The following is a 113,933-nucleotide window of genomic DNA, read 5'->3' as shown; positions in this document are numbered from 1 at the left end:
CTCTGATCGGCGGGCAAGGCCGCGAGAAAGGCCAGGCCAATGGCCGACTGGTGCATCGGCACAAGCGTTCCCACGCGCAGACGCATCGTGGCAGACTGGTCGCCAGCGCAATAGCACAGATAGATAATGTGATGCCCGTAACCGACCCCCAACGCGACAGACATCTGGTGACGTTCGGCAAAATCCATCATCAACGGTTCCGCAACGCGGGCCAGGATGAGCGATTTCAGATAGGATTGCCCCAATTTTGTGACATTGTCATCGAGGTGATATTTGCCATGCATGCCAGCCTGCCTCAAATACCCCATCTTGACCAGCGTATGGCAGAGGCGGGTGACCGTGGCCTTGGAAAGGCCTGTGCGCTCGACGATTTCCTTGTTGCCCATGGGCGCCTGCCGCGACCGGAAAGTCTGCAGTATCGCAAGCCCCCGCGTCAGGGAAAGAATCTCGGTCGGCGTGGTACGTTTGTCTTGCATTAAACCTCGATCTGTCTTCAGCGCCCCTGCCAGACAGGCGCACGTTTTTCGGCAAAGGCACGGGGGCCTTCCTGTGCATCTTCGCTGGCATAGACCATTTCGTAAATACGCTCCGCCTCGCGAAGACCCGGTTCACAGCCCAGCGACATTGCTTTTAGAGTCGATTCCTTGGCGGCACTGACAGACAGGGGGGCGTTTTCCGCGATGGTCCGCGCAAGTTCATAGGCCCTGTTCATCACGTCTTGAGCCGTCGGCTCCACATAGTTGACGAACCCGAGATCGCGATAACGCTCGACTGGATGCGACTCTCCTGTCAGCAAGATCTCCATTGCGAAGGGCAAGGGCAATTGCCACAGGATCGGCACGGCCCAGGGCGAGCCGCGCCCGCGCTTGACCTCGGTAACACCGCCGGTCGTTCCCTCCAGCCCGACACGGATGTCGGAATTCAGCATCAGCATAAAGCCGCCTGCCGCGAAATGTCCGGTCATTGCCGCGATGATTGGGACTTTCACGCGGCGCATACGCTGGTGAAACGGATCATGAATCAGATCGAGAATATCACGGCCCTGTTCGCGCTTGACCTCAGCGGCTTCCTTGAGATCCATGCCGGCGCAGAACGTGCCGCATTGGGCGGAGGTCAGGACCACCGCACGCACCGAGCGATCTGCATCGATCTTTTCCCAGATGTCGCGCAACTCGTTCGCGGCGGAAATGGACAGGGCATTGCGCCGCTCCGGGCGGTTGATCGAGACGGTGGCCACGTGATCGAGGATTTCAAGGGTAACAACATCTTGGCTAGTCATTGGGTCTTCCCGAAAATTTAAGCTCTTACAAAACTTGGAACGGGAACACGTCTCGCTCAATAAAAATGGCTCTAGGTTTCGCATAGTGAGTTTCCACTATGCGAAACTCAAGATCAAAAATATTGAGGGCCTTTACTGATTCGTAGCAGGTAGTGGGCACTGCGAAAGTCTCAAGGACCGGAGCTGTGATGTCGCGGGGAGGACGCGCGACAACAACAAGGAGGAGACAACCGATGAAACTTTCTATGAGCAAAAACCTATGCGCCGTTGTAATTGGCGCGTCGCTAGGCTGGTCGGCCATGGCCGAAGCTGAAACACTGAGCCTGGGCGCAACCAATGCCACCTCAAGTCATTACCAGATCGCCGTGGCTATGGCGAAAGCCATCGAAACCGAGAATGACGGCACCACGGTCACGGTTGTCGAAACCGGTGCCAGCGTCGACAATATCAAACGCCTGGCACGCGGCGAGATCGACTTGGGCTTGGTGGCCGGGGATATTTTCATTCAGGCGCTGACCGGAACTGGCAAGTTCGAAGGTCATGCTGTTGACGATCTGGTCGCGCTTTACCCCTACAGCACATCCATTATCAATATCGCGGTGCGTCAGGACAGTGGCATCACCAACCTGCAAGAACTGGAAGGCAAGAACTTTACACCAGGCATTCGTGGCAGTGGTGGCGAAGCGCTAATTTCCGCAGCCTTCGAACTGTTCGGGATTGAGCCGAACTACATTTACGGGACCGTGACCGATGCCAAGGAAGGGGTCGCGAATGGTCAACTGGTTGGCTACAGCAAGTATGCGGCGGCCAATCGGGTGGATGCCGCCCTGCAAGAGCTAATGACCTCAACCGATATGCGCCTGCTAGGCTTTAACGCAGAGCAGCAGGCCCTGATCAAAGAGAACATTGCCGGCGTGGGGTTCATTGAAGTGCCGGCCGGGTTCATCGAGGGAAACGATGCTTTTGTCACGCCCGCAGTCCCAATCGTGTATGCAACGCGAAAATCTCTGATGGATGATGCCACTGCGGAAAAAGTTGCCCGTGGCATTGGTGAGCATACCGACATTCTGATCGAGACATGGCCGCAACTGGCTGACTATGATTTCCGTGCGTCGATCCTTGAGACGCAAGATATCGGCATCGCCGTGCACCCGGGCGCATTGGGGTATTGGCAGCAATAAGCGCTGCGAACCGCATACCCGCTTTATGAAACTCCAAAGATGGCCGGTGCTATGTCCAGTTCAGAAAACAATAACGCTTTGACGCGCCCCAATCCCATTCTTGCCGTTATCCTTATCGGATATGCGTGCTTCGAGATATATACTTCGTTCTTCGGGATGCTGGAGCCGTTGATTCAACGCAGTTTGTTCTTGGGAATTGGGCTGGGATCGGTCTTTTTTCTGGAGTTTTCAAAAACGTCGCACCCGTTGCGCTGGTTCTATCTGGTGCCGGCCATTGCGGGATATTACGTGGGCCTGCACATCGCCATCGGCAACGAGCGCATTTCAGACTTCATGAATGAGCTGACCGCGCTGGATAAAATGCTGGGGCTGATTGCTATCCTTTTGGTTCTTGAGGCCGCGCGCCGTACCATCGGGATATTTCTGCCTGCGCTGGCTGTGCTGGGGTTGTGTTACTATTACTTTGGCCATTCGTATATCGAAGGCCCCTGGCAGCCTCCGCGTGTGTCCTTTCTTACGCTGGTGGAGACATATTATGCCTCTACCGAAACCCTTTTTGGCTACATGACGGATCTCGGCACGCGGGTGATTGCGATCTATATCATCCTTGGTGCGTTGCTGCTGAGCACAGGCGCGACAGACCTTTTCGTCAAGCTGGCCACACGGATTGCCGGGCGGTCCTATGGGGGGCAGGCCAAAGTTTGCACCGCGTCTTCGGCCTTGTTCGGCACAGTCACGGGTTCAGCCGTGGCCAATGTGATGGCGATGGGTCAGGTCACCATACCGACCATGCGCCGGGCCGGATATTCCAGGGGATATGCGGCGGCGGTCGAAGCGGTCTCTTCGGCCGGGGGTCAAATCATGCCGCCTGTTATGGGGGCAGGGGCCTTCATAATGGCCGAAATACTTGGGATCCCCTATTCACAGATTGTCGTTGCGGCGATCCTTCCTGCGCTCTTTTTCTTCATGACTGTCTGGCTCAGCGTGGGTTTTTATGCGCGCCGCCGCGGGATTGCACCTTTGCGAAAGGATGAGCTTCCGAAGCTGAGCGAGATTTTCGATCCTTATACTTCGCTGCCGCTGTATCTTCCGCTGATCACCATGATTACCCTGCTGGCGATGAACTACACTCCGACATTGGCCGGTGCGTCCGCTGTTGGTATGTTGCTGATTTGCCAGTTGGTGCTGCGGGTCCTGAGATGCATCGTCCATGGCGAGCAGGATCAAATTGTCAAAACCGTTGATGTGCTGGTTCGCCAGATTTTGAAAGGCCTGTTTGATGCAGGGCGCGCAGTGGCGATGATTGCGGTGTTGCTGGCCTGTGCTGCGATTGTCGTCAAGGTGCTGCTGACCACAGGGATTGGGGCCAAAGTTGCAGGCGGAATCATGTCCGTCTCGGGCGGGCATCTTATCCTTGTACTAATCCTGTCGGCGGTGCTGGCCATTCTCTTGGGCATGGATGTGCCGACAACAGCCTCTTACATCCTTGCATCGGCCGTGGCCGCACCGATCCTGATAAAGTTCGGCATTGCGCCGCTGAACGCGCATCTCTTCATCTTCTATTTCGCGATCATGTCGGCGATCACACCACCCGTCTGCGCCTCGGTCTTTGCGGCGGCCTCCATTGCCGAGATCAATTTCTGGAAGGTCGCGGGCCATGCCATTGTCATGGCGGTCGGACTTTACCTGATCCCTTTCTTTTTCATTTTCCGCCCCGGCGTTCTGATGGATGGGACAATGGCCGAGATCGCGGTTGACGGTTTCATGGCAGCGGCGGCGATCCTGGCCATCACCGCATCGTCATCGGGCTTTCTGCTGGCTCCGCTCAATCTTGTGGCGCGCCTTGTGCTTTATCTGGCGGCGGCCTGCCTTTTCTACACGGAAATCTGGAGCAACTGCCTGGGGCTTGTGCTGATCGTGGCAGTTGCTTTTCACAACCGGTTTTCAGGTGGCGGGTCTGTTCAGACCGCTAATCCTGAGCACTCAACACAGTAAATCAGAGGACAAGACCCATGGGTAAGACGATACGACTTGGTGCAGGCTCTGGCTTTTGGGGCGATGCGCTCGACCCCGCCATCGAATTGCTGGAAAAGGGAAATATCGACTACTTGTCGATGGATTACCTGGCTGAACTGACGATGGCTCTGCTGCAACGGCTGCAATCCCGTAACCCCGAGGCCGGATATGTGCCCGATCTGGTGGCCCATATGCGCGCGCTGCTTCCCCTGGCGCGGGAAAAGGGGACCAAGATCATCTGCAATGGCGGTGGCACCAACCCCGAAGGGGCCGCAAAGGCGATCCGCAACCTGGCGCAAGAGCTTGGCCTTGGCGGGCTGCGGGTGGCCGCCGTGCGCGGGGACAACATTCTGGATCAGGTGGATGAACTGGTCGCAACCGGTTGCGACCTGACTAATATGGACACGGGCGACAGCGACTTTCTCGCCATTCGCGAACGTGTCGTTGCGGCCAGCGTCTATACCGGCGCTGAAGGGATTATCGAGGCCCTAGCCAAAGGCGCGGATGTGGTGATTGCCGGCCGGGTGTCTGATAATGCGCTTTATGTCGGGCCGGTGATGCATGAGCTTGGGCTCGACTTCACCGAAACCAACGCCGATATCATCGCTTCGGCCATCACTGTCGGCCACATCGTGGAATGCGCCGCGGGCGCCACCGGCGGCATGTCTTCGCGCTTTGATGAAATGCCAGACATGGGCCGCGTCGGCTTTCCGATTGCCGAGTTCCACGAAGACGGCACGGCCATTATCACCAAGGTTGAGGGCAGCGGCGGCGCGGTGGACCAATTCACCGTCAAAGAACATTTGGTCTACGAGATCGGCGATCCGAACGAATATCTGATGCCTGATGGCGTTGCCGATTTCACCCGCCTGTCCATCGAAGAGCTGGGGGAGGATCGTGTCCGAGTCAGCGATATGGGCGGGCGCGGACGGCCCGAAACGCTCAAGCTGGTGGTCGGCTACGAGGATGGCTGGATCGGCGAAGGCATGTTGTTCTTCCCTTGGCCACATGCTTTGCAGCGGGCCGAGAAGGCCAGGGATACGCTTCTGACCCGATTTGACCGGCTGGGGCTGAAATATGATGCTATTCATTTCGACTATGTCGGTGTGAACATGCTACATGGTCCGGCCTCGCCCATGCCGGACTATGATCCCGCTGAAATCGGCCTGCGTGTCGCCGTGCACACCAGAACACGCGACGAAGCGGAAAAGGTGCGCCGCGCCTGTGCACAGCTTTGGATCATGGGGCCGGGGGGAACATCCTTTGGTACACCGATGAAGCCGCGCCCTGTCGTCGGGTCATGGCCGACACTGATCCCGCGTGACTTCGTCAAACAAACCGTTGAAATCCTGGAGGCGTAACAATGCAAACTCTCGATACAATCGCCTATGTGCGATCCGGCGACAAAGGGGACGTTGTCTCGATCGGTGTCATTGCCAAATCGCCCGACCTTTACCCCAAGCTGGTGAACTCGGTGACCGAGGACAGCGTCAAAGAACTGTTCGGTGACTGGGTGAAAGGCGGTGTGGCAATCTACCCGATGGAGAATATCCATTCCCTTGCCGTCATAATGCGCCGGGCCCTGGGCGGTGGCGCGACACGCACCCTGCGCCTCGATCAGACTGGCAAAGCCATGGGGAACGGCATTCTGCGCCTTCCCGTGAAAACGAACTGAGACAGATGAGACAAGAGGACATAGACGTCTGGCGCACAGCGCAAAAACACGCGATTTCCGGCGGTGGCGCGGCATCGCAAGAGCGGCACAAAGCGCGCGGCAAGCTTCCGGCGCGGCAGCGGATATCGCTTCTGCTGGACCCCGAAACACCGTTTCTTGAAGTCGGCCAGCTGGCGGCCTCGGGCCTGTATGATGATGCGGTGCCAAGTGCGGGAATCGTGACCGGCATCGGGATGATCGCGGGGCGGCCCTGCATGATCATGGCCAATGACGCCACTGTGAAAGGCGGCACCTATTACCCGCTAACCATCAAAAAGCAGGTGCGCGCACAGAAGATCGCCCGCGAAAACCGCTTGGCCTGTATCTACCTTGTCGATAGCGGTGGTGCCTTTCTGCCGCTTCAGGACGAAATTTTCCCGGACGAGCATCACTTTGGCAGTATCTTTCGCAGTATTGCCGAAATGTCGTCGCAGGGTATTCCACAAATTGCGGCGGTCATGGGGTCGTGTACGGCGGGTGGTGCCTATATCCCCGCAATGTGCGACGAGACGGTCATCGTCAGGGAAACCGGCACAATCTTCCTTGGTGGTCCGCAATTGGTTCAGGCGGCCACGGGAGAGGTTGTGGACCCGCAAACCCTGGGCGGCGCGGACCTGCATACGCAGCAAAGCGCCGTGGCCGATCACTATGCTGCGGACGATATTGAGGCCCTTCAGCTGGTGCGTGAGATCCTCGGGCGTCAGGAGGCGAATGCCTTGCCCGCCCCGCCCACTGAACCGCGCGCGCCACTTGGGTCGGCCACGGATCTGGTCGGGCTTATCCCAGAAAGCCCGCGTCAGAAGCTGCCCGTGCGGGATATCCTGAACCATCTGATCGATGCCGACAGCTTCAGCGAATATCGCGCCCGCTATGGCACGACACTGATTTGCGGCACCGCACACATTGGCGGTTACCCGATCGGCATTTTGCTGAATGACGGTATCCTCTTCTCGGAAAGCGCCCAAAAAGGCGCAAACTTCATCGAGCTTTGCTGCCAGCGCGATATCCCCTTGCTGTTTTTGCACAATATCAGCGGCTTCATGGTTGGGGCCGAATATGAGGCAGGCGGGATCGCCCGGCATGGGGCCAAGCTGGTCAATGCGGTTTCCACTGCGCGCGTGCCCAAGTTCAGTGTCGTGATCGGCGGCAGCTATGGGGCCGGGAACTATGCCATGTGCGGCCGCGCATTTGGTCCGCGCCTTATGGCAATGTGGCCCAATGCGCGCACCTCGGTCATGGGGGGCGAGCAGGCCGCGAAGGTGCTGCGCCTTGTGCGCGAAGGACAGGCGGGCACCACGATGGACGATGACGAGCGCGAGGCGTTTGAGCGCCCCATCCGTGACGACTATGAGGCCAAGGGCACGCCGGTTCACGCCGCGGCGCGGCTTTGGGTGGATGCGGTCATCGCCCCGGATGAAACCCGAAACTGGTTGACGCTGGGGCTTGCCCTTGCGCGTTCGACCCCGAAAGAGCGCACGCAGTTTGGCGTGTTCAGAATGTGATGAAGATACGGAAACTGTTCATAGCGAACCGCGGTGAAATCGCCTGCCGGATTATGCGCAGCTGTCAACGTCTGGGCATCGAGGTGGCCGTGGGCTACTCGGATGCCGATGCCGAGGCGCGCCATGTCCGGCTTGCCCCCGTGGCGGCTCGGCTTGGCCCCGCCCCCTCGGCGCAGTCCTACCTGAACCAGGAGGCCATCGTTGATGCTGCACTGCGGCTGGGCTGTGATGCGGTGCATCCCGGTTACGGGTTTCTGTCCGAAAATGCCGATTTCGCGGCGCGGGTCGAAGCAGCGGGACTGATCTTTGTCGGCCCCCGCCCCGAAACGATCAACCGGATGGGCGACAAATCCCGTGCCAAAACTGCGATGATCGCCGCCAATGTCGCCACTGTGCCCGGCGGAGCCGAGGCCTCGGAAGATCCCGATCGGATCGCAGGCTGGATTGCCGAAATTGGCTTTCCCGTCATGCTGAAACCCGCCGCCGGCGGCGGCGGCAAGGGCATGGTGGTTCTGGAAGTGCCCCCCAAGGGTGACGAGATCGCCTCGGCCATCCGCACGGCACGGGCCAGCTTTGGCGACGGCTCCCTGTTGGTGGAGCGGCTCATTCGGTCGCCGCGACATGTCGAGGTACAGATCTTTGGCGACGGCAGTGGCAATGTCGTGCATTTGTTCGACCGCGAATGTTCGCTCCAGCGCCGGCACCAGAAAGTGATCGAAGAGGCCCCGGCGGCAAGCCATGTGCCACAGGCCATTCGGGACGAGATGATCGCCGCTGCCGTGCGCGGAGCCGAGGCGCTGAACTATCGCAATGCGGGCACATTCGAATTCATCGTTGACGAAAATGGCTATTACTTTCTTGAAGTGAACACGCGGCTTCAGGTGGAACATCCGGTGACCGAAGAGGTCACGGGCCAGGACCTTGTGGAATGGCAATTGCGCATCGCCTCGGGCGAGGGGCTGCCAATGGTGCAGGATGATATCACCTGTACCGGACACGCCATCGAGGCCAGGGTCTATGCCGAAGACCCTCTGGACGGGTTCCGCCCGTCATCGGGCCGGGTCACCGCGACGATCTGGGACAGTACCGCGCGCTGTGACCTGGGGCTGGACGCGGGGGATTACGTTTCGCCATTTTATGACCCGATGATTGCCAAGCTGATTGTGCGCGGTGCGGACCGGCAGGACGCATTGGCCAATATGTGCGCTGCGGTGGATCGCTCGAATGTGTTTGGGATCGCCACGAATCTTGGTTTTGTTAAGCGGCTGTGCAGCCATCCCGCGGTGATTGCCGGAGAGGCGGATACACGTTTTATTGACCGCGCCGAGGGCCTGATGCCCGCCGACGTCACCCCGCAGGATACCGCCTGGGCGGCGGCGGCCCTTGCTGTGATGCAATCGCGCATCTCTGCGCGTGGCGGGCCCCTTTGGGAACGGGCGGGGGCGGAGCTTGTGCTTGACCGCGCGGCGTTGGATCCGTCTGCCCCTTTGGGCCGTCTGGCACTCTACCACAAGGGAAAGCCGAGACTGGCGCAGTTAGTGGCACGTCAGGAGGGCTCTGCGACGGTTTCGTTTGATGAAGGATCCCCGGTCCACATCACCTTTGCTGCGCAGGGGGCGGTGATTTCAGGCAACTGTGCGGGGCAGGTCTGGCATGCGCATTGCCAGCGCACCGGGGTGGAGCTTGACTTTGACGGTCTTCGCCTGGAGTTCAACACCATACCGCCGGCCCGGGATGCTGATCTAAGCCCGACCTGCAAATCCCCCCTGCCGGGTGTTGTTGTGGCCCTGGCCGCATCGGTTGGCGACAGCGTCAGGCAAGGGGATGTATTGGTCGTGGTTGAAGCCATGAAGATGGAAAACACGATTGTCGCGCCGCTTTCCGGCACGGTGGCCGAGATATGCTGCACCGTGGATCAGCAGGTGGTCGCCGGGCAGGTCCTGGTCGAGATTGCGCCGGACACGGAAGGCTAAAGGATTTCAGATTTCGTCAGAAACGGGACCGTGTTTCTTTGCTCTCAACACAAACTATCCCTCTGATGCAAGTAACCCCGTTGTCAGACCCTGGCCTGGGGGGGCCTGACGATGCCGGACACCTGACGGCGCTATTCCGGCTGCGAGGTAAAACAGCCGATTCTATGACGGGAAGGATTCCGACAGGGTCTGAACCACCTAAAGTAGGAACGCGTATACCCCGATCCAAACCGAGATCATGGCCCCTGCCAGCAATGTGTAGGGGCCGCTCCATCTGACGCCGACCTCGAACGCCGAGACTTTGCCCAACGCCCCGGTCAACAGGTTGGTTGCCGTGAAGGGCGAACTTGCGCCGCTCAGAGCGAACCCGGCCAGCGCCGCCGCGGCGATGGCGGCTGCGGATACGCCCAAGGACTCAGCGGATGGCAGCAACGGTGCAATCAGCGAAAAGGACAGGATCGGGTTCATTCCGAATTGTCCCGCCAGGGGCAGCGCCCAGATCAGTATCAAAAGCACGACCCAGCCGGTCAACCCCGAAGGATCAACTCCGGCGGCGGCCAGTAATGGGGCGATGATCGGGGCGCCGATATTGCCGATATATCCCGCCGACATCAGCAGCAAGATCTCTTTGCTCAATCCGGGTAAGTCCTGCGTGAGATAGGCTTTTGCCCGCGCCCCGAAGTCCAGCCCGTTATCTGGATCGCGGGTGATACGCCAAAGCCAGACCGCAGCGATACAGGGCACCACCCCGACAACCAGTCCGATTGTTCGGATACCGGTCAGGGCATGCAGCCCGCTTAGAAGCGTGCCAAGCAGGCAAAGCAACAGGCCAAGCGGGGCCAGCGCACGCCAACCACCTACCGCCGCAGTCCGGGAAGGGGCCTGAGTTCTGACAGGCGGGCGGATACGGGAATCAAGTTCCCAGCCGCAAACGAACAAAAGAAAGGACGAAACAAGGCAGGGAAAGGCGATATCGATCCAATGCACCTCGGGTAGCAGTGTCAGCGTGATTGCCACCGACAGGGATAACGGCGACCAGATCACCGCCGCGACAAATCCCCGCTGAACCGCCGATAGCATGCGCTTGGTGCGTAGCGCGCAAATGCGCGGATCCTGATTGGCGTCGTCACGCGCCATCGCCATGCTTCCCAGCAAGACGATCGATCCATAGTTCAAGATCAGAGTAAATGCATGCCCGCCCAGCGTAAGAGCAAGATACCTTCGCCCTGGCGGTTGCGCCACCAGATATTGGCCTGACCGTTGGATGGCGGGTGAGCTTTCGGCCACCGCACGCAGGGTCGCCAGTGCCGTAAAGATCGCCGCGATAAAACCCGCAGTTTGCAGAGCGCGCAGAATGCGTGCCAGGGCATCGGGCAATGTTGCCAAGGCGATCCCCGTAAGGACAAGCGCCACCGCAAGAAACAATCGTTCTTTGGTTTGCGAGCGAAGGGCCAGGGTCAGGGCGACCAAGATGGCCAGGGCGGCCGTCAGCCATTCCAGTTCGATGGCCTGCGTCCATTCGTCCGCAACAAAGACGCAGGCGGTTGCTACCAGGAATAATCCTGCAAGACAGGCCGATTGAGGCGCGGTGCGATGGCGGTCGATTTGCATTGTGATATGACTTTGTGATGTTGCGGGTGAACTGCATCAATAGGGCCGCAACTGATTGTCAGTCCACATATCCCCAGCTATGGCGCTGTGTGCGGGAATATCCATTCAAATGCCGGTGCGAACCGCATAGTGACGAGGTTTCGCAAAACAACCCACTATGCGAAACCACTAATCAAAAATTTCACAGTCCAATTTCGACTTCGATATAGCAAGGCCGAGATGGGTCGGCACCCGTGCAGGGGTGGCCCGAAGTCAGGAGGCAGCGCGGGCAGGATGGGCGACGCCCATATCCGTGCAGTTTGAAAGAGGACCATGGCGCCAAGATGAGCATCACCCAACTATTTTCACCAACGTCCGTTGCTATTGTCGGGGTGTCGGGCAAGGACACAACGTTTCAAGTGGGCGGGCGCGCCGTTTTGGAACATCTTGTCAAACACGGCTTCAGGGGCCGAATCGACATGGTCACCCGCTCACCGATCACCTTGCATGGCATAACCTCGGTGACATCTCTGGCGGATCTGCCGACGGCACCCGAATGCGTGGTCCTGTCGATCCCTGCCGCGCAGGTGCCCGACACGGTTCAGCAGGCGCTGGACATGGGCGTCCGGGCCTTCGTCACGATCAGCGCGGGTTTCTCAGAAGCCGGAGCCGAAGGCGCCGCTCTGCAAGAGCGCCTCGTCGGGATGCTGCGCGATCATGGTGCCGTGATGCTGGGACCGAACACCACCGGCCTGATCAATTTCGGCCGGGATACCGCGCTCAGCTCCACCAGTCGCCTTGCAACCCACAGCGCCCCCAGGGGCGATATTGGCGTTGTCGTGCAAAGCGGCGCCCTGGGCAGCCTGCTGATGGATGTTGCCGAGCGCGACCAGATTGGCATGAGTTATCTGATCTCCACCGGCAACGAGGCGGTCACCGATATTGCCGATTGCGTGGATTTCCTGATCGATGATCCCGAAACGCGCAGCATTGCCCTTTATGTCGAGGCGTTCCGCCACCCCAAGCGCATTGTCGCCGCCGCCCGCCGTGCCTTTGCATCGGGCAAGCCGATTGCGATCTACAAAGCGGGTCGTTCGGACACGGGCGCCGCTGCCGCTGCTGGCCATACCGGCGCGCTGCTGGGCGCGCGCAGCACCTATGAGGCCGCCGCGCGACAACTGGGGCTTACGGATGTCAAGAATATCGAAGACCTGCTTCCGGTCGCCCATTATCTTGCCCATGCCGGTGGCGGCCGCTCGGTTGGGGTTCTGACGGTTTCGGGCGGTCTTGGCGGCTGCCTTGCGGATGCCCTGGCGCATGCCGGGGACGTGGACCTGCCCAACCCCAGTGCAGCTGTCTCGCAGCAATTGCAGCAATATCTACCTGATTTTCTTAAGCCAAAGAATCCGGTGGATGTCGGCGGCAGCCCGTTCCGAGAACAGGGCGGCTTTGCGCAATGCCTTGGTTCATTTGCTTCCGATCCCGCGTTTGAAGCCGTGGCCGTTGCCAATACCCCCGTTGTTCCGACCTGGGCACAGGACAGTGTTGATGCGATCAGCCGTGTCGAGGCGGAAACCGGCAAACCCATCGTCGCACTCTGGCCTTCTGATATCTACAATGCCGAAGCGCTGCGTGACCTTCGCGTAGCCGGGAAAACCGTGTTCACCCGCATCGACACCGCTGTCGCGGCGCTGAACGGCAAGGCGGCGTATCTCAAGTGTCAGGACCGGCCCAGTTCGATCCTCGACGCCGGGCCGCTGCCGTTGTCCTATCCTCAGCTGGGACAGAGCGGCCTGCACAGCCTTGATGAGGCCAGCAGCAAAAAGCGGTTGCAGGATCTGGGCATTCCATTCCCGAAAGAGACCTTCGTCATCGCAAGTAACCGAGACACCGCCCTGGCGCAGGCAAGGGTCGTGGGCTATCCGGTCACCGTCAAGGGGATCGCCGAAGGGGTCGTGCATAAATCGGAATACGGCCTCGTTGCAGTAGGCGTGGCAGATGAACCTGCCTTGACCGCCGTGCTGGACGAGATGCAGCGCAGCGCCGGGGCGCACAGGCTGGACCTTAGGGGGTTCATCCTTGCCGAAACGCTTCGGGCCGAGGCAGAGGTTTTTGTTTCGGTCAGCTATGACCGGGAATTCGGCCCTAGCCTGACCCTTGGCAGCGGCGGCATCTATACCGAGGTGTTCAAGGACGTCACCACCCGTCTTCTGCCCCTGTCGCGGGGCGAAATCACCAACATGATCGATGATTGCAAGATCGGCAAAATCCTGCGCGGCGCGCGGGGCAAAGCAGCGCTTGATATCGAAGCCCTGACCGGCCTGATCGAAAAGCTGGCTGACCTTGGCGGCAAGCTTTCGCCGGATTTCGCTGGGCTGGAAATTAACCCGGTGGGCGTCGGCGCCGCCGGACAGGGCGCGTGGATTTTCGACGCAACTGTGTTCTCGGCGGGGGAAAAGGATGTCTGAACGTTATACCAAACAAATCGCTGAAAATGAGATAGGCGCATGCCTGCGTGCGCAGTTGAGCGATGGCGATCTTCTGGCGATTGGCGGACTGTTCAAACAGGGGCGCCCGACAGCGCTGGTGCGTGAAGTCATCAAGGCGGGCTTCAAAGACCTCAAGGTCAGCTCGTCGCCTGGATCCGGCTTTGATGTCGACCTTCTGATCGCAGCCGGTTGTGTCGCCGAAACCTACTGCCCCGCCGTGACACTGGAAGAGCGCATGTGCCCAAGCTTCCGCCATGCGGTGGAAGAGGGGCGGATCCGCGCCCATTGCGTCGACGCGCTTTCAGTGGTTGGCGGCTACCTGGCCTCGGCCAACGGGGTGCCGTTTCAGCCGGTCGCCGCCTGGAAAGGATCGGATGTGCCAAAGCACAACCCGCTGGTGGCGCATATCACCTGCCCCTTTACCGGTGAGACGCTTTTCGCGACACGGGCCCTGCGCCCCAAACTGGCGCTGATCCATGCGCAGGAAGGCGATATCTACGGCAATTTGCGGCATCTGAGTACGATGACCTATGCCGACCAGATGATCGCGCGGGCCTCGGATTTCGTGATTGCCAGCGTGGACCGTATCGTGGCACCCGATGATATCCTGTCGCGGCCTCGTGAAACCTCGGTGCCCAACATCTATGTCGATGCCATCGTGGAACTGCCCTACGCGGCCCATCCCAGCGGCAGTTTCCCGCATTACAGCATCGATGAGGCCTATATCGACGCCTATGCCGATCTGGCGGAAGCTGCCCGCAAGGGCGCGCCGGAGGGGCTGCGCATGTTTCTTGAGCAAGACGTGTCAGGCTGCGCATCGCAGCGGGACTACCTTTCGCGCCTCCCCGATACGCGTCTGCCCGCATTGGAAGAAGAGGCCAGAAACCTATGAGCGATTATTCCATTCAGGAACTTCAGGCGGTTCTGTTGTCGCGTGAACTGAAGAACGGCGAACTGGGCGCCGCTGGCGCTGCGGCGGCGATCCCGATGGCGGCGATATTGTTGGCACGGCTAACTCACGCGCCCGACCTACAAATCGCGGGGGAAATGTTCGTCAACCCGAATCCCACGCAACTCTGGCCGTCGATGTTGGATGACCGGGCCCTGGGCGCCTGCGAAGCGGCCGAGACATTTCTGGAGCTTTTTGGGCATTCCCATCGCGGTCTGGACTTCTTCTTTCACAACGGTTTGCAGATTGATGCGCACGGCAATATCAATCTTCACCACATCGGGGGCACGCTTCACGAGCCGAAAATGCGCGGGCCTGGTGCCGCGAATATTTCATATGCGGGTCAGTCAAAGCGGTTCTATATCTGCCCGACGGTTCACTCCCGCCGGAATTTCGTGGAACGAGTGGATTTCATCACTTCTCCCGGCTATTTGGACGGTCCTGAGAGCTTTGCCGCGGCTGGTCTGAAAGGCGGACCACACCTATGCGTTTCGCCCTTGGCAACAATGGATTTTGATCAGGACAGCTTGCGCATGCGGATTAGATCAGTGCATCCACACAGCTCGGTCGAAGAAGTCGTCGAAAACACTGCCTTTGACCTTGGTGTCCACCCAAAAATCGAAGTGACCTTGGCGCCCACGCGAGATGAGCTTCGCTTGCTGCGCGAGAAAGTCGACCCGCTGGGATACCTACGCTGATTTCCGGCATGTTCACAAATTTCCCTGTAGAATTCGTCCTCTACAACCTCCCTGTGGACGGCCGACTGGCGGCACCGGTATTGCCGGTGCCGCCCTTTTCCGAAAGAACGATTGAACGGCCCATAATGTTTGCGAGACGGATCATCCCGTGACCTGCGCATCGGCGGGAAGGAGAGATACCGTTTGCAAAGCCTTGTCTGAGCTTTCCAGCTGATATCCTTGATCTGCTGTTGCAGGTGAGCCGAACGCTTCGGATACCGTTGCCCTTCTTTGGGCGGATGGCGATGGGACCATCCAGCCTCAACCAACATGGTGCGCGCCAGAGCGTTCCCCGCCTTGGTCAATCGTCCCCTCCTGAACGTGCTTCCACTGGAATGTTCGCTCGGCACGAGCCCCAACCACGACATCAACTGGCGTGGATTTTCGAACCTTGTGATATCGCCGATCTCGGCCACCACGGTTGCGGCGATGGTTGTGTTCACGCCGCGCAAGGCGCACAGGGCGTCAACCACCGGCGCGAAATGCCAACCAGAAATAGCCGTTTCTATCGCTTGATCCAGAGTTGCAACCCGTTCCTCGGCTTGGTCAACGGCACGCTTGAGTTCCTCAAAGACCAACTGCTGATGGGCAAAGCGGAAACGGGCAGTTCTGCGAGCCAGCGGCGGTGGCGCTGCGTCCAGTATTTCCCGCTTTCATATCGAAGGCCGTGGCGCAGCAGAACGCTGAGCAACTGCTGATTGGCGATCTTTACCGCATCCACGGTCAGATCCGTTTGCCGCGAAAGTGTGATTTGGATTTTACCAAATTTTGCAGTGATGAATGACCGGAAACGGGAAATCTTCTGCGGCGCGACAAATAGCGTGCCGCGCCTGCAAAGGGTTTCTGCGTCAGCAATAGCGGCGTCAGCAAAAGGCGGGTTTGTCCGCTCAGCAGACTCCAGTGCTCGTTGCAGCTAACGACCGCCACGAGCCCAGAGTTACCAATGCTGAGTGATGCATGAGTGACCGCTGATTGGGAATGGATCACGTCGCGAAGAGCTGATCGATGTTTTTGAATGCCTTCAACTCAATTGCATTTCCTGCAGGGTCGTTGAAGAACATCGTCGCTTGTTCGCCTGGCTCGCCCTCGAAACGGATGTAGGGCTTGATCACAAACTCAATTCCTCCATTCTCCAGTCGTTTTGCCGTCGCAAGCCAATCCTCCATGTCCATGATGATACCGGCGTGGCGAACGGGAACATTGTGCCCATCAACTTCACCGGTTTTAGCAGCCGAAAGTTCATCAGGTGCGTAGTGCGCGACGATCTGATGGCCGCGAAAGTTGAAATCCACCCAAGTGTTTGCAGAACGCCCTTCGCTGCACCCGAGAAGGTCTTTGTAAAAATGTCTTGCGGCCTCAAGATCATCGACCGGGAAGGCGAGATGGAAGGGCGGTATTGTTTGCTGGGTCATGATCGCTCCTTGGTTTAACCTAATGGTCCAGTAGCGCCTTTTATTATTCATGAAAAACGATATATTTTTCATCTCAGCTACATGAAAAATGATGAATGATACCCGAACTTAGAACCTTTCTTGCCGTCGCGCGCCTTGGAACCTTTGCAGCAGCAGGCGATGTCATGGGACTTACACAATCAGCTGTGAGCGGCCAAATGAAGCGCCTTGAGGACAAGCTGGGGCATGAGCTGTTTGAGCGAACCGGCAGGTCAGCAACGCTCAATGAGACGGGCCTTCGAGTTTTTGAGAAGGCCCAGAAACTACTGTCTTTGGCTGAAACGCTAACGGACCCAGATGATCCGTCGAACACTGAGGGAACACTGAAAATCGGGGCCGTAGCCTCTGCGCATATTTACCCGATCCCTGAAGTGTTGCCGAAGTTTGCGAGTGAGTTTCCCAAAATGCGCCAATCCGTGGTGCCGGGAATTTCACTGGAGCTGTTGGACAAGGTTGACAGTAGGAGCCTCGATTTGGCGATCATCATCAAGCCCAATTTTGAGCTGCCCGCGTCCCTACAGTGGACGATGTTGCAAGCAGAGCCATTTGTCATGGTCGCACCTCGGTCCTGGAATGTGGAAAATCCATCCCTCGCCCTGAGAACCATGCCGTTCGTAAGGTATAGCCGAATTTCGTTTGGTGGGCGTCAAGTCGAAAGCTATCTGAACATGCATCAAATACGGCCCAAAGACTTTGTTGAGCTGGACGATATATCCACCATCCTGTCCTTGGTCGCGGACGAGTGCGGCATAGCGATTGTGCCACGGATGGCAATTTATGCGTCTCAGTTTCGGGCTACAAATGTCATTGAATTAGATGATATGCAGCTCAGCCGCGAGATTGGCATCATTCATCCCCGCTTATTAAGCGACCCCGCCAATCGCTTTGTAGCGCTTTGCATAAAAGCTCAATCATCTGAAATTTCATTACCTTAAAAACAGTGAAAGCAGACTTCCGCGACCTAAGAACGAATGGCGAAAAAGCCTCGCCAAGCTCCTGGGTTGAAATGCGGAACGCAGAGGTTTACTTAACACTATTTCCAATACTGTTAAGTGGCTGCTCTCTCCGGTTGCCCCTTAATGCTGTTCCAGGGCCGAACTGAACTTGGTTATTTAACGGAATTCCTGTAATCTGTTAAATATGAGTGAAATGCGCCTCTATGACAGGTCCGGAAATCGGCTGTATCTCAACGCTGAAGAGCGGGCTGCCTTCCTTACCGCGGCCAGACGGCAACCCGCCCGCGATCGGACGCTCTGCGAAGTGCTGCATTGGACTGGCTGTCGGCCATCTGAGCTTTTGGAGATTACGCCAGCGAGGATCGATCTATCGGGAGGGGCGATCGCGATCCGGTCTTTGAAAAAGCGCAAGGATGCGACTGGCGAGCAGAAGATGCTGTTTCGCACGATCCCTGTGCCAGCGGAGTTGATAGATACGCTGAACACGGCGCATGGAATCCGCGAAGCTCAACGGTCCCGCAAGAAGGCTGCTGCGCCCATCTGGCCTCTGAGCCGTATTCGGGTCTGGCAGATCGTCAAAAGGGTCATGATTGAAGCCGGTATCCCAGATGCACCGTATCGGTCGCCCAAAGGTCTCCGCCATGGGTTCGGAGTGCATGCAACCGTCCAGGGTGTCCCTCTCCACATGCTGCAACGCTGGCTAGGCCATGCGCAACTCTCGACAACGGCGATCTATGCCGATGCTGTTGGCAAGGAAGAACAGGATATTGCAGCTAGGATGTGGGGGCTAGGGCCTTGAACTGGCCCCCAGTTCGACCGGACACGGATAGCCTTAAGCACGTGCCCATTTCTGAGATAGAAACCATCACCGACGGTGGTCGCCGTAGGGGATAAGGGGACCACATTACCTTTAAAGCATAAGGCACATGTGTCGGGGTTGGGACAGAGAAACGCGTAATCTTTTGTATGCGCCGCATAGGGTCCTAAGGTCTTATTCCTTACGCAACCATGGCTTCCGGATCGCTGATGAAATGCCTGAGCCAAGACCTCTAGCAGCTTGGGTTGCCGTTTTGCCGATCGGAGCGACTGCCCGTGATATTGAAAATTGCATTTCTTGAGAGAATACCTTGTCGACGCGTTCAATGGCCATTTCCTCACGCTCGTCTATGCGGCCATCGGCCTCCATTACTTCACGAAGAAATAGTTTGATGTCCGCAAGCATCAGGTTCGCTTTGCAATCGGGATTGTCCCGAGCAAAGGCCCCAAGTGTCGTTGCCGATGTTTTAATGTCGTAGTCCTCCAGTTTGTCACTGACAAACTCAATTCCACTATCAACGAATTGCTCGGAGTACCCCCAACGCCGCACAAAGTGACGCTTGATTGCGTCGATTTCACTCTCATGAACATGGCCATCGATGGCGGCAACTTTCATAGCCAGAGGAGCCATCAGGTCGAATAGACCCAATCCCAGGACGTCTACAGGAGTGTTTATAAAAGTAGGTATTACAGTCGTTTTGTTGCCATCGTCCTGAAGGTAACGAGTTATTCCTAGCCAAGCACCCCCCGTCACTACGCTGGCTGCTATTACCCAACCAATAGGGGTTGTTGCCGTACCTATACCAAGAGCCGCGAGCATACCTGGTGCCGCAAAAAATTTCTGTGCAACAAAGGCCGAGCTGGCTACCTGCGCACCTGTGGCAGCTACACCAGCTACATCCCAAGCTTCAAAGACCGTTTTTTTGATGCGAGTTGATGTGTAAGCATCCTCTCCGATGCCGAGCATTGCTTTGAATCTTAGTTCATCCTTTACAACGTCTTCGACATCCTCAAACCAAGCCTCATTCATATCATGTCCTTGGCTTTAAAGCATCGAAAGAGGCGAATGAGGATTGTATCCGACGCTCGAGCGCTTTGTTCCCTAGATCTTGTATTGCGCCCATCGCAAAGCCCAAGGCAATGGCGAGCGCACCGACAAATGGACCGAAAACAAACCCGATAACCGGTATAGATGTTACCAAATAGCTAAAGACTGCTCCTAATACTGTGCCAGTGCTTGCCATAGGGAACTCACCAAGAATGTAGGTGACAACATCCAGAACCTTGCGACCGATATTGAGGACCGTTGATCCTACCCTGATCGTGGTCTTGGCAATCGTGAAGATGATGGATTTTGCATCGGCAGAGATGTCTAAAGAACCTATCCGCCTTTTGAGCAACTCTTCGGAAAAGTCAAAAGACAACAGGTCTCGGATTTCCTTCTCAGATTCAGCAGAACATTCCATTCTCACGGCCCTACCAGTCTTTGGGTCTGCTGCTTCTATGATCACAAAAGTTCCCTCTTGCCTGGCTACTTGGCTGACCCCGAGGTGCTCAAGTTAGAGAATGCGGTACTATGCCCCTTACAATAAGCGCAGGTAAGAGCATTTTTGACTATTCTACAAGCTCTACTCTTCGACTTCTATCAACTTTATAATGTTCTCATTATGTTTATCAAGCGTGGCTGCAAACGTATGTCCTCCTGAATCATCAGCAACAAAAAAAACATAATCTGTTTTTTCCGGTTGGGCGGCAGCCGCCAAGCTAGATATGCTCGGGGTTGAGATCGGAGTCGGGGGGAGGCCAGGAATAATATAAGTGTTCCAAGGTGTTTCCTCACGCAAATCCGAGCGAGTTATATTCCTCCCCAGAGGGCCTTTCCCCTTGGTAATTCCATAGATCACAGAAGCATCATTCTGCAGCCGCATATCTTCGCTTAACCGATTAGAAAAAACACTGGAAATCAGGTATGAGTCCTCGGATGACCTAGCTTCCTTTTCTATAATACTCGCTAAAACTAAAAGATCCTGAGGATTTGACGCCGGATTGTCCTCTGTTCGGGCAGACCAAGCTAGATCTAACCTCTCCCTTTGGTGCTTCTCCAAGATAGAAACCAGGTGAGACCTGTCGGTGCCATTCGAGAACCTATATTTGCTCGGTGCGAGGGTTCCTTCTTCAGGCGTTTCTTCAATTGTACCAGATAGCGCATCAATCGCCCTAAGCGCTTCAGTTACCTGCCACGAGGTAACTCCTTTTTCCACCTCAAGTTCAAAACTTGTGTCCGTCAATTTGAGCTTATGCTCGTATATCTCCGGATAGTTATCAACTAGGAGAGAAAACTTGGCCCGCTGTACATACTGCTTAGTGTTAGGTTCCCATTCGCGCACCTTAGCCAAGGTTCCAGAGGGCCCGATTTGGTAAGATATCTCTGCGGTATGACCGATTAAAATGCCGCTTTCTTGCTGCCTCACTAACGCTTCAAACTCTTTATCAAGCGCGGCTTTGGCGGCATCTTCTTTGGCTGTACGCGTAGTTTCCATGACGTCTTCCAGCTCCGCCTGCAAAGACGTTACTTGGTTAGCCAAAGTGGCTATGGATTGGTGGCGGTATTCATCAACAATCCCGAGCAGGTTCACGGCAATCGAGGACAGATCAGCACAGCTTTCCTTCTCTACTTGCGCCCCCGTGGCGGTAATGTAGGTCCACTGACTATCTCGACGTTCAAAAAAGAAATTTTGGAGTAGTGGCACGCCTTCCCAGACTGTTTGGTACTGCAACACAAAGCCGGCATCTGATTTTTGAACTATTGCCTTTGGAGCGCCCGCAAGAACAGGTGGTTCATTCGCCATTTCTATAAAAACAAAGTTTCCTTTGTGTTTGCAAGATAACGCAGTCACCTTAAATGGTTCAGTGCTTTCTTGGGCATTTATAATGTTGGTGCTACACAGTACGGCTACGCAAGTGGTATATGCAATGAGTGCTATATTATTCATCGGTTCTTACTGTGCTAGGAGAGTTGTTAACCAAATCTTCCGAGGATTTACCTACGTACAACATATACCCAGAGAGTAAAATCACTGAAAATATGATGAGCCAGTTAAAATTCTTAACTAGCTTCTCAAAGCCATGGGCAGCTTTCATAGTGCTAGGTTTTAGCCCTCGAGGCATAATTCTCCCTTTAGATCAATAAAGCTAAATATATTAGTGTTACCATAGTCTCATAGACGCGTTCTTGTAAAATTAAAATTGAAGCTAAATCAACTTAAGGCTTCATAACGCTGGTGATCCGAAGCGCTCGTTGGCACCCCCTAGTAGAGGATTTTCGCCAACACCACTTTTCGGCTTCGACGTAAGATATTTCATTGTACCGACGGTTATTGAGCCAGCCCCCCCAATAAAATGGACTGCATGAAGCTGGAGTTTTCCTGGCTGGGAAAGGAGCGGAATCGCATGAAAGCATCAAAGTTCGCGGAAGCGCAGGAAGCCTTCATCCTGAACCAGGGCGAGCAAGGCACGCCGGTCACGCAGATCTGCCGCAAGGCGGGGATCAGCCAAGCGAGGTGCTTGAACTGGAAGGAATAATACGGGGGTCTTCCTTCGGTTCAGGTTGATGTTCGCAACCCGACATTACCGAAAATTCACCGATGACTACCGCGCCTTTGATGACGTCCTACAGCGCCTCATGAGGGGCGCGGACGACACCAAAGGCGCTACCAGAAGTTACACCTCTCCCTGGGGCATGACCGAAGGTTCTTTACTAGCGGGGCGACTTCAAACGCTTGATACGGCATCCTGGTCCAGGTTGCGTTTGAGGCCACGGGCAATTACCATCGCGCCATACGTGACCTTCAGTTTGTAGAACGTGGCAATGCACAGGCCATGCCTGCGGCATACTTAGGCCATCGCCATTCCAGCTTCGTGTTCCTTGAGCATTCTAGTGGCGAAGGCAAAGCGCGGCTGCGAGTGGTCGGCCAGAAACCTGCCAAAACCTAGAAAGTTTCGCCATGGGGTTCTGGCACAAGTAAGCCTTTGATTTTGCTTAGCGGAGTGCTGACAGGTCGAAAACGACCGTTTTTGCCCTACAGATTCTGGCAGGAGGTTTGTGTCCGGTGTGCGGACAGAACGGGATTTCGCTGCGGTCGCGCGGACGGCAGCTCTAGCAGTTGAGCATCGAAAAGACAGATGCCATCTTAGAGGTGTGAAGAAAGTCGAAATTATACTTGCCCCGTATCACGGCGGTGTGCGGGAGGATCGTGTTGGGGCCGGGCCTATCCGCCTGATGGAGATGGGTCTGGAAGAGGCCCTAAAGCGCTACTCCGTCGAAACCCACGTGTCCGATCTCGGTCACATACCTGAATGCGAGGGTGAGGTGGGGCGGGCATTCGAGGTTAAACGACGGGTGGCACTTACTGTCTCGGAGGCGATAAGCGCTGGTCGTTTCCCGCTAGTCCTCTCCGGAAACTGCAACGCCGAGGTCGGCACATATGCGGGTCTCGGAAGTCCCGATGTACCGTTGATTTGGTTTGACGGTCACACCGATTTCTACACGCCAGACAACATTGAGCATGGCTACCTCGACAGCATGGGCGCTGCAACTCTCACGGGGCAGTGTTGGCAGCGTTTCGCGAAGACAGTTCCGGGGTTCAGCCCCTTGGACCCTCGCCGTTTGATCTACTGTGGATCACGCAATCTGGAACCTAGTCTCCTTGAACGCCTTTCGGAGGCTGGCGTGTCTATGGTTGAGGGCGGCGCAAACAGATCAGGACCGTTCGCCGAGGCACTCGATGTGCTGTTGCCGACAAGCTCCCAAAAGGTGCTGGTTCATCTGGACATGGATTGCATTGATCCAGCCGAGGGTGTGGCAAACGAGTATGCCGAACCCGGCGGGCTTGGTGAAAAGGACCTTCTGGCGTGCCTCGATAAGATCCTGGCTCGGTCTGAGCCGCTTGGCTTGACCGTTGCGTCCTATGATCCGAGCCAAGCGGGAGGCGATAGAATTGGCGAGATCGCAATTGAGGCAATCACTCGGGCTGTAGCTCACCGCGACTAAAACAGGACCAGTTCTATCCCAATCAGCCATTCATCGCGGGCGCAGCATTGGTAGAAGTGGGCTCGAAGCCGACCTTCGCCGCGCGCTGCACGAACGACCGCTGTCAGCTTAGCGTAGGATTTCACACTCTCCCGCAAACGACCCGAGCAGGGGCACACGGGCCAAAACCGACCGGATCGACGCGGAACTGATTGCGCGTTTCGTGGCTTTCAGACCTGATGCCGGGCGAACCCTCCCACATGGAAAGTTACGTCTTCTCAGAGCCTTGACCTCTAAGCGGGCGCAGCTGGTTAAAACCCGAAAACGCCTTCTTGGGCAGATCAAGGCGCAGGGGAAGCTCGGATCAACCGAGATGTTTGCAGCCATGGACGAAGACTTCAAAGGCTTGCTCGACAGGCAAATTGCCGGGCTCGAAGCTCAGATTGAAGATATCATCGCGGCCGATGCGAGCCTTGCCATGACTGCCGATATCCTGCGTTCCGTTCCTGGAATCGGCCCAGTTGCCAGCACAATGCTAATTGCAGAAATGCCAGAACTCGGTCAGATCAGTGGCGAGCAAGCTGCTGCCCTGACAGGCTTGGCCCCCATTGCACATGACAGCGGGGCGATGCGAGGCAAGCGTGCAATTGGAGGCGGTCGGCGGCTGCTGCGACATGTCATGTTCCAGGCTGCTCTCGTCGCCAGCAATCACAATCCAGTCCTGAAAATCTTCGCCGGTCGTTTGCGGGCCGCAGGAAAGCCACACAAGGTCAGCATTACAGCTGTCGCTCGAAAGCTCGTCACAATCGTCAACGCCCTCTGTAAATCAAGCCAGAAATGGACCGTTCCAGAAAGTTGAAGATACAGTTGCTAGACCGTGTAACCGGAACACCGCTTACCGTGTTTTTCTCCTATTCTGAAAATGAATTAGTCACGTGCTGCAGAGCACAAAACTACAAGACAAGACCTGCAAAAACTTTTGAAAGTGCGATTGCCCAGAAGATGAGCGCCGCGATAGCCCACAGACTCAGTTTTCGGTTCGGACGCTTCGCATTCGAAGCCTTGATGTCAACTATAACCTTCTTAAATTTTCTTATCAACATAAAATCCTATTGGTGAACTATATAATTGAAATTAATATCCTTTTCCTGTTTGTTAAAATATGTAAACGTTCGCCGCGAAGCCTTCGTTCCCTAAAAAATTCAGCTCAAACGGATTGCTTTCGACGAGTTGCTCAGCGTCTGCAGAGCCCCTTCTTGGGGGTCTGCTCCGGCTCAGTGCCAAATCCTACGTTAAGGAATATTTGTCCTTGACGCTGGCACCCTTTGCGGAATTTACATTGAGACAGGAGCTGAGATGCACGACTTCGCTATCTGAGAGCCTATTTTACATCCGTTTCACAAACCTGCGTTTGTGAAAGCCGCCATTCGCTGCGATGTGCATCAAATCACACAGTGCGGGACTTTTCTGCCTTTCGCCCGCTCGACCTGAGTGTCCGTTAAACGTATAGACTGACCCTCAATTTTCCCGGCTCCAACTACGGAAAATCGTTTATGGACGTAACAATTCGACAGGCAAAACACGACGACGTCGAAGCCCTTACGATGCTGGCCATGGCATCCAAGCAGTCGAACGGTTACGACGATGCTTTCATGGCGGCATGTGCCGATGAATTGCGTGTGACATCCGCCTCACTCGACGCCCACGAATACTGGGTGGCAGATAGTGGAACACCGTGCGGGTTCATTAGCCTCGAAGTCGATCCAGACGGACTCACTGGCATGATCGGGTCGTTCTTCATAGCTCCCGGCTGGCAGAGGCGTGGCATCGGACGATTACTTTGGTCCACCGTGGAAGAGTTCGCGCGGAAAAAGGGCTTGAAGGTTCTTCGTCTCGATGCAGACCCGGAGGCGGAAGCATTCTATCGTGGGCTCGGATTCTCGACAGTCAATCGCGTGCCATCTGGCTCGATTCCCGGGCGGACACTTCCGCATATGCAGATAGACTTGTCCGCATAAAAGCAGACATTCAGATGCCTTGCAGCATTCGGTAGTTTGGGCTCGAAGCAGCCATTGGACAGAGGCTTTACCAATGTCCGCTCTGGGCCGTCACCGGCGTCCAAGTCGACCCAGTCTTGCCAGCTGCGCCAGCATTTTTGACCCCGAGTCTGCGGATCCTGTGCCTCCTGCGGAACCCGTCTGCCCCATCCCTTGCCGAACAGGCATCTGCTGCACACCGAAGAACTGCCGCGCTCTGAGGGCTGCATATTCCGCACCGCTTGCCCCACCGATCAGGTAGCGATTGTAGGCCTGCTGGCTGCCCATTGCGGCGCGGGCAAAGCTGTAGCCGCCGCCGAGACCACCGGAGAGGGCGGGCATCATGATGTTTCCGGAGATCGCGCGAACGATGAACGGCGTGGCGATAATGAAGCCCTTCGCCATGAGGACCATCATGAAGAAGGGGATGAGCGCGCCGATGTTTGAGGCCCCTTCCGGGTCGCCAAGCTCGCCGATGAGTGCGGAGGAGACACCCGTGATTGTCGCGAACACGCCGGCCACGACGATGGGGTAGAGCGCGAAGGAAACCAGTGCCGACAGCCAGCGCGCGAAATAGTCCTTGGTGACCTCGAAGAGGGTCAGGAAAATCATCACCGGTGCGATCCCGATCAGAAGTGCGATCATCAGGCGGGATGCCACGAGGATAAAGGCGGCCAAACCGCCCAGGATCGAGAGCAAGAGGACCCCGACAATGTCGAGCATGGCGCCGGCCATCCAGTTCAGCTCAGACCCGGCGGCGTTGAGATAGTCCCCTAGTTCCGCGATCAGCCGGTCAAACTCTTCGGCGAAAGTTCCAGAAGGGCCAGGAGTTCCACCACCGACCGAAGCCACGAGCGCCCCCGCAATGCTGTCGATCCCGGCCAGGATAGCGGAGGAGAGGGCGTTGAACTGCACCCAGTTGGTCGCGAGTATTCCGATCAACCCGATCTTGACCGCGAGCCAGAAGGCCGTGCGCCCGTCCATCGCCTTGTACTGGTAGATCATGTTCAGGAAGACGAGGATCACCACGAGCGTTGTTCCCAGGACGAGAAGCGTGCCGACCGTTGCCGCGACCGACCCGAACTGGGTTTCTGCGGCGGTGTCGAGATAGCCCTGGGAGGTTTCAACGAAATAGGTGACGACGCTCATGACGGGGCTGCCTTACCAATTGCCCGCGGCTTCGCAGATGGCTTTGGCGGCAGGGCGGACGGCGCTGGCGCGGCGGTTGTAGGCGTCCGAGGCCTGCAGCATTTCCCAGCGTTCGTCACTGGCGTGGCGCTCACGAAACGCCCCCTCGGCATCGTCCCAGGACGGGAACCGGATCTCGCAAGCGCAGCTGCCAGTCTCTACGATGCGTTCAAGATTTTGGGCTCGGTAGATGTCTTGAACCAGCACGCGCTGATAGGCTTGGCGCAGGGGGATCTCCTGCATCCACACGGGTTCAGCGGGCCGTTCTGGACAGACGTCGAAACTGCGCTCGAGGGTCGGCACGAGATTGCGCTCAGCGAAGCCGGGTGCCGACGTCAGGCCCAGGACCAGCGCAGCCAGTACGAGGGTACAGCCCGCCTGCCTCATGCCGTGGCTCTGGCGGGTGTGGTCTCGCGCTTCAGGAAGACAGTGTGTCCCACATTGGCGAATTCCGAGGAGCTGATCGACACGACCTCCCAGCCTTCGGCCCCCTTCACATTTAGGCTGGCCTGCATGTCGGCAAGACTGGTTTTGCGGGTCATGGGAAAGGACAGGATATCGTATTCAAAGGTTTTCATTGGGAAGCTCCGATCTCATTGTTGCCGGGGAGGTAGAATTCGGTGATCCCGCGTTTGCCATCATGGCGACCGGCCTGGATGATCACGTCGATGGAATTCTCGATGTACTGGACCATGTCGGCATAGGTCATCGGGATCTCGGTCTTGAGGGCTGCGATCGCCAGCCGCTGCACGGCCAGTTGCGGGGTTTCTGCGTGAAGGGTGGTCATGGACCCACCATGGCCGGTGTTGATCGCCTCGAGGAAGGTCATGGCCTCCTTGCCTCGCACCTCGCCCAGGATGATCCGGTCGGGGCGCATGCGCAACGTTGCGGTGAGCAGCACATCGGCGGTCTGGAACTCCGCATCGCGATTGGCGATGAGGGTCACGGCATTTGGCTGGGTCGGTAAAAGCTCGGCGGCTTCCTCGATGGTGACGATGCGTTCCTCGGATGGCACGTGCGAGAGGATCTTGCGCGCAGCCACGGTCTTGCCGGTGGAGGTGCCGCCAGAAACGATCATGTTAAGCTTGTTGTCGACGCAAAAGGCCAGCGCATCGCCGATCACGCCCGCGGCCACCACTTCACGCAGTTCCTGGGTTTTCTCGAGGCGGAGTTCTTCGAGCTTGCGTTCTTTGCCATAGAGAAAGTCGAGTGCGATCCCGTCGAGCGGCAAGCTGGAAAAGAACCGAAGACTGATCGACATCGCCGTTAACACGGCGGGCGGGGTGATGACCTGTGCGCGGATCGGACGGCCCTTGTAAGTGATCGAGACCGAGACGATGGGGCGGTCCTTGCTCATCGTGGTGTTGGCAGAGGACGCGATCTGGTTGCCGAGGTCCTTCACTTCGGTTGCTGTCAGCTTCTGGTCCAGCTTTCTCATGAAGTGATCGCCCTGGAACTCGCCCCAGCAGGTTCCGTCTGGGTTGATGCAAATCTCGATGACATCGTCGCGGGCGGCGGCGTCGATCCGGTCGAGCGAGGTTTGAAGATAGCTCAGCGACATGGGTTCAGAATATCTCCAGATCGCGGTCGACCATGACCGTGACGCGGGCGCCCTGGTCGACATAGATGACCGGGCCGATCGAGAGGTAATCGCCAATCACACTGTCCGTGGCATCGGCAAGATCATCGCCCACGTCTTCGAGCACATCCGCGGCGGTTGCGTCCTGCACATTTGCAGCGGCTGCACTAGGCGCGGCGGAGATCAGTGAAATCAGCGCGGCCGAGCCGAAGCGCTCGTCAAAGCGCGTGTCGACAAAGCCGGTGACGCCGGAGCGACCCAATTCATCGCCCCCAAAAGAACTGATCTGGATGGTCTGGTTGTCGGGCAGAATGATCCGGTCCCAAGCGATCGTGACCCGGCGCTGCGCGATATCAACGCCCGAACGATAGCGCCCGATGAGGCGGGACCCACGCGGGATCAAGAGCCGAGAACCGTCGAAACTGAACACGTCTTCGGAAACAACGGCCCGGGTCTGGCCGGGCAGAGAGCTGTCGAGCGCGGTTTCCATGACGGCCTGGATCATGGTGCCCTGGATGATCGTGTTGGAGGGATTGGCGATGACTTCTGCCTGTGTCACCGAAGTGGGCAGCGCGCCGTTCAGCACGAAATCCGTCACTTCGCCAAAGGTGCGCTCGGTCAGCGCCGTCTCATTCGCACCGGACGTGCCGCCAAAGGCGATGGTGGGCGAGGTGATGCGGCGCTCCTGAAACGCGCGCTCCTCGGCCGCGCGGCGTTCAAGTTCCGCGAGCCGTCGTGCTTCTTCCTCGCGGCGGAGCCGTTCTTCCTCCCGCGCGCGCAATTCGTCCTCGGTAGGACCGACGGGTGCCGGAAGCGGGCGGCTCGCCTCGAGTTGGGCCAGTTCCAGATCCATGCGGAGTTGCTCAAGGCTGCGATCCCGCGCCGTCAGTTCGTCCTGGAATCGTTGCTGTGCGGCTTCCGAGGCGGCTTGCAGCGCTGCGATCTGAGCGGTCAGCGCATCGATGGCTTCGGCGGCAGCCGTGTCTTCCTCGACGACCGGTTCGGGGGCGTTGCGCAATTCCTCAATCTGAGCCTGAAGGGCGGCGAGTTGCGCCAAAAGCTCGGCGTTCGGTTCCTCCGGATCGGGTGCGACGAACACAACCTCGGGCTCGGGCGGGGGCAAGGTCTCGATGGCGCCGAACCCGTCGCCTTCGTTCTGGAACACGTCCGGCGTGGCCGTGGGAAGGGCTTCCTCTTCCTCGGGTTGGGACATGAGATAGAGCAACGCGCCGCCCGCGCCGATCACGAGGACGACGACCAAAGCGAGCAGCGGTGAGCGCCGTGGGGCAGGGGGCGAACCAGCGCCCTTACCTTGTTCTAGAGCAGCGAGGCGTTTCTCGAGGTCTGCGTTTCCAGTATCGCTCATGAGCCTACCCCCGCAGGTGGTGTGGCCTCGATGCAGACCACCTCCTCCCCGATCCGCAGCACCCATTGTCGGTTCACGCCTGAAACCCGGATCACGCCGTCCTCGGTGGCTTGCGTGTTGACCGTCCGCTCACGGCCATTGGCGTAGCGGAAGATCGCAGGCACCGGCGCATTCCGTGGGAATTCGAAGTACGTAAACGTCCCATCATCCCAGACGCGAGTCGGGGTGAACTCGGTGCGCGCGCTGGCACCGTAATTGTAGTTCGGCGCTTGCGCTGCGATGGCACGCGTGGCCCGTACATTGTCTTCGGGATAGCGGAACTGGACCACGTAGAAGGTGGGGCTGCGGGTCTCCTGGACGTTGAAGTAATAGCTGCGGCGGTTGGTATAGACGGTCACGTTGGTATGGACACCGCGCGCGACGGGCTTGATGGCGAAGGCTTGGCCACCGGGTACACCGTCGATCTCGAAGCCCTCCGTGTCGCCTGCGATGATCGAGCGGATGCTTTCGCCCTCGCCGAACTCGATGGTGGTCACATGGGTCAGCGAGACATTGAGGCGGTAGACCTGGCCCTCCTGGTAGGTGGCCAGCCGCACGCGGCTGTCATTGGGGCCACCGCGCGGAATGGCTTCCGCGAAGGCAAGGACTGGCAGCAGGGAAAATAGGCCAGCAACAAAGAACTTACTGATCAAACTAGTTCTCCAATCTGTCGGAGCGGATGGAATATTCGAGGACCGTGAAGCCGAAAGGGTTGGTCCAGACCTCATCGATGGAGCGGCGGGTCTCGGGGCGGAACTCGAAGAGAAGCGTGGCAGTGAAGAGGCCTGTCTGAACGCCATTGATAGACGTCAGGCGCTTGCGCAGGCGGACCGTGGCGCGGTTGGTTCCGATCCGGTTGATGCTGAGGATTTCCACGTCGAGCCGGGCATTGGGGCCATAGACCGTCGGCGGGTAATTCTCATTGGCGCTGTTCCAGATTTGGCGCAGCCCGCTCTCGGCGGCCCCGTCCGAGCGGCGCAGCACGCTGCGGATGCGCAGATCGTTGTCGAGCTGGTTATAGACCTCCCGATCGGTCACATAGCGAAAGACTTCCGCCTCGATGATCGCTTGGTTGGCGGTCACCGAGGAGGCGCCCACCGAGGCTTCGGGGAGTGCAAAGCCGGTGGCGGGATCATAGGGGACAACAACGGGCGGGGGGTCGACATCGAGGATTGCGACAGCCGCGGCGCTCAGGCAGCCGATGACACCGAAGACCAGGCCCGTCAGGCCAAGGCGTTGCCAGAGCCGTTCGCGGCGCAAGGCACCGTAGACCAGTTCTTCCTCGATGATTTCTTGTTCACTCGCCACCATTCATGCCCCCACGATTACTCGGCCCGAAGGTCCGGCAAGGTGAAATCCATGAAGCGCTGCTCCTCAGCGATGGTGGCGGCATCGATCACGCCGCCCGTGCCGTCGCCCACGGTTTGCACCGCTTCGAGCTGCCACATGGCGACGAGCGCGATCGCCAGTTCCGCCGTGACGCGCGTGTTGAGATCGATGCTTTCCTTCAGTTCGTCCATGTCGTCGATCAGCCCGACCAGTCGATCGACCCGTTCCAGCGATTGGCCCGCGTCCTCGTAGCTGTTCTGGGCCGCGGCCGAAACGAGTGCGCCGGTTGTGGCCTGCGTCGCCACGCGGTTGGCCCCGGGATTTCCGCTGGTGGCCATTTCCGTGAGGGTATCGTCATCAAAGCCGAGATCGGCCAGCACCCGGTCCATCTGTGTTTCGATCTCGCCCGCGCCGGAGCCCGACAGGCCAGAGAAGTCTCCGGTCTTGATCGCCTCAATCGTGGCGATGATATCGCCGAATTCCTGGTCGAGCAGGCCGTTCAGCTCGTCTTCCATTTCCGTGCGGATGATCTCGGGAAGTTCGGCAAGGCGGGTCAGGGCTTCATAGGTTCTTTGCAGCTCCGCGAGTTGATCCGTGAGTGTCGCAAGCTGTTCACGGAGCTGCGTCAGCTGCTCGTTTTGCAGGATCTCGTCTTCGATCATCTGCCGGAGCTGCTGGATGTTTTGTGCGATGTTCTGGGTATCGACGACGGGCACGCCTTGCGCCAGGGCAGGGGAGAGGGTGCCAAAATGCAGGCCAAACCCAAGTGTCGTGGCCAAGGCCGTCCTCACGAGTAAATCTCTCATCAGTCTATCTCCCTGATCGTGAATTCCATGAACGCGCCTTCGGCCATACGAGCGCGGGCCTGTGCCAATTCTTCGGCGGAAAGGACGCGGGTGCGCGCCGCCTGTAGCCGGATGCGGGCCGCGACGAGGCGCACGAGTTCGGCGCGGGCATAGGTGTTGAGCGCGATGCTCTCCTGCACATCTTCCGTCGTGGAAATCCGCTCGACGATGTCGGAAATGCGCAGGGCGGCTTGGCGGATCGCGGCTGGGGAGTTGCTGCCATAAAAGGCCGCCCCATGACCCGTGAGCGAGAGGTTGGCATTAGCGAGAAGCGCCGGATCGATCGTACCGAGCGCTTCGATCCCGCCGATGCGGCTCAGATAGAGATTGTAGCGTTCGGGAATGACCTGGACGTAGTGCTGGGTCTCGGCGAATGGCGGCACCCCGCCATATTCGAACACGCGGCCCGGCCCCGCGTTATAGGCCGCGAGGGCGTTGATGACATTGCCATCGAATGTGTTGAGCTGGGCCGCCAGATACCGCGCGCCGCCATGCACCTGCAGATAGGGGCTGTTGTAGTATTCCGGGTTAATGCCGAGATCGCTGGCGGTCCTGGGCATGATCTGGGTGAGGCCGAAGGCCCCGACGGGCGAGCGCGCGCCGATGGTAAACCGGCTTTCCTGCCAGATGAGCGCCTGTAGGAGTGCGCGCCATTGAACCGGAGAGAGGCCCGCGCGGCCAACGCCGGCAAAGCCGCTGGTTTCCTGAGCGACGCGGATGATGAGCTGCTCTATGTTTTCCGCCGCATCCCCGAACATCTGCGCGCCGCCGGGATTTGGATCGATTTCACCTGTGCCATAGACCGCCTCGACGGAGCGGTCCGGATCGCCGCTGCCGCTCTCCAGCCCTGAGACCATCGCCGGCAGGCCTTGACCGCCGAAGCTTGTCTGAGCATCGAGGATGCGCTGCAGGGTATCCAGCTGTTCGCGTTCGATCTCTGCGATGAGTTCTCGCACGGCAAGCTTGTCGGCCTGAACGGCGAGGTCTGCCTCGCGGTCGCCGGTCTCGACGATATCGCGCGCGGTCAGCCCATTGTCATTGGTCGGCACGCCTTGGGACAGGGCGATGCCGGGCAGCAGGCAAAGCGCCAGTATATGGGGCAGCCTAGACTTCAACGTCGCGCTCCGGCGCGCCAAGGGGCGTGAAGCTGCAATCCGGCGCGACAGGCGCCGTAGAGGCCAGGAAGGTGAAGCAGTTCGCCTGCGGTTCCTGGTACTGGGCGCAGGAGGCCAAAGCGCCGAGCGCGGTGAGAAGAAACAGAGTACGAATCATGAAAGCCTCCAAAAGTCCGGGCGGTCGTGGTAATCGGCGCCGACCAGCGCCTCGCCTTTTTCCATGCCGCCGAGGATGGTGAGATTGGGCCCGAGGGCGCTAAGATCGGCATCGACGACGATCGAGCCCTGGTCGTCGCGGATGAGCGCAAGGCGGCTGTCGCTGCCGGTGTTGAGAAGCACATCGAGTTCCTTCTCATAGAGGTTCAGCATCGCGTAATCGGCGGCATGGGCGCGGATGTTCGGAAGCAGGATTTGTGTGGGCACCGCTTCGACGATGGTCTTGCCGGTTCGGGTGCGCTCGAGCTGGCTGGCGTATTGCGTCATCATTACCGCAACGGTGTTCTGCTTGCGCGCGGTCACGAGCCAGTTCGACAGCCGCTCGGCGAAATACGCGTTGTCGAGCGCCTTCCAGGCCTCGTCGATGACGATGATGGTGGGGCGGCGATCCTCGATCTCGCGCTCGACCCGGCGAAAGAGATAGGAGAGGACCGCCATGCGTTCTTTCTCGGCCTCGCTGTCGAGAATGCCGGTGAGGTCGAACCCGACGACATCGCCTTCGAGCGAGAACGTGTCTTCCAGCGTCTGCCCGAAGATCCAGCCATAGCGGCCCTCTTCGGTCCACTCGAGCAAACGCTGGTGCAGATCGCCGCCATCGTCGGTGGAGACAAAGAGCGATGCGAAATCCCGCCAGTTCCGTAAGGCGGGGTTCGTGGCCTGCGCGTTCTGGCGCACCACTTCCTGGATGCGGTTGGTCTGTGCAGGCGTGAGCGGCTTGTCGGCACGATAGAGCAGGGTGGCGAGCCAGTCCGAGAGCCAGGCGGTGCCGCGACTATCTGTTTCGGTCCAAAGCGGGTTGAGGCCTGTGGGTTGGCCGGCTTTCAAAGACGCGTAGCGCCCGCCATTGGCGCGGACCGCCATCTCCATACCTAGACGGTAATCGAAGACGAAGATCCGCGCCCCTGCTCGACGGGCTTGCGTCATGAGGAATGCGGAAAGCACCGACTTGCCGGACCCGGGCCGTCCCATGATCAGGGTATGGCCGCTGGTCGGTTCTTTGTCGGGCGATCCCTGCTCGTGATAGGAAAACCGGTAAGCGCTCTGTTCGGGCGTGGGCAAGTAGGTGATGACCTTGCCCCAAGGTGTTTTCTCAGCAGGCTTACCAAGCTGGGTCCGATGAAACGCCGCGAAATCCGCGAAGTTGCGATTGGTGATCGCACTGGCGCGCACGCGTTTCGGTTGGTTGCCGGGATGCTGACTTAGGTAATGCGCTTTTGCCGCGACCCGCTCGCCGATCATTTTCACACCTTCGGCGGCGGCGGCGTTCACGATCTCGGCGCTCAAGCTTTGCAACTCGTCCAGCGTATCGCAGAAAATCGTCACGACCATGTGGTGCTCGCCGAAGCTCTGCCGCTTGGCCTCCAGATCATCGGCAGCGATATCGAGGGCTTCCATGAGCGAGAGGGCCGCGTCCTGGCTGGCCTGCATCTGGCGCTTTTGCCGCTTGATGCGGCCTGCCATGAGGTTCGAATTGATCGGCGTGAAGGAATGGGTGACGATCATGTCGACCGGCAGGTTCAGCATGTCGAACATGGTGCAGGAGGTGCCTTCCGAGTATTCCCCGATGGTAAAACTCTTGCCGTAGCGGTGTCCCACGACGCCTTCGGAAAGCTCGAAGTGATCTCCTTGAAACGTCACCCGGGTATTGGCGACGTTGAAGGACAGGAAGCCGTAGGTATTGGCGGGATAGAGCGGCAGTTCCTGGCCGGTGTTGAGCGCGCCGAGAAAGCCGATCAACTCGCCGCTTTTGGCTGTTAGCACGCGTGGGTTCAGCTCGCTCAAGCCTGACACGAATACACTCACGGCCTCGCCCAATCGGCGAAGGCGTTTCTCGGTTGCCTCTTTTAGCCGGTCCGGGGCGCTGCGGTTGAGAAACGGCAGAACGCTTTTCGGAGGCGGGCGGTGAATGACGGTGAGCGTCAGGGTCTTATCGCGCAACCCGCTGGTCTCGAGTTTAGCGCGCCACAGGCGGTCAACTTCTCCAGCAAAACTGTCCTCGCGCACGGGCTCGAGGTCCGGCGTGATCGCCTTCGAGACCTTGTGGACGTAGTAGCTGAATTCCGGCCCCAGCTGCGCGATGATCCGGGCAAAGAGCGCGGTCACCTTATCGAGATAGGCGTCATCCGTCGTGTAGCTGTTGACGCCATCGAGCCGGATGCATTGGAAAAGCTCGTTGACCCTGGTCCGCACGGTCCGGTCATCGACCAGGCTGACGTAAGGAAGCATATGCGCGAGGCGTGTTTCGCGGGCATACCAGTCCGGCGTCATGGTGCGGTGATCGAGAGCTTCGTCCAGAACTTCACTATGGCGCATAGCTGTCCCCGCCGTGGATAGACCGGTTCCGCGTCGGTGGCGTCTCCTGCAGCGCCGTCATCATGACGTCGATGAAACGCGGATCCCAGTCCGCGGCCTTCCAAAGCACAGGGTAGAGCAGGGCGGCCACGCCCAGCACCGCAATGTGCTGGACCCAGACGAACAAGAGCACCGAGCCGAAAAGCCAGACCATCGCGTACATGATGGGCAGGCCCAGAAGCTTCGGCGGGCGCACGAGGCCCAGAAAGAGAGGCGAGCGCTCAGCCACCGGCGAAAACCGCGGCGACGATGGTGGGGGCGGCCGCAACACCAGCGATCCCGACGAGGACCCAGAGCGCCTGACGCAGATCGATGATATTGAAGAACCAGCTCAAGAAAACGCCAAGGACCGCGAGTGTGGCGATCACGACGCCGAGCGGGCCAGTTAGAGCATCGACAATGCCCTGCAACAAGCTTTGGATCGGGGAGAGATCGATGCTTTGCGCGAGGGCGGGCTCGGCAATAAGCAGGAAGAGCGCCAGTGAGGCGACAAAGAGGTTTGAAATCCAACTTGTTTGGAAAATCCGGTATCGCCAATGCATTGCCGCGCTGCGCGCTCTCGTGACATTGCCGATAAGTGACTTGAGGAATGATTTCCAAAAAGGTTGGGACATCATGAATTTGATCCTTCCAATCGGGCCACGACAGCCATGACGCGGGCCACGTGGTTCTGGGTTTCTCGGTAGGGGGGAATGCCGCCATATTGGCGGACCGCATCCGGTCCGGCGTTGTAAGCGGCCAGCGCCAGGCGCGGATCGCCGAACGTCTCGAGCATCATCGCGAGGTAGCGGGCGGAACCGTCGAGGTTCTGCATCGGGTCCTCCGGATTGACGTCGAGATCACGCGCGGTTGCTGGCATCAGTTGACCCAGACCAATGGCGCCCGCGGTTGAGATCGCGTCCTGCCGGTAGGCGCTCTCAACCTCGATGTTGGCCCGGTAGAGAGCCAGCCAATCCCTCACGGAGAGCTCTGCGTGGCGCAAACCAGGATGATTGGCATAGCGCAGGGCCGTTGCCTCGATGTCTAAGAGAACGTCTGCGCGGGGCAGGGGTGCTGGCTGGGCGAGTGCCGCAAGCTGCAGCGCGTCAGGTTTGGTCGCTGCTTCCGTCTCACCAATAATGGCCAAACCATCGGACGCCGATCCCTGACCAACGCCGTCATTGTAGTTCCGGGCAAAACCGCTCTGAGACTGGGATGGGGTCAGAGAGCCGTCGCTCTCCATGACCAGAACGATTTGCGCGGAGGCTGGCGCGGCGACCAGCCAGAGACAGACGAACTTAGTTGCCAGCGCCCTTGTCTGATGGGGCTTTGTCTGGCGGGGCGAGTTTATGCGTACGGCTTGTACCCGCCTCAAGGGGCAGGTCGACATGCGCAAAGCCAAGGCCAATGAAGAAAGACACCACGCCGGAGATCGTCTTGAACTCGCGGATCTTGATATCGTTGTAGCTCGTCCGCGTGCGGGCGGTGACGAGGAGCTTTTCCCCCCCATCATCAGAGACAACGCGCATGATCCAGACCCCGTAATAGCTGGGGCCTTTCTTATGTGCGGACTCCTGGCACAGGATTTCTGCGCTATAGCCGCTTTCCATGAGCTCGCGGAACCTAGCTTCCGTAACCACATTTGGTGCTTCTATGTCCCAGTTCATGGCCCGGCTCACGCTTTCTCCAAAGACGCAACACCCGGGCACTGCTACTTGATGCCTAGGGTTACGATAGTATACTTATAACCGCAATAGTATATTATAATTTTCGCGGTATACGTTAATCCGATACCTTTAGGCACGTAACATGCACTCGTTCAAGGATTTAAGCGTCTTTTGCTACCTTCGGTTGCGCATCCTACCTTTGATGCGCACATTCGTTCTGCTGTCGCTCGTCGGTTGTCCGGCGCTTGCCGGTTCATGCATACCCCCGCCTCGGCCATTTGTTCCAAGAGATCCGAAGGTTGCCACGGAATTTATGGACATCCTCCGTCATGATTTCGAGCTCTACTTCCGCGACATACAGAATTATTTTCGCTGCCTCGACGAGGAGCGTGCTCGCGCCTTTGACGAAGCGCGCGAAGTCAGCGAGGAATATGGACGCTTCTTGGGCTCGCTTCACCAATAACTTCGGGGCGAACCTTTTGGTCCGAGTCGCGCGGGTTCCGAATTCGATAACTGGACTACGAGCGAAATTCAGCCGAGAACCCGTTCGAGGCCCGTCGTCAGCGGCTTAGGGGCCGGGTTTCAACAAGCGAGCCACGCTTCGGCCGGCCGACACAATGTAGGGCGGCATGGACAGCGAATAGTGGCCGCAATTCAGTTCCAATATGCTAGGCTCGGCTCCGGCGTCCTTCAGCCCTTGAATCAGCCTTTCAGAAAGCTCTGGCAGCACCACCTTGTCTCGCTTGGCCAATACCACCTGCAGTTCGAGATTGTCCCGCGCCAGATGATGCGCATGGTTCACCAAGTTTAGTGGTCCCCAAGCCCTTCTGAGGTCGCCCAATTCGATCACGGGTTGAAGGCTCTCGCAAATCGTTCGCGTTGCGCGCCCGCTCCACACCATGTCAGCAAGACTTCCGGCCGTGAGGGATAGCGCAGCTTTTGAAACAGTTTTGTCATGAGCAGCAATCAACCCGGCAACCCAGGAACCCAGACTCATTCCGAGTACAGAAATCTCTTTATAACCTTGCTCCTTTAGCCACCGTATAAGCTTTCGACCATCCCATACCGCCTGTCTCACGGATTGAGTCGTCCGTCCGAGATTCGGGCTTAGCATGTAGTCGGCATAATCGGCGCAGGGACGGCTACGTTCGAAGTGATACGGCAGTGCCATCTCGACTACCGTGATCCCACGCCGGGAGAAAAAGTTCGCCATCTGTTGATACCGCGCGCTTGCATTCCAATGGTGAAACACAACCAAAGCTTTATCGAATGATCTGCTTTCTGTTACTTTCGCCCAGACGAGATTGTTCTCTGCGACGTCAGTAGAAATTCCTGAAGGAAATTTGGCCCAATCTCCTTTGCGTTCGACGACCAAGTCGTTGTTACCCGGTTCTTCGAAATAGGTTGGGTCCTCAACAGCCTGGTCTGCAAGTTGACAGAAGGCCTCGATACCTGCCGGATGTCCGGAGCCCGGGAAGGCAAGTTCAGTGTCCAGAGCGAAATCTGTCCGCCTCTTTACTTCGTCCCCCCGCTCTGCGCGTCGCTCATCCCAACGATCGAGCCAGCTATGATACACTTTGTTTGTCTCCTTGGTCAGTCGCCCGTCATGTATCGATGCTTGGATAAATCAGGCCGTAGATTGCAGACAGCAGCCCGATGCACAGCAAGATCGAGAAACCAGCGATTGCACCGATCAGGACGTAGACGATGATCAGCAGGGCGACGAGCGCCAACATGATTCCCAATTCTCTTTGATTCCGACCATGTCCAATGTCTCCTTGCTGACGCAGCGCGGCGTGGACCCGAACAAGCCCATATAAAAACACAGTGCAGGTCGCCAATACGATCAGCAGGCTGCTATAGTTCGTCGGCATGCTGTATTCGAACCAGTCGCTTGCCTTCTCATGATTTCCCAAGACTGACAGGAAATCGCGAGTCAACCAACCCGCCATGGTCGATTCACTTGAAAGCATAAAAGTGCTTTGGAGCTTCATGCATAAGGCAATCAAGAGTCCCAGAATACAGCACCGGAAAATCCCGCGCATGATTTTGAGATTGAGTTGATTGGACTGCCAGTGATATTCTCCATCTACCCCAGGTTCAGGATCTCGTCCAAGTTCCCGAAAATCGTATACAATTGTGAAGAGCAAAATGAGCCCCGCAAAGAAGAGATAAAATACCACACCCATGTAGAGATAGGCGAACCCGGTGAACGCAACCGCCTCCGGTATCGAAATGACGTGGGGGCGCTCAATCGCCAACCGAGCCCATTCCATCGGGTAATTGCCAGCATCGCGAGTCAGTAATGGGGTTAAACACCTATCGATCCACTGAAGAACAGTAGCTATAGGTAAACAAACAAGAAAAGCTGCCCAATACGTCACCGAAAAAGCCGCGACTTTTCGCATCCACATGTCGTCATTCGCGATCCCTTCACCTTCAAGGTTTAACTGTGACCGCCTTGCGCCTCGCCAAAAGACCACTAAATCGCGCACGAATACGAAGTATAGCGGCATGAGCACCATGAAGAGGAGTGTCCAGTTCGGCGCCCATAGGTATCCAACCTGCTTAATCACACCATTCGCCTGCGGATAAACAATGCTGTGAATGCCCAAAAAATAAGAGGAAAATCCAAGGGCCACGGCCCCTGCGAACACCGATGCCGACAAATCCAAAGGGGATCCCCGGTTGAACACGGCCTCCGATGTCCTCGCCAGGCTAAATCCCGGCCTCGGCGAAATAACATCACTTTTGTACGCCAACGGTGACGGAACCACGGTACTAACATCGATTGCCGCGTTCTGAACCGTATCTGGAGGACTATGCGCATCGTGGCCGTCTGACCCCGCACGCAGCGCTCGCCTCCTGGCTACCAATCGGGCCCGGGCCACACTAAGTTCCGTCTGCCACTCGCTGGTCGCCTTCGGATCATCACACCCAAACACCCTTGCCAGCCATCGAATGTTCTCGGCGCTGATTCCTTTCTCGTTGTCTTGGTACCAAAGCTGCACTGTTCGCAGCTCGATCCCGGACCGGTTGGCTTCGATCTGAGTGATTGCGGTAGCAAGAAGCTCGGGTGTCCACGGTCCCAAGGGTATCCCATCTTTGTCAGTAGGCCGACCCGCTCCGGCCGCGCTCAACCGTCTGAACAACTCCTTAAAATCACTTCCGTCATCCAACGGAGGAACAAAGTATTTTCCATTTTTTATCAATGGCGTACCGTTGTTCGTTTCGTTCTATTTCGCTGGCGTTCGCTTCGTATCGTGAATTCGCGGCTCACGACAGTGCAACTACAGGCAGTGTGATTCGATCGCCATCCACTGGGCCAGAAAATGGCTGACGTGATCGAAATCCTGCTCGGTCGTTGCAAACTGGAATGAAGAACGTGGTGAGACTGTTGAAAGAAGAAGCAGAGCCCATAGCCCGATTGTTTGGAAATGATCGGGAGCGCACGGTTGGATGGGTATACCTGTGGAATTCCTCTGAGTTGTCGGTGCTCTGGCTGGACGAGCAGGTACCTGCCGGTTCTATCGAGCCGCCGCTTCATCCCGAAGTGCTGGCAGAGGCAAAATCGTCGACACCAGTGAAAGTGATCGAGTACCTTGAAGCGCTTTCGAGTGGCGGCGAGCATACCCAAACTAGCAGGCCTTGATAGTCATCGGAGTAGGTCTTTCAAAAATATACTATTGGTGCAGTGAATATAAAATATCCAGAGAGACCGTCAACCTGCCAAAACTATAGGAGATGTCGCGTTGCCCTTTAATCTGAGACGCGACGCGTTTGGCGACAATTTTTGCCCTTAATTGTGAGATACGGCTGTCATGGGGCCCCTGTTTCTCGCGCACCTTTGCGCGATGTGATCAACCGCGGCAAGCAATCGAGGCTCCTTCTCGAAGGCGCGCAAGAGAGCAACCCTTGCATAGTCGTCGATGCTTTTGCTGACGATGGCTGCCTTAGCCAAGGGATGAGATCGAGCGGCGGCGATTGCGGCGAGGCAGAACAGCCTAACTTCCGATCTGGGGTTCTGGACAGCGAACGACGGATCCCCGCGGAAGGTTTTGAGTGACATGGCAAAGGTGACTGCGCGCATTGCGCGCCGAAGTTGCTTGGGGCCGCGCGAGCGCGCGGCGCACTCAAGCATCTCTGCCCCGCGGCGCGCTCGGTATATCAGTTTTCCAGATATTTGTTCCTCACGGAGTTTGCCAAGGGTCTGCACAAGTCTCGTCCCGCAAACTTGGCAGTCAAATGCCCAGGCCCGCCTCCAATGCCTGAGCGAAAGACCCTCTCTGGCGCATTGCATGCAATGCTGGAATGGCATCTGAGCCGTCAGCGAGGCTTCTCGTGGCGTCATTGCCGGAAAGGTCAAAGATCGAACAACATCTGGGTTAACCCGTGCGGCGTTGGCAATCTTCGCCGCCGCAGCCGCGTCGACGTTGAAGTCCAAGGCGGTGCCATGCGCGGTATCGATTCTGAGATGAGCCAGTAGTTCCGCATCATCACAGTAGTTGGCCGCCGCCAGCCGAGACAACCAACCTGACAACAACTCGTCTGGCAGCGGCGCGACAGTCTTGGGCAGCGGGTGCGGCTTCACACCCGGGACTTCTGGAGCCGCCGATGGGGGTTCGCATGGCGCGACCAAACCGGCGTCCATTTTGCGATTGCGTCATCGGTGATGCATTCCTCGCCTGTGATAATGGCGTCGATGGAAAGATCCTTGACCAGAGCGAAGATGCGCGAGGTCACCCCACCGGTCAGTGCCAAGACCTGCTTGAGAGATTTGACCTTCAGGTTGGACTTCTTTTCCAGTGGCATGGCAGCAATAAGGGTCTGGATCATGTCCGAGAACTCGGCATCGTCGCGCCAGTTTGGCAGATGATGTTCGTCCAGCCGTCGGGCAAGCTGGATATCACCGCGAATAGCATCGACGGCCTCGCTGACCCCAAGGCAGACCAGTGACACCTCGAGTTCATTGCTGAGATACCGCAGGACATTGAGAAATCGGCGCTGTTCGCGGTGGGTCCCGGCCAAGAGATTGTGGACCTCGTCGATCATGATCATCCGCAGGCCAAGGTCGCGTAAGAGCGCGATGACACGGACTTCGAGGGAAGCCACATTTTGAGCGCGGGCGCTAAGAGCCGTCGCCGGGGCGCCGACGGCGGCCAGGATGTGCAGGTAAAACCGCCGTTCATCAGGTGCGGGCGGCGCTTGCAACAGCAGAAGCGGTGTGCGGGTGATGCCCGACGCCGGATCGTATTCTGGTGCGTACTTGCGCGACAGGTTTCGGGCAATCATCGTCTTTCCGATCCCGGAGGCGCCATGCACAAGAAGCCCAGGCATACGGGTTTGTCGTGGCGCTTCGATCATGCCCTGCAAGCGGTCCAACACCTGTTCCGCCCGAGGAAAGCCGATCCAGATATCCGATTGAATGAGGGCGATCCGGCCGTCTTCTTCAGTTGTCCCTGCCCTCAATTCACCATCTCTCCACCTTGAACAATGGGCGCGATGTATCACCCGTATCGATCGGGCGCAGCCCTTCGGTTGTCGAGACGGCCGAGTTCGTGCCCTTCAATGTCCCTTTTCTTTCACGGGTTCTGCGTTCGGCCTTCGTCAGGCCCCGGCTTTCAGCTTCGATCTGGCGTTGCTGTCGGATCAGCTCAGCCAGCACCAGCTCATTAGACCCGGACTTGCCAAGGGCACGGGCCTTCCTCATCGCTTCGCGATATTCCCAGAGCGAGACGGGCGGAATTTCCAGGTTTCTGTACCGCGCCTCAACATACCGGCCATCGTCCAGTTCGACCCAGATCATTGAGATATCGCGAGGATCGTAGCGAACGACCACCTTTCCATCCCCGCGCCCAATGTGGCCTGCAAGGGCATCGGACCAGTACCTTATCTGGAACAGATGGATGCCGTCACGCCTGATCTTGCGCAGTTCACTCGGCAGGAAGCTCACCTGAAAGGCTTCCATCTCGAAGGGGATGTCGCCTGTCATTTGCTCTGAGAGCGCCTCCCATTTGGCAACGGGCGTGCAGCCAAGACTTGAATGAATGCTGTTGTTGTAACGGCAGATTTCCAGAGCAAACCAGCGATCGAATTCGCTCAACGTCATCGTGGCCTTGCTTTCGGCGTCATAGTCGCCCTTTGCCGCGATCGAGGATTGCGTTGTTCCCGGCAACAGGTGAACGGCCCCCATCATGGTGCCGATCAACCGTTCGATGTGACCACCGAAGTGAGGACTTGCTGGCGGTCGATAGACCAGATCGATCCCCCAATCCGCACAGGCCGACCGAAAGGCGCGCGACCGGAAATCGCGACCGTTATCGACGTGGATGCTGTGCGGTTTGCCCTGTGCCGGCCAAGGAACATCGCACGCCAATTCCGCAAGAAGTTCCTCCTTGAGGGCCACCGCCTGTGTCAGGCAAAGCGCCACTGACAGACGCGAAGGTGCCTCGAGAGAGGTGTAATATCCGGTCACCATCCGCGTTGCGACGTCGATCGCCAGCGTGACCCAAGGCCGCCCAATTGGTTTGCGTTCAAAGCCGTCGACAAGAATGATGTCCGCCGGTGTATGATCAATTTGGACGATCTCCAGTGGCATACTGGCCTTGTTCTCACCTGTGACCGGCGCAAATTTCTGGCGGGCCGCCTTTGCGCCCTCTCGTGCCTTCGCAACTTCGCGGGCATCCATCGCATCCAGACGACGCTGAACCGTTCGCCGTGTCGGCGGTTGCAAGCCCTCCTGCCAGCAAGCGCTGCGGATTTCTGTCACGACGCGCGACAAGCTCGAACGCTCCCGGCGCAAGAAATAGCGGCGAAGGTGCTCCTCGATTACCGCTTCGACTTTGCTGGATATTAACATCGTCCCGGTCGGGCGGCCCCGTTTCCGCGGAGCCAGAGCGCTGGTGCGCCCACCCTCTTCCGCCAACCGTTTTATCCAACGCCAGACCGTCGCCCTGCTGACACCAAGCTCCCAAACGGCGTCATTGATGCCACGTTCCAGGCTGCCAGTCCCATTGAGATATGCCTGAACAAGAGGGCGCAGCACCGCGGCCCTGCGCGCCTCTTCAGCACCAACGGCAACGGAGTCTTCGCCATCATCATTCATCGATATTTGCCGCAAATGTCTGTGAACCCTGTCTCAGGTTTAAGGGCAAAAATATCAGAATTAAAGGCAAAATCTCATATTTAAGGGCAAAGCTCAGCCGTTGATTTCGTTGGATTTCCCATCTCACAATTAAGGGCTACGCGACATCTGGCTTTGTTTGTGGCCTGCGACGATGGCAGTGACCGTATCTGTCAGATAGGCATGCGGATCGACACTGTTCAATTTGCAGGTCTCGATCAAGGAAGCGATGACGCCCCAGTTTGTGGCACCGTCGTCGTGGCCAGCGAAGAGTGCGTTTTTGCGGTTCAGAGCTATGGGACGGATCGTGCGTTCCACTGCGTTGCTGTCCATTTCGATGCGGCCGTCGGTCAAAAACAGGCACAGCCCGTCCCAGTATTTTGCGATGTATTTGAGCGCTTCACCCAAAGGGGCTTTAGCAGACAGCCGCGCGCGGTTGGTCGTGAGCCACTCCTCAAACGCGACGATCAACGGTGCCGATTGGTCTTGCCGTGCTGCCAATCGCACCTCGGGTGCCAGACCCCGGATATCCTTTTCGATCAGGTAGAGCGCAGCGATCTGTTTCAGCCCGTCTTCGGCGATGGGGGCAGTGCCAGATTGTGCAACTTCGTACAGTTTGCGACGTGCGTGGGCCCAGCAGTAGGCCAAGACGACATTGTCATCGGCGCGTTTGAGTAAGCGGTTATACCCGGCATATCCGTCCACTTGGAGGATGCCAGAGAAGCCTTTCAAAATGCCATCTGCATATTGGCCGGAACGCCCGGGCGCATATGTAAAGGCAACGCCCGGTGGAGCCGCTCCACACCAAGCCCTGTCATCGCGGGCCAGTGCCCAGAAGTAACCAGTTTTGGTTTTACGTTTGCCAGGATCAAGCACTGGTGCTCTTGTTTCATCCATGAACAATTTGGTTGAGCTTTTCAGATCAGCCATTAACGCATCGAAGACAGGACGGAGTTCATAGGCTGCCTTGCCGACCCATCCTGCAAGGGTGGAGCGATCCAGATCGATGCCTTGGCGGCTGTAAATCTGTGCTTGGCGATACAACGGCAAGTGATCCGCGTATTTGCTGACAAGAACATGCGCCACCGTTGCCTCTGTCGGCATACCACCAGGGATAAGCCGGGCGGGTGCGGGTGCCTGAACAACCCCATTGGTGCAGGACCGACATGCATACTTTGGGCGGCGGGTAACGATCACACGGAACTGGGCGGGGATGATGTCCAATCGTTCAGACGTATCCTCACCAATCATATGGCGTTCAGCACCGCAGCCGCAGGTCATGCTATCGGGCGTAATCACTTCTTCAATACGCAGTAAATGTTTGGGGAATGAGCCACGGTTGGTATTGCGCGGTTTTGTCGGGCGCGATGCAGGTGGATCCACCGCGTCATCTTCAGCGTGGACCGCCGCCATCGCCGTTTCGATGTCTTCCAGCGCCAGCTCAAACTGCTCGGGATCGGCCTTCTCAGAGCGTGCGCCAAACAGCGCACGCTTGAAGTCAGCAACCAGTTTCTCCAACTGATCGATACGATCCTGCTTGCGCAGATTGCGGTCCTCTGAGGCGGCAAGCAGCGCCTTCAGGGCCTCAATATCATTAGGGAGATCGGCAGGTTTTGACATGGGGAATGACTACCATTTCCTGCACCTTAATACCCCTGCAAAAGACGGCCTGATTCATTCTGCCGCAGTCGGCGGACGCGCGGACAAAGCCCTTACTTTCCGCCAGTCCAATCCTGAGAATAGCGCTTCAAACTGGGCGTGGTTCAGCGCCATCAAGCCATCTTTGATGGCAGGCCAGGTGAAGATATGCTCCTCCAGCCTCTTGTAAGCCATGACCAGCCCGGTGCCGTCCCAATACAACAGCTTCAGCCGATCTGCCCGTTTCGAGCGGAACACAAATACGGTCCCCGTAAAGGGGTCTTTGCGTAACTCGTTTTTGACAAGCGCTGCCAGACCGTCATGACCTTTGCGGAAGTCTACCGGCTTGGTCGCCACAACGATCCGCACGGGAGTATCCGAAACTCTGTGTATGAGGCTCAGCCCATGCAGTTGAAACGGGTCATATGTTGAACCGTTCTGGGTATAGGATAGCGAACTGGTTCCGTGCAGCAACCCATTCTCTGACGGCCCTGCCAGTCTTCTCGAAGCTGCGGATCGCCAGGTAGATTAGCTTTGTCGCGGCGTCATCTGTCGGAAAGCTACCGCGTGTTTTGGTGGTTTTCCGGATGACGCGGTTCAGGCTTTCGATGGCGTTGGTAGTGTAGATGATTTTGCGCACCGCTGGCGGGAAGGCGAAGAACGGTATGACCTCCTGCCATGCGCGCCGCCAGCTTGGGGCGATTGAGGGGTATTTCGTGCCCCATTCAGCCTCGAAATCAGCCAGTGCCTTCTCGGCCTCGACGTCATCGGTGGCCTGATAGATCCGCCTCAGATCTTTGGCGACATTTTTGCGGTCTTTCCAACCGCAAAAGTTCAGGGAATGGCGCACAAGGTGCACGATGCAGGTTTGCACTGTGGTGTCCGGGAATGCCGCGTTGATCGCATCAGGGAAGCCCTTGAGGCCGTCCACGACGGCGATGAGGATGTCTTCGACGCCCCGGTTGCGCAAATTGTTCATCACCGAGAGCCAGAATTTTGCACCTTCATTATTGGCAACCCATAGCCCCAGAACCTCACGTTCGCCCTCAGGAGTGACGCCCAGGGCCACGTAGACAGCCTTGTTCTTGACCTGACGGCTTTCCGCGTCGCGGATTTTAACGCGTAGGGCATCAAGGAAAACAATCGGATACATCGGTTCCAGAGCGCGGTTCTGCCAATCCGACACTTCTTCCAAAACCGCATCCGTGACACGGCTGATAAGGTCGGCCGAAACCTTCAGACCATAGACCTCTTCGAGGTGGGCGCGGATATCGCGGGTCGATAATCCGGCTGCATAGAGGCCAATGATCTTGTCGTCCATGCCGTCGATCCGGGTCTGGCCCTTCTTTATCAGTTCCGGTTCAAAGCTGCCCTCACGGTCGCGCGGGACATCAATCGGCAGCGCCCCATCATTGCCCTTCAACGTCTTGCGCGACGTGCCATTGCGACGGTTACTCTGCTGATTTGTCGGCTGAGTGTCCGGCTCATAGCCGAGATGTTCGGTCAATTCTGCGCCGAGCATTCGTTCCATTAGGCGGACCTTGAGCTCTTTCATCAAGCCCTGATCCCCCAACAAATCATCCGCGTTCTTAACGCCGTTCAGCAGCTCGTCTAAAACTTCCTTGGAAATCGTCATCGTTGTCATGCTCCTTCAGTTTGGAAGCATGGGCCAAATTACTCATACACAGAAGATCGGACACTCTCATCCGCACCCGGTTTGAAGGGAACATCATGAGGGCGCATTCAAGGCGCGAGCAATCTCGGCAATGCGCGCCGCTGATGTTCTTGCATCCAATCGCACGGTGACAGCACCACATATCAGATCCAACGGCGACAGCTGCGCAGGTTCAGGTGCCACATCGACATCCTCGCGCACAATCAGCGCTGCAAAGCTCGGTTCTTCAGCCAAAGCAGGCAGAACCAGCTTGCCCTCCCGGGCCATGCGCCGCCATTCCGACAAATGATTGGCCCGCATGTCATACCGCCGCGCAACTGCGTCCACCGAGGCACCCTCCACCAGCGTCTCGGCCACAATTTGCGCCTTCACCGCATCCGGCCACCGGCGGTGACCACGCGGGCCCACAACCAAATCAATGTTACTGAGAAACTCCGTTGAGCGCTCCATGGAGAAACTCCCTGATAATCCATCCGTCAGGGCTGAATCTCAGATCAGAGGTTCACAAGGAAGGTGGGGGCGGCACATCGCTTACGGAGATACGGGCCAATGGCCAGAAGCGGTGGCCCAATGAGGTCAAAGCACGGATCGTGGCTGAGAGTTTGCAGCCGGGCGTGAGCGTGAATGCAGTTGCGGCGCGGTATGGGCTTCGGGCGAACCATTTATCGGAATGGCGGAGTCAAGCACGCGATGGCCGGTTGGTTTTACCTGCGGGCGATGACGACGCCTTTAGTTTTGCGCCACTCGTAGTCTCGGATGGTGGCGGCGGTGCGCATATGTCGGCCGTTGCGGGGCGGTCCGCGAAGCCTGACGAGTCATCCCATACCTCCATCGAGATTGGGATTGGTCGTGTGACAGTCCGGCTCGATGGCACGACCAGTTCGTCCCGGGTTGCCGAGATCGTGCGGGCAATCGAGGGTCAGCCATGATGTTCCCATCAAACCGTGTGCGGGTTCTGGTCTCGACGCAGCCTGTGGACTTCAGGAAAGGTCATGATGGTCTGGCGTCGATCGTGTCGTCGGTGCTGCGCAAGGATCCGTTCACCGGCACGGTTTTTGTGTTCCGCTCGCGCCGGGCGGATCGGCTGAAGCTTTTGTATTGGGACGGCACCGGATTGGTGATGGCTTATAAGCGGCTGGAAGAAGCGACCTTCACCTGGCCGGCGATCAAGGACGGGATGATGGCGCTGAACCACGCCCAGTTCGAGGCCCTGTTTGCCGGTCTGGACTGGCGCAAGGTCAAGGCTCTGGAGATGCGCCCACCTGCTGCGGCAGAGTGAATCAACCGCTGTCTTTTGTGTGTTTTTAATGGGGTTTTATCGTATCCTGATGGCATGATCACGACACCCGCCATTGACCTATCCACCATCCCTGCTGCGCAGCGTGCGGCGGTTTTGGCGTTGATGGAAAAGGTAGCGGCGCTTACGGAAATCACCCAACGGCAAGAGCACCTGATTGCGGAGCTGAACCATGCCCTACATGGCAAACGGTCGGAAAAGCTGACCGAGGATGAGCGGCAGCTGGCGTTCGAGGATCTGTCCATCGCCCTGGCTGAGGTCGAGGTGCAGAAGGACCAACTGGCCGCTCAGACAGGTGACAAGACGACAACCAAATCTGCGCCAAAGCGCACCATCGGCAATCTACCGGCCGCACTGCCGCGCATCGAAGAAGTCATCGAACCTGACAGCCTGAGCTGCCCTTGCGGCTGCGGCGTTATGCACAAGATCGGGGAAGACCGCAGTGAGCGGCTGGACATCGTGCCGGCTCAGTTGCGCGTCATTGTCACCGTCCGCCCGAAATACGCCTGCCGGACCTGCACCGACGGCGTGACCCAGGCTCCCGCACCATCGCATCTGATCATAGGTGCCCTGCCGACCGAGGCCACCATCGCCCATGTGCTGGTCAGCAAGTATGCGGATCATCTGCCATTATACCGCCAAAGCCAGATCCTGGCGCGTGCGGGTCTTGATCTGCACCGCGCTGTGCTGGCGGACTGGGTCGGCAAGGCGGCCTTCCACCTCAAGCCCGTCGTCGACCGGCTGGCCGAACACCTGAAACGATCCGAGAAACTGTTCATGGACGAAACCACGGCCCCGGTGCTGGATCCGGGGCGCGGTAAAACCAAAACTGGCTATCTCTGGGCACTGGCCCGCGATGACCGACCATGGGGCGGTGAAGATCCGCCCGGTGTGGTTTACTTCTATGCCCCCGGTCGGGCGGGCGCGAATGCCGAAACCTTCCTGACAGGCTTCGACGGCATCCTGCAGATCGACGGCTATCAGGGCTATAATCGGCTGACCAAACCCACGCGCAAGGGCGGTGCCCCCATTCGGGTGGCCCATTGCTGGGCGCATGCGCGCCGCAAGCTGAAGGAAGTCTTTGACCGAGATGGCTCAGAGATCGCCGCCGAAGGCCTGCGCCGCATCGCCGAAATCTATACCGTCGAAGCTGACATTCGTGGCATCTCCTCCGGCCAGCGATTGTCTGCCCGTCAGGCCCGCAGTGCCCCGCTGGTCGCAGCATTCGGTGAATGGCTGGAGGCTGAGCGCCGCAAGATCTCCACCAAATCCCGGCTGGGTGAAAAGCTGACTTACATCCACAATCACTGGGACGGACTGCAGACCTTCTTGGCCGATGGGCGCGTCGAGATCGACAACAACCGCGTCGAAAACCTGATCCGCCCCATCACCCTCAATCGGAAAAACGCCCTCTTCGCTGGGCATGACGAGGGTGGTATCGCCTGGGGCCGCATCGCCTCACTGATCGAGACCTGCAAGATCAACGGCATCGAGCCCTTCGCCTATCTCAAGGCAACCCTCACAGCGATCGCCAATGGTCACCCACAAAGCGGCATCGACGATCTGCTCCCGTGGAACTTCAAGACGTCAAGCTGACCCGACAGTGCCCTCCTGAGAACGCTTACCATGCTGATGGCGCAACGTTGTCTGGGTGAGCAATGGTTTGGCCGAAAAAGCTGGATCGGGACCACCCGTGACCGAGGGCCTGAGCCTGCTTATCTCCGAATGCCGATGGAATAGTTGTCGGACGGACTCAGTAGAACTGCCCGGGATGTAATCCGTGCATCTTCGAGGGTCTCGTCGAGAGGCTTCGTCGTGTCGATGGCACCAAGATCGAACAGATAGGCCGGGAGATACCCTGATGCCAGAACCCTCCAGTCGAAAGGAAGACCTGGATCGACCAGCCGGGCCAGACGAAAGATAACGGTCGTGCAGTTTGCCGTGATGGTGTTGTAGAACTCCGGTTCGGCGGCAAGCTGGTTGCCTCGTTCCAGATACGTCACCAGCAGAAGCCTTGCCTGTTCGGGTGTCAGGCGCAACGGGAACAGGGAAACGTCCTCGCTGCGGAAGTTCGTGCGCAGCTTCACGATATCACGTTCTTCCGCTGCGATCAGGACCAACTCGAACGTCTTGAAGAACCCACCGACTGAGGAAAACTCCTCGTCAGCCTCCCGACGGATCTCGGCTGAAAAGGCAAGATGCCGGCCATCGGAAAATCCGAAGCTTATCAGCACATGGGCGATTGCCGGACTTGACCAGACCGATGTCAGAAGATCGACGGAGGTTATCGCGTTCAGAGAGTAGGTTTCGGACTTCCACTGCTCCGCGGCAGTATTTTCGTTCTCCCAGATGAAATCCCGGATGTTATGCACGATGACGGTATCGCCCTGGAACTCCGCCATCACGCCTCGGGCAGTCTCCGGCGCCCAGGTCAGATCCTGCTGCGGGGTGATGCTGGACCACCAGAGCGTCGCAGTAGCGAGGCAGAGGATGAGTGCCATCCAGCCGTGCCGTAAGTTACGGCTGGCAAGAAAGACAAGCATGCCGGCGAAAACCACGGCGCCCGTGCAGGCGATCACGGTAAAACGTTCGAACTGAAACGAGAACGCTGCAAGGGTCCAGGCCAGAAACAACATCAGTGCGACGCCGAAAAGCACTGCTCCGAACTTGCGCTGCATTCTATTGTCCCAAGGCCGCGTCAACGACCCGCAATGGTGCCGAAAGGATTTGTCCGGTCGAGCTCAAGACAAAGGCACCGGCCTCGGTGAGTGTGCTCCCCTGTCGCATCTCCCTGGCCAATGCGGGGAAGGCCGATGCCAGTTGGATGTATCTGTCGTGATTGAGGCGGCTGCTGGCATCAACAGCGGATATGTCGATCAAGACCACGCTGCTTTCCTGTGCCGCGGCCTGGACGGCAGGATCAGTGATATCCAGTGCGCCCACGCGCGTGCGCTGACCCGCAATCGCGGACAGTCCGAGCGCACGATCGTCCGGCGAAACCATGACAACCATCGGGATTTCCATTTTCCCGATGACAGCCAGTTGTTGGCGGAACACATCCACATCGATATCTGGGGCCGCCAGCACAACCTCCAGACGGGACAGCGCCTCATCCTCTCCGGCAATTCTCATCTGGCGCAACGTCTCCATCACGAGCCAGCCCCCCATGGAATGGCCAAAGACGGTCAGCGGCTTCCCACCAGAGGTCTCGCCAAGCCGCGTCAGAAGGTCGGCCAGGGCATCGCGGGAATAGGTCACTGACTCCCGGTCGCTGGCGTAGCCCAGCAGCGAGGCACTCGATGGCCAGGAGAAGAGGACCGGGGCGTCGGAGATCTGAGCATCGGCCGCCATCTGCGCCGTGCGGAACAGGGCTTCGGGGAAGTTGTAGTTATAGCCATGGACGAAAACGCCCGTGCCGTTCTCGCTTGCAGCATTCACGCGATGGATGAAGGCCTCCTCATCAAGGCGCGTATGGGATGCGACTGCGAAGTCGGTTTTTGGGTTTGTCTGGCCCTTCGGCCATTCGATCTCGCCGGAAACGTGGTTAGGCGGAATGGAGACGGTGAACTCGGCGAAATGGGGTTGCGGGGAGCGCAGGCTCGTGAAGCCATCTGCCGGAAGTTGTGCCGTGTTCCGAGTGGTCGCCACGAATATCTGCTCGGTTTTACCATGGGGCGCTGATGCGGCAACGGGCCAGATGGTGCGCGCGTCCGGTCGCGCTGCACAGCCGGCCAAGGCGCAGCAGAAAAGAAGAAGCGAAGGTCTGATCATTCTGGTCTCGTAGCTGGGAGGAAGTGGCAGTGTGCGGCGCCAAGCAGGTAAGTATAGGGGCAAGTTTCTGCGGCGGCAACAGAGAGTTGGGGAGTGTCCCGAGCATAACCTGCCGCCGGCGGATGATTGGTTCGAGAACCTCGCTGCCTGGTCGGGTTTGCACCGGGCAGAAGCAGGGCAGCCGTCCAGTGCAAACCCGACCCTGTCCCTGCCAACCGCCGCTTAGGCTCTGGCGCGTAGCGCAATACCGAGCGCGATATAGGACCAGCCCTGCATCACCAGTTCGATGCCCAGGAAGAGGCCGATCAGCCAGAGGCTGTTGACGGGCCAGCCGGTCGCGATGACAAGTCCGAGCAGAAGGGTAACGATGCCTCCTCCAAGCAGCCATCCCCATCCCCGATCCGGGCGCGCCTTGATTCCCATCCAGATTCTTACGATGCCGCTTGCCAGAAGGGATGCCCCGATCAGCAACGTCAGGAAGCTGGAGGCCAATAGCGGATTGGCAATCGTCGCCAAGCCAGCAACCAGGTAAAGAGTCCCACCCGCAAGCCAGAGCAGGAAATGCTTCCAGCCCTGACCTCGAAATGCCGCGATGATATGCGTAAGCGCACCGACGATCATCAGTGCCCCGATCATTATCATCGAGGCCATAGTGAACAGAACCGCCTGTGCCACCGCAAACCCGCCGGCAACCAGCAGCGCCACTCCAAGCGCGACCAGCCATCCCCAGTTCTGTCTCGCTTGAGCGAGGGCTTCGCTCAGACCGCCGGTGGCCTTGCCATTTGTATCGTGCATGCTTTCGTCCTTTCCGTTTCGACCATTTCCCTTGTCAGCCCTCACGACTGACTCGCCTTTGTGTCGACCGTCACGGTGACCGAAAGGCCGGGCGCCAGATATTCGCTCATCTCCTGCCTCGGATCGATCGAGATGCGCACCGGCAGGCGCTCCACGATCTTGGTGAAGTTCCCGGTTGTATTTGATCCCGCCAGCAGGCTGAACTCGGAGGCTGTCGCGGGCGAGAATGCCTCGACCCAATCAGTCAGATCGCGAACCCGCGAAATCGACCAGAACTTGCCTTTGGCCGAACAGCCACGAGAGGCGGGAACACCGTCGAGGAAACCGGTTGCGAACACGTTGTTTGTGATTTTCCGCGCAGAACTGACCCGGGGGGGATGCGGACAAAAACTTGGACTGTTTTCACATGGGGTCAGTTCTAAGCGGCAATCAACAGGATGCCCAAGCCTTGCAGCCAAGTGCGCGGTATTCGAAAGAGCCGTAATGGAAGGCAGAATTTCGCGATCGACGAGCGACGGCTATGTGAGCAAAGGCCTTCTTAAAGCGATGTATGCTGGCCACCGATTTCTCCCTAAAATCAAAGCAGATCGGCGAACTGCTCAAGATCCGCTACAGTGGCGACCAAACCCTGTTGGGTCAGGATTGATAGATACTCGTCAACGGTCTTGGGCGGGTTCTTGAGGCGCGCCCGAACTTTGCGCAGCGCTGAGCAGACCAAACCGGGCGCGAGAGAAAGCTGGTTCCGGAAAAAGTCATCGGGGTGCTGGGTCTCGATGCCAAAGGGCGCAAGTGCCTCCGGCGGGAAGTCTTTCAAATTCTGGGTCACGATGGCGTCGCACCGTCCAACGATTGCGGCCGCCAGAACGTGCCGATCATCTGCGTCCGGCAACGTGAGGGCCGGCACCAATGCTTCATAGCCGGTGACCAGGCAGTCGCGTGTCGCCCTGTCCATCAAGTTGCGGGTTCGTTCCAGGGCCGCGCGGTCCCGATGAGGTTCATTGCGCAGAAGCGCGTCGATCCATTCCCGGTGGATGTCAGCCGTCCACTTCGCCTTGAAAAGATCCGTGACCGCCAATTGCATCAGCGCGTCCCGCATGGGCGCAGGGTAGAGGACATTCGCGTCGAAAAGGACCGTGTACTGGCTCATTTCGAGCCATAGCCCATGTCCTGGTCCTGTGCGTCGGCGGCCAGTTGATCAAGGACGGCTTCGCGCTCGTTGTCGATGGCTGCCTTGTACGACATGACGTCCTCCATTCGGACGCGGCGATGCTTGCCGACCTTCCGATGCGGGATACTGCCATCCTCGAGCAGTTTGATCAGGAACGGCCGCGAGACATTCAACACCTCTGCCGCCTGGACAGTCGAGAGTTCGGCGTTCTCAGGAATGATGGTGACGCCGCGCCCGGCTGCCATCGCCTCGAGGACTTCCATGAGTAGCGCAACAGCGCCCGCAGGAAGTTCGATTGGTTCCATCTGCTCCGCGTCTGTAACGCGAAGCTTCAAGGGTCCTCGGGTCGCCGCAAAGCGCGACAGGGCCTGTCCGGAGACGCGCGCGATTGCCGCGTCCTGCGGAGTCGGTGGAAGATGCCGGTGTGCCAACATGTTCATGGTGATCTTCTCTCCGTTTTGTACAGTCTACCACCATATATGAAATAAGTGCAACAAAAGCATTAAGTGTCGGTTATTTTCTGCGCGCCCTGCCGCGCGCTCGCGGTCATCTCTACTGCCAACTGGGCCGGTAACACCCGCGCTAACCTTCAGTTCGCAGCACGCCACATCCTGAAGCGGCCCTGTCCTGTCACCTCGCGGATCAGGCCGCGCGCTTCCAGCCATGCAAGGTTGCGCTGGACAGCGGCGCGGCTGGCGTCAGTCAAGGCCTCAGCCATCGGTGCAGAGACGAACGGCCATTCGGTCAGCACCGCGCACAAGGCCGGGGGCGTCCTGCCCGAGAGCGATGCCATCTCGGCCACTGCCCGCGCCGACCATGCCTCGATATCGTCAAGCTGCCGCATCGCGGTAAGGCATGCCGTCTCCATCCCCTCGAGCCAGCGCGCAAGACGGGCGTCGGGTGGGCCACCGGCGCGAAGACCCCCTGCCCCGCCCATGGCTAGAGGCGCAAAGACTGTGCCTCTCCCCTCGCTGGCAGCGATCCGCGCAGCTGTGACAGCCGCTTCCATCCGGTCGCCGTGCTGCCCGAGCCCCGCTAGGCCCCATAGGTGAAAGCCCATAGCGGCGCGGGTGATCGGGTGCAGGTCATCGGCGTGCCCCATCAGATCCAGCCAACCGCTCGCGCGATCCACGAACGGCTCGGTCTCATCACCTAAGTTTTCGGGGTCACGATGGTCGAGAAAGGCGGACAGGTCCTGCTCCGGCCCCGGTCCACCCGTCAGCCGCCGCACGGCCCAACCGACACGCGCGAGCGCCGCGGTGTCGTCCTGCACGCCGGACAAGCGCATGGATATCCAAAGCGCCAGCCGATCAGGGCCGATGCGGTCACCCGCGAACCAGCTAAGGTCGGCAGCCTCGATCAGGGCAAGTCTGTGCCGCCATCCTTCCGGACCCCGCTTTAGCCGGTCATCCAGTGCACAGAGGCGACCGGCCACACGAGCAAGACGCGCGGCATGGCCCGCTTCTGCTTTCCGCCAATCCTCGAGGACTTCGGCTTCACACGGTTCGGCCCGTGGACCGGGCGGCAAATAGTCTGGCTCCTCTTCCATTGGACCGGGCAGGAACCAAAGATCGTCCTCGGACGACTGTTCAAGCTCCTCACCCTCGAGGATGAGAGTATCATAATCATCATGAAAGACAGGCGGTTGAGGCTTCATATGCGCAAAATATCTAAGTTTTGCACTTTACTCAAAGGTTTTGTCGGGGTGTCTTCACGCACCTTATATAGCACGCACAGGCGATGGTCGGCGAGGGCACTCTGATCGCGCTGACCGCACAGAAACTAAGGGCTTTCTGTTGAGCAAGGCCACAGAGTGCACCCTTGCATCCGTTTACAAACGGTCGTTTAGTAGCGATACCTAAAATTGCAAACGGCCCGATTTCATGCCCCTGATAGGCTATGCCCGCGTTTCCACAGAGGATCAGACCCCCCTGCCCCAGTCTGAGGCCATGCAAGCTGCGGGTTGCGTCGAGATATTCGAAGAACACGCCTCAGGTGGCAATCGTGCGCGGCCGGTGCTCGCGCGGGTGCTCGAACGTGTCCAGAGCGGCGACACGTTGGTCGTCGTGCGAATCGATCGGCTCGCGCGGTCGCTGTCGCACCTTCTTGAGGTGATTGAGCGTCTGGAGGCCAAGGGGGCTTTCTTCCGCTCGCTCCAAGACCCGATCGACACATCCTCACCACAGGGCAAGTTCACGCTGCAGGTTCTGGGCGCCGCGGCCGAGTTCGAACGCGCTCTGATCCGCGAACGCACCAAGGCCGGGCTTGCTTCTGCGCGGGCCAAAGGGCGCGTTGGTGGCAATCCTGGACTGCGCGCCAAAGACCCCGCCGCACTGCGCAAGGTGCGGCTGGCGCGACAGGACGGCTATATGGAGCGCCTCAACGAGACCGCGCAGGATTGGGTGCCCCATGTGCGCCGCTTGCGCCCCGATATGGCCTGGGAAGACCTGCTGCGGATCATCAATGGCCCCCTGCCCCCAGATCGCCATTGGACACAAAGCCGACTGCTCCGCGCTGTGAAGGCATATGTGCGCGACGGGTTCCTCCCTGCCGAGGTGCTTGGCCGCGCCGGACGCCGCGAAACCGATGACCGCCTGCCGGCCATCGTGGCGGCCATCAAAGGGTCGGACCCGGATATCACGCTACAAGCGATCTGCGACCGGTTGGAAGCCATGCGTGAGCGCACCCCTCGAGGCCGCACTGGCTGGCAGCCGTCTTCGGTCAAAATGCTGCTTGAGCGTGCGGAAAAGTTGGGGCTCCTCTGAACACGACACTTGGGTTGGCCTAACGGATTGCCACTAAATCTAGAAAGTGCTTGCACGAATCTGGCTGCTCGGGCAATAGTCTCGAAAAATAACGCGCGGTCACATAAAAAACGCGCCCTCGGATCGGGGAAAACATGAGCGAAGCAGAACAGGATCTAGATATCGCCATCGGGCACTACGCGGAACTTCTCGCGTCGAACCTGCATGCTCAGCGCGCTGCACACTTCCCACCAGATGCAAAGAAGGTGATGCGCACTCTGACCAGCGGCGAAGCTGCTGAGCTCCTTGGCGTCGACCATACCTATCTTCGGAAGCTTCATCGAGAAGGAAAGATCGTTGACGTCGAGACGACGGCTGGAAGTCATCGCCGCTATACGCTCGACGATATCTGGGAAATCCGGCAGACGCTTGAAGGAAACGCAAAAAAGTCTGGAACTTACGTGCCTGGACGTCGCGACGGTGACGAGCTTCAAGTCATTTCAGTGGTGAACTTCAAGGGCGGGTCCGGCAAAACGACGACGTCTGCTCACCTCGCTCAGCGCTTGGCGCTCAAGGGGTACAGGGTTCTTGCGATCGATCTCGACCCCCAAGCATCTCTTTCGGCTCTTCACGGAATCCAGCCAGAACTCGACCTCATGGAGGGCGGAACCCTCTATGATGCCGTTCGCTATGACGATCCGGTTCCGATCGCCGAAGTGATCCGCAAGACCTACATCCGCGGCCTTGATCTTATCCCGGGCAACCTTGAACTCATGGAGTTCGAGCACGAGACGCCTGCTGCGATCCAGCGAGGCGGAGCGAAGGCGTTCTTCGCGAGAGTTCATGACGCACTCGATAGTGTTGAAGCGAACTACGACGTTGTTGTGATCGACTGTCCGCCGCAACTTGGTTTCTTGACGATGTCAGCACTTTCCGCGTCCTCTGGTGTGCTCGTGACGGTTCACCCGCAGATGCTTGACCTTATGTCGATGTCCCAATTCCTGCGAATGACTGCGGATCTCCTTGGAGTAATCAGGGATGCAGGCGCAAATCTGCGCTTCGATTGGCTTCGCTTCTTGCCAACGCGATACAAAGTCGGCGACGCACCACAGACCGAAGTCATCGCCTTCATTCGCGGGCTCTTTGGGAGGTCGGTCCTGACCAATCACATGGTTGAGTCGACCGCAATTTCTGATGCCGGCTTGACCAAGCAAACGCTATACGAAGCTGACAAGAAGGACTTCACGCGTCAGACGTTTGATCGTGCGATCGAGTCTATGAACGCAGTGAACGATGAGATCGCTGAAATCATCCAGAACACATGGGGGCGGAATGGCAAGAAAGCCTAAACTTGGCCTGCCGCTGCAGACCCTTCGCAACGCTCCTGACGCTCTTGAAGGGCGCCGACTGCGTGGCGGTGTTTTTGAGATCGATCCGGCGCAGATTGTTACCGAAGGACGGTTGGATGACAGGCTTCAGATTGAAGTTGAGGGCCTGAAGAACTCTATTTCCAAGAACGGTCAGCGTGTGCCTGTCTTGGTCCGCCCACTGGAAGGCGATCGCTACAACCTGATCTATGGCCGCAGACGCTTGGAAGCATGTCGCGAACTCGGTATCAAAGTTCGAGCCATCGTCACAGAGGTTGAAGGTGATCAAGCGCTTCGAGATCAGCTTCTCGAGAACCAAGAGCGTCGTGATCTGAGCTTTATTGAACGTGCGCTAGTAGCGACGGCGCTTCTAGACGGCGACCATTTAGAAGGGGCTGAGCGCACCAATCGTGGTGTCGCCGAAGTCCTTAACCTCCACGAAGCTGGGGTTTCACAGCTCTTGAGTGTCGTTCGGACGGTCGGCGAGGATCTCATTCAGGCAATTGGTGCAGCTCCTGGGATTGGTCGCCCGAGATGGGAAGAGCTCAAAAAGGCTTTGGGTGCCTACGACGGTAATCGGGACCAACTGCTAGCCATAGCTCATGCAGCCAAGTCCGGAAGTTCCGGCTCGGTCGATGAGGTTTCTGAGCGTGCGTTTCTCGCAGTTCTGGCAGCTGCGAAGAGCGCAGAAAAGAAAGCAAGCCCGTCTAGAAAGGGTGTGCCTGCTTTGGCGATCCCCGGTGTTGGAGCTGCGACGGTCAAGACCAGCCGCCAAGGTAGGCAGCTCAAACTTGATCTAACTACGGATGAACCTGATTTTATCAGCTGGTTGGAGGGCAACGCCCCAAAGCTGATTACCGAGCTTCATGACCGCTGGAAGCGTTCAGGAGACTGAGAAAGAGCAACCAACAAGAAGGAGGCACGATACAGGCAAAAAGAAAAAGGCCCCGAGAAGCTAGCTTCACGAGACCTTTGTAAGGTTTCGCACCGGGATCAGCCCGCTACAAAATCTCAGTTTTCGCACTTCTGAATGTAGCGTTCTGGCCCCTACCCCGCAAGCGCAAAGCGATTCGCGGGCCCTAGAATTTTTGTCTTCGTGGACATTTTCATGGAGTACACACCAATCTCGCCGTTTATGCGGCCAATTTCGCACGCCCATTTGCGCGTCATTGAGCGACCCGAGGCATCTGTTCCAGCCAGACCCGTTAACAAGTGGGAACTCCTGCGCGAGCTCTCCACGGCGCAAGCGGCCTTTGGGGTCTCGGAACGTGATCTGACGGTTTTGCAGGGGCTCCTCAGCTTCTTTCCGGACGATGCGCTTGGCGGGAACGCCGAGATGGTCGTCTTCCCCTCGAACAAGGCGATCTGTGAGCGCCTGAATGGTATGCCCTGCTCCACGATGCGTCGTCACCTCGCGCGTCTTGTCGAGGCTGGCTTGCTCCAGCGGCGCGATAGCCCCAATGGGAAGCGCTACGTCCGTAAGCACGGCGAAGACCGCGTTGCCTTTGGCTTCGATCTTTCCCCGCTCTACTGTCAGTCCGAGGAGATAGCACGGGCCGCAGAGGCCGTACGTGAGGCTGAGGAGCGCGTCAGGCGCCTGAGAGAGGTCGTAAGCCTCATGCGCCGCGATCTCGCGGCCCTCGCCGAGTTCGGAGACGAGATGCAGCCAGGCCTAGGCTTCTGGGATCAGCTTCGCGACAGGGCTGCCCTCACAGCCCGCGCGCTTCGCCGCAAGCTTTCAGTTGAGGACCTCGCGGCCTATCGAGCCGACCTTGAAGCTCTCCTTGACCAGGCACGCAACATCATTGATGGCCCTGAAACAGAAGAAATGAACACCAATGATGCCCAATCTGAGCGTCACCATCATAATTCAAATAAAGAATCTATAGATCTTGAACCTGCTTTGGAAAAAAGCGGGGCGGCGGCGGGTGTGCCAGATGTGGACACGAATGAGCCGGTGGCTGACGTTGATGAACAGGACACAAGACACCTGCCAAAGATCCCGCTGCACCTAGTGATCGCGGCATGTCCCTCGCTCAAGACCTTCTACCAAGGTGAGATCCGGCATTGGCATCAGCTCTTCGATGCGGCGTGCCATGTGCGGCCAGCCATGGGCATCAGTGCGTCTGCATTTGAAGAAGCACAGCGGTTCATGGGTCCGGAGCAAGCGTCGATCGTCGTTGCTGCCATGCTGGAACGCTTCGCCGACATAAGATCGCCTGGTGGATACTTGCGAGCTCTGACTGCCAAAGCTGCGGTAGGCGAGTTTTCCTGTGGCCCAATGGTCATGGCATTGATTGGCCGGCGGAACGCGGCTTAACAGCTGTTAAACTCCGATCTCGTGCGGCGGGCATGGCATAACTTAACAGCTGTTAAGCAGGCTCTCGGCACACAAACGGTGTTCGAGAGAGAAAAGTTAGGGGGTTGAGGTGTGGGGGGTCGATTCCGGCTGGGGGCAGGATCGTATCATAAGCTGATCCTGACCTACCTTTTCCACCTGTATTCACCGGTGAGCAAGATATGCGCCCATCCGAGGGGTGATATGTGCGCCAGAAGCTCTGGCGAGCAGTCGAGCCCTTCGCGTTTTCGGGCTTTGATCGCGTGGCCGAGGTGTTTCGTATTCCAGTAGATGATGATCGCAGCCAGCAGGTTGAGACCGGCCATTCGGTAGTGCTGTCCTTCGGCGGTGCGGTCGCGGATTTCACCTTGGCGTCCAATGCGCAGGGCATTTTTCAACGCGTGATACGCCTCGCCTTTGTTCAAGCCGATTTGGGCGCGGCGCTGCATGTCAACGTCGAGCAACCAGTTCATGATGAAAAGGGTGCGCTCGATGCGCCCGATTTCTCGAAGCGCCAGGGCAAGCTCATGCTGACGCGGATATGAGGCGAACTTCCGCAGAAGTTGGCTGGGCGGCATGGCCCCTGCCGCCATCGTGGCGACGGCCCGCAGGATGTCTGGCCAGTTGTCGACGATCAATTTCGCCCGAACCTTTCCGCCGATCAGACCGCGCAGTTCCTTCGGCGCGGCGGCAGGGTCGAAGAGGTAGAGCCGTTTCGATGGCAGATCACGGATGCGCGGGATAAAGTGATAGGACAGCAACGCCGTGACGGCGAAGACGTGATCCGTGAAGCCGCCGGTGTCGGTGTACTGCTCTTTGATTTTGCGCCCGACCTCGTTCATCAACAGCCCATCCAGGATGTAGGGCGCTTCGTTGACGGTGGCCGGGATGCTCTGGGTGGCGAACGGGCCGAACTGGTCGGAGACGTGGGTATAGGCTTTCAGGCCGGGCTCGGAGCCATACTTCGCGTTGATGAGGTTCATGGCCTCGCCCTGCCGGGCGGCAGGGAAGAACTGCCCGTCACTGGACGCGGTGACACCACCACCCCAGAACTGGGCCATGGGCAGACGGGTCTGAGCTTCGATCACCATAGCAAGCGCCCGGTTGATGGCATCGCTTTCGACATGCCACCGCGACAGGCGGGAAAGCTGGAAGTAATCGTGGGAACTGGTTGCCTCGGCCATCTTGCTGAGCCCAAGGTTCAAACCCTCGGCCAGCAGCACATTCAACAGCCCGATGCGATCCTTGCAGGGAACGCCGGTGCGTAGATGAGTGAAAGCTTCGGTGAAGCCGATATCGTCATCAGTTTCCTGCAGCAGATCGGTGATGCGGACTGCGGGCAGGCGGCCATAGAGATCGAGCACCATGTCGTCGACATCGCCGGGCACGGTGCCGGTGAGACGATCCAACTTGAGAACGCCATTTTCAATAGATCCACCTGGGATTGCGCCGGTTCGGGCGGCTCTAGCCGAGCGATTCATGCCTTCCGCCAATCGCGTTTTACGATCTTCTAGCCAGACCTCCGGCTCAAAGGGCATGGTCAGTCGCGGCGACGCCTTCGCCGCCTCCATCGGCACAAGTGCCTGTTTCAGGTCAGCGTAGCGCCGGGAATGCGGGAGCCAGATATCGCCGGAACGGAAAGCTTCTCGGATCTGGAACAGCACGGCGACCTCCCAAAGCCGGTTGTCATCGGGCTCCTGGGCATTGAGGTGGCGATGCCATTTTGACGTGCGGCGCAGGAACGAGGGCTGGCGGGGCGCATCGGTCTGATCTTCGGCGAGGATTTTGGCGGCTTTCACCAAAGGCGCAGCCACAGGGGCGTTCCGGACATCGAGCACACGCAGCATGCGTGGCGCATAGCGCCGGAACCGGTGATATCCGTGAACGACATGCGCCAGAGCGTCGGCGGCCATCGTGTCGGTCAGCTCGGCAGCGGTTGCCACCATATTTTCGAGACGTGTCCAACCGCATGCCGCTTCCGTGGCCGCGTCGAGGGATGTGTCATCTCCCTTGGCTTCCAGCAAGGCGGCGCCTAGGTCTTTGAATGACCGCAACGTCTCCTGCAGCGAAGATCTGGCATCGGCGATCCGCGCATCGCAGAGCTTCTTCGCGTCCCGCCAGGTCTTGCCGACGATCCGATCATGGGTCTCGATCACCGCGTCAGCGATGGCCGCCGTCCATTCGATGGCGCACACCGCCAGGATCGCCAGACGCCGGTCGCTGGTGATGTCGCGTAGCCCGTCGGCAAAGTATCTCTCACCCTGACGGCGCAGGCGCGTGACCCGATGGGACGGAACATCCTCCAGGATTCCTGGCGGCACTGCCAATGCCTGCAGGAATTCCAATCTGTCCAGGAGCCGGGATGCCCCCGCCGAGTTGTTGCCCACCTCGAACTGGCGCAACCAGACGAACCGGCTGACCTTGCCATCGACCATCTCGGTCAGCAGCCCGTCCAGTTTCTCCCTGATCGGATCATCAAGCCTATTGGCGATCCGGCGTTCTATTCTGCGCTCCGCCGCTACGAGGGCGTCGGCGCACAACCGCTCGATGACCGATACACCGGGCAGGATGGTCTGTGTCCGACGGCATTCCTCGACAAACCGGCGCACCAGGTCTTCGTTGGAACGGGCCGTTTCGGCCTCGCGCTCAAGCCACGCCTTCAAGTCACGCGCACCACGGCCCGAGAACATCTTGAAACCGTAAATCCGGCGAAGGTCGATCAGGTGCCTGCGCCGTGTCACATCGGTCTCGGCGTAACAGGCAAGGTCTTCGGAGCGTTCGCCAAGCTGTGCAGCGAGGAAGCGGCTCACTTCCAGGGGGATGATCTCCCCCGGCATCAGAAGACGACCGGGATACCGGAACGCGCACAACTGCAGTGCGAAGCCAAGCCGATTACGCGCCTGCCGCTTGGTGCGGATGTGTTCGATATCATCATCGGCCAGGGTGTAGTGGTGTAGGAGGGTGGCTTCATCAGAGCTCGACACACCGCATGGACGGATGATGGCCACCATGCTGGCCGGGATCGCCCAATTCGAGCGTGATCTGCTCAGCGAGCGGGTGAAATCCGGCTTGGCCGCCGCCCGTGCGCGCGGCAAGAAACTTGGACGCCAACCCGGCCAACGCCCGAAATCCGACAAGCTCGCGTCAAAAGTACTGCAGGCCGTGGAAGATGGTCGATCTTACCGCTGGATTGCCCGCGATCTCGGAATTTCTAAAAACACGGTCACAGAGATCGTCAAACGCCACCGACAGAAAGCCTTATGATACGATCATGCCCCCTACCGGAATCTACCCCTGTGGCGGTATTTAAGATCGTGAAAGTGGCTTTCGCCTTCGTCGCGGCGAAGATCTGATGACGAGGGCATCCCGATCATCATGGTAAAACCTCAGCTGGTGACCATCGCTGCTAGTAGCGCAAAGGCGGCTAGTGAAGAACATACAGAGCGTTGCGCTGTAGCCAACCTAGCAGTTGCGCGCCTCCGCGGCCCCTGCCCTTTTCGATGTCTGAGATCTGAACATGAATACCCTGAACAATTGGTTCTACGCTATCCGGCGCCTGCTGACGGCGATTTGGGTCTTGGCCTCGGATATTCCCTTGGCCTTCATCGGTGCTAATGCCTGAGAGGTAGGTTGTGGATGTCTGTTGCATGATATCGTGGCTACGGGCCGCAGCGCACAAGGAGCAGACGATCGATGGTTGCCAAAACCGTTTGACCAGGGGCTCGATCCTCGAATTCCCGCACGCGGGGAGCCGATAACTTCTCAGTCACTTCGATAATGGCGACATGGCCAGCGAGGCAATCGGTTCCTCAAGCGCAGCAGCTGGTTGCCAGCGGTCCCGCGTTCCACTGATTTGGTCGTAGTGGACGGCGAGGACATCGCAGAACAGCGGGTGCAACTTAATCTCTTGATTTCATGACACCCGAACTCTTCAAAAGAGTGCTTTGATGTTGGTTGCGGAATGATCTGATCCATCCGGTGGATGAAAGCGATTTAATAACAATGGGTTATTGTGTTTTAGTGTTCGCGATGGGAAATTATGCCCATAACAGCCATCATCGACATGGTTTCCCTTTCCAAGGTGCCGATCCGCTACATCGGCGGGAAGCCAAAGCATCAGCACGCTTTATGAAGAAGTTGGCAGTTGCGGGCCGATTGAGCGGTTTGGGCTATCTCGTGAAGAAGGAGCCGCCACAGGTCTAGCCGATGGGCCCTGTGGAAGTTCTGATCCCGTCGTACCAGTACAGTTCGGTGGCGGTTGGGTGTTTCATGGGTTTGGTCCACGAAAAGGGAAAGTGGACTTCGGGTTTTTGTGACTGACGGATGAGGGACCTTGGGGTGCCTCGGACGGGTCCGGGCCGGGTTCCGGTCGGCCGTTCCGGATGAAGGGCATTCCCATGCAAACAGGTGTCTTGCGCGTGCTGCGCGCGACCGCTGCCTCTTGGTGGCGGCATAGAGAGCTGCGCCGAACCGGCGAGAAGGAGCTGGCACGGCAGCTCGTGCGGACAGCCGTTCTCCGCGATCTCGGCTATCTCAAGCAGGCCGCGTCATTGCCAAATGCTCATGTGATCTGCGGAGACGGTGGGACATTCCTCCATCTCGGGTGGACCACCGTCTCGAGTTTCGCGCCGATCGAGCGCTTTCCCTTGGCCGCTCTTGCGGTCGCACGAGGTACAACCTTCATCGACATTCGACCCGTCACCGATGTCATCGCTTTCGCGACCCTGCCGCGGGTGACGCGGGACGGATCGCTCGGCCCTGAGCATTCGGGTGCCGGCAAGTGCGTCTCGCTGACCACCTACATCGACATAGTCGAAAAGCTCGGTGCCAAGATCGCCAACGATCCTCGACCCCGCCGGACAACCTGATCCCCAAACTTCTTATTAACACACGAAAGGACGCCAGCCATGGCCCGATCCCGCACGCCCAAGTTCGATGCCTCCGAGGTCATTACAAACGAAATCATCCGCATCATCGAGCGCGGCGTTTTGCCGTGGCGCAAGCCCTGGACGGCAGGAGGCAGTTCTCGGCCCCTGCGCGTGGGCGGTGAACCCTACCAGGGCGTGAACAACTTCCTGCTGACCATGCGCACCGTGATGGCGGGCCACAGCTCGCCCTTCTGGATGACGCTGCCGCAGGCCAATGCCTTGGATGCAAAGGTTCGTAAGGGCGAGAAGTCCTCTGTAGTCGTCTACTACGGCCAAAGCCGAAAGGTCGCCGGCGGCGAGGATGATCAGGGGGAGAGCGATGATCGCTCCGAGGAGGCCCGCGTCTTCCGCTTCCAGAAATCCTACCGCGTGTTCAATGCTTGCCAGATCGAGGGCCTGCCCGAGAGCTTCTATCCGGACCCCAAGCCAACGCCTGAACATCCGCCGTCCGAACCCATCCCGGACATGCAGGCGTTTTTCGACGCCATTGACATCACGACTGTCTTCACGGGGACGGAAGCCTATTACCTGCCGCCCGTGGACAAGGTATTCATGCCGTCGATTGCGCGGTTCGAGAACCCGCGGAATTTCTACGGGGTCTGGGCCCATGAGCTGGCCCATGCCACCAAGGCACGGCACCGGCTGAACCGCGATTACGGCCTCTCGCGCTTCGGCAACACGGCCTATGCCCGCGAAGAGATCGTCGCCGAGCTGACCTCGGTGTTCCTTGGCCAGACGCTCGGCTTTACGGCCCATACGCTCGAGATGAACGCGGCGTATCTCTACAATTGGCTGCGCGTTCTACGCTCGGACAAGGGCGCCATCTTCAAGCACGCCGCTGACGCGCAGCGCGCCTGCGACTACCTGATCGCACGGTCGGAGGCGGGTAGGGCAGGGGAGGACGCTCAGGCTGCTTGAGCGGTGTGTGCCGGTAAAGGAAAAGTGGGCTCTGGATTGGGTGTTTCAACTTCACAGAGGAATGCCCCATGACCATCACCGCACAACCCCAGACAGACCGCCCTGATCCGAATGTGATCGCGACGCAGAACGACGCGTTTCGCAAGCTCGCGTGCCTTGGAGTGCCGCCCGCGCAGCCCATACAGGGCCGCATGCATGTCACCCGCTCGATTATGGAGGCTGGTGACGGCTTCATGGCCGAGGCGGTAAAGGCCACGGGCATGTTCGACAAGTTCGAACCCGAGAACGACCCGGAGGGCTGGCATGATTTCGGGGCGGTCGAGATCGAAGGCGAGACCGTGTTCTGGAAACTGGATTTGTACGAAGCCGATTCCGACTTCCGCTACGGGGCTGAGGCCCCGGACAATCCCGCCACCACCATGCGCGTGTTGACCATCATGATGGCGCGCGACTGGTAGAGGGGCAGGGGGACTCCTCCCCCAACAAGCCAACAAATGAAGGCCCGCTGGCCCTTTAAAGGGAGAGTGGGCCTTTCGTCGTGGTGATCCCCGATGCCGGGGATTGGTCACGCGCGTGAACGCGCGGGCCCACATCATCCACCGAAAAGGACATCCCATGACCGCAAGCTTCAAACCCGTTTCTGTCGCCATCGGCGATCTGACAGCTCACCCTGCCAATGTGCGCAGCAACTCCCCGGAAACCTACGACCCCGAGAACATCGCACATCTGAAAGCCAGCATCGCAGTGCTGGGTCTCGTCCAGCCGCTCCTGGTTCAGAAGATCGACAGCAAATATGCCGTACTCGCAGGCGGTCGCCGCCATGCCGCCCTGAAGGAACTGGCCGCGGACAAGAGCGAGAAGGGGTTCACCGCGAAAACCAAGGTCGACTGCCGCCTCGTGCCCGAGGAGTGCGACGTCACCACGGCTCTGTCGCTCGCCGAGAACATCACGCAAGCGCCGATGAATGCCATCGACGAGTTCGAGGCCTTCGCGCGGATGATGGAGGTCGATGGCCAGACGCCCGAAACCATCGCCAAGACATTCGGCACGACGGTGGCCGCCGTGAAAGGCCGGTTGCGCTATGGCCTGATCCACCCCGACATCCGCGCGGCCGCGCGAGCCAAGACGATCACGCTCGACACGATGAAGGCCTTTGCCGAGCATCCGAGCCAGGAGGTGCAGAAGGAGGTTTATGAGGCTCTGACCAAGGAAGACAGCTATCTGCAGGCCTATACCGTCCGTCAGGCGCTCAAATCCCGCGGTGTGCAGGTCAGCGACGATATCGGGGCCTTCGTGCGTGAAGACTACGAGGCGAGGGGCGGCGCTGTCTCAGCTGACCTTCTGGAAGAGCATTCGGTGCTCGAGGATGCGGCGCTGGTCGAGACTATCCTGCTCGAGAAGCTCGGGGCCGCTGCCGAAGTGGCCCGCGCAAAACTGGGATTTGCCTGGGCAGATGCAATGCTGCGCTATGATTACGCGACCATGGCCGACTATCGCCGCGTCTATCCCGGCCCGATCGAGCCGGATGAGGCCGCCCAAAAGCGCATTGACGAGATCACCTCCGAACTTGAGAAACTGCAGCTCGAGATGGAGGATGAGGGGCTCGAAGACGATGCCTACAATGCCCTTTACGAGCGCGTGGACGCCTTGGAAGACGAAGCCCGCGACCTGCAGGAAGCCTACAGCGTCGAGGACCTTGCCCGCGCCGGTGTGATGGCGTCCTGGTCGAACGGGCAGGTGACGCTCCATGTGGGCCTTGTGCGCCCGGAGGACACCGTCAAAGAGGAGGACGCGCGTGGCTCTTCAAGCAGCCCAACGGGGGAGGAGGCCCCGGACGCCGGCGAAATCACCTACCCGGCGTCGCTGGCTGAGGATCTCAAGACCGAGCGGGCCATGGCCCTTGGCGCCGCGATGGCGCTGCATCCCGAGGCCACGCTCGATCTGACGCTCTTCAAGCTGGTCAGTGATGTTCTGACCAGCGGCATGAGTGTCACGCAGGCGATCAAGATCGATGCCCGCAAGGAATACCGCAACCACGCCAAGCTGGACGAGATCGACGGCACCTCGCTCGAGCAAGTGGCTGCGGCCCATGATGCGCTCGATCTGTCCTGGTTGGACGAGGCCCGGTCTCCCGCCGATCAGTTCGCGGCGTTTCGCGCGCTGAAGCCGGGCGAGAAGGCCAAGCTCGTCGCCTATGCCACGGCCAGCACCACGCAGTCCTGTTTCGCGCGCGACCGCCAGCGCGACAGCCTGATGCATGACTTCGAGATCGAGATCATGCCCGACATCCGCGCCCATTGGACGCCGAACGCGGCGCTGTTCAATCGCTTCAAGAAGGCCTGGCTCCTGAAGATTCTCGGCGAGGATCTGGGCCTCGCCCAGGAGGCGGTCACGCTGGCCTCGTCGAGCAAGAAAGAGATCGTCGCCTTCTGCGACAAGCTCTTTGCTGAGCCTTTCGCCACACTCACAGACGCGCAGCGCGCCGCCGTGGCGGCCTGGTGTCCGCCGATGATGCAGACCGCCGGTGTCGCCTGTGATGAGGCGGAGCCCGCTGCGCAAACCCTCGAGCCTGACAGCGAAGTCGCGCAAGCGGCCTGAGCCCTCACGCGACCCGCGCGGGCAATTCCGCCCGCGCGGGTCGACCCTCCCACACTCAACGGAAAGACATCCCCATGGCTATTCTCAAGTTCTCTGCCTCCGCTGTTGCGGCGCAGATCGCCCATGCGCACGCCTGCAAGACCTTCTTGCCCAACTGGAACGGACCAGTGGACAGGCCCGCCCTGATCCTCATCGTCGGCAATGGCGTGCATCTGCGCTCGAACGGCATCGATGGCACGACCACCCGCATCGTCACGACCGAGCAAGCCAATCCTTCGTTTGCCTTCGCCGATGGTATGAACCCGTTTCGGGACACCGACTGGATGGCGCAGCGCCGCATGGCGTTCCGCGATCTGACCGGCCAGTTCTACACGGACATTCTCGACGATGTGCAGGTGCTCATCGACCGGGGGCAGGGGGCGATCCGGCTTGCCACCGATGGCCACAGCATCCGCGTCTTCGTGCGCCGGGCCTCGGATTATCTCATCGGCGGGACATACGACGTGCCCTCGGGCCTGGGCGGCACCTTCCGGGTCATCCTCAAGGATGCCTGCGACACCTTCGCGATCGTGCAGAACTGCGGCAATTGCGAGGATTTTGACGCGATGCAGCCCTACCGCGTGCCGCTTGATGCGCTGATGGAACTCGATGACCGGAGGGTGGCGTAACGCGCCCTTTCTCAAACATGCATCGCCAATACCCTGCCGGGCCTGCGGCCCTCTCGGGACCTTGGCGATAAAAATTTTCCCCTTGAGAGAAAGGACTCTGAGATGGGTTGGCTTTTTTACACCGACCGCCGCGTCAAATCCTACGCGGATGAGAAGGCGGAAATCGCCCGGCTCTGCACTTTTGAGAGCGACACGCGCAAGACCGAACTGGTCAAGGCCTGCAAGGTTGGCTCCACCTGGTATGCGGCGGCAAGGTTCACCAATCTCGACGGCACTCCTGTCGAGGACGCGACCTATGTCACCGATCCCGACGGCTCGATCACCTTCGGAGCCGTGTTCCTCACCCGATACGATGACGGCTGCTGGGGCTACAAGGACATGGAGGAAAGCGCGGGACCGACCGAATCCCGCGCGCCACTGAGCCTGTTGGCCCTGCTGTCCGAGCTGAAAGACCCGGACAGCTACGCCCATGCCTGGCGCCAGTGCTGCCGGGACTGGGCTGCGATCCCGGACTACGCCGAAGGCGACAAGATCAGGCTCGCAGCACCCGTGACGCTCACCGATGGCAGCACATGCCAGATCGTCACCGCGACCCATTACAGACGCGGGCGGCAAAAGCGCCGCTGCTACCGCATCGAGGAAACCGGCGGACTCGTGCGGCTCTCGAAAGCCTCGCTTGCGGGCTCGGAGCTCCTCAGTTCCGCAAAGGGCTCGGCAAGTCCGGTACTTGCAGAGTTTATGGCGGGGCGGGGGAACTGAGCGACAGGACCGCTATTCACGTGCGGTCCATGACTGCCTGCTCCGCGCCCAAAAAGTGTAGAGCCGGCTTTTTCTCCTTTGGAACTCAGACCCTGATCCAAAGGAAAATCCCATGACCAAGCCCAAACCGGCGAACCCGACTCTTTCAATCTCCGACGCTAACCTCACCTCTGCCCTCGCGCAGATCGGCACGGAGATCGATCAACAACCCCTGCGCAGTTCAGCGCTCGCGCGCATCGTGCGCGAGACGTTTCATGGCAGCGACACCGGCGGTGCCTGGGACTGGCGCATGGCATATGACCTGATGCAGGCCGCGGCCATCCAAGTGCTGCTGCGTGGGGAAGGCGTGGCAGGTGACATCGCCGCTGCAAGGCTGCTTGCCTCGCGGCTGCTGACGGAAACGCGCCGGTCAGAGCAGCAGATCCGGCTGCAGCAGTTTTCCACGCCTCTGCCTTTCGCGGCAATGGCCGTGCGGGCGGCGGCTATTCGCAAGGGCGAGACCGTTCTGGAGCCCTCGGCTGGCACCGGCGCTCTCGCTGCTTTCGCGGAACGGGCTGGTGCCACGCTTTTGCTCAACGAGATCGACCCTTTGCGCCAGCGCCTCCTGCGCGCTGTCTTCGGCGGCGAGGTGACGGGCCATGACGGGGAGCATATCGACGATTTGCTGCAGACGCCGGTTCTGCCCGACGTCGTGGTGATGAACCCGCCCTTCGCGTCCTCGGTCGATCGTTCCCGAGACAAGCACATCGCCGCCAAGCATCTCATCGCGGCCGCGAAGCGTCTCGCACCGAGAGGACGGCTGGTCGCGATCATGCCGCTGGGATTCACACCCGAACGCGATGCAGCGCATTGGTCGCGCGCATGCGGTCTCCTTGCACCGCGGCTGGCATTGACGATGAAGGGGCAGGTCTACCGCAAGCTCGGCACCTCTGTGGAGACCCGGCTCATGGTCTTCGACAAGGTGCAGGAGGATGGCGAGATGATCCGCGCCACGGTTCATGATCTGGAGGAAGCCTTGCCTTTTGTCGACGCCGTGGCAGCGACCCGGCCCGAAGCGCGCCCTGCCCAACGGGCGGCGACAAACCCTCATGCGCGATCGGTCGGTCCAGTACCTGTCACGCGCAAGCGCTCAGTTGCCACAGTCGCCGCCTCCAAACCACACGCCAATGCTGCCATCCCGCTCAGCTTCACAAGCTTCGATGTCCCGCGCGACAACACGCCCGTCTCGGACATCTATGCGCGCTACCGTCCGCAGCGGATCGAGATCGCGGGCGCGCAGGAACATCCCACGCCGCTCGTCGAAAGCATCGCAATGGCCTCGGTCGCGCCACCTGTGCCCTCTGGCGCGGCCTGTGCGGAATTGCGTCTGCCCGCCAGGCTGATCGAGGAGGGACATCTCTCCGAAGCGCAGCTCGAGACGATCATCATGGCGCATGATGCCCATGGGCGTGACCTGCCGGGGCGGTTCACCATCGACGACGACCAGACCAAGCTCACCCGGGCCGATGATGACCCGGATGCCAATGCTTATCGCCTCGGGTATTTCCTCGGCGACGGCACCGGTTGCGGCAAGGGCCGCGAATGCGCGGGGCTGATCCTGGTGAACTGGCTGTCCGGGCGCCGGAAGGCGATCTGGGTTTCCAAATCCGCCACGCTCATCGAGGACGCGATCCGCGACTGGACCGATCTTGGCGGCTCGCCCGCCGACATTCAGCCGCTCTCCAAATGGAAACCGGACCAGACCATTCCGATGGGCGACGGTATCCTCTTCGTGACCTACGCCACGCTGCGCTCGGCGGGCAAATGCGGCACCACGCGGCTGAGCCAGATCTTTGAGTGGATGGGTGAAGACTTCGACGGCGTGCTGGCTTTTGACGAGGCCCATGCCATGCAGAACGCCGCAGGGTCAGAGCAGGGCAGGGGGGTCAAACCCTCCCAGCAGGGCCTTACGGGCCTGCGGCTGCAACTGGCCGCCCCGCGCGCCCGCGTCTTCTACATCTCGGCCACGGGCGCCACGAGCGTGCACAACTTGGCCTATGCCGCGCGGCTGGGGCTCTGGGGACAAGGCCCCGAATATCCCTTCCCAAGCCGCGAGAGCTTCGTGTCTGCGATGGAGGCAGGCGGCGTGGCGGCCATGGAGGTGGTCGCGCACGATCTCAAGACGCTCGGCCTCTACACGGCGCGCGCCCTCAGCTTCGATGGTGTGGAGTATGACGTGCTCGAGCATGCGCTCACCCCGGCCCAGATCGAGATCTACGACGCCTATGCGGGCGCGTTTCGCACCATTCACCACAATCTCGAAGCGGCACTGACTGCGACTGGCGTCAACGACGCCTCGGGCGAGACCAATGCCTCGGCCGCACGCGCCTCGGCCAAGTCTCGCTTCGAGAGCACGAAGCAGCGCTTCTTCAACCATCTCCTGATGGGCATGAAGGCACCGACCATCATCCGCGCCATCGAGGACGATCTGGCAACGGGCCACGCGTGCGTCATCCAGGTGGTTTCGACCGGCGAGAGCCTGCTGAAACGTCGGCTTGAAACGATGGACGCGGAAGACGAGCTTGTCGAGGGTGCCTTGACGCCGCGCGACTATGTTCTGGGCTACCTGGAACAGGCCTTCCCGATCCATGCGCAAAAGCTCGTGGAGATCGACGGTAACCTGGTGGCGGAACCCTTGCGGGATGAGACCGGCGCACTGGTTGTCTCGCGCGAGGCGCTCGCTCTGCGCGATGCGGCCATGATGGAGTTGATGACGCTGGCGCCGATCCCCTCGGCGCTCGATCAGATCCTCTGGGCTTTTGGCGATGAGGCTGTCGCAGAAGTCACAGGGCGGTCCATCCGGCCCCTCAAGGCCGAGGATGGTCATCTCTTCATCGAAAAGCGCGCCGCCAGCAGCAATTCCTCCGAGACCCAAGCCTTTATGGACGGCGAAAAGGATATCCTGATCTTCTCCGATGCAGGCGGCACGGGCCGATCTTACCATGCGGCGCAAACGGCGAAGAACCAAAAGCGGCGGCGGCACTACCTGCTGGAGCCCGGCTGGCGCGCCGATGCGGCCATCCAGGGGCTCGGCCGTACGCATCGCTCGGCGCAGGTCAGCGCGCCCTTCTTCCGGGTCTGCACCTCGGATGTGCATGGCGAGAAACGCTTCACCTCGACGATTGCCAAGCGCCTCGACCAGCTCGGGGCCCTAACCAAGGGCCAACGCGAGACCGGCTCGCAAGGCATGTTCCGCGAGGAGGACAATCTCGAAAGTCCGATCGCACGGGGTGCGCTGCGCGGCTATTACGCTGATCTTGGTGCCGGGCGCGCCGAGGCGATGAGCTACGAGAGTTTCACCGACTGGACCGCCCTGCGGTTGATCGACAAGGACGGGGTGCTCCTTGAGGAGTTGCCGCCGATCCAACGCTTCCTCAACCGGGTGCTTGCCCTTCCCATTCATATGCAGAACGCGCTCTTTGCCGAGTTCATGTGCCGGATCGCCGATCAGACTGAACGGGCGCGGGCGGCGGGCACGCTGGATCTCGGCGTCGAAACCCTGCGTGGCGAAAAGATCGAACAGGTCTCCACCGAAGACCTCTGGACCTGCCCGAAATCCGGTGCAGTCACGCGGATCATCGGGCTCGAGGTGACGGACCCGGTCCATGTGCTGTCGGCAGATGAAGCCCTGTCGCGCAACCCCGACAAGCTGCCGATGGTCAACCGCGCCTCCGGTCGCGCGGCGCTGATCTCGGCGCGGCCCATGCAGATGTATGACGAGGATATCGTGACGCTGATGCGCAAGGCGGTGCGGCCAAACGGGTCGAGCTATCTCGAAGAGGCGCGGTTAGGGTCCTCCGCATGGGAAGAGATCGGCAAGCCTAAGTTCGCGCGGCTTTGGGATTCCGAGGCTGCGTCCCTGCCAAAAACCACCACGACCAAGCTCTACCTGCTGACCGGGCTGCTGTTGCCGATCTGGAAGGACATTCCGACCACCAATGAGCGTATCTACCGTGTGACGCCAGACGGGGCGACCGCCATGATCGGGCGGACGCTGAGCGAGGAGGGGGCGGCAGCCCTACGCGCCCGCTTCCTCGTCTCCGACCCGCAAACGCCGCAGGAGATGCTGACCGCGGCTCTTGGCACCACCGCGCCTGTTGATCTGGGCCGGGGTCTGACCCTGACCCGTCGCCGCGTCGCGGGCGAGATGCGTCTCGAGCTCGCTGGTGCTGATCGGGGCATGATCGAGGGTCTCAAGGCAATGGGGTGTTTCACCGAAATCATCGCATTCCAGCTACGGGTGTTCCTACCGCATGGGGACGGGATCGACACGGGGACCATTCTGGCCCGGATCGTTGGGCAGGGAACCATCAAGGCGGCAGAACAAGCCGCCTGAAAAGTCAAAGCGGGCTTTGGGCCGGGTATCGCGGATCGGGATTTGGCCGATCTGCGCTTTCCGGGCGCGCGCTGACCAATGCCAGGCCCGACCCGCCAACATCTGACAAAAGGACAGACCCATGACCAACCCCCAGATCGATTATGCCGCGCTGGCGGCTCAGTGGCGCGCCGAGCGCGAAACCACCCTGAAGGCATCCCGAGCGGAGCTGCTTGCGCAACTACGCGCGCTCGGCATCAACGAGGTCACCGCCGAATACGAAGGCTATGGCGACTCTGGCAATGTCGAGGACGTGAATGTGCAGCCCGCGGAGGTCAAACTGTCGGAGGCGCTTGCGACAGAGGTCGGTGATTTCGCCTGGTCGCTCGCCTATCACCATCACCCGGGGTTCGAAAACAACGAGGGCGGCTATGGCACGCTGACCTGGGACTTGCGCAACGACAGCATCACCCTCGATCACGCGGACCGCTATGTCGAATGCGCGCACAGCTATGTCGAGGGTCTCTGAGATGGCCCATCCGCTTCATCATGCCGAAAGCTCTGCCCGGAAATTCGGCGGGGTGCCGTCTGACTATCAGTCCATACATGACTGGTTCGACGCCTCGAAAGAGCACCTCGCCCTCTTTACGCACCGAGCCATGCGTCACCATGCCCAAGGCCTATTTGAGGCCGAACGTGTCTTCGGCGTGTCCCTGACCAATAGCGCAGGTCGGGACATTCCCGTGCGCTGGATCGGCGAGCAGCATATCCGTGAAGACTGCCAGGGCCGCATTCCGAGCATGGCGGACTGGCTGCGACGGATCCAGCCCGAGCCATGGATGGGCAATGGTCATATCGACCGGCATGTCGGCAATGAGCCCTGCGGCGACCCAAGGGTTGCCTGGGCCACCGAGGTCGCCGCCGGACGAACGGTTCTTGGCCTGAAAGATTGGATGGCGGCGCGCGCGACGCAAGCCACGTAAAGCGCCTGACAGCTCTCGGTCGTTTGCCAAACGAATGCTGCATAGAAGCCCGGTCGGAAGATCGGGCTTCTTGCGGCGTTTACCCACCATTCTTCTTAAGGAGCTTCGCATGACACTCGATGACATCAAGGCGGCCGTCGATGCCGGCCAAACCGTGCACTGGGCCAATACTGGCTACGTTGTCTACAAGGACCGGCTCGGTCAGTACCTCATCACCTATGTGCCGAATGGTAGCTGCATCGGTCTGACCGACCGGGGCGGGCACGGGTTGAACGGGGAAGAGGCGGAGTTCTTCATCGCGCGATCGAAGGACAGCGCGGAAAATCCGGGCAGTCCAACAAGATCAGAAGGGCAGGGGAGGGGCGTTGTACCCGGAGGCGCGGGGGCATTCCCACTCGGACGGCAGCTCTGACCCGTGCGCGGGGCTGAAAGGAAAGCAGGCTTTCTGATTTGTGGTCCCTCAAGGGGTCGAGAAAGCAATCCCGGATGCGCTGGCAAGAACGTCAGGCACCGGCCAATCCAAGAAGGAACTATCCCATGTTCGCAGGAACCCTCACCCGCAATGTCGAGACCGCCGCCGCTGAATACACCGGCATGATCCACTCGACGCGCTTTGACATCGCCATCCAGCTCGAGGCACGGGCCAAGATGTCCGAACGCAGCCCGGATTACGACGTGACTGCAGTCAACAAATCAGGCCGCAAGGTGCGCATCGGCACGGCCTGGAACGAGACCGGCAATACCAGCGGAAACCCTTACATCTCGATGCAGATCGATGTCGGCTTGGGCCCGTTCCGGGTCAATGCGGTGCAGACGAAAGAGGCGCGCGCGGCCCAAAGCGGCGAGTTCGAGATCATCCCGCTGGTTTCCAATGGCCTCATGAAATCCGGCTCGATCTCGGGGGAGCTCACCGCCATGGACGCCGACAACGCCTTCACCGGCTACATCGCCAACATGATGTTCGATCTGGAGTTCATGCTGATCGAGAACAGCTACAAATCCGAGGAAACCCACCCCGATTACCGTGTCGAGGTCAGCTCGCCCCGGGGCACACCGATCCGCGTCGGCTCGGCGTGGATGGCGAAAAGCAGCCGCACGGGCAACGACTACCTGTCGTTGCTGATCAACACGCCTGATGGCGACCTGCGCGTCAACGCCGTGCAGAACGAAGAACAGCGCGGCGGGCAGACCTTCTCGATCATCCCGTTCATCGACAGCGGCGATCAAGCGCAAGACGCGGGCGCGGGGCTTTCGCTGGTTGCTTGATCAGCGCGCGAGGTGAGACGGTCTGAACCGAAAGGGGAGCCGTGGGACCACGGTTCCCCTTTTTCTGTGCTGATAGGGTGTAGATACGCACTTGAGTTTGTTGAGTGCCGAACCGCCCTACTGTGGTTCTCAGGATTATGCGCCGCCGTTGCCTCACGTCTAAAACAACCATCCGCCACAGTCACTCGGTTCCAACTCGGTTCACATCATACAATGAGATTAACAGCGGATTTTAGCGTTGTCGTTGAAGGCTGCGCCTCAACGCACGGTTGCCCTCGTTTGGGTCATCCTCTCCAGGGTGCTTCCCTCCGCCCTTCCATTCGTCCGATGCAAGCCATTCCTCGAAATAGATCAGCCAGAGGTGGGTCCAGGGGATAATGGTGAGGTCCAGACGCTTGCTGGCGTCCCATTGTCCGGTTCCGGGCAGATAGAGACAGAGCCGATCAGGGTCATGGTAGATATGTGGCAGGTCGCGTTCACCGGCGAGCAACCTCAAGTCAGGATCTACAACCCGAACGTCCGGCGTTCCGTCCCTCTCCAGGACAAGGGTGACCTGATACGTCCGAGAAAGCGGCGTAGGTTGTGCGTGAAAATGCCATTCCAACCGGCGCGGACCGAGCACCCCCTCGCCGGCTACTGTCTTGGACTTCTGCAGGAACAGGTACTGCTGGGGCAGTGTCAGCCGGTTTCTTGTGGTCGATCCCGCCATCGCGCTTAGTCCCCGAAAAACTCGTTCTTGGGAACGGGCGTCGACGCGGCCGATTTTTGGGTGGTCAGGCCAACACCCGCACCAAGCACGAGTGCCCCCGTCTTTCGCCCCTCGTTCAGCGCATCCATCCGCCGGTTCATGGTCCGGGCAACAAGTTTGTCACCCAGGCTGTCCTTCATGGAGCCTACAATCGCGTCGAGGCCAACGAGGTCACGCAGGGATTCGAAATCCGCAAGCGCCTTGCTGTGCCACTTGTAGAAGACTTCGACCCGCGCGGGTTCTTCATTCCAACGCTCGGCAAAATTTTCACCTTCGGTGGTCTCGTTCCAGACCGCGTAGATCTGACGGCCATTGACTAGGGGCCGCTCGATGAAGACCGGCATCAGGCGGATCGTGTCGATCAACACCTGGAGTTCGTCTGCGAAAACGTGGCGCCTGACGCACATCTCATAGGATCGCATGGCCAAGGTCGTGATGATGATCGAGATCGGTGCGATCTCCTCCTGAACATGCAGGAATTCCAGATCCCGGTGACGCTTTAGGAGTTGCACGGTCCGCCGCAGAATGCCCTTGACGGACTGACGTACCGGGAAAGGCTCGGTCGTCGCCGCATCGCGCTGCGCCGCGATGATCGACTGCGTCATCTGCGGGACTAGGGCCGCCCTTTCGTCGAAAAGGGTCCGATAGGCCCGAGGATTCGTCGCGTGCCAATCCCGAAGCTTGCGATCGGGTACCAGCTCACCGCCGTTCATGCAGTTCGGGTTGGCAATGGTCGGGGAGATGTCGAGGTGAAAATCGCCGGCGTAGTTCAGGCGCCAGCAGCGCTTCTTTTCTTCCAGGATAGAGGCATAGTAGGCGTGCTCGCGCAGGCGCTTGCCGATCGCGGCCTTCAGGCGTGCCGGTGCGATTTCCGGGCCGAGGCCGAGGATGAAGCTGATCAGGTCGACATCGAACTCGTCGCGCCCGATCGGTTTGATCGAGGTGCCGAGTGCGCCGGAGCCGTGCAGGTAGACATGGAGGGAAGCAAGCATCGGGTCGCTCGATCCGGCCAACCAGTCTGCGACGGCTTCGTAACTGGTACGCGCCTTCTCGAACTGGGTCTGGGTCCATTCCAGCTCCTGGCAGATTTCTTCAAGGATCGTGAAGACCTGCGCCCGCCGCTGAATGGCGGTATCGGTGAGGGGGTGCGAGAAGATCTGGTTCATGCGGCGTTCCGTTCGAGTTGATGCACGGGCACGAACGGCTCGGCAGGTTGCTGGAAGAAGATGGGGGTCAGTGTGGGGCTCGCATGCCGGGCACTCGAGGCGCCAAGCCCCTTGAGCCTCTGGATCTTGGTGGTGTCGTCGAGGGAAAAGAAACCCTCCGGCACGCTCGGCGAATACCGGTGAACAGCCGTCCGGTCGTGCGGATCGCCTGTCAGATGACGGGCAATGCCGAGCGCTCCACGGGATTGCCCGTCCATGAGAAGACTGAGGGCCTTCAACCCGAGACCGGCCTTGCCAGGGGATTCAGGCAGCATGTAGACCTCGTCGACACAGCCGAGGCTCAGGATGTGCAATTCCTGCGGAGACCAGCCGAGCATCGAGATCGCTTCGACGGTCGCGACGCCCACCGGATTGTTGCACCAGGTGCCACCATCGAGAAGCCCGACATCATCCACCGTCTTGTGACGCGCGAAATAGGTTGGAGCGGCCGACGTCGCCATCGCGGCGTCGAGGGCCGGCTTCCGGTAATCCTTAGTGAGCCGCGGATGATGCGACGTCTTGTAGATGTAGACGCTGCGCTGGTCGGCATCCCAGGCCGGGATCAGCAACCGGGTCTCAGCTTCGCCGATGAGCTTGTCGCCAAGGACGGCATGGAGTTCGTCCCGAAGCGTCGATGCATCGTGCTTCGGCTTGACCAGGTGACGCAAGGCGGCACGCGCGTCCCGAGCCTTTCGCCCGAACCAGCTGTTGTCCCCCGCTTGCCCGAAAATCGTCGGCCCGCGATTTTCGTAGAGTTCGAGGAGGGTTTTGGCCGGGATGCCGAGGGCAAGGCCGATCGCGAGAATACCCCCGGTTGACGTTCCCGCAATCAGGTCGAAGTAGCGGCCAATCGGCTCATCAAGATCTTCTTCCAAACCCGCCAGGAAAGCCGCGGGTTGGGTGCCTTTGATGCCGCCACCATCGATGCTTAGGATGCGTCTCATGATGCACCTAGCTTTTCTAAGACTGGATCAACCAGCCCATTATCAGGCAGTCCTACGATGCTCTGAAACCTTGGTGTCAGCTCGCCCGTAAACGGTATGTTCATGGCTGCTACCTCGCTTCGTTGCCTGTCTAACGCCTCTTGGGGCGATTGGGCGGTTTACAAATTTGCCTTCCTTTTGGCCTCGTGTTACAAAATGGGGACAAAAAGCCGCGCTTTCAAGCGTTGCAGTTTACAAAATATCAATCATATGGGTGAAATGTAAACCATCCACTGGGAGGACGTTATGATTGGCAATAGACTCAAAGGAGCCCGGGCGGCATCTGGCCTTTCGCTCCGTGCGCTTTCCGATGCCATGGAGAACAAGGTGTCCGCTCAAGCCATAGGCAAGTACGAGCGCAATGAAGACATGCCCGGATCGGGCGTGCTGCTGAGTCTTGCCCGAGCACTCGAGGTCTCTGTTGATTTCCTGCTGAGCGATGACGAGCTTGAGTTGGAGGGCGTTGAGTTTCGCAAGTCAGCCAGTTCGTCAGCCAAGGAGATCGCGACGATCGAAGCCAAGACGCTCAATATGGTTGAAAAGTACCTGGCTGTCGAAAGCTTGCTGAATCTTTCGAGTCAGGAATGGGATGCCCCGCATGAAGCGCCCTACTGGGTGACCGATGTTCGTGATGCCGAGGACGCGGCTCGCAACATGCGTGCATCTTGGCAGCTTGGTCATGACCCGATTCCAATGCTTGCCGAACTCCTCGAGGAGCACGGGATAAAGGTGTTGTCTCTGGACGTTGATCGGATTGATGGCCTTGCGGCCAAAGTCCGTCGAAAAGAGCATCACTCCGCACGTGTTATCATGATCAAGAAGAAGACCTGGTCTGAGCGGAAGCGCTTCAGTTTGGCTCACGAACTGGGCCACATGGTTCTTAGGGTCGCCGAAGGGTGCGATTCAGAACGCGCCGCAAATCGATTTGCTGGCGCATTCCTCGTTCCGGCAGAAGTGCTTCGGCAGGAGATTGGTGCCCGCAGAACTGACATAAGCATTGGTGAGCTCATTAGTCTGAAGGATCGTTTTGGCGTTAGCATTCAGGCGCTGACGTATCGATGCAAGGATTTGGAGATCATCAACCAGGCAACATTTGCGCGCCTCTTTAAGGTCTATAAGCAACGAGGTTGGCGGGATGAGCCGTTCGAGGAGCCGAATTCCATTCCTTGGGAACGAGAAGAACCGGACCGTTTTCAAAGGTTGTGTTTTCGTGCCCTCTCCGAGGGGTTGATTGGGTTGTCTCGCGCAGCTGAGCTTCTCGAAATACGAGTAAAAGAACTGGAAGAACGTTTGGACCACATGGCATAGTCGCTGTGTGCAAGTTCTTGTTTCTGATACTTCTGTCCTGATCGACATCGAGAGAGCCTCGCTGACCGCGAGGCTCTTTGACCTCCCCTATGATTTCGTTGTTCCAGATATTCTTTATGAAGCGGAACTCCTTGAGTGGATGGGCCCTGATCTGATCGATCTGGGACTGAGAGTGGAGGAGCTTACGCCAGAAGAAACCACACGCGCGACTGAGCTGAAGCGGGCGAAAGCTATGCTGTCGACGCCAGATGTCTTTGCATTTTGCCTCGCGGCTGAGAGGGGCTGGGTTCTCCTTACCGGCGATGGAGCGCTCAGGGTTGAGGCAGAGCGCCAAGAAATCGCGATGCACGGCGTCCTGTGGGTCTTCGATGAGATGGAACGTCACGAGGTTTGTTCGACCGTCCTCCTCAAGTCGGGCCTCGAGGCGGTTCGTGATCACCCGAGATGCAGACTTCCCATTAGGGAAATCAATAGGCGCCTTGCGAGATACTAGCTTGTTTATTCGGCTTGCTGGAAGGAAATTGTTGCGAAGCTCTTCTTCGCTTTAGCCTTGCGGCCTCCCCTGCTCGGCTTCGCGTGTCGCAGGGGAGAACGGCCCTTCGGTCCGTCGCGCATTCGGCCATGCGGCCTCACCGCGGCGTCGCACCCGGCATCCCGGTTTGCCCGCCTCACGAGCACGTCCCTCCCCGGCCGCTCCGCCGGATTGCGCTCTGGTCTGTTTTGCGGGGCAAAACGATCCCGCCGCTGCATCCGTCTCCCGCGTCCGGTCGGGCCGTTTGCCTGCTCGTGTCGGGCAAACCTACCGTCAAAACACACACACATGAGTGTGGAAGCATATCCTCCGGATGGCCCCCAAATCAGCCCGCGTCAAGGATCGCAAAACTTTTCGGCGAGGGCGGGGTCTGTGGCGTTGGGCGGTCCCGTGCGTGAGCGCGCGCGTGTGTCGGGTGCTGCGCGCGGAAAACTTTTGCGCCCGGCAAGCCGGCGGCTGCGCCGTCCCTGACCCGGGCAGATTCGGAAACCAGACATTCGGCCATGCCCCCACACTCACGTGGTGGCTCTATAACAGAACACTGGAGACCAGACATGGCTTACGACACCGCAAACACCTACGAGACCATCGAACTTTTCGGACTGACCGAGAAGGACGCACAGCTGCCGATCCCGGAAGATCACGTCCTGACCGACCACATCATCCGCGAAAGCTTCGAGGCTCTGCTCGGTCCGCTGCGTGGGACCGGGCTCGAGGCAGAAATCGAACCGCTGGCCCATGGGTTGGCGACGATACTGCAGCGGCGCAAGGTGGCACTTGGCAAGGAGATCGACCGCACCGCCGACAAAATCGGCGCGCTGGCAAAATCCCATGACGGATCGGAGATCGCCGAGACCGCGCTCGAAGAAGCGCAGGCGCGCTTTCTGCAGCTGCGCGAGGTCGTCAGCGGCATCGAGGTGATGAGCGAGGCTGCGGCGGAATGCTACGAGATCGAGACGGGCCACGCCTTCATCCCGGCATCCGGGTCGCGCGCAAGCGTCCGGGCGCAAGAAACCGGGGCGGTCTTCGAGGCGCGGCAGCTCCTGGAGCAGCATGACCGCGAAACCGCTGAAAAGTCGAAAGTCGAGGGGGTGCCCCTGATCGTCTCGGGCGCCACCGACTGGACTGATGTTGATGTGATCTTCAACACGCTCGACAAGGTTCGGGAGCGGATAAGGCAGAACCGCAATCAGGAGATCTTCCTCTGCCACAAGGGTGGCAAGCACGGGGCGGAGATGATCGCGGCTCGGTGGGCTCGCGCACGGGGTGTCGCACAAGCGCGTTTCGATCCGCGCTGGTCCGCGCATGGGCGGGCGGCACCGTTCAAGTGCAACGACGAGATGCTGGACGACAAGTTCGCGGCGACGGGGGTTGTGCTCTTCGGCGGCAACGGGGTCGCGCTGAACCTCGGGCAGAAGGCGGAAGCGAAAGGCCTGACGGTCATGCGGGTTGCGGACCCGGCGAAGAAGGCGTCGCAGGATTGAAGAGAGAGGGTCGCCTTCGGGCGGCCCTTTCGTCGTTTCTTATGGGTGTGGACGTTCTCCAAATCACTTTGCCTAGCAATTTCCTGTTTTGATAGGTATATGGATGCCAAGCAAAACTTGGAAATGATAGGCATGACCCCACTCAGCAGCATCGCGATGAGCGCCTATACCGACCTGGTGCGTCTTCTGAAGGACGACGCCTTGTCCGGTGTCGAAGGCAAGCCCACGCTCAAGGAGCGTGGGGATAAGGCCTATTGGTATGCCGCGCGCCGTGTCGGGACGGAGATGCGGTTCATCTATATCGGCGAAGACAGCGACGGGACGCGCGCGCGCATCGACCGGATCGAAGAGCTGCGCGCAACGGCCAAGGATCGGCAGGCGGAACGGTCGCGGCTTGTTCGGCTCTTGCGTGCGGAAGGCATGACGCCCATCGACCGGGCGACCGGTTCCATCCTGTCGGCCATGGCCGCAGCCGGGACCTTCCGTTTGGGTGGCACCATCGTCGGAACCAATGCATTTCGCCTCTATGAAGGCGAGCTTGGTATCCGTCTGCCAATTGGCGGTATGGCCAATACTGGCGACATCGACATCGCGCAGTTCGAGAAGCTCAGCGTTGCGTTGCAGGATCAGGTCGACCCGGGTCTTGCCGAGACGTTCTCAGCGCTCAAATTCGATCCTCTGCCAGCTCTTGACCAAGGTCGGACATGGCGATGGGCCCAGGGTGGCAGCGGCCAACTGGTCGAGTTCCTGACACCGGCGTTCGGGGATGAGACCATCCGTGATCTGCCAGCATTGGGCGTGAACGCCCAAGGATTGAACTATCTCAACTTCCTGATCGCTGAGCCGATCCACGCGGCGGCGATCTATAGATCCGGCGTTCTGGTGCAGGTGCCCCGCCCGGAGCGTTATGCAGTCCACAAACTGATCATTGCCGACCGGCGCCGCGATGGGGCAGGGAGCCTGAAATCCGCGAAGGACCGCGAGCAGGCGGCTTTCCTTATCGAAGCGATGGCCGAGGACCGGCCCGATGATCTGGCTCGGGCCTATGCCACCGCAATGGAGGTTGGGCCGCGCTGGCGGGAACACATCGGCAACTCGCTGAAGCGAATGCCTGATACCAGGGGGATGCTCGACAGCTTGGGCGCGTGATGGCCATAACCGGGTCGCCTTCGGGCGGTCCTTTCGTCAAATCTCATGGCGCGTGCGATCGGTCACACTTGATCTGCATCTCACGGCGTCCAGCACCGTCATCCCTCTACCCAGCCCGTCAGAGTTCGGCCCATCCGCATCGGTACGGGCTGGGGATGGTGCGCACCTAGCACATCGTCAGCAGCGCAAGACGCGAGGGGTCGAGACGTCGCACTTGAGGCTGAAGCCCTGCTCGACCCTCGGGTGGTGTCGCGGAACATCGCATCCACGCGGGCGGGCGTCATCAGCACCCCGGCCAGGTTCGGCAGGACGTGGACGCGGATGGTGGCGACTGCGTGATGGCACAGGTCAATCGGGTCCCTCCTTTTTGCTATGCATGTGGATCGCACGGGGTCGGCCCGTTCGTGCCCTCAGCTCACGCTTCGGCCAGCACAAATACGGCTTCCACGGCGGGGCCGCGGACCCTCCGCATTTGCGCTTGCGACCGGTCCTCTTGCCCCCGTGCTGGGTGATCCTCATCGCAATAAGGAGTAACCCAAATGACCAACCACTACGTCGCCACCGTTCCCGTCAAGTTCACCGATACCGATGGCCAGGAGCGCACCCGATTCCAACGCGTGGGCGCCATGTTCCGCAACACCCGCAACGGGGACGGCTCGGAGTTCTTCAGCCTCAAGCTCGACTTCCCGGTCGCGGTCTCGGAGCTGGTGATGTTCCCACCGAGCGCGAAAGATCCCCAGGACTAAATCCTCTGGCGAGGATGGGCCGCCCCAGGACGATCTTGGGGCGGCCCGATCCCTGTTCCAGGGATGCCGCGTCCGGCGGTCAGATCGCCCGAGGCGACTTCACGAAGCCGTCGGCCGCTGCGCGTTCAACGGACGCACTCCCCCCGAAATGATCAGGCCGCGACAGACCGGCCAGTCAGCCTCAAGGGGGCCATCCACAAAAACAGGCAGGCCATGGCCTCCCGGTTTTTGCGGCAGAGATTTGGCGGAGCCAAATCTGGCCCTCCTTGACCCTGCCTGTCCGCCCTGTCGGTGGGGTTTGCGCGCGCCCGCGGTTCCGTCCGAAAACTTGGTGTTCGGCCAGACTTGCGGGCGGTGCTGGGGAAGGGGGCCTATTGGACAGGTGGGTCGCCCGGTGGCGAGGGGGCAGGCCCGCGTTCCTGCGGTCCGCGGGGGAAGCGGACACCAAGGCTGCCTGAGACTGAAAGCGACGTAAGTATATAATTGACAGTTCAGTATAATATCGTAAGGTGGGGTCAGCCTTGGTGGAAGGTGGCAGGAAATAGGGGGTCTTTCTTCGCATGTCGCGCTCAAAACGTCTCACAGGTGCGGACCGTATGGAGATCGTTCGCGAGGCTGCAGAAGGTGTGAGCACATCGGCCTTGGCGGACCGCTTTGGGGTGTCGGTCCGAGCGATTCAGTACACGCTCAAAGCCGATGCCGAGCGCCAGACGGATGCCGCGATCCCGGTCTCGGCGGTCAGTGTGAAGGTCACGGCTGCGGAGCTTGAGGCGCTCGACGAGGTGTTGGCGAAGGTCGGGATCGAGAGCCGGGCCGAGGGGCTGCGGCGGCTCATTCAAGCGGCCGGCGGGGTGTTCGTTCCGGACGCGCAGATGGCGGCCGAGATGGCGCGCTACCGCGCCTCGCTTCACGAGGTCGGCAATGGCGTCGCGCAGATCGCCAAGCAGATGACACGGGCCAACCTGCAGGGGCAGGGGGCTGATGGTGGCACGCGTGCCGAGTTCTCCGAAATGCGCCTTGCGCAGATGCGGGGCTTGGCCCGGTTCATCCTGGATTCCGCGGATGAGATCGACCTGCTCCTGCGCCGCCGTCGGGACGCGATGCAGCTCGAGGCCACGGCCGCGCTGAGGGAGTTTGCCCATGCGGCTGAATGATGCGGTTGACGCGGTCACCGGGGAGGTCTTCAGGGATGGCTGGAGCCGGATTCGGGGCTCGATGCAGGGGCTGCACGTGGCCAAGCAGAGCCAGCTTGTGCGTGCGGCTGCGGGGCATCGGCCAGCGGTCTTCAAGGCGATCCGGGGCGGGGGTACGCATACCAAATCACAGCTCGCAAACCAGCTCGATTACCTCACCACCAAGTCCACCCATATCGTGGACAGTAGCGGGTTCCTGGATGGCAAGACGAAGCTCGAGGCGGGTGACATCAAGGATCTGACCGAGCGCTTTGCCAAACGGTGGGATGCGGGCTTCAAACCCAAGCTTGGGCAGACCACCCACATGCTCATGTCCTTCCCCATCGGTACGCGGGGCGAGGATGTGCGCGACATCGCAACGGATGTGGCCGAGCGGTTCTTCCAGACCGATGAGGGGCATTTCGACTACATCATCGCGGTGCATGAGGACCGCGATCACCCCCATGCGCATCTGGTGCTGAACCGCCGCTCACAAGAAGGCGAGTTCTTCTTTCTGGGGCGCAACCACCGCTTCAACTATGACGACTTCCGCCTCGCCATGGTCGAGGAGGCGGAAAAGTATGGCGTGCGCCTGGAGGCCACGCGCCGGGTGGATCGCGGGGTTGTGCATTACCCCGCCCGCACCAGCGAGGTCTATGCGGCGAAACAGGAGGGGCGCGCACCCCGCGAGCGCGAACGCGTGGGGCAGGACCTGACCCGGACGCTGGCGGAGATCGCCAACACCAGGACCGTCTACCATTCGCTTGCCGCAGAGGCCTCCCGGGAGGCCCGCGAGGATATTGCCGCAGCCCTCTTCCGCGCGGGCGAGGTGCTGGCGCGGGGCGGGCAGGTGGATCGAACAGGAGATGTGTACATGGCCGAGGATCAGAGTTTCGAGGACCTGAGAAGCCTCTATGCGGAGAAGCTCGCACGGGTGCAGGGCATGATCGCCGAGAAGTCTGACGCCGAACGTCCCGCGCTGGAAAAACGCCTCATCGAGATCCAGACGCAGGTCCAGCACATGCAGCCTCTCGGTTTGCGATCATCCACGCTGTCCGAGGCGGCCTCGGAGGGCGGGATCTATTCCGAGGCCAATATCGACGCCAGCCAGCTTGAGCGTTTGGCCGAGCCGGACCTGAGATCGCGCATTGACGTAGCACTGCGGGGCACTGGGATCAGCACATCGGAAGTGGTGGCCCGGATCGAAACCGGGGCGTCAAATGCAGCGCTTGAGCATCAATGGATCGCCGATGATCTCTCCAAGGTGGCCAAGGCGCGCGATCTGAACCTCGAACGCCGTGCCGATCTGGAAAAGGCGCGCGGCATTCTCAACGATGTGCATGTCAACCTTGGCACTCTTTTGGAACGGGAGAACGTGCTGCGCCGGGACGGTGTCGTGGAAGCCGAACCGGTCAGCGAGCGGTTCCACTATCACGAGGACGCAGTCCGGGAGATGGAAGGGGTAATCCGTCAGGAAATGCGCGCCGACGGCCTGACAGCGCAGCAGATCGAGGACCGGGATTGGGAGGTGGTCTCAAGGGCAGAGCGCCGGATCGAGGCGGAGCAGCGCGCGTATCTCGAGGCACATGCGGAGCTGCTCGCACGCCCTGGCGATGTGATCGACCGGTCTGAGCCCTACCGGGAGACCATCACCGATGTAGCCCGCGCCAGTGCGATCACCCGCGAAGTCGACCGGATCATGGACGGGCGCGATATCCGTACGCCCGTTGCAGATGCTGTCACGGATGACTTGCGCGCGCGCTATCCGGACATGCCGTCCCACTTCGCCGTTGGGCTCGGTGCGACCTATGCCGCCGTCGTCGAGATCCGGGACACGGAGGCCATCAATCAGGTTCGCCGCGACAACGAGTTGCGCGAGGGGCTTGGGGTTGGCACGCGTGACGAACGTCTAGCCACCCGCGATGAAACGGCGCCGCAGACTGACCGTACCGACCGCCTCGCAGACGAGATTGCGCGTGTTCTGGATCATGAACGGGCCGGGGAGCTGTCCGCGCCCTTCGAGACCGAGGCGGAGCGGGGCGCCTTCCGCGAGGAGATCGCGCGGGTGCTGGATGAACGCCAATTGGGCCGCCTCACATCCGGCGATGCCGATGCGCTGGACAAGGTTCTCGAGGACCGTCTCGACCGGCTCTACGTCGCCAAGGTCTACCTGCAATCTGATGCCGCGACGGCTAACACGGACGCCTTGCGCCAGGTGGTCGATGAACTCGCCGACGCCGAATACGAAAAACACCGCACGACAGACGTGGATGGCGAAACCGAGCGGGGACAGGTCCATTGAGCGCCGCCATGGGAAAAGCGCGGATCGCCACCGGCGTTTTGCTGGTAACGCTGGTGACCGCCGCCATAGGATACACCATCGCCTCGGCGGTGCTGACATACCAGGATCTGGGCTTCGGGGCCGAAATCGACTTTGCCTATATCGCGCAGAACTATCTGGCGATCCTCGATCGCCGCCCAGAGGATGCCCAACTCATCCACCTGATCATCGGCAGCTTCGCCGCAGCTGGCTTGATGCTGAGCCTTGCTCTCTCGGGATCCGCCCTGACACGGTTTGGCCAGACCCATTGGCAGAGCGCGCGCGAAATGAAGGCAAACGGTTTTTTTGGAGAGCCAGGGACCGGATTCATCCTCGGCAAACTCGGCAATCCTAAATCCCGCGCGAAATACATTTGCTCCAAGGTCTTCCCGCATGCGCTGATCGTGGCTCCCACGGGTCGCGGCAAGACCACGGGCTTTGTCATTCCGAACCTGCTGATCTGGCAGGGCTCCGCAGTGACGCTCGATGTGAAGGGGGAATGTTTCGAGGCCACGGCGCGGCACCGCGCAGCCCAGGGCGACAAGGTTTATCGCTTTGCCCCCACCGATTGGGAGGGCAAGCGCACGCATCGCTACAACCCGCTCCTGCGCATCTTTGAGCTGAAAGATCCCGCGCGCCAGCAGATGGAACTGCAACTCCTCGCGACGCTCTTTCTGCAAAGCGACAATGACCGGGTGCAGGGCCTCCTTAAAGGCGGGATCGATCTCTTCGTGGCAGCAGGCCTGTTGGCGTTCCAGCGCAAACGTCCGACCCTGGGCGAAGTCTACCGCATCGCGGCCTCGGGCGGGAACAAGCAGAAGGAGTATTTCGCGCGGGGTCACGAGGTCGACAACAGGGCGGCCAAACTGATCTTCACGCGGCTCGCTTCGACCAATAACGACACGCTGACCTCCTATGTCTCGCTCCTGATGACCTCGGGGCTCGACCAATGGCAGAACCCTGCCATCGACGAGGCGACGGCGGTGTCGGATTTTGATTTCCGGACGATCCGCAAGAAACCCTTCTCGGTCTATCTCGTGGTCCAGCCACTTATGGTGAAGCCGCTGGCGCCGCTGATCCGCCTCTTCTTCTCCGATCTCCTCTCGGCCATGCAGGAAAAGGATCCAGGGCCAGACGAGCCGTGGCCCGTCATGATCATGCTCGATGAGTTCAATCGCTTGGGCAAAATGCCTATCGTGGTCGAGAGCATAGAGACCCTGCGGACCTATCGTGGACATTTGGCAGTTGTCACCCAAACCATCCCTGCCCTCGATGAAATCTACGGCGAAAACACCCGCCGCGCCCTGCAGGGCAACGCGGGCGTGAAGCTCTATCTGACGCCTTCTGACGAGAAGACCGTCGAGGAGTTGAGCAAGGCGGTCGGCAAGACCACCAAGACTGTCGTCACGCGGTCGCAATCCATCGGCAAAAACCCCTTCGAGGGCCGAAGCCAATCCACACGGACCGAAGAGAGCTCTCTGCTACCCGAAGACGAGGCGCGCCGCCTGCCGCTCGACGAGATCGTCATGGTCATCGATGCGCAGATGCCCGTACGTGCGAAGAGAATCCAGTATTTTGACGATCGGCTGTTCAAGGCGATCCACGCGGCGCAGACGGGCGAGTTGCCGTTCCCGGAACCGGGGGGAGGTGGGTCGCAGGGCACGCTGCCGCTGAGCATGCGCGCCATGCCGATGACACCGCCACCGGACGGCCCCCGTGGTTCTGAAGCTGATGTGGAGCGGGCACGCGAGGGCGTTGACGGTCAACCGTCAGGGCAATCTGATGTAGTTCCAAAGAAGACCGCGCCTGTCGTTCAAGCCGTTATCGCCGAGGAACAGCGCCAGATGGAGATGGATTTTGGGGGACAGCTTGCGGATGCCGAGACAGTGGGGGTGGATGATGAGGCGCAGATGCGCTCTGCCGTTGATGGCTTGGACGATATGGAAGCGATGCTGCGAGAGGGGGATGTCGAAAAGCTGGTTGCTCGATAGCGTGGTGTGCATCGCCATCTTTCAGGGAGGGCGGAAACCAGACACTCGCTGCAAATTGCACAAAGGTCAGCTTTGCCGAAAGCAGGCTCAGCAGCCCTGACACCAGCTACAGCGGCAACCTCTTGCAACTCTCAGACCGGGAAACACCCTAATGTATTTGCCAATGCCGCAAGCGGATAGAGGGGGGGCAGCGGGCATCAGGCGGTGGGCCCGTGATCGGCAAGACATTCCTCATGGTCGCGCAGCACCTCAAGAATGCGACAATCAGCCACCCGATCCGCATTGCAGGCACCGATCATGCGTAGCAATTCAACGCGGAGGGCCTCGAGCCGCACCAGCCGCGCCTCGACGTCGCGAAGTTGCCTTTGGGCGATGGCATCGACCTGCGCACAGGACCGGTCTGGCGTGTCTGAGAGGTCCAACAACTCTCGGATCGCCTCGAGCGAAAAGCCGAGCTGGCGGGAATGGCGGATGAAGGAGAGGCGGTCCAACTCAGCATCGCCGTAACGCCGCTGGCCGCCTTCGGTCCGGCCGGGCTCGGGCATCAGACCGATCTGTTCGTAATACCGGATCGTCTGCACTTTGGTGCCGGTCCGTTTTGCGAGTGTGCCGATCGCGAGCATATCTGACCCCTTTCATTCTACAGTCTCTGTAGGTTTTTTGAAGGGTGTCGCACAAGCCGGCAGTTCGTGAACTGGATGACACTCAACGCTGAGATTTCTGCAAATCGTTGTATCACGTTCCGCCACGCGGCCATTCTCGCAGCCTATTGCAAAGAAGGATGATCGGGAGAAGAAAAGTTAAACAAACCACTTGAAGCTACAGTTGCTGTAGGTCGTATCTCTGTGTCTGACGGTGAATCGGATTGGAAGCAGACATGACGGACGGGAGCACAGCACAACGGGAATGGCGCGTCACGGGGATGGACTGCGGCGCCTGCGCGGCCAAGGTGCGCGGCGCGGTGGAGCGCTTGCCCGGGGTCGCGGATGTCGATGTCGCGCTGATGTCAGAACGGCTGTGCCTGACGCTGGATAAGAATGAGACCTCGCCCGAGCGGATCGAGAAGGCCGTGCGCGGCATCGGTTTTGGCATCTCTCCAAAGGGGGCACAGGCAGAGAGGCCGAAGGGCGGTTTCATCCTGCCGGACGATGCAGTGATCGGTGGGACAGCGGCATCACCTCAAGCGCATGCGCCCGAAGAGATGCCAGACCCCGCTTGGTATCAAACCGCGAAAGGCCGCTTGGTCCTCGGCAGCGGCGCTCTGCTCGCAATGGCATGGGCCTCGCGGCTTGTCCTGCCTGCTGAGGTTTCGCATTGGGGCTTTGTCATCGCCACGTTGATCGGGCTTATTCCCGTCGCGCGCCGGGCCTTTGCCATGGCGCGGGTGGGCATGCCCTTTACAATCGAAATGCTCATGACCATCGCCGCCAGTGGCGCGCTTGTGATCGGAGAGCCGGAAGAAGCCGCGCTGGTGGTCTTTCTCTTTGCCGTGGGCGAATTGTTGGAAGGTGTCTCTGCCGGGAAGGCCCGCAACAGCATCCGTGCGCTGACCAAGCTGGTGCCGAAAACGGCGCGGCTTGAGGTGGGCAACAAGACGCGGGAGGTGGCGGCAGAGGCGCTCAGCGTCGGCCAGATTGTGCAGGTGCGCCCCGGGGACCGGGTGCCCTGTGACGGCGAGGTGGTCAGCGGAACTTCGGGCGTAGACGAAAGCCCCGTTACCGGCGAAAGCGTGCCGCGCCTTAAGGAGCCGGGTGCGGATGTCTTTGCCGGATCGATCAACACAGAAGCGTTGCTGCGCATCCGAGTCACAAAGGTTGCGGCGGACAACACCATCGCGCGTATTGTGCGGCTGGTGGAAGAGGCCGAGAGCGCCCGCGCGCCGACCGAGCGCTTCATCGATCGGTTCAGCCGCGTCTACATGCCTGCCGTGGTCGGTATGGCCGCTTTAGTGGCCGTGGTGCCGCCGCTTGTCTTTGGTGGCGCCTGGGGCGAATGGATCTATCGGGCGCTGGCTCTGTTGCTGATCGGCTGCCCCTGCGCGCTGGTGATCTCGGTGCCTGCGTCGATCACCTCGGCCCTGTCCACCGGGGCGCGCAACGGGTTGCTGATGAAGGGCGGCGCAGTGATCGAAGCGGCGGCGCGGGTCACCCATGTGGTTTTTGACAAGACTGGAACGCTGACCCACGGCAAGCCCCGCGTAACTGATGTTCAGGTGCTTGTGGGAAATGAAGCCGATCTTCTGGCCCTCGCCGCTGGAGTTGAGAACGGTGCGAGCCACCCGCTCGGCCAAGCGATTTGCGGTGCGGCTGAGGCACGCGACATCGACCCCGCCGCAGCGACACAGTCCCGCGCCTTGCCCGGCAAAGGGGCCGAGGCGGTGATCGCGGGGGCAACCATCTGCGTCGGCTCGCCGCGTTTGGCGGCAGAACGCGGGGCGCTGTCAGAGACTTTGCGCGCCCGGGTCGAGACGCTCGAAGCGCAGGGCAAGACCGTGGTGATTGTCTTGCGCGATAACGAGGCCCAAGGCCTCGTTGCTCTTCGCGATGAACCCCGCGCCGATGCGGCAGAAGCAGTGGCGCAATTGAACGCTTTGGGTATTTCATCGGTGATGCTCACCGGGGACAACCGGCGCACCGCTGCGGCCATTGCAGAGGGGCTGGGCATCGACCACCGCGCTGAATTGATGCCGGAGGATAAGGTTGCGGCCATTCAAAACCTCACGGCTGAGGCGAAGGTCATGATGATCGGCGACGGCATCAATGATGCCCCTGCATTGGCCGCAGCGCACGTGGGCGTCGCAATGGGCTCCGGCACCGATGTGGCGCTCGAGACTGCCGATGCCGCGATCTTGCGTGACCGGGTGACAGATGTGCCCGGCCAGATCCGTCTCGCCCGCGCCGCGATGGGCAATATCCGGCAGAACATCGCCATCGCGCTTGGGCTGAAAGCCGTGTTCCTTGTCACCACGGTGCTTGGCATCACCGGCCTCTGGATTGCGATCCTGGCGGATACTGGCGCGACTGTTCTGGTAACGCTCAACGCCCTGCGGCTGCTGTTTTTCCGGTCAACTACCGCCGAGCGGTTGGCCGAGCCCGGTTGCCGCCCTACAACCCATGCAACCAACGAAACGACAGTCTGAACCTTTGGAAGGATTTTACATGACCCTCACACGACGCAGCCTGCTGGCCTGTTCCGCAAGCTTTGCCGCCGCCGCACCATTTGCGGCATGGGCCGAAGACAAGCCCGCCATCCACGTGATGAAAGACCCCAACTGCGGCTGCTGTTCGGCGTGGATCGAGATTCTGGAGAACGAGGGTTTTGCCGTGACGACCGAGCGCAGCTTGGGAACGCTCTTGATCAAATACAAGCAAGACAACGGCATCCCGCAGGACATGGCCTCTTGTCACACCGGAAAGATTGACGGCTATATGATCGAAGGGCACGTCCCGCCCGCCGACATCCGTAAATTGCTTGCCGAGCGCCCGGATGCCATCGGCCTTGCCGTGCCGGGGATGCCCTATGGTTCGCCGGGGATGGGGCCGGAGAGTGAGCGCGACGCCTATGATGTCTATCTGATTGCTCGCGATGGCAACAGCGAGGTGTTCACAAGCTACGAGGCTGCCTAAATCGCAGCGGACTTGGACCAAACAAGCAGGAAGCGCGCATGGCGCATGATCACGCCCATATTGACCCCGAAAGCGGGGACCGCAGAGTATCACTGGCCATCTGGGCGAATGCCCTTCTGACTGTGGCGCAGATCGTGGGCGGTGTCTTTGCGGGGTCGCTCGCCCTTATCGCGGACGCGCTTCACAATTTTTCAGACATGGCCTCCTTGGTGATCGCCTTTGTGGCTCGCAAAATCGCACGGCGTCCGGCAGATGCGCGGATGACCTTTGGCTATGGCCGGATCGAAATCGTTGCCGCGCTGATCAACTACACCACGCTTATTCTTGTCGGGGTCTATCTGATCTACGAGGGCGGGATGCGCATGATTGATCCGCCGCAAGTGGCGGGCTGGACGGTGGTCATTCTGGGCGGGGTCGCGCTGGTGGTTGATACGATGACGGCGCTGCTGACCTATTCGATGCAAAGGGGTAGCGTGAACATCAGGGCATTGTTCTTGCATAACCTGTCAGACGCTCTGGCCTCGGTCGCGGTGATTATCGGCGGCACGCTCATCATCCTTTACGACCTGCGTTGGGTTGATCCCGCGATCACCATCGGTATCGCGCTTTATATCCTTTATCTGGCACTCACTGAAATCGGCGGTCCGATCCGTATGCTGATGCTGGGTAGCCCGCCTGACATGGATGCAGGCGCAGTGGTCGACGCGATGACTGATGTCGATGGGGTCCGGGATGTGCATCACGTCCATCTCTGGCAGATGCAGGAGCATGAGGTGGCGCTTGATTGTCATGTAGTGTTGATGGGGCGAGATTGGACGGACTTTGAAGCTGTAAAGCAGGCGGTCAAGAAAAAGCTCGCGGATGACTTCGGCATCACCCACTCGAGCCTTGAGTTTGAAACCTCAGATAATGCCCATCAGGGTGCCGCGTTGTTTGGCCATAAAGACGGTGGAAACAACGCCGGCGAAGAACCTGGTGCATAAACATCTTGAGATGCCGAACAGCGTGGCAGCACGTTTCACTTGGCCAGTTTCCGACCTTTAATGCATTTCGGTAGACGCTACGGTTTCTATAACTTCTCAATAATGGGTGTGGGCAAAGTCCGGTTTGGCGTGCCGCACCGTATCATAAGGTATAATCGGTGAAGATCTGCTAAGGGTCGACCGTGCCGGCCAAGCTTTTGGCGCAACCGCGAAGAACTCCGTCCCTCATGCGGTCAGCTGGGGCTCGAAGCCGTCATTCGCTGCAGACATCATCAAGGTCGGCTAAAGGCGGAAACCGGACTTTCGCCGCGGCGCGCACAATTTGCCAAAAAACGGGGAAGAAGTCTCCATTAGAAATGCCGAGGTGATGGCTCTGGAATTATCGACCCCAAGGTAACTCTGATCCAAGATGTTAGGCCCTTATTCGCAAATTTGACGACCGTTCAAAGAAGCCAGAGGGCTTACGAAATTAACTGGTGATTTTAGTCTTCCTTATCGGGCTCGATACATTAGCCCTGATCGCCATCTTAACCGATGCCTTATAAGAGACAGTTGGAGGACACCTACATGAAATATGTTGCACCCGCAGTCGTCATCGCCGCGCTCGCGATGCCCGCTCTTGCCGAAGAAGTCAAGATCGGCGTGATGTTGGGCTTTACCGGGCCCGTAGAGTCAATGACGCCGCAAATGGCCGCAGCGGCAGAACTGGCCATGAAAGAGGCAAGCGAAACAGAGCTTTTTCTAAACGGTAGCACGCTTACTCCGGTCCGGGGTGACAGCACTTGCATCGACGCAAGCGCGGCAACCGCAGCTGCGGAACGCCTGGTCACATCAGATCGCGTTAAGGGCATTGTCGGTGCGGCCTGTTCCGGCGTTACTACGGCGATCTTGCAAGGTGTGGCACGTCCCAACGGCATCGCTATGGTGTCACCCGCTTCCACGTCACCGGCCCTGTCGACGGTAGAGGATGACGGATTGTTCTTTCGCACATCGCCTGCTGATACGCGGCAAGGAGAGATCATGTCGGAAATCCTCACGGATCGGGGTGTGAAATCTGTCGCGGTGACCTTTACCAACAATGACTATGGCAAGGGTCTGTCGGATGCTTTCAAGACCGCTTTCGAAGATGCAGGCGGCGAAGTTACAATAACCGCATCGCATGAGGATGGAAAATCAGACTATTCGGGAGAGGTCGGTGCGCTGGCTTCTGCGGGGGGCGAAGTATTGGTTGTCGTGGGCTATATCGACCGGGGTGGCGCGGCGATCACCCAGCAAGCGCTGGACAGCGGTGCCTTCAACCGCTTTCATTTCGCGGACGCCATGATCGGTGACGCGCTGGAAGAACAATTCGGTACTGTTATCGATGGATCCACCGGCCAGTTTTCGGGTACAGACAGCCCGGGCGTCAACATGCTTGTGGAAATGGTCGGTAATGAATTTGACGGCACATCCGCCTATACGCCCGAAACCTATGACGCGGCGGCGTTGATGATTCTGGCGATGCAGGCGGCTGGGTCTACGGATGCATTCGAGTATAAATCGCACTTCTTTGATGTGGCAAACGCACCGGGCGAAAAAATCTATCCTGGGGAATTGGACAAGGCGCTGAAGATCCTGAGCGAAGGCGGCGAGATTGATTATGAAGGCGGCTCGGCGGTCGAACTGATCGGCTCCGGCGAAAGCGCCGGGAACTTCCGCGAGATCGAGATCATCGACGGCAAGGCCGAGACGGTGAACTTTCGCTAAAAGCGACAGTGTGAAAACCCCGGCCTGCCGGGGTTTTCAGTCTAAAGGCAAAGTGCAGCCAATCGGTTCAGCGCATCGCCTTCCATTGCCAGTACGGGCATCAGACGTTGCGCATTTTGGATCATATCGGCGTGAGTGTTCACACCCGCTTCAGTCGCCAGATCCCGTGCCATACGAAAAAGTATCGCCTGTTCGATCTGTTCGGTTTGCACCTCCAGCTCTTTGATCGCTTGTCTGACCGGGTCTTCGGGATTTCCAGGCGGGGGGCGTCGCGCGATCCGCGCGCGGCGCAGGGGTTTCACCACTGTTTCATGCCAATCGACGACAGCATCCAACGCCACAAGGCTTTTGGTGATGCGGCCTCTCTCATGCCCAAGCCAGAGGGCAAAAAGCAATAGATTGACATCGATGCCGGTGCGGTCTTGCAAGTCCAGACAAGCTGTTGCCACGCTGGGCCGGGAGTAGCGGTCTAGCGAGAACTGCCAGAACGGATTGTCCAGTGCCGGATCGTCAAAGAAGCTCATGCCGGCGGTGCGGATTTGCCCAAGCCCGCCCAACGTTGGATCGGCGCGCGGATGCCGAACTGGTCCAGCGTCCGTCCCACGGTGAAGGACACCATGTCGTCCAACGTATCGGGCTTCGCATAGAACGCGGGCACTGGCGGCGCGATAATCGCGCCCATCTCGGCGGCCGCCGTCATGCTGCGCAGATGTCCCAGATGCAGCGGCGTTTCGCGCACCATCAACAGCAACGGGCGACGTTCCTTGAGCGTGACATCCGCCGCACGGGTCAGCAAGGTCGACGTGACGCCGGTCACGATTTCCGACAGCGTCCGCACCGAACAAGGCGTGATCATCATACCGTCTGCCGGAAACGAGCCGCTGGCGATGGTGGCGCCGACATTGCCGATGGCGTGCAACTGATCGCACAGCGGTTCCAAATCGCGGATCCCGATGTCCAGTTCATCACGCAGAGTCAGTTCCGCTGAACGGCTGGCAACCACATGGGTTTCCACCCCCGCCGCGCGCAGCATCTCCAGCGCACGGATGCCATAGATCGCGCCACTGGCCCCGGAAAATCCGACAATAATACGTTTTCCGCTCATGGTTTCAGATATTGCGTGAGATCGATATCGGCCACCCCCGGTACGGATTTGCGGGCAAATTCCGCTTCGCGGCCCCAAGGCATTGTCGCATCGATAGTCAGGCGGCCCCAGTGGTCTTTCTTCTCGTCACGGTAAAAGCCGGGGAAGTCATGCAGAACCTGTGCGCGAGTGTCGGCGCGTCCGCGTGTCATATAGGCCCACATCACATCATCCAGATTATAGATGTCGACATCGGAATCCACCGCGATCACGACTTTGTTGTAATCCAGATGCGAGCCAAGTGCTGCAAGGATCGCGTGTTTGCCGTGACCTTCATACTGCTTGTCGATCTTGATGATCGAGATCATCACATTCGGCTTGCAGCTGACGTCCAGCACCCCCGGCACCATGCGAGACACATGGCCATAGACCTTGGCCGCAATCACCGCTTCCAGCGGGCGCAGATCTTCGTTCGATCCGCAAAGCAGTCCGTGCAGCACGGCATCACGGCGGCGCTCAACATGGGTGACTTCAAAGACGTGGTTATCACCAACTTCAACATAGAACCCCATGAATTCGCCGAACGGGCCTTCGGGACGGCGTTCGTTGGGCAAGAACCGGCCCTCGACGACGATGTCCACGCTTGCAGGCACCTCAAGGCCGATTGTTTTGCACTTGCGCATGGCGATTTTTTCGCCCCGGATCTGTGCGGCCATTGCCAATTCGCTGGCGTCGATGGGCAGCGAGGCACAGGCACCCAGAAACAGCTCCGGCGGGCAGGATAGCAGCAGCGCGGCCTCCAATGGCTCGCCCTTTGCCTCGGCCCGCTTCTGGTACTGGGTCAGGTCATGCGGCCCGCCCAGACGCACCCGCAGTTCGTCATCGCTGATCTGCTGGGAGCGGTGAAATGACAGATTCGGGACGCCGGTGTCCGGATCGTTTGCCAGATAAACGGCCGAGGTAAAATAAGCGCCACCGTCCCTGCCGTGCCACGTCAGCGCAGGCAGATCGCTCAGCTTGCAAGTGATGAATTCGCCATCGACATCCGCCTTGGCTGGCACATAGACTGTCTCGTCCTTGGCACCCAGGCAGGCTTCGGTCAGTTCGATCCACCTTGCGCAGAAGGATTGGCCCGGCGCCGCACCGACCATCCGCAGCAACCTTTCATGGCTGCCATAGATGTTCGACACGACAGGGATGTCAGAGCCGGCAACATCATGGAACATCACCACTTCGTTGCTGCTATCCTGAAGTGCCTTGGTTACGGCGGCCAGTTCGAATTCGGGATTAACCTGCCGTTCCACGTGCTTCAGATCACCGTGTTCTTCAAGGTTCTTGAGTAGATGTTGCATATCGATCCTCCCCCCGGTTCAGGCAGCGGTCTTTTGTGAGCGAATGACAAGCGCCTTCTTGCGCATGAACCGCATGAACCCGCCGGGACCATAACGGCTGCCACCAAGCCCCGATGCGCCGAATGCTGTTTTCTCGGCCTGCGAAACACCGCCCATGGTGTCGAAATCGTTGATCCAGATGCCTCCGGCGTTAAGCTGTTCGCCCACGCGAATGGCCTCGTCTTCGTCACCGATCACGGTGGCGCTGAGGCCATAAATGGTCTCATTGGCAAGGCGCACGGCCTCGGACGTGTCATTGAACCGCATGATTGGCACAATCGGACCAAAGGTTTCGTCCTGCATGATTTTCATCGTGTGATCGACGTCGATCAAAACAGTCGGTTCGCACCACAATCCGCCATTGGAATTGATGATCTTGCCGCCGGTCAGGATTTTGGCCCCCTTGGCAACCGCATCATCCAATTGATCCTGAAGGATTGCGGCCTGTTTGTGAAAAATGACCGGGCCAAGCGGACCGGAATCCGCCGCATCGGTGTTCATTTTCTGCTTTTGCATTTCTTCCACGACGGCCTCGGTCAGTCGGTCTGCAAGGTCAGCATCAACGTAAACCCGTTCAATCGCACAACACAGTTGTCCGCTGTTTTCTACCGCACCGCGCACGATGATCTCGGCGGCGTTGTCCACATCGGCGTTCCCAAGAACGATTGCCGCATCGTTGCCCCCCAACTCAAGGAAGGCAGTTTTGAACTGATCCGCGGCACGCTTTTGCACAATCTGGCCAGTGGGCACACTGCCGGTAAAGACCAGTGTGTCGGTCAGATCAATCACGTCACCCCCGACCTCGACACCACCTTCCACAAGAACAAGCACATCGCGCAGGGCGTCCACTTCGGCTATGGCGGTACGGAAGGTGGGGATGAAACGCGGCGTGACCTCGCTTGGCTTGATCATCACGGCAGAACCGGCAAGCAACGCGGTAATGGCGTCAATCATGCACAGGATCAGCGGATAATTCCACGGTGAGATGATCCCCACCAGCACATGCGGCACATATTGCTGCTGGAACCTCAGGCTGGCATCGGACCCGGATTGCCCGGTGATTTGCGCCATTGCATCCGCCGCCGTCGCACAGCGCATCTGCGTGATGCCCTTCAACCCTTCCAACTCGGCAACCGACATATCATAGCGTCCGGTGTCGTCCGTCAGTTTGCCAATGATCTCATCGCGGTGCTTTTCAACGGCGTCACAAAGCGCAAGCATTGCATCGCACCGCGCGGCCAGAGAAAGCTGTACCCAGTTCTCTTGGGCTTTGCGCATTTTGGCTGCAATAGTTTCCAGCTCCTCCCGGCTTTGCGGCTGAACGTAGTAGTCGACCTCGCCAGTGCGGGGATTGGTAACTTCTATTTTCTTGCGCATGTCGGGCACCTCATTGTCATTGAACGTGAACACGGCCGATAATCTCTGGCCGACGATTACGCACAACATAGCAGATCTCCGCCCCAGCTGGCGAAGGCGTTGACTATTGCATTAGGACGTTTGTCTTTTCATTTCGGAAACCCACCGTCTCTTCGGAGTATTTGATGTGCAGATTTTGGCGGGACGCCGAAGTAGGATTTGAACGCCGACGAAAAGCTGGCCTGACGTTCATAGCCCACGGCACGTCCGATTGCCCCAACTGGTTCGTCGCGCCGTTGCAACAGCGCGAGCGCGTGTTCCATGCGGATGTCGGTCCGGTATTTGTGAATGGTCGTCCCGTTCACAAGCCGAAAACCGCTTTTCAGCTTGGTCGTGTTGGTGCCGAATTCCTTGGCCAACCTGGTCAGCGTCAGATGTTCACCAAGGTCCTCGTGCAGCCGGGACCGGAGTTCGGCCATCATGCGAACGTCCGCGGTCGACAAATCCTGCACCGGATTTTCCTTTTCTGTCGCCGCATCTATGCAGTCCACGGATTCTCCGACCAGTTGCAGGACAAGCCCGGTCAGCGTCACCATATCGCGCCGGTTCGTTACCTGGAAGTTGATCATGCGCCGCAAGGTCATGAGACTGTCCGCAGAAAGCGTTGTCTCGATCATCGTGGAAATTCCGGCAGGCGGCGACGTCAGCGCCTGACCCGCCGCGCGGCTGAACGGGAAGTCTGTATATTCAGTCAGGAAAGCCGGTGTGACATAAAGCGACATCTTGAGGTGTTCGCCGGGTCCGCTCCAGACGGTATAGTCAACGTCTTCGGTCTGACGACAGCAAAACAGATCACCACTTTGGAAACTGCTTTCCGGATCTTGCTGCCCAGTCATACCAACTGCGACCGGCCCTTCAAGCATATAGTGAAATTCAACGAAACCTTCGCCTTTGACCGTCTCGATGCGGGGTTCACGCACATTTGCGCGTGTCGTCACGAATAAAAGCTCCCACCCCAATCGCATGAAATGCCAGCGAAACCTGCTATCTTGATCCTCAATGCCTACGTTTGTGCAATGGCTGTCCATCAAACGGTTGGTCAGCGTTGGCCAACCACTGCCCTCCTGTTCAACGGTCCTGAACACCTGAAGCAGTGAGTTACTGCCATCGCCGAGGATATCCCGAAACAAGCCCGAAGGCTTGGTATCTGGAACGGAAGGGTATTCACTCGGTGGGATCATCCCATAAGTATTAAGCCCGCTGTCAGCCTTTGGCTATAGATGCGGTCACTTCGATTTCCACCTTTGCACCGGGACGCGGGATCTGGCAGACAATCAGCGTGTTCGTGGGCCGGATGTCACGAAACACTTCTCCCAGAACGGATGCCACCGCGCCCAGATCGGCGCCATCGGTCAGATAAACGCGGGCCTGGACCACATTTCGAATACTGGCACCCGCCTGTACCAGCGTGTCGTCAATCGCACTGAGGGCATTGCGTGCCTGCTCCGCCACATCATCAGGCAGATCACCAGTATCGGGATCTTCACCCAAGGTGCCGGAAACATAGATGCGGTCCACGTCAATTACTGCGCGGGCAAACCCGGCAAAGCCTTCTGCGGGCGCTCCTGAGAAGATACGGTTTTCCATAGGGTCTTGTCCTTTCGGGGCTAAGGGTGTGGCGGCCTGTCAAGTCCAGTCGCGCACAAGATTGCCTGAGGCGGCATGTCCGCTGGCGACGGCCCCGTTAAGCAGGGCCTGATAGAGGTAGTCGCCACAGAAATAGACGCGCTGTGGCGCGCTGTTGCGGCGCTCCCGGAAGGCACGCAGAGCGGTGCAATACCCCGGTTGGAACATCGGCAGCATCCGTTCAATCCATTGGTTGTGACGTTCAATGCAATGCGTTTCCAGTTCCGGGCAGATCGCGGCCATGCGCTCTGCAATCATCTGATCCAACTGACCTGTCCGCCCCTCGTTGCGGGCGCGGGCAACGGCGTCGGGCGAAAGCTGCGCATACAGTTGGGTCTTTTCGCCTGCGGGGGATGCCTGAAACAGGGAGACGCCCCGTGCCGCGTCCCTTGAATAGAACTGCATGGATTCTTCCTTTTTGCAGTCCAAAAGGTAGTGGACCGCCCCGTAAGAGCTATACCGGACCTGAGAGAAAAACCGGCTGTCCTCATCTGCAAGGGACGGCATGACCGCGGGAACCAGATCGCCTGGCAGCGCACAGATGACATAGGCTGCGGTAAGGGTTTCGGTTTCGCCCCCTCTTTGAATCTGGATCTCGCAGGGGTTTCCGGGAGTGATACGCGTGACCCTCGCGTTTGTCTGTATATCAAGGCCGGAGGCAATGGCATCCGGCAGGGCCTGCATATCAGGCTTCAACGACATCACAGATGTTCCAAAAAGATTCGGAATCGTGCTGAGGTAAAATGCGGCCGATACGTCGTCCGGCAGCCAGTTTCGCGCACCGATGAATATCGGGTCCACCAGTCGCGACAGCGCATTTTCTCCGAGGGTTTGAAGAATATAATCTGACAGCGCAATATCGTCCGCCTCGCGCACGCTGGTAGCATCGTCAGGATCCGCTCGGCGGCGCAGTTTCCAGAGCTGAACGGCATGCCTCACCAGCCGGTATCGTTCCTTGAATGTGAGGCCGGGTGTAAACAGGCTTGCTGGCCCGGGCATAAGATGGACGTCCCAGCATGCATCCCGTCCGATGGTCTTGGCGGTCAATTGCCGCGCGTGGGACAGATTATCCGCAAGCCCCAACTCTTCGAGCAAGGCAGAAAACGGTTTGCTACATGAATACAAAAGGCGTGCGCCCCTGTTGAACGCCAGATCGCCCACCTGCTGTGTCCCGACACGCCCACCAACATGGTCTGTTTCCTCAAGGACACAAACGCGATAGCCGCGTTTGGAAAGATCCCGCGCGGCGCTTAGGCCGGCGACACCTGCACCTACGATGACAACACATTTGTCCGGCATTTCAAGATCATCCGCTGAATTCAGAACCATGTCATGATGGCCAAGAAAAAGTCGGCTGCCAACGCTACGGTTTTCACAAATCAGTCCGCTTCTATTCGCTGAAAGAAGTTCTTTGCATGGATGCAGGCTGTTTCGTGCTGCACTGCGGCACGAAACAGCCCTGTTAATGACAGCTTCCGGCCGTGAACGACTGCCTTCCACTTCCGAGAGAAAGGGCGGAAAGTGGTAGTTCGCTGCGACCGCAAGTTCGCTCTTTGGCAATTAGTCAAGTATCAGTTTGCTTAGATATAGGCTCTTAGTGCAGCACGTGGCGTATGTCACAATGCAAACTTGTCATGACTCAATCGCCGCGGCGGTGACGATTATCTCGACCCTAAGGTCTGCATCGGCCAGCTTGGCTTCGCCGCATGCGCGCGCCGGGGCAGATCCTCGTGGCACCCAAGCATCCCAAACGGCGTTCATTTCGTCGAAGTCAGCCATGTCCGCCAGCCAGACGATCGCCTGCAATATATGATCACGCGAAGAACCTGCTTCGCGGAGCAACCTATCGACGCGGCCAAGGCAATCTTCGGTCTGCTCGGCAACGGTGGCACCATCGCCGACCTGTCCGCAGAGATAGACGACCCCATTGTGCTTGACGATTCTACTCATGCGCTGATTGGTCTGGTGGCGTTCGATCATGGTCATATTCTTTCAGCTGTAGGAAGGGCGACCGCATCGGATGAAGCAGTCGTCGCGCGGCGGGTTAGATGGCGCAGATAGCGGCGTTCGATGCTGCGGAAGATCCATGTGATGCAAAGAACGATCAGGAAATAAAGCACAGCGGCGGTGATGAAGCCTTCGTAGGCGAGATAATAGCGCCCGTTGAGCCAGCGCCCGACGCCGAGGATGTCTTGAAGCGTGATCGTGCTGGCAATGACCGATCCGTGCAGCATGAAGATGACCTCGTTTGAATAAGCCGGGATCGCGCGGCGAAAGGCCGAGGGCAGAATGATACGACGCATGCGCGAACGATAGGAATGTCCCGTGGCGATGGCTGCCTCGACCTCGCCCTTGGGCGTATCTGCGATGGCGCCGCGCAGTAGCTCGGTCGTGTAAGCAGCAGTGTTGAGCGTGAAGGCGATGAGTGCGCACCACCAAGCCGACGACAGGATTGGGTCCCAGAGAAAGCTTTGGCGGATCACCTCGAACTGCCCGACGCCGTAGTAGATGAGATAGGTCTGCACCAGAAGCGGCGTGCCTCTGAATACATAGGTGTAACCTTGGACGAGCGGGTTAAGGACCGCATGCCCTGAAGCGCGGGCAATCGCCATAGGGATCGACAACAGTCCACCCAGCACAAGCGACAAGAAGGTCAGATTGAGCGTCACCCAGACGCCATAGAGGAAGCGGTCGAAGTTAGCAGCAATGAGGGCAACATCGAGTGGAATATAGGTCAGCACAGTTTCCATGATCACGCCCTCACCACGCCACGGTTGTAATGACGCTCCAGCGCGCGCAGAGCTAAATCGGAGACGCCGGTCAGCAGCAGATAGATAACAAAGGCCGCCGCCATGAAGGTGAAAAGCTGGCCGGTCGAGCGGCCGGCGGTGAAGGCATTGTAAACCAGATCCTGAAGCCCGATGACCGACACCAGCGCCGTGGTCTTGAGCTGCACCAACCAGTTGTTGGTGAAGCCCGGCAGTGCAAAGCGGATCATCTAGGGCCAGATGATATGGCGAAAAATCAGCGATCTGCGCATTCCGCAGCTGATCCCCGCCTCGATCTGGCCACGGGGAATGGCCATGATGGCGCCGCGAAACGTTTCGGTGAAATAGGCGCCGAAGATCACCCCGATGGTGCCCGCACCAGCCGCGAACTGGCTGACCTCCACATAGCCCCAAAGCCCGGTTGCCGCGCCGAGATTGTTAAGGGTCACCTGTCCGCCGAAGAACACCAGCAAGATCAGCACCAGATCGGGCACGCCGCGCACGACGGTCGTATAGGCGCCGGCCAGCCGCTGCGCCGCGCGATTGGGTGAGAGTTTTGCCCAAGCGCCCAGCAGGCCGAAGATCAGCGCGATCACCAGCGATGTCAACGCCAGCTTGATGGTCATGATCGTGCCGTCGATCAATTGGTCTTGGTAGTCCAAGAGCAGGTTCATCGCGTGTCCTCCGTTGGATCATCAGGGCGGCGCTCTGCCGCCCCAAAGCAAAGCTTGTTCTTCAGGTCATTGCCCTTCAGGGCGACCGCCGTAGATGTCGAAGGGGAAGTATTTGTCGTTTATCTCGGCATAGGTGCCGTTCTCGCGGAGCGCAGTGATGGCCTCGCTGAAGTCTTCACGCAGCTTATCCTCACCCTTGCGCACGGCGATGCCAACGCCTTCACCGTAGCAGTCGACATCGGTGTGATCGCCGCCGAGAAAGGCGTAGTCCGCGCCTTCATCGGAACTCAGGAAGCTTTCCTGCGCGATAAGACTGTCGGACAGCTGTGCGTCCACCCGGCCAAGCGCCAAGTCACGAAACACTTCGTCCTGAGAGCCATAGAGCACGATCTCGGCCTCGGGGAACATCTTCTCGGCGTAGCACTGGTGAGTGGCACCGCGCTGGACACCGATGCGCTTGCCGGCCAGTCCATCGGGAGTGCCTTCGAAACCGGCATCCTTCGGGGCAACCAGTCGCGCCGGGGTCTGGTAGTATTTTTCGGAGAAATCGATCTGGCGCTTGCGCTCTTCGGTGATCGACATGGAGGCGACGATGGCATCAAACTTGCGCGCCTTCAGGGCCGGGATCATGCCGTCCCACTCCTGCTCGACCAGCTCGCATTCGCGCTGCATTTCGACGCAGAGCGCTTTGGCAATGTCGATGTCAAAGCCCACCAGCGTGCCATCGGACTCTTTGGAGGAGAACGGAGGGTAGGCCCCCTCGACGCCGATGCGCAGCGTGTCTTGGGCGGCAAGCGGTAAGGCGATGGCGGCCAGTGCGGCGGCCGCGACGGTGCTCAGTATGGTTCTACGAAACATGGTTTGGTCCTCTCTGTGGTTGGTCAGTTCATGCGTGACAAGAACGCTTGAAACTCGGGGGTTTGCGGGTTGGAAAACAGCTCTGCCGGCGGACCCGCTTCGCAGACCTCGCCCTGATGCAGGAACACGGTTCGAGTGGAGACATCGCGGGCAAAGCCCATCTCATGGGTCACCACAAGCATGGTGCGACCTTCTTCGGCCAGATCCCGCATGACGCCCAAGACCTCGCCAACCAGTTCGGGGTCCAGGGCCGAGGTCGGCTCGTCGAATAACATCACGTCGGGGTCCATCGCCAGCGCCCGGGCGATCGCCACCCGTTGCTGCTGGCCACCGGAAAGATGCGCCGGGTAGTAGTCCGCCCGGTCAGACAGACCTACCTTTGCAAGCAGGGCCTCGGCTTTCCCGCGCGCCTCGGTTTTCGAGATACCTTGAACGTAAAGCGGGCCCTCCATGATGTTGTCCATCACGGTCATATGCGACCAGAGATTGAAGCCCTGAAATACCATCGCCAAACGGGCGCGCATGCCCTCGACCTGCCGCAGGTCTGCCGGGACGATCTCGCCCCGGCGGTTCTTCGTCATGCGCATCTGTTCGCCGCGCAGCCAGACCTCACCGGAATTCGGGGTCTCAAGCAGGTTGATGCAGCGTAGGAACGTGCTCTTTCCTGAACCAGAGGCACCGAGGATCGCGATGACCTCGCCTTTCTGTGCCTCAAGCGAGATACCCTTAATGACCTCGTGGGAGCCGAAGCTCTTGTGCAAATCCTTGATTTTCAGGGCGGTGGGAGCGCTCATGCCGGGTCCTCCTTGATGGGTGAAAGTGCGGCCATTTCGCCCAAGGCGATCGGCTTGATCGGGCTGCGCGCGCGCGGCGGCGTGATCGGGTGGTTGCCCTTCGCTTCGGCGCTCAGGAGACCGCGTAGGGTGGCGTCGCACATGCGGCCCTGACAGGGCCCCATGCCGCAACGCAAAGAGGTCTTGATCTGCCGGTGCCCGTGAGGACCTTCGCCTATCGCCTGACGGACAGCGCCGGCGGAAACCTCCTCGCAGCGGCAAACAATCGTGTCGTCTGCCGGGGCGAGGATCTCTGCCGGGGGAGCATAGGCGGCATCAAGAAACGGGCGGATGGCTCGGGCGCGGAACAGGGCGGCTCGCGGACTCGCCGCACGCTGGTCGCGCGCATCGGCGTCGCATTTGCCAAGCTGACGCAGGATGTTCAGCGCCGTCAGTTCACCCGCCGCCGCGGCGGCTTCCGCCCCTCCGATTCCGGCGCCGTCGCCTGCGGTATGCAGACCGGGTTGATTGGTGGCGCCCCAGCGGTCGCATTCGGGTTGGTAGGCGCCCTGATTCTTGTTCCAGCTGTGCGAAATACCCGCCGCCCGCGTGATATGCGTTCCCGGCACCACCCCTTGGTGGGTCAGCAGCAGGCCGCAGATGAGAGATTGTGCCTCTCCCGCGGCGCGGAAGGAAAAGCGGATATCACCGCTCCTCTCCGCAGTAGCTCGGAAGTCCGAAGCAGCCGTATAGCGCGGCACGCCCGCCCGGCGGATCTTCGCGATCAGGCCCAGTCCCTTCAACAGGGTCGCCGCCCCGAACATCGCCCGGGGCAGATGCCGCATCGCGCTGAGCAGTCCGCGAGTGGTCTGTGTTTCGACAAGCGCCTGCGGCGCGCAGCCGGCATCAATCATCTGTGCCGCGACGAGGTAGAGCAACGGTCCCGAACCTGCGAGCACGGCATTTTGGGGGAGCATGCCGGCGGTTTTCATCAAGATCTGTGCTGCACCAGCGGGCATGACGCCCGGAAGCGTCCAGCCCGGAAAGGGCACCGGACGTTCCTGCGCGCCGGTCGCAAGTAGCACATGAGCCGCCGAGGATGTCTGGCTCGCCCCGCCGCGCGACCACGTAACCCGCGGCCCCTTGTCCACCTTCCAAACGGTCGCGCCTGACAGCAACTCGATGTTCGGATGTTCAAGCGCCTCAACAAGGCCCGCCCCCTGCGCATAGGCCGTGCCGAGCCAACTACGGCGGCGCTGGTTCTGCGCGACGTTGCGGTAAATTTGCCCACCGGCCTGCGGCTGTTCATCCAGCATCAGCACCCGAAGTCCGCTGCCCGCCGCCACAGCGGCCGCTGACATGCCCGCTGGTCCGGCCCCGATGACGATGAGGTCCACATCAGTCATGTTAGCCGCCGTTCAGGCTGCGCAGACCCAACTGGCGCCGCACTACCATCCCTTCGCGCACCGGCGTCATGCATGCCTGGGTATTAGGCGTGCCATCAACGTCCACGAGACAGTCGAAACAGATGCCCATCATGCAAAACGCCGTGCGCGGCGCGCCCTGTGCGGTTTGCCGCGTCCAATCTCCCGAATGCGCCAACAGCGCTGCCGCCAGCGTCACACCGGCGGGGGCCGTGACCGGCAGATCGTCAAGGTAAAATTGCACGCAGTCTCCTGTGTCAGGCAGCGTGCGAAAGCGCGAAGCGACGCTCATCGAAAGCCTCCATATCAGGGGTGGGAGATGTGTTCAGAATCCATTCGGCAAGGACGCTGGCGTGCAGAGGTGCGAGCGTGACACCGCTGTGACAAGTCACAAGAAAGGCGCCAGGGTGCGCCGCAGACTTGGCATAGACGGGGTAGCCGTCAGGAGACATTACCCGCAGCGCGCCCCAAGCGCGGACGACCCCCACGCCTTCAAGCGCGGGGAACACGGTCACCGCATGGCGCGCGAGGCCTGCCATGACGTCAAGGCTCTCGCTGTCGTCCATCCCTGTTTCCGCCTTGGTGCCACCGATCTGGATACCACCTTCGTCGACCTGACGGATGGTGCTGGAAAGGAACGGTAACCGATCCCCAAGTTTTTCGGTAATCAGGAGCTCGCCACGTTGCGGCCTTACCTGAGTCTCAAACCCGAGCCCCCTGGCCAAAGCGGTTGAGCCAAGTCCGGCGCAAAGCACAACAATCTCGGCCCCAAGGGATTGACCATTCGCCAAGGTAAGCAAGAAGCCACCGTCCGGCTGTGGCGTGATCGTGGAAACTGTCGCGCCCATGGTCACGCATCCGCCCAAGACATGCACGGAACAGCGGAGGGCCCGAAGAAAGCGAAGCGGGTTCACATGTCCGTCACGGGGCGAAAAACTCGCTCCGACGACTTTCGGCCCGATGCCCCCCAATTGACTGCGCAGGTCATCTCCGGTCAGAATTTCAAAGCTGGCACGGTCGTTTAGGTGGGCGGCCTGCTGTTCAAGCTGCGCTGCAAAACCGGCCATCTCGGCTGAATCGGTAAAGAACTCATACCCACCCGACTGATCCAAAGCCACATCAATGCCCGAAAGCTCCTTCAGCTGGCGCGCAAAACCCGGCCAGGCGGCCAGCGCATCCATCGTCCAGTTCGCATAGGGCGCGAAATTCCAGCCCTTGCCCTGTCCCCAGATAAGCCCGAAGTTCCCTTGCGAAGCCCGCGCGTCCCCGTCAGCACCGTCCAGCACCCGCACTCGCCTTCCGGCCGAAAGCAGACCGAGCGCGACGGATAGGCCGACAAGGCCGCCGCCGACGATTGTGATTTCAGGGTCGCTGTGCTGCATGTGATTCCTCCGAGTCCAAGATCGCAGGGTTGATCACATAAGAATAATCGTAATATTTTCATTATTCATTCTCTGAGGTTATATATCACCATGATCGGCCGGCTCACACATCGACAAATTGAAGCCTTTCGCGCTGTGATGGAGACCGGCAAGGTCACCTCCGCCGCGCAGGTGCTTGGGACGACACAGCCCTCTGTCAGCAAGCTTATTGCAGATCTGGAGCATGCGGCCGGTTTCGGGATGTTTGAGCGCCAGGGGCGGCAGGTCGTGCCCACTCCGGAAGCCCGGGCGCTCTATGAAGAGGTCGAGCGATCTTTTGTCGGCATGGCGGAAATTTCACGGGTGATCGAAGATATCCGAGATTTCCGGACAGGTAGCTTGCTCATCGCCGGAATGCCGGCCCTCGCGCTGAAGTTCCTTCCCGATGTTATCGCCGAGTTTATCGCCGAAGAGCCGGGCATCGCCGTGTCACTACGCACGCGCAGTTCCCAAGCGGTGCTACGCCATCTCAGTTCGCAACAGTTCGACCTCGGCTTTGCAGCTCTGGATAATGATCATCCCGCCGTTCTGCGCCGTCCGCTGTTTACGGGGGCAATGCTGGCTGTGCTTCCGCCCGGACATCAGCTTGAACGAAAAACCGTGCTTGAGCCTAAGGACTTCGATCAACGGCCCTTCATCGCACTTGGGGCAGAAATTGGCACACGGTCGGAGACAGATGCCTTTCTATCACTTCGCGACGCCCGCCCCCGGATTGTCGCCGAAGCGCAATTGTCCGCTTCGATTTGCGAGATGGTCGCGGCAGGCGCGGGAGTTTCGATCGTGGAGCCAGTGACTGCGAGACATTTTGCGGAACTCGGACGCTGCGTCGTGCGACCACTGTCACCGGCCCAGCCCTTTCGCTACGATCTGCTGCTTCCCGCGACCCGTCAGCCTTCACGCGTCGCCGGCCAATTCTTGAGGTTGGTGAACGCACGTTTCGAGGCATTTCCTCGCACTCAATTTTAGTCACCTGGGCAATAGGGGTTGCGTTGGCACCCCGCGAATATGAACTCATAAACTTGATCGCTGCACTGCGGCAGCGCATGGTGTAGCGAAAGGCCGGTATGGGCCGGACGTATCAAGCTCGTGCCGCGGCCTTCTGCTGCGAGGCCTGACCCGCGTTAGACCGCCTCAAACCACGGGTAGCGGGCTTCCGGAACGACGAGTTCTATGTCGTCTTCGATGTCGACGTAGAGATCAAAGGCCCACTCTCGATAATGTCCCATGGCCGCGCACCAAGCCGCTACGATAGCGTCACCCTCATGATCTGCTTCAGTGGAGGACGCTACGTCGTGATAAACCTCACGGATGATATTCTCGCCGGATACTCGGAGCATCAGCTTGGGGTGGCTTTCGTAGACGGGTAATCCAAGCCGCCTGGCCACAATCGCACCATTCAAGGTCATGGAACTGTATAAGGAGTTCTGAGCAACAATCGAATTGCCGCCATATTTCCGTCGTAGTGCATCATCGCAGGCCCGCCCGCCCTTAGGCGACCAGGCTAAGAGGGTATCTATGCCGATACCAACCGCTGATTTCGCATAGACCTTTAGCCAAGTCAGTGCCTCGGCAGCATCTCGAACAGTAGCCGTGTCTACGATTTTAGGCACGTTAGAAACTATCCGAATGGCCGCTACACCGTTCTTGCCTTTTCCACCGGGGTCGTAACCAAGAAACAGCGTCATGCGTAAGCCTTATCGTTGCAGAAGTTGGAGCGGGCCCATTATGCGTTTCCTTTCCATGGGCGGAGTTACGGCAAATGGGGTGAACGTCAGGTTCCATGATTCTGCGCTGCAGCTTATGTCCTATCACAAGTGGGCAGCAATGGGCCGATTGGAAAGCGCACCGTACCCAGCAGAGGAATTGCCGGGTACGGAATCGGTTTCGTGATTTATGCGCTCTTCTTGTCGGCTTGCACCGCAAGGTCGACTACGTGATGCACAAGGAACGCCTCGATCAAAGACAGGGCATAATCTCGGTCGATGGGCAGCATACCCTCGTCCAGCCATCTGTTATCAACATAGTCTTCCGCATCCCACAAAGCCCGCGTCGCGGTGGGATTGTCCGGCTCGATCCGGTCGAAGACTTTCTCGAAGGTGAAATTGGCAATCTCGATAGCTTCCGCTCGATCAGCAGGCGAGACAGGAAGCGACGTGATCTTGGTATCGACGGACGCCGCCGTCGGGCGAGAGACAAGCAAGCTCCAACACGCGAAGCCCTCCTGTTTGGCGATCTGCTTTTGCGCCTCATGGAGCGGGATGCCGCGTTCGCGGGATAGCTCTTTGGCACGGCGCTTTAGAACATAGATAGGCGTAGTTGGTCGGTTCATTCGAAACCCTCCTGGTCGAGCGAATTACACAACCCCTCCTCATGTGTGCTCGAACGGATGGTTCGATGATCAGAGTGCTCTGCATGAAGTGTGCTTTCCCAACGGAGGGGGGAGGCGCGAGCAGCGCCTGTCAAAGAAGATACGTCAGTTTCGCTGAATGACAAGAGAAAGGTGCTGACCTATTAGCTCGGGGCAGAGCGGTCCGTTTGAAGGCGATTCAGAGTTTCGATGCGCTGCGCCAGCATCAATGTCCGGTTCAGTGAAGCAGCGTTGTAGGTGGATGACACGACGAACGGCAGGAATGGGCCGTCTGTGACGACGGCCCAGCGGTTTAGATTTCGATAGCTTCGGCGATCACCAGCGCATCTTCAAGCTCGACGCCGAGGTACCTGA

Annotated in this window: 109 protein-coding genes and 4 pseudogenes (1 of these 113 running past the window's edge); 50 read left to right on the top strand and 63 right to left on the bottom strand. The window is 59.3% G+C overall.

Annotated features, from left to right (window positions below):
* Both ACGYLC_RS16825 and ACGYLC_RS16820 read right to left on the bottom strand, forming a co-directional pair.
* Window positions 1–476 carry the 5' portion of an IclR family transcriptional regulator gene (locus ACGYLC_RS16825; RefSeq protein WP_394424050.1) on the bottom strand. Its footprint begins 313 nt before the window's first position, so the window shows 476 of its 789 coding nt (coding positions 1–476); its start codon is at window positions 474–476; its stop codon lies off the left edge, out of view.
* Between the two features lie 17 nt (window positions 477–493).
* Window positions 494–1,363: an enoyl-CoA hydratase/isomerase family protein gene (locus ACGYLC_RS16820; RefSeq protein WP_394424049.1), complete on the bottom strand. Its 870-nt coding sequence runs from the start codon at window positions 1,361–1,363 to the stop codon at window positions 494–496.
* Window positions 1,364–1,512: 149 nt separating this feature from the next.
* Here ACGYLC_RS16820 and ACGYLC_RS16815 point away from each other — a divergent pair, with 149 nt between their 5' ends.
* From ACGYLC_RS16815 to ACGYLC_RS16790, 6 genes are read left to right on the top strand one after another with little or no spacing between them, the layout of a single operon-like run.
* A complete protein-coding gene (locus ACGYLC_RS16815) occupies window positions 1,513–2,460 on the top strand; it encodes a TAXI family TRAP transporter solute-binding subunit (protein WP_394424048.1) in 948 nt (315 codons plus the stop codon).
* A gap of 51 nt (window positions 2,461–2,511) precedes the next feature.
* Complete coding sequence (locus ACGYLC_RS16810) at window positions 2,512–4,455, top strand: TRAP transporter permease (RefSeq protein WP_394424046.1); 1,944 nt, start codon at window positions 2,512–2,514, stop codon at window positions 4,453–4,455.
* Window positions 4,456–4,472: 17 nt separating this feature from the next.
* A complete protein-coding gene (locus ACGYLC_RS16805) occupies window positions 4,473–5,837 on the top strand; it encodes an acyclic terpene utilization AtuA family protein (RefSeq protein ID WP_394424044.1) in 1,365 nt (454 codons plus the stop codon).
* A gap of 2 nt (window positions 5,838–5,839) precedes the next feature.
* Entirely contained in the window at window positions 5,840–6,151 is a 312-nt protein-coding gene (locus ACGYLC_RS16800; protein ID WP_057795783.1) for a hypothetical protein, read from the top strand.
* Window positions 6,152–6,156: 5 nt separating this feature from the next.
* A complete protein-coding gene (locus tag ACGYLC_RS16795) occupies window positions 6,157–7,692 on the top strand; it encodes an acyl-CoA carboxylase subunit beta (RefSeq protein WP_394424042.1) in 1,536 nt (511 codons plus the stop codon).
* Window positions 7,692–9,665, top strand: coding sequence for an acetyl/propionyl/methylcrotonyl-CoA carboxylase subunit alpha (locus tag ACGYLC_RS16790; RefSeq protein WP_394424040.1), 1,974 nt, complete (start codon window positions 7,692–7,694; stop codon window positions 9,663–9,665). Before ACGYLC_RS16795 ends, ACGYLC_RS16790 begins: the two co-directional genes overlap by 1 nt.
* Window positions 9,666–9,863: 198 nt before the next feature.
* On the opposite strand, the gene ACGYLC_RS16785 is transcribed toward ACGYLC_RS16790, so the two are convergent.
* Window positions 9,864–11,276, bottom strand: coding sequence for a hypothetical protein (locus tag ACGYLC_RS16785; protein WP_394424038.1), 1,413 nt, complete (start codon window positions 11,274–11,276; stop codon window positions 9,864–9,866).
* Window positions 11,277–11,509: 233 nt separating this feature from the next.
* Here ACGYLC_RS16785 and ACGYLC_RS16780 point away from each other — a divergent pair, with 233 nt between their 5' ends.
* The 3 genes from ACGYLC_RS16780 to ACGYLC_RS16770 are packed head-to-tail and all read left to right on the top strand — an operon-like array spanning window position 11,510 to window position 15,391.
* Window positions 11,510–13,723 carry an acetate--CoA ligase family protein gene (locus tag ACGYLC_RS16780; RefSeq protein ID WP_394424036.1) on the top strand — a complete coding sequence of 738 codons (2,214 nt, stop codon included), beginning with the start codon at window positions 11,510–11,512 and terminating at the stop codon, window positions 13,721–13,723.
* A complete protein-coding gene (locus ACGYLC_RS16775; RefSeq protein WP_394424034.1) occupies window positions 13,716–14,636 on the top strand; it encodes a CoA transferase subunit A in 921 nt (306 codons plus the stop codon). Before ACGYLC_RS16780 ends, ACGYLC_RS16775 begins: the two co-directional genes overlap by 8 nt.
* A complete protein-coding gene (locus tag ACGYLC_RS16770; protein ID WP_394424033.1) occupies window positions 14,633–15,391 on the top strand; it encodes a CoA-transferase in 759 nt (252 codons plus the stop codon). The genes ACGYLC_RS16775 and ACGYLC_RS16770 overlap by 4 nt, the downstream gene beginning before the upstream one ends.
* 293 nt (window positions 15,392–15,684) lie before the next feature.
* Here the strand turns inward: ACGYLC_RS16770 and ACGYLC_RS16765 are convergent.
* From ACGYLC_RS16765 to ACGYLC_RS16755, 3 genes and pseudogenes are all read right to left on the bottom strand, one after another.
* Window positions 15,685–15,903: pseudogene (locus ACGYLC_RS16765) on the bottom strand (transposase); the annotation flags it as partial.
* A gap of 32 nt (window positions 15,904–15,935) precedes the next feature.
* Window positions 15,936–16,151, bottom strand: a complete 216-nt coding sequence (locus ACGYLC_RS16760) for a hypothetical protein (RefSeq protein WP_394424071.1) — start codon at window positions 16,149–16,151, stop codon at window positions 15,936–15,938.
* Window positions 16,152–16,413: 262 nt separating this feature from the next.
* Window positions 16,414–16,842: a VOC family protein gene (locus ACGYLC_RS16755; RefSeq protein WP_394424031.1), complete on the bottom strand. Its 429-nt coding sequence runs from the start codon at window positions 16,840–16,842 to the stop codon at window positions 16,414–16,416.
* Window positions 16,843–16,937: 95 nt separating this feature from the next.
* On the opposite strand from ACGYLC_RS16755, the gene ACGYLC_RS16750 reads away from it, so the two are divergent.
* Together ACGYLC_RS16750 and ACGYLC_RS16745 are read left to right on the top strand one after the other, a co-directional pair.
* Window positions 16,938–17,816: a LysR substrate-binding domain-containing protein gene (locus ACGYLC_RS16750; protein WP_394424030.1), complete on the top strand. Its 879-nt coding sequence runs from the start codon at window positions 16,938–16,940 to the stop codon at window positions 17,814–17,816.
* Between the two features lie 214 nt (window positions 17,817–18,030).
* Window positions 18,031–18,636, top strand: a complete 606-nt coding sequence (locus ACGYLC_RS16745; protein ID WP_394424028.1) for a tyrosine-type recombinase/integrase — start codon at window positions 18,031–18,033, stop codon at window positions 18,634–18,636.
* A gap of 192 nt (window positions 18,637–18,828) precedes the next feature.
* On the opposite strand, the gene ACGYLC_RS16740 is transcribed toward ACGYLC_RS16745, so the two are convergent.
* The 3 genes from ACGYLC_RS16740 to mltG form a co-directional block, all read right to left on the bottom strand.
* A complete protein-coding gene (locus ACGYLC_RS16740) occupies window positions 18,829–19,683 on the bottom strand; it encodes a TerB family tellurite resistance protein (RefSeq protein ID WP_394424027.1) in 855 nt (284 codons plus the stop codon).
* Between the two features lies 1 nt (window position 19,684).
* Window positions 19,685–20,119 carry a hypothetical protein gene (locus tag ACGYLC_RS16735; RefSeq protein WP_394424026.1) on the bottom strand — a complete coding sequence of 145 codons (435 nt, stop codon included), beginning with the start codon at window positions 20,117–20,119 and terminating at the stop codon, window positions 19,685–19,687.
* Window positions 20,120–20,281: 162 nt separating this feature from the next.
* A complete protein-coding gene (mltG, locus tag ACGYLC_RS16730; RefSeq protein WP_394424025.1) occupies window positions 20,282–21,646 on the bottom strand; it encodes an endolytic transglycosylase MltG in 1,365 nt (454 codons plus the stop codon).
* A gap of 457 nt (window positions 21,647–22,103) precedes the next feature.
* On the opposite strand from mltG, the pseudogene ACGYLC_RS16725 reads away from it, so the two are divergent.
* The 5 genes and pseudogenes from ACGYLC_RS16725 to ACGYLC_RS16705 form a co-directional block, all read left to right on the top strand.
* Window positions 22,104–22,232: pseudogene (locus ACGYLC_RS16725) on the top strand (transposase); the annotation flags it as partial.
* Between the two features lie 619 nt (window positions 22,233–22,851).
* On the top strand, window positions 22,852–23,703 hold the full coding sequence (locus ACGYLC_RS16720; protein ID WP_157835928.1) for an arginase family protein: 852 nt from the start codon (window positions 22,852–22,854) through the stop codon (window positions 23,701–23,703).
* Window positions 23,704–23,821: 118 nt separating this feature from the next.
* Window positions 23,822–24,019, top strand: a pseudogene (locus tag ACGYLC_RS16715) (transposase); the annotation flags it as partial.
* Window positions 24,020–24,067: 48 nt separating this feature from the next.
* On the top strand, window positions 24,068–24,541 hold the full coding sequence (locus ACGYLC_RS16710) for a transposase (protein ID WP_394376310.1): 474 nt from the start codon (window positions 24,068–24,070) through the stop codon (window positions 24,539–24,541).
* A gap of 694 nt (window positions 24,542–25,235) precedes the next feature.
* Window positions 25,236–25,700: a GNAT family N-acetyltransferase gene (locus ACGYLC_RS16705; protein ID WP_348154122.1), complete on the top strand. Its 465-nt coding sequence runs from the start codon at window positions 25,236–25,238 to the stop codon at window positions 25,698–25,700.
* A 90-nt stretch (window positions 25,701–25,790) separates the two neighbouring features.
* Here the strand turns inward: ACGYLC_RS16705 and ACGYLC_RS16700 are convergent, their stop codons facing one another.
* From ACGYLC_RS16700 to ACGYLC_RS16630, 15 genes are all read right to left on the bottom strand, one after another.
* On the bottom strand, window positions 25,791–26,867 hold the full coding sequence (locus ACGYLC_RS16700; protein ID WP_394424024.1) for a type IV secretion system protein: 1,077 nt from the start codon (window positions 26,865–26,867) through the stop codon (window positions 25,791–25,793).
* A 12-nt stretch (window positions 26,868–26,879) separates the two neighbouring features.
* A complete protein-coding gene (locus tag ACGYLC_RS16695) occupies window positions 26,880–27,293 on the bottom strand; it encodes a hypothetical protein (RefSeq protein WP_009807517.1) in 414 nt (137 codons plus the stop codon).
* Window positions 27,290–27,484 carry a hypothetical protein gene (locus ACGYLC_RS16690; RefSeq protein ID WP_009807516.1) on the bottom strand — a complete coding sequence of 65 codons (195 nt, stop codon included), beginning with the start codon at window positions 27,482–27,484 and terminating at the stop codon, window positions 27,290–27,292. The genes ACGYLC_RS16695 and ACGYLC_RS16690 overlap by 4 nt, the downstream gene beginning before the upstream one ends.
* Window positions 27,481–28,467: an ATPase, T2SS/T4P/T4SS family gene (locus ACGYLC_RS16685; RefSeq protein ID WP_394424021.1), complete on the bottom strand. Its 987-nt coding sequence runs from the start codon at window positions 28,465–28,467 to the stop codon at window positions 27,481–27,483. Before ACGYLC_RS16685 ends, ACGYLC_RS16690 begins: the two co-directional genes overlap by 4 nt.
* 4 nt (window positions 28,468–28,471) lie before the next feature.
* Window positions 28,472–29,851 carry a TrbI/VirB10 family protein gene (locus tag ACGYLC_RS16680; protein WP_394424019.1) on the bottom strand — a complete coding sequence of 460 codons (1,380 nt, stop codon included), beginning with the start codon at window positions 29,849–29,851 and terminating at the stop codon, window positions 28,472–28,474.
* Window positions 29,848–30,543: a TrbG/VirB9 family P-type conjugative transfer protein gene (locus ACGYLC_RS16675; protein WP_394424018.1), complete on the bottom strand. Its 696-nt coding sequence runs from the start codon at window positions 30,541–30,543 to the stop codon at window positions 29,848–29,850. The genes ACGYLC_RS16680 and ACGYLC_RS16675 overlap by 4 nt, the downstream gene beginning before the upstream one ends.
* Window position 30,544: 1 nt before the next feature.
* Window positions 30,545–31,201, bottom strand: coding sequence for a virB8 family protein (locus ACGYLC_RS16670; protein WP_394424016.1), 657 nt, complete (start codon window positions 31,199–31,201; stop codon window positions 30,545–30,547).
* Window positions 31,202–31,215: 14 nt separating this feature from the next.
* Window positions 31,216–32,025: a type IV secretion system protein gene (locus ACGYLC_RS16665; protein WP_394424014.1), complete on the bottom strand. Its 810-nt coding sequence runs from the start codon at window positions 32,023–32,025 to the stop codon at window positions 31,216–31,218.
* Window positions 32,025–33,179, bottom strand: coding sequence for a lytic transglycosylase domain-containing protein (locus ACGYLC_RS16660; RefSeq protein ID WP_394424013.1), 1,155 nt, complete (start codon window positions 33,177–33,179; stop codon window positions 32,025–32,027). The genes ACGYLC_RS16665 and ACGYLC_RS16660 overlap by 1 nt, the downstream gene beginning before the upstream one ends.
* Window positions 33,169–33,336 carry a hypothetical protein gene (locus tag ACGYLC_RS16655; RefSeq protein WP_394424011.1) on the bottom strand — a complete coding sequence of 56 codons (168 nt, stop codon included), beginning with the start codon at window positions 33,334–33,336 and terminating at the stop codon, window positions 33,169–33,171. The genes ACGYLC_RS16660 and ACGYLC_RS16655 overlap by 11 nt, the downstream gene beginning before the upstream one ends.
* Window positions 33,333–35,708 (bottom strand): type IV secretion system protein B4, encoded by a 2,376-nt coding sequence (locus ACGYLC_RS16650; protein WP_394424010.1) that lies wholly within the window; start codon window positions 35,706–35,708, stop codon window positions 33,333–33,335. The genes ACGYLC_RS16655 and ACGYLC_RS16650 overlap by 4 nt, the downstream gene beginning before the upstream one ends.
* A complete protein-coding gene (locus ACGYLC_RS16645; RefSeq protein ID WP_008327373.1) occupies window positions 35,698–35,976 on the bottom strand; it encodes a type IV secretion system protein VirB3 in 279 nt (92 codons plus the stop codon). The genes ACGYLC_RS16650 and ACGYLC_RS16645 overlap by 11 nt, the downstream gene beginning before the upstream one ends.
* A complete protein-coding gene (locus ACGYLC_RS16640; RefSeq protein WP_276154207.1) occupies window positions 35,969–36,289 on the bottom strand; it encodes a TrbC/VirB2 family protein in 321 nt (106 codons plus the stop codon). Before ACGYLC_RS16640 ends, ACGYLC_RS16645 begins: the two co-directional genes overlap by 8 nt.
* A gap of 71 nt (window positions 36,290–36,360) precedes the next feature.
* Complete coding sequence (locus tag ACGYLC_RS16635) at window positions 36,361–36,981, bottom strand: lytic transglycosylase domain-containing protein (RefSeq protein ID WP_276154208.1); 621 nt, start codon at window positions 36,979–36,981, stop codon at window positions 36,361–36,363.
* A 43-nt stretch (window positions 36,982–37,024) separates the two neighbouring features.
* The gene (locus tag ACGYLC_RS16630; protein ID WP_394424008.1) at window positions 37,025–37,393 is read right to left on the bottom strand and encodes a hypothetical protein; all 369 of its coding nucleotides are present in this window, start codon (window positions 37,391–37,393) and stop codon (window positions 37,025–37,027) included.
* Window positions 37,394–37,535: 142 nt separating this feature from the next.
* On the opposite strand from ACGYLC_RS16630, the gene ACGYLC_RS16625 reads away from it, so the two are divergent.
* Window positions 37,536–37,856, top strand: coding sequence for a hypothetical protein (locus ACGYLC_RS16625; protein WP_394424007.1), 321 nt, complete (start codon window positions 37,536–37,538; stop codon window positions 37,854–37,856).
* A 105-nt stretch (window positions 37,857–37,961) separates the two neighbouring features.
* On the opposite strand, the gene ACGYLC_RS16620 is transcribed toward ACGYLC_RS16625, so the two are convergent.
* Window positions 37,962–38,969: an alpha/beta hydrolase family protein gene (locus tag ACGYLC_RS16620; protein WP_394424006.1), complete on the bottom strand. Its 1,008-nt coding sequence runs from the start codon at window positions 38,967–38,969 to the stop codon at window positions 37,962–37,964.
* 28 nt (window positions 38,970–38,997) lie between these two features.
* Complete coding sequence (locus tag ACGYLC_RS16615) at window positions 38,998–40,605, bottom strand: RcgA family putative transporter (RefSeq protein ID WP_394424004.1); 1,608 nt, start codon at window positions 40,603–40,605, stop codon at window positions 38,998–39,000.
* A gap of 164 nt (window positions 40,606–40,769) precedes the next feature.
* Here ACGYLC_RS16615 and ACGYLC_RS16610 point away from each other — a divergent pair, with 164 nt between their 5' ends.
* Window positions 40,770–41,045, top strand: coding sequence for a hypothetical protein (locus tag ACGYLC_RS16610; protein ID WP_280323037.1), 276 nt, complete (start codon window positions 40,770–40,772; stop codon window positions 41,043–41,045).
* A 147-nt stretch (window positions 41,046–41,192) separates the two neighbouring features.
* Here ACGYLC_RS16610 and ACGYLC_RS16605 read toward each other — a convergent pair whose 3' ends face one another.
* The 7 genes from ACGYLC_RS16605 to ACGYLC_RS16575 form a co-directional block, all read right to left on the bottom strand.
* Window positions 41,193–41,984, bottom strand: coding sequence for a TniQ family protein (locus ACGYLC_RS16605; RefSeq protein WP_038147409.1), 792 nt, complete (start codon window positions 41,982–41,984; stop codon window positions 41,193–41,195).
* Window positions 41,981–42,862 carry a TniB family NTP-binding protein gene (locus tag ACGYLC_RS16600; protein ID WP_038147410.1) on the bottom strand — a complete coding sequence of 294 codons (882 nt, stop codon included), beginning with the start codon at window positions 42,860–42,862 and terminating at the stop codon, window positions 41,981–41,983. Before ACGYLC_RS16600 ends, ACGYLC_RS16605 begins: the two co-directional genes overlap by 4 nt.
* Before the next feature lies 1 nt (window position 42,863).
* Window positions 42,864–44,498: a Mu transposase C-terminal domain-containing protein gene (locus tag ACGYLC_RS16595; protein WP_140849483.1), complete on the bottom strand. Its 1,635-nt coding sequence runs from the start codon at window positions 44,496–44,498 to the stop codon at window positions 42,864–42,866.
* 129 nt (window positions 44,499–44,627) lie between these two features.
* Entirely contained in the window at window positions 44,628–46,136 is a 1,509-nt protein-coding gene (gene tnpC, locus ACGYLC_RS16590; RefSeq protein ID WP_394424001.1) for an IS66 family transposase, read from the bottom strand.
* A 54-nt stretch (window positions 46,137–46,190) separates the two neighbouring features.
* Entirely contained in the window at window positions 46,191–46,523 is a 333-nt protein-coding gene (gene tnpB / locus ACGYLC_RS16585; RefSeq protein WP_394423999.1) for an IS66 family insertion sequence element accessory protein TnpB, read from the bottom strand.
* Between the two features lie 52 nt (window positions 46,524–46,575).
* Window positions 46,576–47,790: an IS256 family transposase gene (locus ACGYLC_RS16580; RefSeq protein WP_093734113.1), complete on the bottom strand. Its 1,215-nt coding sequence runs from the start codon at window positions 47,788–47,790 to the stop codon at window positions 46,576–46,578.
* Window positions 47,791–47,883: 93 nt separating this feature from the next.
* Entirely contained in the window at window positions 47,884–48,279 is a 396-nt protein-coding gene (locus ACGYLC_RS16575) for a transposase (RefSeq protein ID WP_243264857.1), read from the bottom strand.
* Between ACGYLC_RS16575 and tnpA the strand changes: the two genes are divergently transcribed.
* The 3 genes from tnpA to tnpC (ACGYLC_RS16560) are packed head-to-tail and all read left to right on the top strand — an operon-like array spanning window position 48,267 to window position 50,722.
* The gene (tnpA, locus tag ACGYLC_RS16570; protein WP_394423997.1) at window positions 48,267–48,758 is read left to right on the top strand and encodes an IS66-like element accessory protein TnpA; all 492 of its coding nucleotides are present in this window, start codon (window positions 48,267–48,269) and stop codon (window positions 48,756–48,758) included. The genes ACGYLC_RS16575 and tnpA overlap by 13 nt on opposite strands.
* Window positions 48,755–49,108 (top strand): IS66 family insertion sequence element accessory protein TnpB, encoded by a 354-nt coding sequence (gene tnpB, locus ACGYLC_RS16565; RefSeq protein WP_067629907.1) that lies wholly within the window; start codon window positions 48,755–48,757, stop codon window positions 49,106–49,108. The genes tnpA and tnpB (ACGYLC_RS16565) overlap by 4 nt, the downstream gene beginning before the upstream one ends.
* 54 nt (window positions 49,109–49,162) lie before the next feature.
* The gene (tnpC, locus tag ACGYLC_RS16560) at window positions 49,163–50,722 is read left to right on the top strand and encodes an IS66 family transposase (protein ID WP_394423995.1); all 1,560 of its coding nucleotides are present in this window, start codon (window positions 49,163–49,165) and stop codon (window positions 50,720–50,722) included.
* Between the two features lie 119 nt (window positions 50,723–50,841).
* Here tnpC (ACGYLC_RS16560) and ACGYLC_RS16555 read toward each other — a convergent pair whose 3' ends face one another.
* The 7 genes and pseudogenes from ACGYLC_RS16555 to ACGYLC_RS16525 all read right to left on the bottom strand — a co-directional run bounded on the left by ACGYLC_RS16555 (window position 50,842) and on the right by ACGYLC_RS16525 (window position 56,517).
* Window positions 50,842–51,804, bottom strand: a complete 963-nt coding sequence (locus ACGYLC_RS16555; RefSeq protein WP_394423993.1) for a DUF4105 domain-containing protein — start codon at window positions 51,802–51,804, stop codon at window positions 50,842–50,844.
* A gap of 1 nt (window position 51,805) precedes the next feature.
* On the bottom strand, window positions 51,806–52,897 hold the full coding sequence (locus tag ACGYLC_RS16550; RefSeq protein ID WP_394423991.1) for an alpha/beta hydrolase: 1,092 nt from the start codon (window positions 52,895–52,897) through the stop codon (window positions 51,806–51,808).
* A gap of 222 nt (window positions 52,898–53,119) precedes the next feature.
* Window positions 53,120–53,692, bottom strand: coding sequence for an HdeD family acid-resistance protein (locus ACGYLC_RS16545; protein ID WP_136651377.1), 573 nt, complete (start codon window positions 53,690–53,692; stop codon window positions 53,120–53,122).
* A gap of 41 nt (window positions 53,693–53,733) precedes the next feature.
* Window positions 53,734–53,931 (bottom strand): annotated as a pseudogene (locus ACGYLC_RS16540) (HlyD family secretion protein); the annotation flags it as partial.
* Between the two features lie 338 nt (window positions 53,932–54,269).
* Entirely contained in the window at window positions 54,270–54,839 is a 570-nt protein-coding gene (locus ACGYLC_RS16535; RefSeq protein WP_281843979.1) for a PIN domain-containing protein, read from the bottom strand.
* Entirely contained in the window at window positions 54,836–55,300 is a 465-nt protein-coding gene (locus ACGYLC_RS16530; RefSeq protein WP_219519669.1) for a helix-turn-helix domain-containing protein, read from the bottom strand. The genes ACGYLC_RS16535 and ACGYLC_RS16530 overlap by 4 nt, the downstream gene beginning before the upstream one ends.
* A 149-nt stretch (window positions 55,301–55,449) precedes the next feature.
* Complete coding sequence (locus tag ACGYLC_RS16525) at window positions 55,450–56,517, bottom strand: hypothetical protein (RefSeq protein WP_394423990.1); 1,068 nt, start codon at window positions 56,515–56,517, stop codon at window positions 55,450–55,452.
* A gap of 226 nt (window positions 56,518–56,743) precedes the next feature.
* Here ACGYLC_RS16525 and ACGYLC_RS16520 point away from each other — a divergent pair, with 226 nt between their 5' ends.
* From ACGYLC_RS16520 to repC, 4 genes are all read left to right on the top strand, one after another.
* On the top strand, window positions 56,744–57,625 hold the full coding sequence (locus tag ACGYLC_RS16520; protein WP_164193084.1) for a recombinase family protein: 882 nt from the start codon (window positions 56,744–56,746) through the stop codon (window positions 57,623–57,625).
* Window positions 57,626–57,759: 134 nt separating this feature from the next.
* Window positions 57,760–58,953 (top strand): plasmid partitioning protein RepA, encoded by a 1,194-nt coding sequence (repA, locus tag ACGYLC_RS16515; RefSeq protein ID WP_009827042.1) that lies wholly within the window; start codon window positions 57,760–57,762, stop codon window positions 58,951–58,953.
* On the top strand, window positions 58,937–59,866 hold the full coding sequence (repB, locus tag ACGYLC_RS16510) for a plasmid partitioning protein RepB (RefSeq protein ID WP_394423988.1): 930 nt from the start codon (window positions 58,937–58,939) through the stop codon (window positions 59,864–59,866). Before repA ends, repB begins: the two co-directional genes overlap by 17 nt.
* Window positions 59,867–60,079: 213 nt before the next feature.
* Window positions 60,080–61,291 carry a plasmid replication protein RepC gene (repC, locus tag ACGYLC_RS16505; protein ID WP_394423986.1) on the top strand — a complete coding sequence of 404 codons (1,212 nt, stop codon included), beginning with the start codon at window positions 60,080–60,082 and terminating at the stop codon, window positions 61,289–61,291.
* 164 nt (window positions 61,292–61,455) lie between these two features.
* Here repC and ACGYLC_RS16500 read toward each other — a convergent pair whose 3' ends face one another.
* On the bottom strand, window positions 61,456–64,320 hold the full coding sequence (locus ACGYLC_RS16500; RefSeq protein WP_394423985.1) for a Tn3 family transposase: 2,865 nt from the start codon (window positions 64,318–64,320) through the stop codon (window positions 61,456–61,458).
* On the opposite strand from ACGYLC_RS16500, the gene ACGYLC_RS16495 reads away from it, so the two are divergent.
* The 12 genes from ACGYLC_RS16495 (at window position 64,310) to ACGYLC_RS16440 (ending at window position 77,783) form a co-directional block, all read left to right on the top strand.
* The gene (locus tag ACGYLC_RS16495) at window positions 64,310–64,573 is read left to right on the top strand and encodes a recombinase family protein (RefSeq protein WP_394423984.1); all 264 of its coding nucleotides are present in this window, start codon (window positions 64,310–64,312) and stop codon (window positions 64,571–64,573) included. The genes ACGYLC_RS16500 and ACGYLC_RS16495 overlap by 11 nt on opposite strands.
* Before the next feature lie 1,118 nt (window positions 64,574–65,691).
* Window positions 65,692–66,177, top strand: a complete 486-nt coding sequence (locus tag ACGYLC_RS16490) for a hypothetical protein (protein ID WP_394423982.1) — start codon at window positions 65,692–65,694, stop codon at window positions 66,175–66,177.
* A gap of 39 nt (window positions 66,178–66,216) precedes the next feature.
* The gene (locus ACGYLC_RS16485) at window positions 66,217–67,155 is read left to right on the top strand and encodes an ArdC family protein (protein WP_394423981.1); all 939 of its coding nucleotides are present in this window, start codon (window positions 66,217–66,219) and stop codon (window positions 67,153–67,155) included.
* Window positions 67,156–67,223: 68 nt separating this feature from the next.
* Window positions 67,224–67,613: a DUF3768 domain-containing protein gene (locus ACGYLC_RS16480; protein WP_394423979.1), complete on the top strand. Its 390-nt coding sequence runs from the start codon at window positions 67,224–67,226 to the stop codon at window positions 67,611–67,613.
* Between the two features lie 157 nt (window positions 67,614–67,770).
* Entirely contained in the window at window positions 67,771–69,753 is a 1,983-nt protein-coding gene (locus ACGYLC_RS16475) for a ParB/RepB/Spo0J family partition protein (protein ID WP_394423977.1), read from the top strand.
* Between the two features lie 74 nt (window positions 69,754–69,827).
* Window positions 69,828–70,421 (top strand): regulator, encoded by a 594-nt coding sequence (locus ACGYLC_RS16470; protein WP_394423975.1) that lies wholly within the window; start codon window positions 69,828–69,830, stop codon window positions 70,419–70,421.
* Between the two features lie 102 nt (window positions 70,422–70,523).
* The gene (locus tag ACGYLC_RS16465; protein ID WP_394423973.1) at window positions 70,524–71,180 is read left to right on the top strand and encodes a DUF6927 domain-containing protein; all 657 of its coding nucleotides are present in this window, start codon (window positions 70,524–70,526) and stop codon (window positions 71,178–71,180) included.
* Between the two features lie 112 nt (window positions 71,181–71,292).
* A complete protein-coding gene (locus tag ACGYLC_RS16460; protein WP_394423971.1) occupies window positions 71,293–75,555 on the top strand; it encodes a strawberry notch-like NTP hydrolase domain-containing protein in 4,263 nt (1,420 codons plus the stop codon).
* A gap of 121 nt (window positions 75,556–75,676) precedes the next feature.
* Window positions 75,677–76,063, top strand: a complete 387-nt coding sequence (locus tag ACGYLC_RS16455) for a DUF6878 family protein (protein WP_394423970.1) — start codon at window positions 75,677–75,679, stop codon at window positions 76,061–76,063.
* Window position 76,064: 1 nt separating this feature from the next.
* Window positions 76,065–76,517 carry a DUF6915 family protein gene (locus ACGYLC_RS16450; RefSeq protein ID WP_394423968.1) on the top strand — a complete coding sequence of 151 codons (453 nt, stop codon included), beginning with the start codon at window positions 76,065–76,067 and terminating at the stop codon, window positions 76,515–76,517.
* Between the two features lie 109 nt (window positions 76,518–76,626).
* Window positions 76,627–76,929, top strand: coding sequence for a hypothetical protein (locus tag ACGYLC_RS16445; RefSeq protein ID WP_085818125.1), 303 nt, complete (start codon window positions 76,627–76,629; stop codon window positions 76,927–76,929).
* A 125-nt stretch (window positions 76,930–77,054) separates the two neighbouring features.
* Window positions 77,055–77,783, top strand: a complete 729-nt coding sequence (locus tag ACGYLC_RS16440) for a DUF736 family protein (protein WP_394423967.1) — start codon at window positions 77,055–77,057, stop codon at window positions 77,781–77,783.
* A 232-nt stretch (window positions 77,784–78,015) separates the two neighbouring features.
* Here the strand turns inward: ACGYLC_RS16440 and ACGYLC_RS16435 are convergent, their stop codons facing one another.
* Genes ACGYLC_RS16435 through ACGYLC_RS16425 form a run of 3 tightly spaced genes read right to left on the bottom strand, consistent with a single transcriptional unit; the run spans window position 78,016 to window position 80,680 of the window.
* Window positions 78,016–78,492: a hypothetical protein gene (locus tag ACGYLC_RS16435; protein WP_394423965.1), complete on the bottom strand. Its 477-nt coding sequence runs from the start codon at window positions 78,490–78,492 to the stop codon at window positions 78,016–78,018.
* Between the two features lie 5 nt (window positions 78,493–78,497).
* Window positions 78,498–79,697, bottom strand: a complete 1,200-nt coding sequence (locus tag ACGYLC_RS16430) for a nucleotidyltransferase (RefSeq protein WP_394423963.1) — start codon at window positions 79,695–79,697, stop codon at window positions 78,498–78,500.
* The gene (locus ACGYLC_RS16425; protein WP_085818121.1) at window positions 79,694–80,680 is read right to left on the bottom strand and encodes a CBASS cGAMP-activated phospholipase; all 987 of its coding nucleotides are present in this window, start codon (window positions 80,678–80,680) and stop codon (window positions 79,694–79,696) included. Before ACGYLC_RS16425 ends, ACGYLC_RS16430 begins: the two co-directional genes overlap by 4 nt.
* A gap of 285 nt (window positions 80,681–80,965) precedes the next feature.
* Between ACGYLC_RS16425 and ACGYLC_RS16420 the strand changes: the two genes are divergently transcribed.
* From ACGYLC_RS16420 to ACGYLC_RS16385, 8 genes are all read left to right on the top strand, one after another.
* Window positions 80,966–82,027, top strand: a complete 1,062-nt coding sequence (locus ACGYLC_RS16420) for an ImmA/IrrE family metallo-endopeptidase (RefSeq protein ID WP_085818120.1) — start codon at window positions 80,966–80,968, stop codon at window positions 82,025–82,027.
* A gap of 7 nt (window positions 82,028–82,034) precedes the next feature.
* Window positions 82,035–82,520 (top strand): hypothetical protein, encoded by a 486-nt coding sequence (locus ACGYLC_RS16415; protein WP_085818119.1) that lies wholly within the window; start codon window positions 82,035–82,037, stop codon window positions 82,518–82,520.
* Between the two features lie 593 nt (window positions 82,521–83,113).
* Window positions 83,114–84,043: a DUF2493 domain-containing protein gene (locus tag ACGYLC_RS16410; protein ID WP_394423961.1), complete on the top strand. Its 930-nt coding sequence runs from the start codon at window positions 83,114–83,116 to the stop codon at window positions 84,041–84,043.
* A 99-nt stretch (window positions 84,044–84,142) separates the two neighbouring features.
* Entirely contained in the window at window positions 84,143–85,192 is a 1,050-nt protein-coding gene (locus tag ACGYLC_RS16405) for a GSU2403 family nucleotidyltransferase fold protein (protein WP_394423959.1), read from the top strand.
* 539 nt (window positions 85,193–85,731) lie between these two features.
* Window positions 85,732–85,938 (top strand): hypothetical protein, encoded by a 207-nt coding sequence (locus ACGYLC_RS16400; protein WP_007120662.1) that lies wholly within the window; start codon window positions 85,732–85,734, stop codon window positions 85,936–85,938.
* Between the two features lie 560 nt (window positions 85,939–86,498).
* A complete protein-coding gene (locus ACGYLC_RS16395) occupies window positions 86,499–87,092 on the top strand; it encodes a helix-turn-helix domain-containing protein (protein WP_394423957.1) in 594 nt (197 codons plus the stop codon).
* On the top strand, window positions 87,079–89,412 hold the full coding sequence (locus ACGYLC_RS16390) for a relaxase/mobilization nuclease domain-containing protein (RefSeq protein ID WP_394423955.1): 2,334 nt from the start codon (window positions 87,079–87,081) through the stop codon (window positions 89,410–89,412). Before ACGYLC_RS16395 ends, ACGYLC_RS16390 begins: the two co-directional genes overlap by 14 nt.
* Before the next feature lie 8 nt (window positions 89,413–89,420).
* The gene (locus ACGYLC_RS16385; protein WP_394423953.1) at window positions 89,421–91,421 is read left to right on the top strand and encodes a type IV secretory system conjugative DNA transfer family protein; all 2,001 of its coding nucleotides are present in this window, start codon (window positions 89,421–89,423) and stop codon (window positions 91,419–91,421) included.
* A 197-nt stretch (window positions 91,422–91,618) separates the two neighbouring features.
* Here ACGYLC_RS16385 and ACGYLC_RS16380 read toward each other — a convergent pair whose 3' ends face one another.
* The gene (locus ACGYLC_RS16380; RefSeq protein ID WP_243265542.1) at window positions 91,619–92,044 is read right to left on the bottom strand and encodes a helix-turn-helix domain-containing protein; all 426 of its coding nucleotides are present in this window, start codon (window positions 92,042–92,044) and stop codon (window positions 91,619–91,621) included.
* 254 nt (window positions 92,045–92,298) lie between these two features.
* Between ACGYLC_RS16380 and ACGYLC_RS16375 the strand changes: the two genes are divergently transcribed.
* The 4 genes from ACGYLC_RS16375 (at window position 92,299) to ACGYLC_RS16360 (ending at window position 97,776) form a co-directional block, all read left to right on the top strand.
* Window positions 92,299–94,560, top strand: coding sequence for a heavy metal translocating P-type ATPase (locus tag ACGYLC_RS16375; RefSeq protein WP_394423951.1), 2,262 nt, complete (start codon window positions 92,299–92,301; stop codon window positions 94,558–94,560).
* A 19-nt stretch (window positions 94,561–94,579) separates the two neighbouring features.
* A complete protein-coding gene (locus ACGYLC_RS16370; RefSeq protein WP_271693710.1) occupies window positions 94,580–95,047 on the top strand; it encodes a DUF411 domain-containing protein in 468 nt (155 codons plus the stop codon).
* 38 nt (window positions 95,048–95,085) lie between these two features.
* On the top strand, window positions 95,086–96,030 hold the full coding sequence (locus ACGYLC_RS16365) for a cation diffusion facilitator family transporter (RefSeq protein ID WP_394423950.1): 945 nt from the start codon (window positions 95,086–95,088) through the stop codon (window positions 96,028–96,030).
* Window positions 96,031–96,597: 567 nt separating this feature from the next.
* Complete coding sequence (locus ACGYLC_RS16360; RefSeq protein ID WP_394423948.1) at window positions 96,598–97,776, top strand: ABC transporter substrate-binding protein; 1,179 nt, start codon at window positions 96,598–96,600, stop codon at window positions 97,774–97,776.
* Window positions 97,777–97,817: 41 nt separating this feature from the next.
* Here the strand turns inward: ACGYLC_RS16360 and ACGYLC_RS16355 are convergent, their stop codons facing one another.
* From ACGYLC_RS16355 to ACGYLC_RS16280, 16 genes are all read right to left on the bottom strand, one after another.
* The gene (locus ACGYLC_RS16355; RefSeq protein WP_394423946.1) at window positions 97,818–98,300 is read right to left on the bottom strand and encodes a TIGR02444 family protein; all 483 of its coding nucleotides are present in this window, start codon (window positions 98,298–98,300) and stop codon (window positions 97,818–97,820) included.
* Window positions 98,297–98,881, bottom strand: a complete 585-nt coding sequence (locus tag ACGYLC_RS16350; RefSeq protein WP_394423945.1) for a UbiX family flavin prenyltransferase — start codon at window positions 98,879–98,881, stop codon at window positions 98,297–98,299. Before ACGYLC_RS16350 ends, ACGYLC_RS16355 begins: the two co-directional genes overlap by 4 nt.
* Window positions 98,878–100,212, bottom strand: coding sequence for a UbiD family decarboxylase (locus ACGYLC_RS16345; RefSeq protein WP_394423943.1), 1,335 nt, complete (start codon window positions 100,210–100,212; stop codon window positions 98,878–98,880). Before ACGYLC_RS16345 ends, ACGYLC_RS16350 begins: the two co-directional genes overlap by 4 nt.
* A gap of 18 nt (window positions 100,213–100,230) precedes the next feature.
* Window positions 100,231–101,628 (bottom strand): aldehyde dehydrogenase family protein, encoded by a 1,398-nt coding sequence (locus ACGYLC_RS16340; RefSeq protein WP_394424067.1) that lies wholly within the window; start codon window positions 101,626–101,628, stop codon window positions 100,231–100,233.
* A 128-nt stretch (window positions 101,629–101,756) separates the two neighbouring features.
* Complete coding sequence (locus tag ACGYLC_RS16335) at window positions 101,757–102,848, bottom strand: helix-turn-helix transcriptional regulator (RefSeq protein ID WP_394423941.1); 1,092 nt, start codon at window positions 102,846–102,848, stop codon at window positions 101,757–101,759.
* 22 nt (window positions 102,849–102,870) lie between these two features.
* Complete coding sequence (locus ACGYLC_RS16330) at window positions 102,871–103,254, bottom strand: RidA family protein (RefSeq protein ID WP_394423939.1); 384 nt, start codon at window positions 103,252–103,254, stop codon at window positions 102,871–102,873.
* A gap of 39 nt (window positions 103,255–103,293) precedes the next feature.
* Window positions 103,294–104,622, bottom strand: a complete 1,329-nt coding sequence (locus ACGYLC_RS16325; protein ID WP_276155019.1) for an NAD(P)/FAD-dependent oxidoreductase — start codon at window positions 104,620–104,622, stop codon at window positions 103,294–103,296.
* A gap of 303 nt (window positions 104,623–104,925) precedes the next feature.
* Window positions 104,926–105,273, bottom strand: a complete 348-nt coding sequence (locus ACGYLC_RS16320; RefSeq protein ID WP_394423938.1) for a RidA family protein — start codon at window positions 105,271–105,273, stop codon at window positions 104,926–104,928.
* Window positions 105,274–105,275: 2 nt separating this feature from the next.
* Window positions 105,276–106,043: an ABC transporter permease gene (locus ACGYLC_RS16315; protein WP_173487995.1), complete on the bottom strand. Its 768-nt coding sequence runs from the start codon at window positions 106,041–106,043 to the stop codon at window positions 105,276–105,278.
* A gap of 2 nt (window positions 106,044–106,045) precedes the next feature.
* Window positions 106,046–106,291, bottom strand: a complete 246-nt coding sequence (locus ACGYLC_RS16310; RefSeq protein WP_394423936.1) for a hypothetical protein — start codon at window positions 106,289–106,291, stop codon at window positions 106,046–106,048.
* Window positions 106,292–106,735: an ABC transporter permease subunit gene (locus ACGYLC_RS16305; protein WP_394423934.1), complete on the bottom strand. Its 444-nt coding sequence runs from the start codon at window positions 106,733–106,735 to the stop codon at window positions 106,292–106,294.
* A gap of 66 nt (window positions 106,736–106,801) precedes the next feature.
* Window positions 106,802–107,593: an ABC transporter substrate-binding protein gene (locus ACGYLC_RS16300; protein WP_394423932.1), complete on the bottom strand. Its 792-nt coding sequence runs from the start codon at window positions 107,591–107,593 to the stop codon at window positions 106,802–106,804.
* A 23-nt stretch (window positions 107,594–107,616) separates the two neighbouring features.
* Complete coding sequence (locus ACGYLC_RS16295; protein WP_394423931.1) at window positions 107,617–108,387, bottom strand: ABC transporter ATP-binding protein; 771 nt, start codon at window positions 108,385–108,387, stop codon at window positions 107,617–107,619.
* Window positions 108,384–109,772, bottom strand: coding sequence for an NAD(P)/FAD-dependent oxidoreductase (locus ACGYLC_RS16290; protein WP_394423929.1), 1,389 nt, complete (start codon window positions 109,770–109,772; stop codon window positions 108,384–108,386). The genes ACGYLC_RS16295 and ACGYLC_RS16290 overlap by 4 nt, the downstream gene beginning before the upstream one ends.
* 1 nt (window position 109,773) lies before the next feature.
* A complete protein-coding gene (locus tag ACGYLC_RS16285; protein WP_394423927.1) occupies window positions 109,774–110,034 on the bottom strand; it encodes a (2Fe-2S)-binding protein in 261 nt (86 codons plus the stop codon).
* Between the two features lie 13 nt (window positions 110,035–110,047).
* Window positions 110,048–111,172 carry an NAD(P)/FAD-dependent oxidoreductase gene (locus ACGYLC_RS16280; RefSeq protein ID WP_394423925.1) on the bottom strand — a complete coding sequence of 375 codons (1,125 nt, stop codon included), beginning with the start codon at window positions 111,170–111,172 and terminating at the stop codon, window positions 110,048–110,050.
* 90 nt (window positions 111,173–111,262) lie between these two features.
* On the opposite strand from ACGYLC_RS16280, the gene ACGYLC_RS16275 reads away from it, so the two are divergent.
* Window positions 111,263–112,177, top strand: a complete 915-nt coding sequence (locus tag ACGYLC_RS16275) for a LysR substrate-binding domain-containing protein (RefSeq protein WP_271689116.1) — start codon at window positions 111,263–111,265, stop codon at window positions 112,175–112,177.
* Window positions 112,178–112,332: 155 nt separating this feature from the next.
* Here ACGYLC_RS16275 and ACGYLC_RS16270 read toward each other — a convergent pair whose 3' ends face one another.
* Both ACGYLC_RS16270 and ACGYLC_RS16265 read right to left on the bottom strand, forming a co-directional pair.
* Window positions 112,333–112,896, bottom strand: a complete 564-nt coding sequence (locus ACGYLC_RS16270) for a hypothetical protein (RefSeq protein ID WP_271689117.1) — start codon at window positions 112,894–112,896, stop codon at window positions 112,333–112,335.
* Between the two features lie 206 nt (window positions 112,897–113,102).
* Entirely contained in the window at window positions 113,103–113,540 is a 438-nt protein-coding gene (locus ACGYLC_RS16265; RefSeq protein ID WP_394423924.1) for a hypothetical protein, read from the bottom strand.
* Between the last annotated feature and the right edge of the window lie 393 nt (window positions 113,541–113,933).

Source organism: Sulfitobacter sp. 1A12157 (genome assembly GCF_043557345.1).
In the GTDB taxonomy this organism is placed as follows: Bacteria; Pseudomonadota; Alphaproteobacteria; order Rhodobacterales; family Rhodobacteraceae; genus Sulfitobacter.
The sequence above is the reverse complement of the archived record's forward strand: the minus strand, read 5'-3'. Positions and strand labels throughout refer to the sequence as shown.

Coding starts and splice junctions, on each gene's coding strand:
- ACGYLC_RS16820 (WP_394424049.1), bottom strand. CDS start 1,363: ATGCGAAACCTAGAGCCATTTTTATTGAGCGAGACGTGTTCCCGTTCC.
- ACGYLC_RS16815 (WP_394424048.1), top strand. CDS start 1,513: ATGAAACTTTCTATGAGCAAAAACCTATGCGCCGTTGTAATTGGCGCG.
- ACGYLC_RS16810 (WP_394424046.1), top strand. CDS start 2,512: ATGTCCAGTTCAGAAAACAATAACGCTTTGACGCGCCCCAATCCCATT.
- ACGYLC_RS16805 (WP_394424044.1), top strand. CDS start 4,473: ATGGGTAAGACGATACGACTTGGTGCAGGCTCTGGCTTTTGGGGCGAT.
- ACGYLC_RS16800 (WP_057795783.1), top strand. CDS start 5,840: ATGCAAACTCTCGATACAATCGCCTATGTGCGATCCGGCGACAAAGGG.
- ACGYLC_RS16795 (WP_394424042.1), top strand. CDS start 6,157: ATGAGACAAGAGGACATAGACGTCTGGCGCACAGCGCAAAAACACGCG.
- ACGYLC_RS16790 (WP_394424040.1), top strand. CDS start 7,692: ATGAAGATACGGAAACTGTTCATAGCGAACCGCGGTGAAATCGCCTGC.
- ACGYLC_RS16785 (WP_394424038.1), bottom strand. CDS start 11,276: ATGCAAATCGACCGCCATCGCACCGCGCCTCAATCGGCCTGTCTTGCA.
- ACGYLC_RS16775 (WP_394424034.1), top strand. CDS start 13,716: ATGTCTGAACGTTATACCAAACAAATCGCTGAAAATGAGATAGGCGCA.
- ACGYLC_RS16770 (WP_394424033.1), top strand. CDS start 14,633: ATGAGCGATTATTCCATTCAGGAACTTCAGGCGGTTCTGTTGTCGCGT.
- ACGYLC_RS16755 (WP_394424031.1), bottom strand. CDS start 16,842: ATGACCCAGCAAACAATACCGCCCTTCCATCTCGCCTTCCCGGTCGAT.
- ACGYLC_RS16750 (WP_394424030.1), top strand. CDS start 16,938: ATGATACCCGAACTTAGAACCTTTCTTGCCGTCGCGCGCCTTGGAACC.
- ACGYLC_RS16745 (WP_394424028.1), top strand. CDS start 18,031: ATGCGCCTCTATGACAGGTCCGGAAATCGGCTGTATCTCAACGCTGAA.
- ACGYLC_RS16740 (WP_394424027.1), bottom strand. CDS start 19,683: ATGAATGAGGCTTGGTTTGAGGATGTCGAAGACGTTGTAAAGGATGAA.
- ACGYLC_RS16735 (WP_394424026.1), bottom strand. CDS start 20,119: ATGGAATGTTCTGCTGAATCTGAGAAGGAAATCCGAGACCTGTTGTCT.
- mltG (WP_394424025.1), bottom strand. CDS start 21,646: ATGAATAATATAGCACTCATTGCATATACCACTTGCGTAGCCGTACTG.
- ACGYLC_RS16710 (WP_394376310.1), top strand. CDS start 24,068: ATGGACGAAGACTTCAAAGGCTTGCTCGACAGGCAAATTGCCGGGCTC.
- ACGYLC_RS16705 (WP_348154122.1), top strand. CDS start 25,236: ATGGACGTAACAATTCGACAGGCAAAACACGACGACGTCGAAGCCCTT.
- ACGYLC_RS16700 (WP_394424024.1), bottom strand. CDS start 26,867: ATGAGCGTCGTCACCTATTTCGTTGAAACCTCCCAGGGCTATCTCGAC.
- ACGYLC_RS16695 (WP_009807517.1), bottom strand. CDS start 27,293: ATGAGGCAGGCGGGCTGTACCCTCGTACTGGCTGCGCTGGTCCTGGGC.
- ACGYLC_RS16690 (WP_009807516.1), bottom strand. CDS start 27,484: ATGAAAACCTTTGAATACGATATCCTGTCCTTTCCCATGACCCGCAAA.
- ACGYLC_RS16685 (WP_394424021.1), bottom strand. CDS start 28,467: ATGTCGCTGAGCTATCTTCAAACCTCGCTCGACCGGATCGACGCCGCC.
- ACGYLC_RS16680 (WP_394424019.1), bottom strand. CDS start 29,851: ATGAGCGATACTGGAAACGCAGACCTCGAGAAACGCCTCGCTGCTCTA.
- ACGYLC_RS16670 (WP_394424016.1), bottom strand. CDS start 31,201: ATGGTGGCGAGTGAACAAGAAATCATCGAGGAAGAACTGGTCTACGGT.
- ACGYLC_RS16665 (WP_394424014.1), bottom strand. CDS start 32,025: ATGAGAGATTTACTCGTGAGGACGGCCTTGGCCACGACACTTGGGTTT.
- ACGYLC_RS16655 (WP_394424011.1), bottom strand. CDS start 33,336: ATGATTCGTACTCTGTTTCTTCTCACCGCGCTCGGCGCTTTGGCCTCC.
- ACGYLC_RS16650 (WP_394424010.1), bottom strand. CDS start 35,708: ATGCGCCATAGTGAAGTTCTGGACGAAGCTCTCGATCACCGCACCATG.
- ACGYLC_RS16640 (WP_276154207.1), bottom strand. CDS start 36,289: ATGCATTGGCGATACCGGATTTTCCAAACAAGTTGGATTTCAAACCTC.
- ACGYLC_RS16630 (WP_394424008.1), bottom strand. CDS start 37,393: ATGAACTGGGACATAGAAGCACCAAATGTGGTTACGGAAGCTAGGTTC.
- ACGYLC_RS16625 (WP_394424007.1), top strand. CDS start 37,536: ATGCACTCGTTCAAGGATTTAAGCGTCTTTTGCTACCTTCGGTTGCGC.
- ACGYLC_RS16610 (WP_280323037.1), top strand. CDS start 40,770: ATGAAGAACGTGGTGAGACTGTTGAAAGAAGAAGCAGAGCCCATAGCC.
- ACGYLC_RS16595 (WP_140849483.1), bottom strand. CDS start 44,498: ATGAATGATGATGGCGAAGACTCCGTTGCCGTTGGTGCTGAAGAGGCG.
- tnpC (WP_394424001.1), bottom strand. CDS start 46,136: ATGTCAAAACCTGCCGATCTCCCTAATGATATTGAGGCCCTGAAGGCG.
- ACGYLC_RS16580 (WP_093734113.1), bottom strand. CDS start 47,790: ATGACGATTTCCAAGGAAGTTTTAGACGAGCTGCTGAACGGCGTTAAG.
- ACGYLC_RS16575 (WP_243264857.1), bottom strand. CDS start 48,279: ATGGAGCGCTCAACGGAGTTTCTCAGTAACATTGATTTGGTTGTGGGC.
- tnpB (WP_067629907.1), top strand. CDS start 48,755: ATGATGTTCCCATCAAACCGTGTGCGGGTTCTGGTCTCGACGCAGCCT.
- tnpC (WP_394423995.1), top strand. CDS start 49,163: ATGATCACGACACCCGCCATTGACCTATCCACCATCCCTGCTGCGCAG.
- ACGYLC_RS16555 (WP_394423993.1), bottom strand. CDS start 51,804: ATGCAGCGCAAGTTCGGAGCAGTGCTTTTCGGCGTCGCACTGATGTTG.
- ACGYLC_RS16550 (WP_394423991.1), bottom strand. CDS start 52,897: ATGATCAGACCTTCGCTTCTTCTTTTCTGCTGCGCCTTGGCCGGCTGT.
- ACGYLC_RS16545 (WP_136651377.1), bottom strand. CDS start 53,692: ATGCACGATACAAATGGCAAGGCCACCGGCGGTCTGAGCGAAGCCCTC.
- ACGYLC_RS16535 (WP_281843979.1), bottom strand. CDS start 54,839: ATGAGCCAGTACACGGTCCTTTTCGACGCGAATGTCCTCTACCCTGCG.
- ACGYLC_RS16530 (WP_219519669.1), bottom strand. CDS start 55,300: ATGAACATGTTGGCACACCGGCATCTTCCACCGACTCCGCAGGACGCG.
- ACGYLC_RS16525 (WP_394423990.1), bottom strand. CDS start 56,517: ATGAAGCCTCAACCGCCTGTCTTTCATGATGATTATGATACTCTCATC.
- ACGYLC_RS16520 (WP_164193084.1), top strand. CDS start 56,744: ATGCCCCTGATAGGCTATGCCCGCGTTTCCACAGAGGATCAGACCCCC.
- repA (WP_009827042.1), top strand. CDS start 57,760: ATGAGCGAAGCAGAACAGGATCTAGATATCGCCATCGGGCACTACGCG.
- repB (WP_394423988.1), top strand. CDS start 58,937: ATGGCAAGAAAGCCTAAACTTGGCCTGCCGCTGCAGACCCTTCGCAAC.
- repC (WP_394423986.1), top strand. CDS start 60,080: ATGGAGTACACACCAATCTCGCCGTTTATGCGGCCAATTTCGCACGCC.
- ACGYLC_RS16495 (WP_394423984.1), top strand. CDS start 64,310: ATGGCCACCATGCTGGCCGGGATCGCCCAATTCGAGCGTGATCTGCTC.
- ACGYLC_RS16500 (WP_394423985.1), bottom strand. CDS start 64,320: ATGGTGGCCATCATCCGTCCATGCGGTGTGTCGAGCTCTGATGAAGCC.
- ACGYLC_RS16490 (WP_394423982.1), top strand. CDS start 65,692: ATGAAGGGCATTCCCATGCAAACAGGTGTCTTGCGCGTGCTGCGCGCG.
- ACGYLC_RS16485 (WP_394423981.1), top strand. CDS start 66,217: ATGGCCCGATCCCGCACGCCCAAGTTCGATGCCTCCGAGGTCATTACA.
- ACGYLC_RS16480 (WP_394423979.1), top strand. CDS start 67,224: ATGACCATCACCGCACAACCCCAGACAGACCGCCCTGATCCGAATGTG.
- ACGYLC_RS16475 (WP_394423977.1), top strand. CDS start 67,771: ATGACCGCAAGCTTCAAACCCGTTTCTGTCGCCATCGGCGATCTGACA.
- ACGYLC_RS16470 (WP_394423975.1), top strand. CDS start 69,828: ATGGCTATTCTCAAGTTCTCTGCCTCCGCTGTTGCGGCGCAGATCGCC.
- ACGYLC_RS16465 (WP_394423973.1), top strand. CDS start 70,524: ATGGGTTGGCTTTTTTACACCGACCGCCGCGTCAAATCCTACGCGGAT.
- ACGYLC_RS16460 (WP_394423971.1), top strand. CDS start 71,293: ATGACCAAGCCCAAACCGGCGAACCCGACTCTTTCAATCTCCGACGCT.
- ACGYLC_RS16455 (WP_394423970.1), top strand. CDS start 75,677: ATGACCAACCCCCAGATCGATTATGCCGCGCTGGCGGCTCAGTGGCGC.
- ACGYLC_RS16450 (WP_394423968.1), top strand. CDS start 76,065: ATGGCCCATCCGCTTCATCATGCCGAAAGCTCTGCCCGGAAATTCGGC.
- ACGYLC_RS16445 (WP_085818125.1), top strand. CDS start 76,627: ATGACACTCGATGACATCAAGGCGGCCGTCGATGCCGGCCAAACCGTG.
- ACGYLC_RS16440 (WP_394423967.1), top strand. CDS start 77,055: ATGTTCGCAGGAACCCTCACCCGCAATGTCGAGACCGCCGCCGCTGAA.
- ACGYLC_RS16435 (WP_394423965.1), bottom strand. CDS start 78,492: ATGGCGGGATCGACCACAAGAAACCGGCTGACACTGCCCCAGCAGTAC.
- ACGYLC_RS16430 (WP_394423963.1), bottom strand. CDS start 79,697: ATGAACCAGATCTTCTCGCACCCCCTCACCGATACCGCCATTCAGCGG.
- ACGYLC_RS16425 (WP_085818121.1), bottom strand. CDS start 80,680: ATGAGACGCATCCTAAGCATCGATGGTGGCGGCATCAAAGGCACCCAA.
- ACGYLC_RS16420 (WP_085818120.1), top strand. CDS start 80,966: ATGATTGGCAATAGACTCAAAGGAGCCCGGGCGGCATCTGGCCTTTCG.
- ACGYLC_RS16410 (WP_394423961.1), top strand. CDS start 83,114: ATGGCTTACGACACCGCAAACACCTACGAGACCATCGAACTTTTCGGA.
- ACGYLC_RS16405 (WP_394423959.1), top strand. CDS start 84,143: ATGGATGCCAAGCAAAACTTGGAAATGATAGGCATGACCCCACTCAGC.
- ACGYLC_RS16400 (WP_007120662.1), top strand. CDS start 85,732: ATGACCAACCACTACGTCGCCACCGTTCCCGTCAAGTTCACCGATACC.
- ACGYLC_RS16395 (WP_394423957.1), top strand. CDS start 86,499: ATGTCGCGCTCAAAACGTCTCACAGGTGCGGACCGTATGGAGATCGTT.
- ACGYLC_RS16390 (WP_394423955.1), top strand. CDS start 87,079: ATGCGGCTGAATGATGCGGTTGACGCGGTCACCGGGGAGGTCTTCAGG.
- ACGYLC_RS16385 (WP_394423953.1), top strand. CDS start 89,421: ATGGGAAAAGCGCGGATCGCCACCGGCGTTTTGCTGGTAACGCTGGTG.
- ACGYLC_RS16380 (WP_243265542.1), bottom strand. CDS start 92,044: ATGCTCGCGATCGGCACACTCGCAAAACGGACCGGCACCAAAGTGCAG.
- ACGYLC_RS16375 (WP_394423951.1), top strand. CDS start 92,299: ATGACGGACGGGAGCACAGCACAACGGGAATGGCGCGTCACGGGGATG.
- ACGYLC_RS16370 (WP_271693710.1), top strand. CDS start 94,580: ATGACCCTCACACGACGCAGCCTGCTGGCCTGTTCCGCAAGCTTTGCC.
- ACGYLC_RS16365 (WP_394423950.1), top strand. CDS start 95,086: ATGGCGCATGATCACGCCCATATTGACCCCGAAAGCGGGGACCGCAGA.
- ACGYLC_RS16360 (WP_394423948.1), top strand. CDS start 96,598: ATGAAATATGTTGCACCCGCAGTCGTCATCGCCGCGCTCGCGATGCCC.
- ACGYLC_RS16355 (WP_394423946.1), bottom strand. CDS start 98,300: ATGAGCTTCTTTGACGATCCGGCACTGGACAATCCGTTCTGGCAGTTC.
- ACGYLC_RS16350 (WP_394423945.1), bottom strand. CDS start 98,881: ATGAGCGGAAAACGTATTATTGTCGGATTTTCCGGGGCCAGTGGCGCG.
- ACGYLC_RS16345 (WP_394423943.1), bottom strand. CDS start 100,212: ATGCAACATCTACTCAAGAACCTTGAAGAACACGGTGATCTGAAGCAC.
- ACGYLC_RS16340 (WP_394424067.1), bottom strand. CDS start 101,628: ATGCGCAAGAAAATAGAAGTTACCAATCCCCGCACTGGCGAGGTCGAC.
- ACGYLC_RS16335 (WP_394423941.1), bottom strand. CDS start 102,848: ATGATCCCACCGAGTGAATACCCTTCCGTTCCAGATACCAAGCCTTCG.
- ACGYLC_RS16330 (WP_394423939.1), bottom strand. CDS start 103,254: ATGGAAAACCGTATCTTCTCAGGAGCGCCCGCAGAAGGCTTTGCCGGG.
- ACGYLC_RS16325 (WP_276155019.1), bottom strand. CDS start 104,622: ATGGTTCTGAATTCAGCGGATGATCTTGAAATGCCGGACAAATGTGTT.
- ACGYLC_RS16320 (WP_394423938.1), bottom strand. CDS start 105,273: ATGATCGAACGCCACCAGACCAATCAGCGCATGAGTAGAATCGTCAAG.
- ACGYLC_RS16315 (WP_173487995.1), bottom strand. CDS start 106,043: ATGGAAACTGTGCTGACCTATATTCCACTCGATGTTGCCCTCATTGCT.
- ACGYLC_RS16310 (WP_394423936.1), bottom strand. CDS start 106,291: ATGATCCGCTTTGCACTGCCGGGCTTCACCAACAACTGGTTGGTGCAG.
- ACGYLC_RS16305 (WP_394423934.1), bottom strand. CDS start 106,735: ATGAACCTGCTCTTGGACTACCAAGACCAATTGATCGACGGCACGATC.
- ACGYLC_RS16300 (WP_394423932.1), bottom strand. CDS start 107,593: ATGTTTCGTAGAACCATACTGAGCACCGTCGCGGCCGCCGCACTGGCC.
- ACGYLC_RS16295 (WP_394423931.1), bottom strand. CDS start 108,387: ATGAGCGCTCCCACCGCCCTGAAAATCAAGGATTTGCACAAGAGCTTC.
- ACGYLC_RS16290 (WP_394423929.1), bottom strand. CDS start 109,772: ATGACTGATGTGGACCTCATCGTCATCGGGGCCGGACCAGCGGGCATG.
- ACGYLC_RS16280 (WP_394423925.1), bottom strand. CDS start 111,172: ATGCAGCACAGCGACCCTGAAATCACAATCGTCGGCGGCGGCCTTGTC.
- ACGYLC_RS16275 (WP_271689116.1), top strand. CDS start 111,263: ATGATCGGCCGGCTCACACATCGACAAATTGAAGCCTTTCGCGCTGTG.
- ACGYLC_RS16270 (WP_271689117.1), bottom strand. CDS start 112,896: ATGACGCTGTTTCTTGGTTACGACCCCGGTGGAAAAGGCAAGAACGGT.
- ACGYLC_RS16265 (WP_394423924.1), bottom strand. CDS start 113,540: ATGAACCGACCAACTACGCCTATCTATGTTCTAAAGCGCCGTGCCAAA.